Here is a 115343-nt window from a genome sequence, read left to right on the forward strand (position 1 = left end):
ATCCATTTCCGTGCTCCCCACTTCATGGCGCAGCGCACTGTCAATGGCAAAGACGAGCGTCCCCTGAGGGTCACGGATATGCAGGGCGTACTGCTTGAGATCGCGAATGAGATACTGAACCGTCAGATCAATATCGACGATGTTCTCGTCTTCGGTCAGCATGTGGCCCTTTTTCTTCTGGGTCTTGACGGACGTGACGTCTTCAATGATCACCTTGTCCACGATGGGAATGCGAAAGCGCAGACCCGGACCTACCGTATTGAGGTACTTGCCCAGCCGCAATACCACGGCCTGCTCGGTGGCATCCACCCTGTAGACCGAGTTGTAGCCCAGCAGTATGACAAGCAGGATCACGATGAGTGCGCCGATGCCGCCTGCCGCAGCGTTGTTGCCACCGCCGCTGCTGCCATTGCCCTTGCCGCCGCCAAACAGGCCGCCGAGCTTGTTCAGCGCCTTGCGAATGACTTCATCCAGATCGGGCGGTCCATCGTTACGACGCCCGCCACCCCATGGATCCTGATCGTTCTTGCCTGGTCCATCCCAAGCCATAAGACTCCCCTTTTTCGTTTTTCTCAGTTTTCCGGAATGAGTGCTAGTCTAGGCCGCCCACCACAGGAGGACAACCGTCCAGCAGGAATTCCGCCGGATCGACGGCCTGCTGGCGCAGAATCTGGTTCCAGTCTGCCAGAGGCAGGCGGACATGCAACAGGTATTCGCCCTGTTCACCATAATTTTCAGTAAGAATTGCCCGCGCTTCATGCAATCTGGCACGAAACCGTGCATGCGACGGCGGCAGTCGCAGCCAGCCTTCAAAGGTTGCCACGGCCAGCCGCTCCTGAATCGCCCGTGCGAGCAGATCCAGCCCTTCGCCGGTTCTGGCGGACACCCAGACACGTGAGGCCCGCCCGGCTTCGTCCCGGTCAATCCGCGGACCGCCGAAATCTTCCAGCAGATCCGTCTTGTTGTAGACCATCAATACCGGCACGTCATGGGCGTCAATTTCCTCGAGCACGCTATTGACCTGCTCGATGTTGTCCCGCCGGCGGGGATCGGCCGCATCGATCACGTGCAGCAGTAGCGAGGCACTGACCGTTTCCTCGAGCGTTGCGCGGAAGGCATCGACCAGCTTGTGAGGCAGGTGACGGATGAAGCCGACCGTATCGGCAAAGATCACCGGCCCCACATTCTCCACTTCCAGACGGCGGAGTGTGGGGTCAAGGGTCGCAAAGAGCTGATTGGCCGCATAGACATCGGCGGAGGTGAGCGCATTGAACAGCGTCGATTTGCCGGCGTTGGTATACCCCACCAGCGAGACGGTCGGTACATCCGCACGCTTGCGGGCACGACGGCCCTGCTCGCGCTGGCGGCGCACCTTGTCCAGCCGCTTGTTCAGGGTTTTGATGCGCTCCCTGAGCAGTCGCCGGTCCGTTTCCAGCTGGGTTTCCCCCGGCCCGCGCAGACCGATCCCCCCTTTCTGCCGCTCCAGGTGTGTCCAGCCACGGACCAGACGGGTGGACAAGTGCTCCAGCTGCGCCAGCTCCACCTGCAGCTTGCCTTCGTGGGTCCGGGCACGCTGGGCAAAAATGTCGAGGATCAGGCCAATGCGATCCAGCACGCGGCACTTGAGCTCACCCTCCAGATTGCGCTCCTGGGAGGGGCTGAGGGCATGATTGAAGATGACCACATCAGCCTCGTGCAGACCGATGGCCTCGCGAATTTCCTCCACCTTGCCTTCGCCCACAAAGGTTCTCGGGCTGGGCATGCGCCGGCTGCCGGTAATGAGCACGACAGGCTCCACACCGGCAGAAGTCACCAGTTCGGTAAATTCGCGGGGATCTTCGCGATCCTTGTCTTCCTGCATGTCGAGGTGAACGAGCACGGCACGTTCACCTCCTTCGGGACGTTCAAACAAGTTGAGGCGTGTTTCCTGTCAGTCAGCCTGCGCTGGCTTCATCTTCAGCCTGGCCGGGCTGGGGCAGGCGCACATTGCGCGCCGGAACAACCGTTGAGATCGCGTGCTTGTACACCATCTGGCTGACCGTATTCTTCAGCAGGATGACAAATTGGTCGAATGATTCAATCTGACCTTGCAGCTTGATTCCGTTGACCAGAAAAATGGATACGGGAACGCGTTCCTTACGCAGCGCATTCAGGTAAGGGTCTTGTAATGAGTGCCCTTTTGACATCAGTATTCTCCTGTTTATTATCGAGGTTAACCAAAAGATGAGGTGCAGGAAACGAAATCCAAGCCGTTCAGCCAGATAGTATAACGGGCCAGCACGATTTGACCTAGTACGTGTTTATACAATTTTACCGGTTTGTCGAAGAATTTCGATTACCCGGTAGTAATTTTTCTCCGTTCCGTCATCCGTATCCAGCCAGTGCACGTCCGGCCAGCGCCTCAGCCAGGTCAGTTGGCGCCGGGCCAGTTGCCGTGTTGCAGCGATTCCCTTCTCCCTGGCCGCCTCCAGAGTGGTCAGGCCACTGACGTAATCCCACATCTGCCGGTAGCCTACCGCACGTACGGAAGGCAGATCGGCATGCAGATCGCCCCGTGCGTGCAACCGCCTCACTTCGTCCTCAAAGCCCGCTGCCAGCATGAGATCGAACCTCTGTGCAATACGGGCGTGCAGCGCCGCCCGGTCGGCCGGCGCAATGGCCAGGTTCAGAACCGGCCAGGGCAGCCCCGGCGTTGCGTCCTGCTTCCAGGCCGGGCCACCTGCCTGCCCGGCCTGATCGGCCCAGAATGCGGAGAGGGGCCTGCCGGTCAGGCGATAGACCTCAAGCGCCCGCTGAATGCGCTGCCGGTTGTTGGGGTGCATCCCGGCTGCGGCGACCGGATCCACGCTGGCCAACTCGGCATGAAGCGCCGGCCATCCCCTTTCCGCCGCCTCGGCTTCAATCGCGGCCCGCACCCGCTCGTCGGCCGGCGGGAGATCCGATATGCCCTGCGCCAGCGCCTTGAAATACATGGCCGTCCCGCCAACCAGGACGGGCAGTTCCCCCGCATCCAGTGCGGACTGGATGCAGGCCAGCGCATCCTCGCGAAATTCGGCAGCCGAATAAGGTACAGCCGGATCACGGATATCAATCAGGGCATGGGGCGCCCTCGCCAGCACTTCCGGCTCGGGCTTGGCCGAGCCGATGTCCATGCCGCGATAGACCATGACCGAGTCCACGCTGATCAGACGACAAGGCAGCGCATCGTGGAGCGCGATTGCCAGATCAGTCTTGCCCGAAGCGGTTGGCCCCATGAGAAAGATGACACAAGGTTCGGCCAGCTGCATCAACGGCCCCGCATGAACAGTTTGTCCAGTTCGGCCAGACTGAGCTCGAACCAGGTCGGCCGGCCATGATTGCATTGTCCGGAACGCTCGGTGGCTTCCATATCCCGCAGCAAGGCGTTCATCTCGGGCACGGTCAGCCGGCGATTGGCGCGGACTGCGCCATGACAGGCCATGGTACCCAGCAGTGTGTTGATGCGGTTTTCCACTTCGCCACTGGCACCATGCTCGGCCAGTTCTTCCAGCACCGCACGGGCCAGATCTGCCACATCACTGTTGGCCAGCACCGCAGGCACCTTGCGAACAATCACCGACTCATCACCTGCAGGCTGAATGTCCAGCCCGAGGGTGGCCAGCAACTCCGCCTCCTGCTCCGCGGCTTCCACCGCGCGCAAGGACACGGGAACACTGACCGGCACCAGCAGCGGCTGGGAAACGATACCCTCCTGATGCCAGGCTGTTTTCATGCGTTCATAGACGATGCGTTCGTGCGCGGCGTGCATGTCCACCACGATCAGCCCGCGCGCAGACTGAGCAAGAATGTAGATGCCGTGCAGCTGGGCGATGGCATAACCCAGCGGCGGTACGTCTGCCTGTGCGCCGTTGCCGCCGGCTTCGTCCACCCGGGCTGGCGGACTGCTGAAGCTCTGCGGCCGCGCTTCCGAGACGCCCTCATCCCCACGATCATCCTGCCGGTCGCGGACCCCATAAAGCGCACCGAAACCCTGTTGCTGGGCCGGCCCGAAGCCCGCTCCCCTTTCGGTTCTCAGGGGCAGCGCAGTCTGGATGCGCGGCGGCGCCGCCGGACTGGCGCCAGAAGCCGGCGCTGCAGATGCCATCGCCGGGACCGCAGGATCGATATACGTGACCTGATCTGCCGGTGATACCTGGCCGGCCCGGGTTTCCGCCAGCGCCCGGTGCAGCGAGCGGAAGAGAAAATCATGAACCTGCCGCCCTTCCCGGAACCGGACTTCGTGCTTGGTGGGGTGGACATTGACATCAACAATCGCGGGGTCAATCTCGAGCGACAACACAAACGCCGGATGACGACCATGGTAGAGCACGTCCTGATAAGCCTGACGGATGGCGTGCGCGATGAGTTTATCCCGGATCACCCGGCCATTGACGAAGAAATACTGCATGTCCGCCTGCGCCCTGGAAAAGGATGGCCGGGCCACCCAACCCTGCAGGATCATGCCGGATGCCGACACGTCAATGGGCAGCGCCGCTTCCATGAAGCCCCGTCCCACCAGCTGGGCGATCCGCTGGGCACGGAGGGCATCATTTCCGGCCTGCCGCACCTGCAGCGTCACCTTGCCATTGTGCCGCAAAGTGAACCCCACGCGCGGACGCGACAGGGCCTGACGCTTCACCACCTCCTCCAGATGCCCGTACTCGGTTTTTTCGGTCCGCAGGAACTTTCTTCTTGCCGGTGTATTGTAGAACAGATCCCGCACTTCCACGGTGGTACCGACCTGATGCGCCGCAGGCCTGAGCTCCGGCTTCATTTCCCGTCCGGCCACGGCAATGGACCAGGCTTCATCCGATCCTTCCGCACGAGAGGTCAGCGTGAGACGCGAAACGGAGGCAATGGAGGCCAGCGCCTCGCCCCGGAAACCCAGTGTGGCCACGGCCTCCAGATCTTCCAGCGACAGGATCTTGCTGGTGGCATGGCGACTGAGGGCCAGGGGCAGATCATCCTTTTCGATGCCGCAGCCGTTGTCCCGTATCCGCATGAGCTTGATGCCGCCCTGCTCGATATCGATATCAATCTGAGTCGCCCCGGCATCCAGCGCGTTCTCCACCAGTTCCTTGATGACGGATGCAGGCCGCTCCACCACCTCCCCGGCGGCAATCTGATTGGCAAGACGGGTATCCAGAACGTGTATTTTCGACATGATGCACCTTGTGTTTGCGCGTATGCTAGCAAAGCCGGGCCCCGGACGCACGGGGCTGACCCGCTTTACGCATACAGAGACGCTTTCAGATGCAAAGGTCAGTGCACAGTTGACTCACGGCAAACCGCGCGGCCGTGCGCCACCTATGGCTGCAACCGCGCAGCCAGCTGATCAGGCTCTGCCGGTTTCGTATACCGGGCAACCAAATGCCCTTTCGGGTCATAAATCAGCAGAACAAAATCCTCGTTACCCAGCAGCCCTGAGGCGACTTCGGTCGCAAGATGATAGCTACCACGGAGCTGACCGTTGCGAAACCCCGGCACCAGCATCACCTGCTGATCTTCGAAGTCAAAAGACTGCAGCTTTCCGATCTGCTCCCTGTAGTCACTCGACTCAGGAGAATCACTCAGAACAACAAAGACAAAGCGGACATGTTCAGGAAAAGCACAGACTCCGCCCATGCCCCGACTGGTTGCCCACCGCATGGGGCAATCCGCTGCATTCAGGATAACAGGCGGTACTTCCGGTGTGTTGGCACATGCCGTCAGGAGAACCAGCACTGACAAGATCAGATAGCGCATCATCTGACCTCCAATATCAGCTTTGCTGTTGCTGGCGTCAGCTTGATAGCATTGTAAAACCCCGACGTATCTGGCTCAGTAATACCAATACACCCCAAGGTCCCGGGCTTGTTCCCATCGGGATGAATTCCCAAGCGACCGCCAGTCTTTCCCCGGTCAGTGTCAAAGAGGGGCGTAATGGGCAGAAAAAAACCGTAACCTGTTCTGTCCTTGAATGGTTCGGCAATGGCTGAGGTGTACTCGGTAATCTGCTGCCGAGCGACTTTATATAGCCCTGCTGGCAGCGGGCCAAGACCATACGGGCCGCTGACAGCCCGCCAGTACTTGCCCAAAGCCGGCCATTCAAGAAGTCGCCTGGATGAGTCGAAAACAAGATCTGCCACGAAAAACGTCTCCCTGTTGAGAATTTCCTTTATTTTGGCACCCGGATTTTAGCGCCTGCCACCGGATACGGCAACGAAGCCCCAGGAAACGGGTATATCCCCTTGACGACCAGCCGGCCTGCTTCCGGAGGCGGCCTCAGGTGCGCGCACCGCAGCCGCCGGAGGAAGCGGGCCGGCGGGTACGCAAATACCTGTAAGCGGGCACGCAACAGCCACACTTCCCTTTGCGCCGTACGTCCGTCAACGCCATAATACACGGTTCCTGTTCCTGAAAGCCTGGGTGGCGGCAGATGTTCTTTGAAGGTCCGAGACAACAGTTTTTCAGACCCCTGACGAGCAAGTACCGGGCCTGGACAGCGGCCTGTCTGGCCCTGCTCTACCGGCAGCTCTATTCCGACATGGCCGAATATGGCCATGCCCTCAGTCGTGAACAGATTCTCGGCATCTTTCAGGAAGCCATCACCCGCCTGCCCGCTGCCAACGCCGCATTACCCGACGGGGAAGATGATGAACGCCCGCTGCGCACGGAACGCGAGCAGGCGGTCTGGGTGTTCAATCAGTTGCGCGAATGCGGCTGGCTGGAAGAAGTGGTGGACGAAGCCACGCTGGACGTGCGTTTCCGCTTTACCCGCGCAGGCCGCCATTTCACCCAACCCTTCGTGGAGCTGGAAGGCGGCAGCCTGCGCACGCGGCAGCGCAACACGCGCAATACGCGCAACGCCCTGGATGCCTTTCTCCAGCATGGCGAAATCCATGATCTGCTGGATGCCCACGAATATTCCGAGCGCATCATCAACGACTTCACGGATGTGATTGCCGAGCTGGAAGACCGCCGCCGCACGCTCATCCGTGAAGTCAGCGCCGATCAGGACCGTCGCCTGGCAGGGGAGGCCTTTTTCGAATTCATGGAAAAACGCTTTCAGCCCGACATTTCCATTCGCCTCTCCGCTGACAGTGTCGAAAAATACCGGGATGAGATTCTCGCACTGATCGACCGGATCCGCGCCCAACCCAAGGCCTTCAAGGCCGATGCCGAACGACGACTGAGAGACCTGTTGCCTGACCAGGTCCGCAAGGGACAGTCACTGCTCTGGCAGATTCTCGACCGGATCGAGCGGCGTCTCAATCACGCCACCGATACCATGCTGCCGGCACTCAGGGATGCGCTGAGACAGTTTACCCGTCGCGCGGATCTCATCATCCGCCAGATGTCCTACGTGGCCTCCCAGCGCCACACGGATCTGGTCGCGGTCTGCGAACGACTGCGCGCCAAGCCTGCGACGGAACAGGACACCCTGCTCACACGCATGGGCGAGCGCATGGGCGGTGTCAGCATCGGTCTCGTGGATCCGGCCCGTGTCAGGCTGAGAGAGCGCAGGCCACCACCTCCCGTCAACACGCGCCTGGAACACCTGCCGGAGGTGGATGACAGCGCGCTGCGGGCGGTGAGCCTGCGCATGGCGCTCGACAAGGCCTTCACCATTACCGACGCCCATATCCGGGACTACATCCTGAGTGCACTGGATACGCGCGACCGCATCGACACCGACGAGCTGCCCGTCCGCACCGCGGCTGACCTGCTCGCACTGACCCACTGCGTGGAGCTGGGTTCGGCCAATGCGCGGCACGATGGCTGGCAGTTCCGCGTGATCCCCTCCGGCCGGCGCACCCAACGCCCGGGCCTGACTGAAACCGACCATTTTGTAATCGAGGCCGTGCATCCCGATGATGTTGCGTGACACACTTGAGCAGGCCCTGAGTGAAGCTCAGCTGACCCTGCCCGCATTCTCCGAACTGCTCATTCGCCTGCTGGATCAGGGCGTACTCTGCCGCGATGAGAGCCTGACCGAGCAGGCACTGTATGATCGTTTCGTGCGCATCGAACCTCTGGTTCGTGAATATCTGTCGGTCCTCGGCATGGACCTGCTGCACGACACGCGTTTCCGCTACGTTCGCGTCTATCCGCCCGGCGCAGAGCGGCCGGGGCTTCCGGATACTCCCGATGCGCCGCCGGCCACAGGTCTGCGCGCCCGGCTCTCGCCGCTTGAAGTCGCGCTGGTTCTGGTTCTGCGTGCCCAGTATGACCGGGCGCTCCGCGAAGGTGACGTGGACGAGGATGGCTGTGTTCTGCTCACTTACGAAGGCCTGACACTGGCACTGCGCAACCTGCTCGACCGCAGCCTCCCCGACAGCCGCACGGAGCGACGCGCCCTGTTTGCCAGTCTCCGTCGCATGCGGCTGGTCCAGTACAACGCGGAGGAGTGGATGGAACACCCGGGCAGCTACCTGAAAATCCGGCCGCTGATCGTCACCTTCGTGAGTGACGATGTACTGGCCACACTCAACATGCAAGACGAGGCGGCAACGGAATCGGAGGACGATCAGGATGTACGTTAAGCGCGCGCTCTTTGTCAACTGGGGCAACCTGCCTCATACCGAGTTCGAGCTGGGAGCCATCAACCTCTTTTCCGGCGGCAACGGCTCCGGCAAGACCACCGCAGCGGACGCCATCCAGACAGTCATGACCGCCGCCTACGACTATCTCTACAGCTACAATCCCGGCCAGGATGAGACCACCCAGCGCGGGCGCGGTGGCAAGGTCGTGCGGACCCTGTCCTCCTACATTCTCGGCTGTGACGACGGCAGCTATGCACGTACCGACACCACGGACGGCTACATTGCCCTGCACTTTGCACCCACCCGGGGCGAGAAGGCCCTGCCCTTCACCGCACTGGTCGGTGCACGTGCCCATCTGGATCAGGCCGGCCTGAAACCGGTAGCCAGACTGGATGATCTGCAGTTCTTCATTCTGCCGGATGTGGCCCTCCATCTGGAGGGAGATCTGGTGGTGACGGAGCCGGATGGCAGCAAGCGCCTGATTCCCCTCGAACAGATCCAGAAGCGGCTGACCCACAAATACGGCCCGGACTGTGTCGAACGCTACGATGCCAAGAAGGCCTATCTCAAGCGGCTGTACGGTATTCTGCGCGGCAAGCGCGACAGTGTATCGGAACGCGAAGCCATGCATGCAGCGCGGGCATTCTCCCGCTTCATGGCCTACAAACCCGTGCGCAGCATCAACGAATTCGTGGCTACGGAAATTCTGGAAAAGAAGGATCTGGGCGAAGCTATCCGTACGGTTTCCGAAACCATGAAAACCATCTACCGGATGGAAGCGGATGCCCGGCGACTGAAGGACGGCATCGACCTGTTGCAGCGTACCGGCCAGCACTGCGACCAGTGGATCCGACAATGGATCGAGGACAACACCCTCGACTATGCGCTGGCCCACCGGCGTTATCTGGATGACCAGCAGCGCTATGTGGAGGCCAAGAACACCCAGCAGACACTCCGTGCACGGCTGAAGGAACTGGCGCAGGAGCAGGAGAACCTGACCCGCTCGCTCAAGGCGCTGGATCAGGAGCGTGTCACGCTCAAGGCCCGGCGTCTGGGCGTCCAGTCCCTGCAGGAAAGGGACCGGCTGGAGTCCCGGCGGCAGGCCCTGAGCCAGTCCTTCACCCAGACAACCACCCGCTACATGCAGCAGACCCGGCAGATCCGACTGGCAGTGAGTGCTGCGGAACAGTTGCTGAAATTGTCGGCCCATCTGCCGGACGAGCCGGAACGCCAGGCCCTGCTGGCCGCACTCAGGCACATTCCGGACATGGCGCGCCAGCTGCCTGCCGACGCGGCACAACTGGTCAACGAGGACTGGATCGGCGAGAGTGATCCTGCCGCCCGGGTGGCGCAGGCCCGACAGCTCCAGAACGCCCTGGAGGCTGCGGTCCGCCCGCTTCATGATCGTGTCGCCGGAGAGGACAGCCTGCGCCAGAAACTCTATCACGTATTGGTCAGCCGTCAGCACCAGCTCACCCGTCTGGATCAGCAGCGCCAGCAACGGGAGCAGGATATCGAACGTCTGGAGCGTCAGCATGCCACCTATCCGCCGGCCGTGCGCCAGGCCCTCGAGGTCCTGCACAAGGCACTCCCGGAAGCCGACGCCCGCGTACTCTGTGATTACGTGGACATCACCGAGCCCGAGTGGCAGGCGGCCATAGAAGGCTATATCGGCGGGGCTCGCTTCGGCATTCTGGTGGAACCGGAATACGAAGCCGAAGCCGCGCGACTGCTGCGGGAAACCCTGGGGCGTGACAACCGGGCCCGCATTGTCCAGGGCGAGCGCGCTGCCCGGGATGCAGCACGCATGACGCTCGACAAGGACTCCATCATTCACGTCATGCGCTTCGAACACGCGACCGCGCGAGCCTGGATGACGGCGTCTTTCGGCAATGTGCTGCGGGTGGAGGGCGAGGAAGCCCTGCGCATGACCCGCCGCGGCATCACCCGCAATGGCCTGGGTTCGGGCGGCTACAGCATGTGGCGGTGCGATCTGCCCGACAGCGAACTGGTCTTCGGACGGGCGGCCCGCCAGCGTGCCCGCGCGGCGCGTGAGGCGGACCTGCACCGCCTGCTGACCCAACGCCAGACATTGCTCGATGAAATCCAGGCGCTGAAACAGGCGCTGGAAGCCGCCGACCAGCTGCAGCCAGTCCCCTGGGCAGACACGCTGGCAGAATTGCTGGAACTGCGCGCGCAACTGAAGGATGTGGAAGACAGTCTGGCCCTGACGGAAAGTACGGACGAGAGCGGCCTGGATGCCCGGCTGGCCGAGCTGGACCAAAGACATCTGACACTCAATCAATCACTGGAGAATCTGCACAAGGAAGCCGGCGCGGTCAATCGCGAACTGGAAACCGTCACGGCAGCCTGCGAACAGCTGGACGCCCAGCAGAACCGTGCGCTTGCCATTCAGGAAGAGCGTGAAGAGGCCCTGCATCAGATTGCCCGGCTCTGGGCCGGCATGGACGTGGACGCACAACTGGAAAAGGCGGAACAGTTGGCCCGCCAGAGTACCGCGGAATCCCTGGCGCGCCAGCAGCAGGAGGCCCGCGGGCGGCTTTCCGCAACCGTCCATGAAATCGAGCGTCTGGTCGTGGCCACCAATCCGGTGCTGACCGGTGACGACCGGCTTCACTACACCCCGGACTACAGTGACATCCGCAGCCGCAGCTTCTTCGCCGATGTCTGTGACCTGCGTCGTCAGGTGGACATTCTGATCAACCGCCTCAAGAACAACATACTGGTGGAGAAGCAGGCCCAGATCAGCAGCTACCGGGAATCCTTCAGCCACGCCTTCGTGACCAACCTCTGCCACCAGATCTATCAGGCCATCAACGAAGGCAAGCGCACACTGGAGAATCTCAACCGGGAGCTCCGCCATCATCGCTTTGGTGCCGACCGTGAATCCTTCCGCTTTGCCTGGGAGTGGGTACCGGAGTTCAAGGCCTACTGGGAGTTCTTCGAAGAGGTCAGTCAGTTGCCGAATCTGGGCGAGGGTCAGACGCTGTTCAATGCGGAGCTGTCCGACAAGGCCAGACAGGTTCGTGATCGACTGCTGGATATGCTGCTGGCCGAAGATGAGCAACAGGCGCTGCAGGAGCTGGAGCGCATCTCCGACTACCGCAACTACCGCCATTACGAGATCTACAAGGAACCCGAAGGCAAGGAACCGATCCCGCTGAGCGAGTACGGTACCGGTTCCGGTGGACAGCTGGAAACGCCGGCCTACATCATCCGTGCAGCGGCCATCACGTCCGCATTCCGGTTCGATGAGGGCGACAGCCACCTGCGCATGGTTCTCGTGGACGAAGCCTTCTCGAAGATGGACGAATACCGTTCACGCGAGGTGATCGAGTATCTGACGGACACGCTGGGCCTGCAGCTCATCTTCATCATGCCCAGCAGCAAGTCGGGCCCCTTCATGGATCTGGTGAGCAACCAGTTCGTCTTCAGCAAGGTGCCTTCGGAAACACCCGTCGGCCAGTTGCATACCCGGGTACTGGTGGACCGTCAGGTACTGGATCCGGACAAGGTGCGTGCACTCTGGGAGCAGGAACGCCGCTCCCTGCGCCAGCAGTTCGCACTGGATTTCATGGATGCCTTTGAGTGAGACAACGAGGTGCTGCCTCACCCGTTGGGGATGCGCAGCACCTGACCGACACGGAGCATGTCGGAGTTCAGGTTATTGGCCCGCCGGAGGGCCTCAACCGAGGTTTGGACGCGCTCGGCAATGGCGGTCAGCGTATCGCCACGCTGAACACGATAGTGCTGTACCTGAGCCTGTTGCAGCTTCAGATCCTTTTGCCAGGCAAGCCAGGTGCCGGGTACCGGATGCTCGTCAAAATAGGCGGCAACCCCCTGGGCAATGGACGCCGCCAGCTTGCTCTGGTACGCGGAATCCTTCAGCTTGCGGGCCTCGCGGGGATTGCTGATGAAGCCCGTTTCCACCAGAATGGAAGGGACATCCGGGATCTTGAGCACCACGAATCCGGCCTTCTCGACCGAAGGCTTGTGCAGGTGCGCCACCTTGCTGATGTGCTTGAGCACATAACGCCCCGCCGTATCACTGAAATTCATGGATGAGGTCTGCGACAGATCCACCAGCACGGTCTTGAGCAGATCATCCTTGTCATCCAGAGAGACACCACCATCCACGCCGCCGATCAGGTCCGACTGGTTTTCACTTTGCGCCAGAAAACGGGCCATGCTGCTAGACGCGCCTCGCCGGGATAATGTGAATACGGATGCCCCAGCGGCTTTCGGGTTCGTAAACGCATCAGCATGAATGGAAACGAACAGGTCAGCACCACGCTCACGTGCCAGCTGAGTACGTTTGCGCAAGGGAATGTAATAGTCGCCCTTGCGGGTCAGGATCGCCTTGAAGCCCTTTCGCCGGTTGATCTCGGCCTGAAGCTTTCGGGCAATCCGGAGTACGATATCCTTTTCCCGCATACCACCTGGTCCGATGGCACCCGGATCATCTCCTCCGTGTCCGGCATCAATGGCCACGATCACATCCCGTTTGCCGGCCAGCGTCTGCAGCGTTTTGACGCTCTCCTTCTCCTTCGCCTGCTGGCCTTCCAGATCCACCACAAGCCGGTAACCGTACTTGCTGTTGGGCTTGAGCAGGAAACTGCGCATCCGCACGGAACGCTTCAGATCCAAAACGACTCTCAGCGTCTTGCCATCATGCAGCGCACTGCGAACCCGCCGGATAGGCGTCTCTGTAAAGTTCAGGGATCGGGTGGAGGCTTTCATCACCGCCTGGTCGAGATCCAGGACAATCCTGTCAGGCTTGCTCAGGGTAAACGCCTTGTGATCAACCGGTCCATCCAGATCAAACACCAGCCGTGTGGACTCCGGTGAAGGCCAGACACGAATCGTCTTGATCGTTGTGGCCGCCTGAGCAAGCACGGACACCATCAAGCCGAAAACGACCAGTGCACCACGAAGGATACGTCCCGCTTCAATCTGACGCATGTTCTGTCATCCTGTTTGCCACGGCCTGTGCAGCGGGCCCCTGAAGCGTGATCCGGCGCCGGCTGCCCTCCGGCACCAGCCGGATCAGCCAGTCCGGCTCGGGAAGCAGCCCCTGCCCGCGCTCGGCCCACTCGATCAGACGCAGACTCTCTGAATCAAAATAGTCCCGCATGCCCATGTATTCCAGTTCCTCCGGATCACCCAGCCGGTAGAGGTCAAAGTGATACAGGGTCACGCCGTCCAGTTCATAGGGCTCCACCAGTGTATAGGTCGGACTCTTGACCGCACCTGAATGACCCAGTGCCCGCAACCAGTAGCGCACCAGGGTGGTCTTGCCTGCCCCCAGCGTCCCTTCCAGAAAAACGGTCGCCGGGGCCTGAACCACATGGGCGAGTGCTGCGCCCAGCTTTTCGGTTCCGGCTTCGGATTCGAGAATCAACTCTGCAGTTGTGTTCATGTACCACATCCATCATGAAACAGGTGAAGCAGGGCATCGGTCTGATCGCTGGCCAGCCAGGCATGGGCCGGGCCGTGCGCATCCAGCCAGGCCGCCATGCAGGACTGTGCCACCAGTGCGGTTTCGATCACTTCCGTGCCGCTCAGCCCCTGTGCTGCCAGGGCGCCCAGCATACCGGAAAGCACATCGCCACTGCCACCCTTTGCCAGGGATGCATGGGCACTGGCCACCACGCCCCGCACCTGTGCGCCGGCATACAGGGGACCGGCCCCCTTGAGCAGCCAGTGTCCGCCAAACCGGTCGCACAGGGTTTCAATGGCCCCAAACCGGTCGCGCTCGACCTCTTCGACGGCAATGCCCAAGAGGCGTGCGGCCTCTCCGGGGTGAGGCGTGGCCCACCACTGGCCGGAATCCGGCCAGTCCACCGCTCCGGCGGCCAGCAGATTCAGGGCATCGGCATCCAGAACCAGCGGTTTGCCGGACCGGCACGCCGCCGCGAGCAACGCAATGGCCCAGTCATCCTGACCCAGCCCCGGCCCGATCACCCACACATCGGCCCAGGGCAGGCGCCCGACAAGGCCCTGCGGATCATCACTGCCAAGAAACTGCACATCCGGCCAGCGTGACAGCCCGGGCCCCACGTGCTCCGGCCGGGTCAGTGCCGCCACCAGCCCGGCACCCATGCGGCAGGCGGCCCCCGCCGCCAGCAGCAGGGCACCGCCCATGCCCCGGTTGCCCCCCATGATGCCAACACGACCGAAGCTCCCCTTGTGTGCGGCCGGGGAACGGGCAGGCAGCAGTCTGCGGAGCAGCTCCGTCAAGGGCACGACCAGCTTCCAGGGATCGCCCACCGCCTCATAAATGCTGTCTGACACCGCCAGGCGGTCAAAAAACAGATCCCCGGTGAAGGCCGGACCCTGCCCGGTCAGCAGGCCACGATTGATGCCGATGAAGGTCAGCGTCACGTCTGCAGGCACCACGGGCCCCATGGGCTGTCCGGTGTCGGCATGCAGTCCCGAAGGAATGTCTACCGCCAGCACGGGTGCCCCGGCCGCAGCCAGCTTTTCCAGTTCCGCAGCGTGGTGAGCCCGGACCGGACCGTTGAGGCCGGTACCGAGCACGGCATCCACAATGACATCCACCTGCTCCGGCAGGGGCTGGTCCGCCGTGACCACACCGAGACCGCGATCCATGGCCCAGCGCCAGGCCCGGGCAGCCTCGCCACGCAGGCTGTCGGGTTCAAACAGGATCCGGCAGTGAACATTGAGGCCTTGCTGATGGGCCAGCGCGGCGACAACAAGACCGTCACCGCCGTTGTTTCCCCCTCCGCAGCTGACTACAATGCGACGAGCCTCCGGCCAGCGCTGGCGGAGCAACCGGAAGGCACTGCGTCCGGCCCGGCACATGAGGTCGAAACCGCTGTCCGGCCCCCGGGCGATGGCGGCGGCGTCCAGCGCACGGGTCTGCGCCGCGGTCCAGGCAAAGGCCGTCGCGGGCGGATCATTCAGGTGGTAACAAACAGAGGCCGGTCTCATGCAAGAGAATCCACTTCAAGGTTACTCTCCAGCCTATTGTAATTCCGGGCGATTGGCAAGAATTTGCATGTTTTTTGAGCATATATCATGAGCACGAAGCCACTGCCGGCAGAGGACGATCCCGTCTGGCGTGAACTCCGCGGCGAGCTTGAAACCCGGGCCCGGGAACTGGGCTTTGCACATCTGGGCATTACCGACACGGATCTGGGTGAGCATGCCGTCCATTTCGAGCGCTGGCTGGCCAAGGGGTTTCACGGCGAGATGGACTACATGGCCCGCCACGGCACCAAGCGCACCCGACCCGACGAACTGGTGCCCGGCACGCTGCGGGTCATCAGCGTGCGCATGGAATACTGGCCGGAAGCCATGGCGGCCGAGTCCGTCCTGGCTGATCCGGAGAAGGCCTACATCTCACGCTATGCATTGGGCCGTGACTATCACAAGCTGATGCGCAAGCGTCTGGCACGCCTGGCCGAGTGGCTCAAGGCGCGGCTGGACGCCATGGAATACCGGGCCTTCGTGGACAGTGCGCCGGTGCTGGAACGGGCCGTTGCCCAGAAGGCCGGGCTCGGCTGGATCGGCAAGAACGCCATGCTGATTCACCCGAAGGCCGGCTCCTATGCATTTCTCGGAGAACTGTTCACCAACATTCCGCTGCCCATTGATGAGCCGTTCACCAGGCATCATTGCGGGCGCTGCAACGCCTGCATCCCCGCCTGTCCCACGGATGCCATCGTTGCGCCCGGCGTGGTGGATGCACGGCGCTGCATTTCCTATCTGACCATCGAGTATCGTGGTGACATTCCGGAAGAGTTGAGGCCCGCCATGGGCAACCGGATCTTCGGATGCGATGATTGCCAGCTGGTGTGTCCCTGGAACCGTTTTGCGACGGTAACGGCAGAGCCGGACTTCAACCCCCGCCTCGACCGCGACAAGGCGACCCTGTTGGAACTGTTCGAATGGTCCGAAGAGACGTTCCTGACCCAAACCGAAGGCTCCCCGATACGGCGCATCGGCTACGAATGCTGGCTGCGCAATATCGCCGTCGCCCTGGGGAACGGGCCGGCCACCCCGGAGGTGATTGCGGCACTGCGCCGGCGCCGGCCGGAGGTGACGCCCAGGGTTCAGCGTCACATCGACTGGGCACTGGCCCGGCTTACGGATTCATGCGAATGAAGTGTTCGCGGTAGTAGCGGAGTTCTTCGATGGATTCGCGGATATCATCCAGCGCCAGATGCGTGTTCTTCTTGGTCAGACCGGACAGGATGTCCGGACGCCAGCGGCGGGCCAGCTCCTTCAGCGTGCTCACGTCCAGATTGCGGTAATGGAAGTAGGCTTCCAGGCGGGGCATGTACCGGGCCAGAAAGCGCCGGTCCTGACAGATGCTGTTGCCGCAGATGGGCGAAACACCCTGATCCACCCACTTCTCCAGAAAGGCCAGCGTCTGCGCTTCGGCGTCCGCCTCGCTCAGGGTGCTGGCACGCACGCGCGCCGTCAGGCCGCTTTCTCCGTGTGTGCGCGTACACCATTCATCCATGGCATCCAGCACCGTATCCGGCTGGTGAATGGCCAGCACCGGCCCTTCCTCAAGAATCGTGAGGTCCTTGTCCGTCACAATGGTGGCGATTTCGATGATCCGGTCAGTCTCCGGATTCAGACCGGTCATTTCCAGATCAATCCAGATCAGGTTATCTTGGCGTGACATCGTGTGCGTACCCTTTACAATGTGCATGTCCTTCAAGTGTAACCCGGAACGGGAGCAGCGCCCAATCACATGAGCAAACGACGTCTGACCCGCCAGCAGAAATGGCGCATCGAGCGCATCCAGAAAGAACGTGCCGAGCGCGCCAAACGCAAGGATGTGCTTGCCGAGACGCTCGATGAGGCCGGCGAGCTGGGCCCGGAGCAGGAGGGTTTGCTCATTGCCCATTTCGGCCGTCAGGTTGAGGTCGAACCGCTGCCGATGCAGCCGGATCATCCGGTTTACCGCTGTTTTGTGCGGGCGAACGTGGATACGCTGGTGACCGGAGACCGCGTGGTCTGGCGTGAGGACCTGAGCACCCCGCACACCGGTGTGGTGGTGGCCCGGGAGCCCCGCCGCAGCGAACTCTGCAGGCCAGACGCCTACGGACACCTGAAGCCCGTGGCCGCCAACATCGACCAGATCGTCGTGGTCGTCGCTGCCGAGCCGGAGCCCTTTCCGTTGCTGATCGACCGTTATCTGGTGGCCGCCGAGGCCGCCGGCATTCCCGCGACTCTGGTACTCAACAAAGCCGATCTGCTGAGCGCGGACAGTCACCTGCCCAACCTGCTGGCCTTTTACGGCGGGCTCGGCTATCCCGCCATTCTGGCGTCCACCCGCACCCGAGACGGGCTCGACGCGCTGCAGGCGCATCTGGCGAACAAGACGTCAGTGCTGGTGGGCCAGTCAGGCGTGGGCAAATCGTCTCTGATTCAGGCACTGCTGCCGGGCGAAACGCTGCGCATCGGTGATCTCAGCGGCACCACCCGCAAGGGTCGGCACACCACCACTTCCGCACGGCTCTTCCATATCCCCACAGGCGGCGCACTGGTGGACTCACCGGGCATCCGGGACTTCGGCCTCTGGCACATGGATGAACGGACACTGGAGCAGGGCTTTGTGGAGTTCCGGCCCTATCTCGGACAATGCCGCTTCCGTGACTGCCGGCACGAGCAGGAACCCGGATGCGCCTTGCGGGAAGCGGTTCGGGAGGGCAAGATCAGCGAACGGCGGTTTCAGAACTTTCTCCACATCCGCGAAACACTTGACGATGTAACCATGCGCCCGTCGCGCTGATATCTCCCTTGCGCCCTACCAGTTCAGCTCTTCAGGGCGCGGTGGGGGCTGGCTGCTTTTCCGGCGAATGATCAGACCACTTTCCTTTTGCAGATCCTCCAGGCTCTGGTCACCTTGTGCGGCGGCCTCACCGTCCTGAACCTGTTGCTCATGCGAGGATTCCGCGTTCTGAATCTGTGCGGCAGCCTTGCGGTTGAGGACGACGATGCTGATCCGGCGATTGATGGGGTTGTAGGGGTCATTCTGGTCAAACAGTACCGACGAGGCATGCCCCACGACCCGTGCAATCTTGTCTTCCGGCAGACCACCCTCCACCAGCGCCCGCCGTGCGGCATTGGCCCGTTCTGCAGAGAGCTCCCAGTTGCTGAACCCCGCCCTGCCGCTGAAGGGGGTCGCATCCGTATGTCCCGAGATACTGATCTTGTTGGGTACGCGGCCGATCACCTTGGCCAGTTCGCGCAGAATGTTTTCGGAATAGGGATGCAGTTCCGCACTGCCACTGTCGAACATGGGGCGCTTGCTCTTGTCCACAATCTGAATGCGCAGCCCCTCATCCGTGATGTCCAGCAACAGCTGATCCCTGAACTGGCTCAGCTTCGGGTCAGCTTCAATCCTGGCCTCGATCTCCGCCTTGAGCGCCTCCAGTTTCTTCTGTTCGATCTGGGCCGCGATATCCTGAACCGTCTCCTCCTCCATGATGATGGGTGGCTGTTCCTCCGGGATATCGGCCTTGTTGTCCGTTACCGTAACCGTCACACTGCCTTCGAGATCAATGGCTGACGGACTGCCGCCCTCGGTGAACCCGACCGGATCCCTGAAGTAGCCCTCAATGGCTTTTTTCTGCTCAGGTGAGGCCGTGGCCGAGAGCCACAACACCAGGAAAAACGCCATCATCGCCGTCGCGAAGTCGGCAAAGGCCACCTTCCAGGCGCCCCCGTGATGCCCCACAACCTTCCTGATCCGGCGGACGATGATGGGTGGCTGCGCTTCGTTCATGCCACCCATCCCTTAATGCGAACGCACATACTCGTTCAGTTCGAGGAAGCTGGGACGCTTGTCGGATTCAAGCACCTTGCGCCCGAACTCCACAGCCAGCTGGGGCGCCAGCCCGCTGAGCGAGGCCAGAATGGCCGCCTTCACACATTCGTAGGCACGGATTTCCTGATGTGCGAGGTTCATCAGCGCCAGGCTGGCCGGGCCGACGAATCCATAAGCCGCCAGGATACCGAAGAAGGTACCCACCAGTGCCGCAGCCACGTGCAGCCCCAGTTCTTCCGGCGGTCCCCCCATGTAGTTCATGGTGATCACGATGCCCAGCACCGCCGCCACAATACCGAAGCCCGGCATGGCATCCGCCACCTTGTTGACCGCCTCGGCCGGTTTTTCCAGCTCATGCAGCCGGGTTTCAATTTCCTGATCCATCAGCCCTTCCAGCTCATGGGGCGCCATGTTGCCGGCACTGACAATGCGCAGGTAATCCGTGATGAACTCGATGACCGGCTGCGCCCGCATGACTGCCGGATAAGCCAGAAAAATGTCGGAATTCTCCGGCTCATCAATATCCTGCTCAATGGCCATGATGCCCTGACGGCGCGCCTTCTCGAACAGATCATACAGCAGGCTGAGCAGGTCCATGTAAAAGAGCTTGTCAAACCGGCTGCCCATCAGCATTCTCGGAATGCTGGCAAAAACGGCCTTGATGGTGCTGAACGGGTTGGCAATCAGAAAGGCACCAAACGCTGCCCCGCCGATAATCAGCAATTCGAACGGCTGCCACAGGGCGGCGAGCTGCCCCTTGGACAGCACATAGCCTCCCAGCACACTTGCCGCCACCACAATGGCTCCCAGAATCACCAGCATTCGTAAACGAACTCCTCAAATCACTGCTTGTCAGTGCAGCATTGGATTTAATGAAGAAAGTTTCCTATTTTCTAAGAGAATCTGTAACGTTACTCCACCTGTTCCTGCAGGGGAAGCATGCAGATCACTCAGGTTAGTAAAGATGATTTCGCACTGAATCACAAGCATTGATGGCGGCCTCGAATGGACAAACGCACAGCAGAAGAATGGGCTGACTGGCTACTTGACCAGGATCTCCCCTCCACACAGGACACCAGTCGTCAGCTTCTGGCTGCGCTGGATACCGGGATGCCAACCTATCAGGCCATGAGTGATGAAATTCAGGATGACCCGGTCCTGGCGCTCAAGCTGCTGGCCCGGGCCAATACCGCTCTGGATGCCAAGGACACCATGGTCAGAACACTCAGCCATGCCCTGAGCCTGCTGGGCACGGACTTCCTGCGGACCCTGCTGACCAGCATCCGGGTGGAAGACAGCACCGCCTCGCCCGAGGCCAAACGCTTCCACCACCGCATGGGCCGGAGTTTTGTGGCCGCACATCTGGCGCGGTGGCTGGCAGGCTTCCGCTTTCCCAAACGGCAGGACGAATTCTTCTGGGCCGCACTGTTCAGAGGAATCCCCCACTGGTATCTGGCCCGCATGATTGATGATGCGGAACAGCCGCCACCGGAACTGCGGGGCCGGGCGCGGCGGGACTGGCAACGTGAGCACTGGGGCGCGGACGAGGAGGCGATCTGGCGGGTCATGATCCCCCGGCTGGGCATGCCGGAGATGGTTCGCCGCGCCGCCCTGCCGGAAACACGCTCCGAACTGCTCCCGTGGCTGCGACTGAGTCGCCTCTGTCCCGAGCAAGGCCCGCCGCCGAAGCTCCAGGACCGGCATCTTGCCCTGCTGGCCAATGCACCGGAAAGCCTTGTGGTGCTTGCCCACTGGCTGGAGGCCGAAATCCGGATCAGTTGGCTGAGCCCTACTGTGGACAAACTGATGAAAGCGGCTGCCGTCATGACCGGACAACCCCTGGAGGTCGTGATTGCCGGTATCCACGAAGCGGCAGTGGAGGCCGCCCGGGATCATGACAACCCCGGTGCTGCACAGCCTGCACGCCAGCTTGTGGCCGAACAGCGTGAACCGGTGTGGGAATCCGCCTCACAGGCTGCACCGCAGACACCGCGCACAGAAACGCTCCCGGAAACCGGACAGAAAAAGGAGCCCCCGGCCATCACAAGGCCCGAACCGGAGCCTGCGCCCCCTCCCCGAAAGCGGCCATACTGGATCTGCCGGAGTCCCCCGGGCCCGCACCGGCGCCAACGGACCAGACAGTGCACACACCCCCGCCGGCGCGCCCTCCGAAAAAGACATCCGGGGAAACCGGCATTGCAACCCGCACATCCGCCCCCGTGCCGGAGCATCCTCAGCCGCCCCCTGCCCGACCGGCCGCAGGTGTGCAGGGATCCGTCCTGCGCACCCGGCGAGGCAACGATCAACTCTACGAAGACATCACGCACATGATGTTCCAGTTGCCCCACAAGTTCGAGAATGTGGCCGCACTGATGAACGCTGCCTGCCAGTGCATGGTCTACGGCATCGGCCTGCATACCACCATGATTGCCCTGTGCAATACGGACAAGACACGCCTCAGATGTTATTACTCGCTGGGGTTCAAAAACCGGACGGCTTTTCGTGACTGGCAGTTCCCGCTCGAGGGGGGTACGCTGTTCGACCGCCTGCTGTCCGGCCCTTCCGGTATCTGGATCAGGCCGGAAAGCAGTCCGAAGGTCTGGGCCAGCATCCCCGAGTCGTTCCGGGCCATGATGAACACCGATCAGTGCTTTCTCATGTCCGTTTTCGTGAACAAGAAGGCCATCGCCCTGGTGTATGCTGACGACGGCACGGAGCATCCTCACCTGACGGATGCCGACTATGCGCGCTTCAAGCATGTATGCGCCGGCATTTCACAGGTGCTCCATTACTTCTCCATGCGGCGCAAGCGTGCCCGCGAACAGGGCCGCAAACCGATGTCACGCTGAACGGCATCCGGCGGTACGAGCCGGATGCCTGCGGTGTTGCCTCGCTGGCCTCGAACCGCATCAGGGCTGGTCAGCATCCACGAACAGCTTGACCGGCGTCGAAGAAGAAAACGTCAGCGCCGCCCTGGACCAGGTTCCGTAAAATGCGGCAGTCACAAACCGATTCACACTCCGGGCCACATCCTCAAAAAAGGAATCCGGGGTATTCTGGCAGTTCGTGCAAGCCGGACAGTGACCATCACAGAAGCTGCAGTGAAAGTATTTGGGTGAATACCCGCAGGGCCCCCAGCTGTACTGCTTGGCCACCCTGACGAACGCCCGCTGTCCGTTGCTCTTGTAGTAGGCCAGCTTGGCGGCCTTGTCCTTGTCCACAAAACAGGTTGTCACGTCAAATCCCCAGTTCAGTGTCGGCACACTCACTTCCGCCACCTTGGTCATGTCAAAGGGATCCAGGTTGAACATCGCATCTGCCAGGCCGCCGTAGCTTGATACGGCATTCTGGGCCGCCTGACCGCCAGCGGAGTGCCCCCCCGAGCACCCAGTGCCCGACAGCTCTGCAAGCCGTGCGGCTGCCCAGCCAGCTTATCAGCTGATTTTTCACGGCCAGCGCCAGTGCGGTGTACTTGTTGGCATCGGTCTTGACCATCTCGCCGGGCGCATGATCCATGATCACCACAAGATACCCATAACCGGCAAGCTGCGTGGACAGCTTGTCATAACTGCTGGTCTGCATGGCCGTGCCGACACCGAGAAGGATGGCATCGCAGGTCGCGGGCGTCTGAGCCACATAATGGATGCGAACCTTGCCCTCATTGAGACTTTTGTCCAGATAAGCCGCCAGAGCAGTATTGGTGGCAAGACAAAGCACAACGAGCACAAGCCAGATACGGGCGATACCCGACAGCCGGGAACATTCCGGAGCGTCTGAGAAGTGGGTTGACATGATGAATGCCTCTCTGGGTTGTTATTGTTATACCATTCGCTACCAAGCGCTTGCTTGGCAAGTGTCATTTATCCAAAACAGGTCAAACTGATCAATATTTACACACCCAATTTGAGACATGTGTCACACTGCCACACGCCATCACGCCTGCCGGCCATGATTCGCCGGATTCAAATGACAACCTGATCCATGCGTGCTGACAGGGAGCCGTCAAGCAGGCCCGGCAATGGCGATCCGGGCGCAAAACATGCTGAACCACAAACTGTTGTCCGGCCGGACCGGGACCCGGCACACCACACATCATCCGTTCATCCGGTATTGAATGTTGCGCTTTTTTGCTACCATTGGCGCACCTGAACAAGAGACGACAGGCATGCCCTTCAAACCGGAACTGATTGAACCCGCACAACTGGCCGAGCGCCTCGGCGACCCGCAGCTTGTGGTGATTGACCTCTGCCCCGAGCCGGATTTCGTGCAGGCACATGTGCCGGGTGCGCGATATCTGCCGCCTGCGGCCACACAGAATGGTCGCCCTCCCGCCCCCGGCGCCCTTCCGGACCCGGTGCAACTACGGCGCATTGTGGCCTGGCTGGGCCTGCACCCTGAAAGCGACATCGTGGTCATGGACCATGAGGGTGGCGGCTGGGCCGGCCGCATGCTCTGGTTGCTGGCCAGCATAGGCGTCAGGAAGGCTGCCGCCCTCAACGGTGGCCGGGTGGCCTGGCTGGCCGAGGATCTGCCCGTGGAACCCGGCGTGCCCGAACCGGCTCCCGAAGCCGGCACCCTGCCCGTCACGCCCGACACTTCCGAAAGCATCGGCAAGGCTGAGCTGATGGATGCGGTCAGGGCCGGTACGGTACATATCTGGGATGCCCGCTCTGCCGACGAATACCACGGCCGCCGCTCGGGCGCCCCCCGTGCAGGTCATATCCCCGGTGCGGTTCACTATGAATGGACCCGTCTGATGGACCCTGCACGCAATTTGCGACTGCGCGATCCCGAAGAGATTCGGGCAGAACTGGCGCGACTCGGCATTGATGGCTCCCGCCCGGTCGTGACCCACTGCCAGAGTCACCACCGCTCCGGCCTCACCTGGCTGGCCGGCAAACTGATGGGGCTGGATATCCGCGCCTACCCGGGCTCCTGGGCCGAATGGGGCAGCTGTCCGGACACCCCGATTGAATGCTGAAATGAGGAAAACGACCCCATGAAATGGCTGGAATCCCTGTTTGTTGCCGGTCAACACGTCATGCCCCACCACACGGTCTCCCGGCTGGTGGGCTCCATCGCCGACAGCCGCATTCCGCAGGTCAAGGACGCGGCCATCCGCTGGTTCATCGAGCGCTACAACGTGGACATGAGCGAAGCCCTGCATGCTGATCCGGCCGCCTATGACACCTTCAATGAATTCTTTACCCGGCCCCTGAAGCCGGGGGTGCGTGATCTGTCACCACGGCCCGGGCACCTCATCAGCCCGGTGGATGGCGCCGTTTCCCAATGCGGGCGTATCGAGCACGGGCGACTGTTCCAGGCCAAGGGTCACAGTTTCAGCCTGATCGAGCTGCTGGGAAATCAGCTGGACGATGCCAAACACTTCATCGGGGGGCAGTTTGCCACCATCTATCTCTCCCCACGTGACTATCACCGCATTCACATGCCTCTGACCGGCAGCCTGCGCCGGATGATCTATGTGCCGGGCCGCCTGTTCTCGGTCAACCCGGCCACGACACAGCGTGTTCCGGGACTGTTTGCCCGCAATGAGCGGGTGATCTGCGAGTTTGAGACGGAAATCGGGCCCTTTGCCCTGATTCTGGTCGGCGCCATGATCGTGGCCAGCATCGAAACAGTCTGGGCCGGTCGGGTGGCCCCCCGTTCCGGCGGCGTGGATGTGCAGGACTATGCGCCCAACGCCCTCACCCTGAAGCAGGGAGAGGAAATGGGGCGCTTCTGCCTCGGATCCACGGTCATCATGCTGGCACCCCCGGAAACCCTGGCCTGGGAAGAATCGTTCGCCCCGGACGCGACGGTGCGGCTCGGCCAGAATATCGCCCGGATTCAGGCCCGGTCAAAAGGAAAGGCCAATACCTGATCCAGGCGGGAGTACCCGCCCAGCACCATGATGAGGCGGTCCACTCCCAGCGCGATCCCGGATGCGGCAGGCATCCGGGACACGGCCTCCAGAAACAGCCGGTCTTCCGGTATCTCCGGCAAACCCGCCATCCGTCGGGCAGCATTGTCCGCCCGCGCGCGGCGGGCCTGCTCTGCCGGGTCCGCCAGTTCATCGTAGGCGTTGGCGATTTCCAGACCATTCAGATACAGCTCAAAGCGCAGTGCCACCTCGTGCCCGCGCGCATTACGCGTGGTGCGGGCCAGAGCCGCCTGCGCAGCCGGATAGCCGCTCACGATAACCGCCGGCTTTTCGGCCAGGGCCGGTTCGACACAGTGACTGAAGAGCAAGTCCAGTGCCGCACTGCGATCCAGCAGGCCAGGATTCATGTCTCCCGTTCTGGCGGCCAATGCCAGCAGAGATTCGTCTGGCGCTTCAAAGGGGTCAATACCGGCATGGCGGATCAGCAGCTCGCCATAATCCGCATGCATCACTTCTCCCTGCCAGCCCAATGCGGCGAGCAGATCCAGCAATTCCGCTTCCAGCTGTCCAAGGGTAAAACCCGGACGGTACCACTCCAGCATGGTGAACTCGGGATTGTGGCGTCCACCCTGCTCTGCGGCCCGGAAAGCACGGCAGATCTGGTAGATGGGGCCGCTTCCGGCCGCCAGCAGACGTTTCATGTGGGGTTCGGGCGATGTCAGCAGGAAACGCCGCCCGGGAGTTTCGACTTCAAAACTGGCCAGTCCGGGATCTGTGGCGGTGGAGGCGGAAAGCAGCGGTGTTTCCACCTCCATCACATCCCGTCCGGCAAAAAAGGCACGGATGCCGGCCAGAATCCGCGCCCTGAGCTGCAGCGCCTCGATGGAACAGGCCGGCTCCCAGCACACGGCTTACTTTTTCACCCGACTGACGTACTCACCCGAACGGGTGTCCACCCGAATGACTTCACCTTCCTCGATGAAGAGCGGCACGTTCACGACCGCACCGGTGGACAGGCGTGCCGGCTTGGAGCCACCCTGTGCCGTATCACCGCGGACACCCGGGTCCGTTTCGACAATTTCCAGTTCCACGAAGTTCGGCGGGGTGACTGTGAGCGGATCGCCATTATACAGTGTCACGGTGAACACATCCTGCTCCTTGAGCCACTTCAGTGCGTCGCCCATGGCCTCCTTTGACGCAGCGATCTGCTCAAAGGAACCGTCCGTCTTCATGAAATGGTAGAACTCGCCGTCGGTGTAGAGATATTCCATATCCACGTCCACCACGTCAGCGCCCTCTACCGTTTCACCGGATCTGAACGTCTTCTCGCCCACCCGGCCGGTCTTCAGGTTCCGGAACTTGACCCGGTTGAACGCCTGCCCCTTGCCCGGCTTCACGAATTCGTTTTCGATAATGGAACAGGGATCCCCGTCCAGCATGATTTTCAGGCCGGCACGGAATTCGTTCGTTGCATACGTTGCCATGACACATACCCCAGAAGTTAGGTTACAATGGTGCTTGCCGCCCCGGCAAATCAGGGGCTCTCATAAACCGGCAATGATAGCGTGAATCATGGGGTCAATAGAAGTCCTGCCCTGGCAGGTTGAACTGAAATCATCACACATTGCAGTCAGCGAGTTGCTTGAACGCCTCGGGCTCCGCGTATCGGACCTGCCCGGTGAAGTGGATCCGGACAGCCCGTTCCCCCTGCGCGTCACGCCCCACTACCTGAGCCTGATGCGTCCCGGCAATCCCCGTGATCCGCTGCTGCTGCAGGTGTTGCCGCGAAAGGTGGAGAACCAGCCCGTTCCCGGATTTGTCGCCGATCCTCTCGAGGAAGTCCAGGCCGGCACATCCCCCGGCATGCTGCACAAGTATTCCGGCCGTGTGCTGCTCATTCTGACCCAGGCCTGCGCCATTCACTGTCGCTACTGCTTCCGGCGCAATTTTCCATATGCCGATCATCGCCGCTCCCTGGAAGCCTGGTCCGAAACACTGGATCAGATCGCCCGGCAGCCCGACATGACCGAAGTGATCCTCAGCGGAGGTGATCCGCTTGTGCTGCCGGATGCCGCCCTGTTTCAGATTCTGGACAAGGTGGAGGCCATCCCGCATGTCCGGAGGTTGCGCATTCACACGCGATTCCCCGTCGTGCTGCCGTCCCGCTTCACCGGCACACTGCTGGATCGCCTGTCCCGTTCACGACTGCGCGTGGTACTGGTGAACCATGCCAATCATCCTCAGGAACTGGACACACAGTCCGCGCGCGTCTTTGCAGATCTGCACCGGGCCGGTGTCACGCTGCTGAATCAGGCCGTCTTGCTGGCCGGCATCAATGATGACCTGGTCACACTGACCCGGCTGTTCACCACGCTTTTCGATCAGGGCGTACTGCCCTATTACCTGCATCTGACCGATCGCGCAGCCGGAACCGCCCATTTTCACGTTTCCAGAGAAAGGGGGCTGGCCCTGTATGCCGATCTCATGGCCCGCCTGCCGGGCTACCTCGTTCCCAAGCTCGCCGAAGAGATTCCCGGGCGTCCCAGCAAGACCTGGTGGACCCCGGACCGGGCGTAAAAAACTGTAAAAAACGCTGAAAATGCTGGCCTTTTCTCGCTTTTGTCAATTCTCTGCTATGCTTGCTTCAGGGGCTTGGTTAAACTGAGTCTGACTCAGAGACCATTAAAACGAGAATAAACAGGTGGGTTGTCGTACATGGATGATCTGAATGAATCCTTGAAACTGCGTGTGCCCGAACAGCGCCTGACCGCGCTGTCCTTCTGCGAGGCCACCCCACGTGCGCTGGAAAAATGGGTCAGGGATCTGCCCATGGCCAATATCGGCGAAACGGCCAAGCGCCTGTATCACGCCCAGAATGAGCTCAACCAGCTCATCATTGCCCCGACTGAGCGCTATGCACTGATAGAGCTCATCAGGGATCCGGTCTATTTCGTGTGCGGCGAACTGGCCAAGCACTACCTCAACCAGCCTGTCGTACTGCCCGAAAAGCCGCGCAAGATCGCCAACCTGTGTCAGGCCCTGCAGCTGAATCTGGCCAACGGATACAAGCATATCATTCTGGATTCCCTGGCCCCGTCCTACCCGGAAAAGGTTCGCCGGACACTCGCCACCGCCTGTCACCGGGCCATCAGCGACCTCTCACGCACCATCCTGCGGGCCAATCAGCTCTACAGCAGCAGTCCGCAGGGCGCCTGGCTCGAAATCCACCAGCTGTTTGCCTTTGCTGAAGAGCAGAACCTGCTCAAATACGCCATTGAGGATGGCCAGAACCGGCATCGCAACCCCAGCACAATCGGAGATGCCTATCACCGGATCCTGCTGCTTGCCTGTGCCCGGCCCAACCAGCTCCGCCAGTCCGACCTGGCCATGCTGTTCCATACCTTCGAGGCGTGGTCGCGACATGTCTATGCCGGTCGGGACCTGGTCGGCGATGCCCTGTTCATCATTGATCCGGATACGGACAAATCGCCCGTTTACCGTACGCTGGCCAAGGTCAACCCCAACAGCCGGCGGCTGATCGGTTTTGATACCAGCCAGCTCGCCAAACTGCTCACCGACCATCTGGCCAACCTTCATAAAGAGGGCGAAAGAGCAGAAGCGGTGCTCGAACTGCCCGAGCGACTGGCGGAGAGCCACCTGAGTCATCTGGCCAAGGCCTTTGGCGTCCTGACCAAGCGCACATTCAACCGGATTGATCGTTCCGGTGTGCTGCAGGTGACGGTGGGGCTGACCTCCACGCACTATCACTGCGCCGGCGGCGTCGAGTTTGCCCAGCAGCTGCTGCACCAGGAAAATGATGATCCCAATGACAACTATTTTCTGCGCCAGATGCGACGCAAGGATGTCTGGGGGGCGCCGGAGATTCGGGCCGTAGCCGGGACGAACGCTTGGGTGGCACGCCCGAACTGACGGCCATCAACTACACGGGCCCGAAAAATCAACAGAAAAGTGACGCCGAGCGGAACTATCCCGTGTTCAGTGTCCCTCTGGTCAATACCAGCCCGGGTGGCTACTGCCTGCAATGGCAGGGCAATGTACCCGGCAACCTGCAGGCCGGCGAACTGCTGGGCATCCGCGAAAATGATCGGGAACCCTGGGCAATTGCAGTGGTACGCTGGATCCGGAGGATTCAGCAGACCGGCACGCAACTGGGCGTTGAACTGCTGGCACCCAGCGCAGAGCCGGTCGGGGTTCAGCTGGTTCAGAAAACCGGAGACAGCAGCGAGTTTCTGCGCGGCCTGCTGATGCCCGAACTGCCTTCCATCGGCCAGCCTGCCACACTCATTACGCCGCGGCTGCCCTTTCAGGCCGGCAGCCGGGTCATCCTCAATCAACGCGGACGGGAGAGCAAGTGCCTGCTGACCCGGCGCCTGTGTGCCACCGGCAGTTTCAACCAGTTCGAGTTCCGCCCCCTTTCAGCCGGCGGAACGCCGCCACCCCAGACCGGAAGGAGAATGGGCGGGACAAGCGAGGACGAATTCGACTCCCTGTGGCCGTCTTTATGACCCATGCACATTGTAAGCCGGGGGGCAGACCACTAGAATAGCCGGTATTGGACTGAGCATATGCTTACGTAAAACTTACCGGCAAGCCTCCTGTTTTATTATGGATTCTGCAACCATCACACAGGACGCACGACGAGGCAACAGCCCCTTCATGGCAAAGAAAACACAACCGGTCCACCTTCTGATACTGGACCCGTCACAGAACGAAGCGGAAAAGATTGTCAGCCTGCTGCGCAACGCGGGGCTGGCGACACGTGCACACCGCCTGACCAGCCAAGAAGACCTTGTCGAGCAGCTCAAGGCCCAGCCTTGGGATCTGCTGATCGCCAACGAGCAGGGGCAGACGGAAGACCTGACGCTGGACGACATCCTGACGGTCATCCGGGACCTGGAAAAGGACCTGCCCGTTCTGGTCCGGAGCGAGCAACAAGATGAAGATCACACCACCGAGCTCATGCGTCATGGTGTCGCCGACGTGATCCCTGCGGGCCATCCGAAACACCTGGTCCTGGCGGCCAAGCGTGAGCTGGCCGCCCATCAGGCGCGGCTGACCATCCGGCAGCTCCGCCTCCAGCTCAAGGAAGCCGAGAAACGCTGCCAGCTGCTGCTGGAAAGCTCCATGGACGCCATCGCCTATATCAACGAAGGCATGCACATCTATGCCAACAAGGCCTATCTGGACATGATGGGCTACGAAGATGTGGATGAGCTGATGTGCATCCCCGTCATCGACACCATCAAGCCGGCAGACAAGGATCGCTTCAAGGAGTTTCTCAAGCAGATGGAGAAGGAAGGTGCCCAGGAGGCCAGCCTTTCCGTTCACATCCGCAACAGTGATGATGAGGATATTGCCGTCACACTGACCGGCTCGCCGGCCACCTATGACGGCGAGGCCTGCCTGCAGATCGTGGTGCGCCCCGAAACGGATGCGGAGCTGGAGGCACAGCTCAGAAAGGTTGCCAGCCAGGACCCGCTCACGGGCCTCTACAACCGGCTGCATTTCGACAATCTTACCGACCAGACGGTTCGCGATGCGGTGGAAGGACGCTTCAAGGGCGCGCTGATCAATCTGCTGGTGGACGGTTATGATGAGGTTCGGGCCCAGCATGGCATTCAGGGTACCGACGCGCTGATGGTGGAAGTGGCCAACCTGATCCGGAGCCAGTGCCCGGAACAGTTCACGCTGGCCCGGATCAGCGATGACATCATCGCCATTCTGGCACCGGCCACGGATGAGTCCCAGGCCCGCGCACTGTGCGAGAAACTGCTGGCGAGCGTCCGGGATCACCTGATCGAGTTCAATGGCAAGACGCTGCAAACCACCCTTTCAGCCGGCATCGTGCTCATCAATGACAGCGTGCCGGACAAGGAAGAGCTGCTCAACCGGGCCAATCAGGCCGTCAACCACGTGCTGTCCCTGGAAGGTCATGAAAAGGGCGATGGGATTTACGTTTACACGCCCCGGGATTTCGCCTCGGATCAGACCAGCGACCGGGACATGATGGATATCCTTCAGGAGGCGCTGGATCAGAGCCGCTTCAAGCTGCTGTTTCAGCCGATCATCAGCCTGCGCGGAGACAGTCAGGAGCATTACGAGGCGTTCCTGCGCCTGATCAATGAGGCCGGAGAAGAAATCAGTCCCAGCGAGTTTCTGCCCATCGAGGACAAACCGGAGCTGGCCATCAAGCTGGACCGCTGGGTCATCATTCAGAACATCAAGAGCCTGTCTGCGCACCGGTCAAAGGGTCACGATACGCGCCTGTTCATCAACGTGACCAACCACACGGTCACCGACAAGACCTTTGTGCCCTGGTTGTCCGTGGCACTCAAGGCGGCCAGGCTGCCGGGAAGCTCCCTGGTCTTCCAGGTCAGCGAACCCGATGCGGTCGCGCACCTCAAGCAGGCCAAGCAGTTCGTGGACGGCGTCAAGGATCTGGGCTGTGGTGCCTCGCTCAGCCGTTTTGGCGGCGCCCTGAATCCCTTCAACACGCTCAAGCACCTGAATGTGGACTACGTCAAGCTGGATGGCGCCTATACGGAAGACATCCAGAAAGGCGCCGAGGAGAAGGAGAAGGTCAGGGAGCTGATCAACCAGTTGCACGAGGCAGGCAAGCGAACCATTGTGCCCTTCGTGGAAAGTGCTTCGGTGCTGTCCACCCTCTGGCAGGCCGGTGTGCACTACATTCAGGGCTACTACCTGCAGGCACCCGCCGAAAGCATGAATTACGACTTCTCGGAAATGGAGTAGCCTTGCGGCTACTCGATTTCCGTGTCAGCATCCCGGAATCCCAGCAAGTACAGAATGCTGTCCAGCCCCAGGTTGGAGATGGCGTGACCGGCACTCTGACGGACCAGTGGCTTGGCCCGGAATGCAATCCCCAGCCCTGCCGCACTCAGCATGGGCAGATCATTGGCACCGTCTCCCACCGCGATCACCTGCTCCAGCCGGATGTTCTCCCGGGCAGCAATGTCCCGCAGCAGGGCGGCCTTGCGCTCCCCGTTGACGATCTCGCCTGAAACCTCACCCGTGACCTTGCCATCCCGGATATCCAGGGTATTGGCATGGACATAGTCGATCCCCAGCTTTTCCTGCAGCTTGTGGGCAAAGTAGGTAAAGCCGCCGGACAGGATGGCGGTCTTGTATCCCAGCGCCCGCAAGGTGCCGATGAGGCGCTCCGCGCCTTCCGTCAGGCGCAGTCGTGCCGCCACGCCTTCAAGTACCGATTCGTCCAGTCCCTTGAGCAGGGCCACGCGCTTGCGGAAGCTCTGGTCAAAATCCAGCTCGCCACGCATGGCGGCTTCGGTGATGGCGGCCACCTGATCCCCCACACCGGCTTCCTTCGCCAGCTCGTCGATGACCTCGGCCTCGATCAGCGTCGAATCCATGTCGAAGGCCACCAGCCGCCTGTTGCGCCGGAAGATGTCGTCGCGCTGGAAGGCCACATCCATGTTGAGATCACTGGCCGCCTGCATGAACTCCGCCTTGAGGGCCTGCAGGTCACCCGGCACACCACGAACGCTGAACTCGATGCAGGACTGACGGCGGGCATCCGGTTCATGCAGCGAGATCCGCCCCGAGAGCCGGGTGATCTGGTCAATGTTGAGGCCGTGGCGTGCCGTGATGCCGGAGACACAGGCAATCTGTCGGGCGGTGATTTCCCGGGCCAGCAAGGTCACGATATAGCGTGGCTTGCCCTTGCCGCTGACCCACTCCTGGTACTGGTCTTCCGAGACGGGGGTGAACTGGACCTGCAAGCCCGACTCATGCATGGCAAACAGGAGCTCCTTAAGCACAGGTGCCGTGCCGCCCTGTTCGTCCGGAATCTGGACCAGGATTCCCCAGGTCAGATGATCATGAATCACGGCCTGGCCGATATCGAGGATGGTAACCCCATACTCGGCCATGATGCCGGTAATGCGGGACGTCAGGCCCGGCTCATCCTTTCCGGAGACGTTGATCAGCAAGATGGCGCTCATTCTGAAGACTCCTCCTGTGTTGCCGGGGCACGTTCAATTTCAATCCGGTCGACGCGTTGCAGGCCGCGCGGCAGCTTCATGCCCCGCCGGCCGCGCTCGCCCCGGTAGTGGTCCAGATCAGCCGCCTGCAGGCCGAGGTGACGACGTCCGGCGTGCAGGATGACGCGGTCACCCGGCCCCACCAGCGCCCAGTGGGCCACGATCTCCTCCCGGCTGCGTGCACGTGCCGCCGGAATGCTGATCAGCTTGTTCCCCTTGCCCTTGGCCAACTGGGGCAGATCGGCCAGCGGGAACAGCAGCATCCGGCCTTCATTGGAGATCACCATCAGATGCAGGGATTCCATGGCCCCTTCCACACGCAACGGCGGCAGCAGGTGTGCCCCCTCGGGAACGGTAAGCACGGCCTTTCCCGAGCGGTTCTTGCTCTGCAGGTCGGCAAAGGTGGTCACGAAACCGTAACCCGCATCGGTACCCACCACCAGGCGGTCATCGTCCGCCCCGGTCACCACATATTCGACACTGGCACCGCTGGCCAGGTTGACACGACCGCTGATGGGCTCGCCCTGACCTCTTGCGGAAGGCAGGGTATGCGCCACCAGCGTGTAGCCCCGCCCCGTGCTGTCCAGGAAAACCACGGGACGGTTACTGCGGCCCGGTGCATGGGTCTTGTAGCGGTCACCGGATTTGTAGCTGAGGCCTGTCGGGTCGATGTCATGGCCCTTGGCGGCTCTCACCCAGCCCTTTTCCGAGAGCACGATGGTCACCGGCTCGGAAGGGATCAGCTGTGTTTCATCAAACGCCTGGGCCTGTTCCCTTGGGGCCTCGACGACGGAGCGCCGCTCGTCTCCGTATTTTTCCATGTCCGCCCGGATTTCTTCGGCGATGAGATCACGCAGTTTTTCAGGACTCGCCAGCACGGACTCCAGCCACTTGCGCTCGTCTTCCAGTTCGGCCTGCTCCCCGCGGATACGCATTTCTTCCAGCTTGGCAAGATGGCGCAGCTTGAGTTCCAGGATGGCCTCTGCCTGGCGATCCGTGAGACCGAAGCGGGCCATGAGCACGGGTTTGGGTTCATCCTCATTGCGGATAATGGCGATCACTTCATCAATATTGAGAAATGCAATCAGCAGACCGTCAAGAATGTGCAGGCGATCCACGACCTTGTCCAGACGGTACTGCAATCGCCGGGTCACGGTATCGCGCCGGAACGTCAGCCATTCCACCAGCATCTCGCGCAGATTGCGCACGGCCGGCCGGCCGTCGAGACCAATGCAGTTCAGGTTGACGCGGACGGTCTTTTCCAGCTCGGTCGTAGCAAAGAGGTGCGCCATGAGGGCATCCGCATCCACCCGATTGGAGCGCATGACAATCACCAGGCGCGTGGGGTTCTCGTGATCGGACTCATCCCGCAGATCCACCACCATGGGCAGCTTTTTGGCCTGCATCTGCTGGGCAATCTGCTCCAGTACCTTGTTTCCGGAGACCTGATAGGGCAGCTCGTGGACGATGATGTCCTGTCCCTCCACCTGATAGCGGGCACGAACGCGCACGCTGCCCCGCCCGGTTTCGTAGATCTCCTTCAGCTCCTTGCGACCGGACACAATCTGTCCGCCGGTCGGGAAATCCGGTGCCTGCACATGGGCCATGAGCTCATCCACGGAGGCTTCCGGATGAGTCAAGAGGTGCAGGCAGGCATTCGCCACTTCCTTCAGGTTGTGAGGCGGAATGTCGGTCGCCATGCCCACGGCAATACCGGTGGTGCCATTGAGCAGGATGTGGGGCAGCCGTGCCGGAAGCAGACGGGGTTCCTTCAGCGAGCCGTCAAAGTTGGGCTGCCAGTCCACGGTGCCCTGCCCCACTTCCGCCAGCAGAATTTCGGCAAAGCGGGACAGCCGGGACTCGGTGTAGCGCATGGCGGCGAAGGACTTCGGGTCATCCGCGGAGCCCCAGTTCCCCTGCCCGTCAATCAGCGGATAACGGTAGGAGAAGGGCTGCGCCATGAGCACCATGGCCTCGTAGCAGGCCGAGTCACCGTGCGGGTGGTATTTGCCCAGCACGTCACCCACGGTCCGGGCGGATTTCTTGTGCTTGGCCAGCGCCGACAGGCCCAGTTCGGACATGGCATAGATGATTCGCCGCTGTACGGGCTTGAGGCCATCACCGATATGCGGCAGTGCACGGTCGAGAATGACGTACATGGCATAATCCAGGTACGCCTTTTCGGTGTATTCCTTGAGCGAGAGGCTTTCTGCGATCTCGTCCGGTCGGGTGCTCATTCGGCACACTCCCCCTTTGTGACAGGTCATTCGGTCAAAGGCGCATTATACATGCTCCGGGCGGGGGTGCAGCCTTGCTGCTAACGGTATGTACGCATTAAGCCCCGTGCGGGGCTCCGGTACACTGAAGAACCTCACCCAAGCGAGACCGCCATGAATCTGAGACGTGTGCTGAAGCACTCCGCACTCTGGACACACAGTCTGGCACTGGGAGCGAGTGCACTGGTTGTCATGCTGGCTCTGGATTATGTCTCCACCGGCAGCCTGACGTGGCACTGGGCGTATGGGGTGGTGGCACTGGGCATCACCCTCGGCACCTGGTGGCAGGCAGCCTGGCGCGCCTGCCGGCAGCCGTCATCGCATCCCGAGGGGTCGCCGGTTCAGCGATCCGGTCCTCTCTCACGCTGACCCTTGTCAGCCTGCAATCCGGAGAAGTCGAAGACATTCTCTGCTGTGTCTGCCGGTGTCGTGCTCAGTGTCTCCAGAGTATCATTGAACAGGTTGGTCACATTGACTGCGGCAGAATAGAGCGTGATGGCAATGATCAGCAGCACGGGCTGCACGTAGGTGACCAGCTCCGGCACGGTCTGCGGATTGCCCCCGCTGCTCACGATCTTGAGAATGATGATGATGCCCGGTCCCAGACAGAAAAAGATATCCAGCGCGATGAAGAACACGATGCGCTCCTTGAACCGGGACAGATCCGCATCAGAGACCAGCCCGAGCACAAACTTGCCGACGGCCAGACCGGCCAGCACGGTCGCGGCAATGGCCAGATCCGGTGCCCGCAGGATGTCGCCCGTGTTCTCGCCGTTCCATAATCGCTGCATGATCATGGCGAGAAACGGGAACATGACGAACAGCACGTCCGCATAGGTGGCCTGCATCAGGTTGATGCTCTTTTCCTCGTCTTTCATCCGTTGTTCTCCGTCGGTTCGGGGCGACCGGTTCGGGTACCGCCCAGACAGTTGTTTAACAGGGTGTAGAGTTGCTGCCGGTCAACCGGTTTGGCCAGGTGTCCGTCACAGCCCGCTGCAAAACAGCGCTTCACATCAACCAGTGAAGTATTGCCGGTCAGGGCATAAATGGGCCCGGTATACCCCATTTCCCGCATCGTTTGCGTGGCCTCGAGCCCGTCCATGTGCGGCATTTCCATGTCGGTCAGTACCAGTCCGATATCGCCCCGGTGCTGCGACATCAGCTCGACCGCCTTGCGGCCGTCCTCCGCGACCAGAACACTGAGACCGGCCTTTTCCAGATAGCGCCGGATCAGCTTGCGGTTGACCGCGTTGTCCTCGGCCAGCAGGACAGTGCCTTCCAGTTGTGGCACCTCCTGCCGCACCTGTTCGTGCGACAGGCAGCGTTCCATCAGCTCGTAAAGCCTGGTCCGGTCAATCGGCTTGGCCAGCCAGTCATCGAAGCCCGCCTGCCTGTAGGCATCGACATCTGCGGGCAGCACATTGGCGGTCAGCGCCACGATCATGCCCTCATATCCTGCCTGCCGGAGCCGGACGACTGCCTCCCGGCCATCCATTTCCGGCATCTGAATGTCCATCAGAACGAGGTCGTAAGGCGTGGCCAGCGCAGCATCCACCGCTTTCCTGCCCGTGTCCACCACCGTGATGCCGACACCGGTCTTGCTCAGCAGCATGCGCAGCAACTGCTGATTGTCCCGGTTGTCTTCGGCCACCAGCACCCTTCCGGAGAGACGTGGAGCCGAGAGATCCACCTGGGCGTCCTCCAGCCGGGGCATTTCTTCCATGCTGCGTACCCATTTGCCGCGATTGAGATTGCCGGCCTGCACGGTGACCCGGAAAATGCTGCCCCGCCCGAACTCGCTGCTGACCTGAATATCGCCCCCCAGCAGCATGGCCAGCCGTTTGGAAATGACCAACCCGAGCCCGGTGCCACCAAAGCGCCGTGCCACCGAGTCATCCGCCTGGGTGAATGGCTGGAAGACGCGCACCAGCTGCTCCGGTGTCATGCCGATACCGGTATCCCGGATCTCGAACTGAAGACGTCCCGTGGTCGCATCGCACCCCACACTGAGGACCACTTCGCCTTCCTCGGTGAACTTGACGGCATTGCTGCACAGATTGATCAGGATCTGCCTCAGGCGGACCGGATCCGTTTCCACGACTTCCGGCAAGGGGAACCGGTACTCGACCCTGAAGCCGATTTCCTTTTCCCGGGCCCGCTCCTCGAATACGGATCGCACGTCATCCAGCAGGGCAAAGAGATTGACCGGAATGATTTCCACGGTCAGGCGGTTCGCTTCGATCTTGGAGTGATCCAGGATATCGTTGATGAGATTGAGCAGGTGGTTGCCGCTGCGCACGACCGTACGGGCGGCCATCTGCCGTTCTTCCTCGGTCACATCCTCGTCCAGCAGGGTTTCGCCATAGCCGATGATGGCGGTGAGCGGGGTACGGATTTCGTGGCTCATGTGCGCCAGGAAACGACTCTTGGCCTCGGCACTGGCCTGGGCCACCTGCTGCTGCAACCGGGCCTGCTCGCGTTCCTTCTCGAGCTGTTCGCGTTCCTTGCGCTCGGTGATGTCCACGAACATGCCTTCGATATGACTCGGGCGGCCGCGGTGATCAAACACCACATGAGCCGAAACATTGGCATATCCCGGCTGACCATCGGAACGCAGGAACTGCACTTCTTCTCCCTGAATGGCGCCCTGCGCCTGCAAGGCGTCAACAATGCGCTGACGCTGTTCCGGGTCCGCAAAACAGGCAGACAGGGCGTCAGCACAGTGCCTTTTCATCAGTGACGGGGAAGGATAGCCCAGCATGCGGGCCATGGCCGGATTGGCCTCCAGAAAGCGGCCATCCAGACCGATCTGAAAGATGCCCTCCACCGCATTGTCAAAGACCTCCCGGTACCGGCGCAGGTGTTGCAGTGCCATTTCGCGGTCACGCAGGGCGCGTCTCTGAACCGTTTTGATATGATTTGCCAGGGCAAAGGCAATCAGGACGATCTGGGCCAGCACACCTACCGGCGGGTAGAAAGGGGTCAGCGGGCCGTAGGGAATCAGACCCAGAGTTGTCGCAGCAAAGAGACTGGCGCCAATGAAGTTGGCTGTCCAGGCCAGGGAGTAGTATCCGGCCGAGGGGTTGCCGCGGCGCTGTGCCACCAAGCCACAGCCGATCATGAGGATACCGCCGAGCAGGGTCAGATAGGTTGCCCACTGGACGGATCGGGTCAGCGGCATGACAAAGGCCAGCGCCAGGGACACCAGCGCCGTGTTACGGAACAGGCGCAGAACCACGTCAATGTCCTGCTCCCGTTCACGGGTATTCAGAAAGGTACGTGCAAACTCAATGATGAACAGCCATTCGACCCACATCTGGTAGGGCAGATAGCGCTTGTCCGTCAATGCCGGCACCTGATTGAATATGGCCAGACCCTGAACCTGCTCCGTCAGCATGAACACGATCATGCCGGCCAGATAGAGGCAATAGTAGATATAGCTCCGTTCCCGGACTGTCCAGTAGATGAACAGGTTATACAGGAGCATGATGAGCATGCCGCCATAAAACAGCCCCAGACCCAGTTGCTTGCGCAGCATGTGCTCCGCCCAGGCTTCGGTGGTCCAGAGCATGACCGGCACATTGGTGCCGTTGGTATTGATCACCCGGATCCACATCTCCCGGGTTTCGCCCGGCGCCAGTTCCACATTGAACAAATGCGCCGGGGCATCCATCTCCCGCTCACTGAAGGGGGTCCGGTAATCACTGATACGTTCGGAGGGTGGCCGGCTGCCGCGCAGTTCGTATAGCCGCACTTCATCCAGAATCGGGTTGGCCACCTCCAGCCACCGGGCGATGGGGTCGGGACCCGGATTATGCAGGAACAGACGCAGCCAGAGTGCTCCGTCGATATAGCCCTTGTTGAGCACGCCCTTTTCCACCGGCCTGAGCAAGGCCACGTTGGCCCGGGCTGCCTCCAGGTCAAAGGCGGCGCGGGGATCATGGAACCACTGCACCCGGTCACTGATATCCAGGTGTTCGCGATAGTCCAGCTCAACGGCGGGCTGCGCCGCAGCGCCCTGAGCCTCGGCCTGAACGCTGCCCGGCATGGCCATGAGCAGCCACATGAAGCCGGTCAGACAATATAAACAGTACACGCGTTTTACATCCGGCATGATGCCTTCTTGCCCGTGAGAACCTGTTTACACTATAGACGCTTGCATGCGTTTTCGCTGCAGAATTTGCGCGGCCCGGATGGTGGTTGACGGTTTACCGACCGCTCCGGGACCGATTTGACATCCTGACCGGACGGGCGCGGTCAGGACCGGATGGCCGACTGTGCCGTGCTCGCCGGCAAGCGCTCCGGCGAAGCTTCGGAAGATGGGGCCGGCAGCACGGGGGCAGGGCTTGCCGGTGCAGGCTGGATGGCTGCGCGGGGCGCGGGGCCTACGGCTGTCTGGCTGACATCCTGCCTCAGATGATCGGCAGCCCAGCCCAGGCCGCCGGCCAGCACCAGTGACAGAAAGAAAGGTTTGAGATACAGGTCAAACAGCGGGCTGTCCTGTTTCCGGGGGGCATGAGCCATACCACGTCTCCCATGCGATAGGTATGACTCTCATTGTAAGCCGCTGGCCGCAAACGTCTGTTGGAATGCTGTAGCGCAGGCCCCGGCATCCGGTGACAACGCGTAACAGCAGGTATCCGGATTGCAAAATATCGTCAAAAGATATCCGTGAGCGTGATGCCGAGACTGAACCGCTGACGATGGATATTGTAGTCAATCAGGCTCTCGCCATAACCGTTGAAATACTCCACATATCCCTTGAAGCGGCCATCCAGCGGGAAGGACCAGCTGGCGAGCACGCTGCCACGGTTATCACTGTCGAGCCTGAAGTTGTTGTGCAGGACGAGCTTGACCGTGCTTTCATTGTACTTGCGCGCGACGGCCAGCTCGCCATAGCCCATGTAGGCTTCCAGATCCGGGTTATTGTCGCTGCTGCGGCTTTCCGGTATGCGCCACCAGGGCTTGAACAATATGGCCCAGGGCCCCTTGGCATAGACAGCCGCGACATAGATGCGATTCCAGCTCCGAGAGAGCGGATCCGGCCGCCCGTTGGACTGATGGCTGAAACCGGCAATCAGGTACTGGGAGTCATAGCCGAGGATTCGTGTGGGCAGTTTGTACTGGACGAACGCCTCGGGCTCGTAGTCGGTCTCCCGGAACGGCGCCGAGTCATCCTGATCGTAGATCTGGAAGTAACTGACCTGCGTGTACGCAAACCAGAGGTGCGTCTTGGGAGGCATCACATTGCGCATCAGCTCGGTCTTGAAGCTGATCTGAAACTTGGTCTCCACGGGCTTCATGCCCGGCCAGGGTGTCACCTGCTGCTGGGTGGGCGTTTCCGGTGAGCGATTCACGTGAGTCATGTAGCTCAGGGGAAGCAGGTAGTTCTCCCTGTGCGGAATGATGGTGAAATACTGGGTATCCAGCAGCGTTTCGGTTTCCAGCCGCCGGTCCAGCTCGGAGCGCTCGTCCACGCTCAGGCGCGCGCCCCCCGTATCGTAACAGGTCAGCCGGACCGCCGGATCCGGGATGCTCACGCAACGTTCGATGCCTTCTGCGGCATGTATCCGCGTCACCAGCAAAGTCCAGCATCCTGCCACCAGGATCAGGCGCCGCCCCGAGTGCCCGGCCATACGGATCATACGGTCACATCCGCCATGTTGCCGCATTCTTCCAGCCACTTGCGCCGGTCAGCGGCACGCTTGCGGGCCAGCAGCATGTCCAGCACGCTATCCGTGCCGTCACCGGGCTCCAGCGTCAGCCGCACCAGCCGCCGCGTATCCGGCGCCATGGTGGTTTCGCGGAGCTGGAGAGGATTCATCTCGCCCAGTCCCTTGAAGCGGGTGACCTGAACCTTGCCCTTGCGTTTCTCTGCAGCAATGCGGTCCAGAATACCCTGCTTCTCGGCCTCATCCAGGGCGTAATACACATCCTTGCCCACATCAATGCGAAACAGGGGCGGCATGGCCACATACACATGCCCGGCTTCCACCAGCGGCCTGAAATGCCGGACAAAAAGCGCGCACAGCAGTGTGGCAATATGAAGCCCGTCCGAATCCGCATCGGCCAGGATACAGATTTTCCCGTAGCGCAATCCGTCCAGATTGTCGCTGCCCGGATCCACGCCGATGGCGACAGCAATGTCATGCACCTCCTGAGAGGCCAGAATCTGGTCGGAATCCACCTCCCAGGTATTCAGAATCTTGCCCCGCAACGGCATGATGGCCTGGAACTCCCGGTCCCGCGCCTGCTTGGCCGAGCCACCGGCGGAATCCCCCTCGACCAGAAACAGTTCGGAGCGAGCCGTATCCGCGCCGGAACAATCCGCGAGCTTGCCGGGCAATGCGGGCCCCTGGGTCACCTTCTTGCGCGCCACCTTCTTTGCGGCCCGCATGCGGGATTGCGCCCGCTGAATGACCATCTCGGCCAGTTGCTCGGCAATGTCCACATGTTCATTGAGCCACAGGCTGAAGGCATCCTTCACCACACCCGACACAAAGCTGGCACACTCCCGGGATGACAGACGCTCCTTGGTCTGACCCGAGAACTGGGGTTCCTGCATCTTGACGGACAACACATACGCACAGCGCTCCCAGATATCGTCCGGGGTGAGCCTGATGCCCCGGGGAAGCAGGCTGCGGAACTCGCAGAATTCGCGCATGGCTTCCAGGAGTCCGGTGCGCAGCCCGTTGACGTGGGTCCCCCCTGCGCCGTCGGTATGAGGTTCACGTAGCTTTCCGTGACCAGCTCACCCCCTTCAGGCAGCCACAGCACGGCCCAGTCCACGGCCTCGCGCTCGGCAGCAAAACTCCCGGTGAAGGGATCGGGCGGAAGGGTTTCCCAGTCGGCACAGGCTGAAGCCAGATAGTCCCGCAGACCGGCCTCGTAATGCCAGGCGTCTTTCTGACCACTGGCCTCATCCGTGAAAGTAATGTGCAGTCCCGGGCAGAGTACCGCCTTGGCACGAAGAATGTGACGCAGGCGGGTGAGCGAAAACTTGCCGCTGTCAAAGTATTTGGGATCCGGAAGGAAGCGCACCGTGGTCCCGGTGTTGCGCTTGCCGCAGGTGCCGATCTCCTTCAGCTCCGAGGCCTTGTCACCATTCTCGAAGCGCATGGCCCAGACCTTGCCGTCACGCCTGACTTCCACCTCCAGCCACAGGGAGAGTGCGTTGACGACGGACACCCCCACGCCATGCAATCCCCCGGAAAACTGGTAATTCTTGCCGGAAAACTTGCCTCCGGCGTGCAGCTTGGTGAGGATCAGTTCCACCCCGGGAATGCCTTCCTCCGGGTGAAGGTCCACCGGCATGCCGCGGCCATCATCACTGACCGTCAGCACGCCCTCTGCGGAGAGCGTGACATCAATCCGGGTGGCATACCCCGCCAGTGCTTCATCCACACTGTTGTCGATGACTTCCTGCGCCAGGTGGTTTGGCCGGGTCGTATCCGTATACATGCCCGGGCGCTTGCGCACGGGATCGAGACCGTTCAGTACTTCTATGGCATCGGCATTGTAGCTGCTGGACACGCGGAGCCTCCGGATGGGTTGAGTGCTCCGCCAGAGTACACATCCGGGGCCAAAGGTCAAGGTGCGAGCGCGCTGGCGTCTCCCCATTTTTTACCCCGGCCCCGTGGCGAGAGAACCATTTCGGGCAAACAAGTCATCAATCAGACTTCGTGTTTTTCGTTTGCGCCAAAGTGGCCAGAACAGCACCCGTGCACCTCTGAACAGGTTCTGCCATCCCTTGAGCAGGCTGTAGAACGGGAACTTAAGCGCCTTGTCCGGCTTTTGCCGGCGTGAACTTCTGATCAGACAGCTATCCCGGTCCTGCCAGACGGCAAGCAGTCCCCAGGCCAGACTCGCCAGCGCAACCAGATTCTGAAGTGTGGTGAAGCGCCGTGCCGGTACAGACTCCAGCGCAAAGCCCTGCTTGGTAAAGCGGTAGCCTTCCTCGCAGGCCCAGCGGTCCATGTAGGCATGTATCATGCGCTCTCCCTGTCGCCTTCCGCGCACCGGACGCGTGGTAACCAGCACCAGAGGCTCCGGGCGGTCATGGCGGACGACAATCATCCACAAGGGGCTGTCCGGATGCTCTCGCAGCATCACCCGGGTGATACCAAACCTGACGCGGGGGCCTCCCCGTCTGAGCTGCCCCTGATGCTTCAGCGGCAGTTCACGGGCAATCTGCTGCGCTGTTTTATGGCGGTCCCGCCAGCACCAGTAGCGCTGATTGGCCGCTCTGACCAGCACCTGGCGCTCACACCGGATCCAGGCATCCCACAGGATGCCCCGGTCGCCTCCCCGGTCTATCACCCAGAGCAGATCCTTCCGGATATGCCGGCTCACTTCATCCATCACCGAGAGAATGTCATGGTTCTCGCTTCTGAATGCCGTGCGCCGCGGGGTATTCAGGCGGGTCAGCAACGGCAGCGTCTTCCCGCGCCGGACATCCCGTGCCACCACGGTCATCAGCGGATATCCGCCGACAATTTCTCCGGTATCGCCGTCCCTGACGCGGCCCCGCCATTCACTTTTCGGTGCGCCGTCACGGTTCAGATCGCCCGGATCAATGGCCAGGATCATGTCCTGCGTGACGTGCCGGCTGACGTGCGCAAGCTGCACCTGCTCTGCGGCCCAGGCCACTTCACTGTGTCCGGCCAGCATGCGGGAGATGCGCTTCTGGGTATGGTGCAGTCTGCATGGCTCATTGAGTGTGCGGGCAATCTCTGCCTGCGTGAGGGAACCGGAAGTGAGGATGCCGAAAGTGACCTCTGCCATGAGTTTTCTCACAGGCCGTGTGATCTGTTCAGGTGCCTGGTCAATCAGGCTGCAGAGGCGGGCTTTCCATTTTGTCCGATCTGTGGCATGGTAAGGCATCGGGGTTTTCCTTTGGGTTCAGTGACTTATAGGCAATCACATTGTACCTGGAGGGAAACCCCGATTCCGTTACCACATCACGTTTTTCCCCTTAAAGTCAAAAGGTTGAATGGCACCTTCTGAAAAAATGGGGAGACGTCAGGCGAGCGCGGTGGGAATTCCCGAACCGGCCGATGAAGCGACCGGTGTCCGGTAGCTGAGCCCAAGCGACAAGCCCGTCAGACTGCCGCCCATGGTCAGTTCCTGAGGATCCGTGGTCACGGGATAGAGCGCCACGGCTTCACCATCCTCGGCAATCACATTGTCACCATCACGGTCCGTACTGGCCAGCAGAATGTAAGTGCCTGCCGGGATGCCGCTCAGGCTGAAGGCTGCCGGACTGCCTCCCTGCGTTGCCACCGCCACCTCGTAGACCCGGCTGTCATCCTGGGTGTCCCGGAGCTGGACATACACCGTCCCCACGTCGCCATAGGCGATGGCGGCGGTGGTCTGCAGGTAGTTCACGGTCAGCCGCAGCGTGTTGTTGGGCGTCACGATATCGATGACGCCCGTCAGACGGGTATCGGTCGGCAGTTCAGTGCCCGGTTTGACGCCCGCACGCCAGGTGACCGAACCATCCGCATTGGTACCCACTTCTTCCACGCTCAGCCAGTCACCGCCGTTAAGCGTGGTCGGCGTCACACTGTCAATCACCGGTGTGCGTCCTGACGGCCAGGACAATGTGAAGGTCGCCGTATCCGTCGGGCTACCGAGCAGCAGACGCGTGACATCGGCCGAGACCAGCTCGGCGTCCGGATCCAGCGCCTTGAGTGCAGCCTTGTCGGCATTGATGCGCCCGGCTCCGAACCTGAGCGGATCTCCCAGATCATCGGTAATGTCTGCCAGCAGACTGCGAAAGGCCTGCGGGCCAAAGCTGCTGCCCCGTTTGGCACGGATCATGGCCGCCACGGCAGAGACATGGGGCGCGGCGATGGACGTGCCGGACGCCAGGAAAGGCCCCGTATAAAGACCGCCGCCCTGCTCCACCGCTCCGGTGGTCAGGATCGGATCCCCGGTATCACCGCCCGGTGCGGCCACATCAATGGTGGAGCCATAGTTGGAATAGGTCGCCAGCGTATTGTCGCGCGTGAGTGCACTGACGGATATCACGTTGTCATACGCTGCGGGGTAGAAAGGCACCGAGGTGGCCTCGTTGCCCGCGGCAGCGACAATGATGGGCGCATCGGGCAACGCCGCCACCTGATCAATGGCATTCTGCAGCGCCGTATCCGGTGTTGCCTGCCCCAGACTCAGGTTGATCACATCTGCCGGCCGGGAGGGCAGCCGTCCCGAAGCGTTGGGCAAGCCCGCAGCAAACTTGATGGCCTCGATGATATCCGCATCCGTGCCCTCCCCGTTTTTCCCCAGTACCCTGAGCGGCATGATGCGCGCGTGACTTGCCACCGAAGCCCCGTCCCGGGCGTTGTCGGTCAATGCGGCGATGACGCCCGCCACGAGGGTACCGTGAAAGGAACTTGTTGTGCCGTAAGCCTTGTCACCCGGGTCCGACGGATCCGGATCCCGTCCGGGTGTCTCGTCCAGATCCAGGCTGGCAGCGGAGACAAAGTCATACATGTCCGCATCCTCCACCAGTTGTCCGGCGAGTTCCGGGTGCGATTTCACGATACCGGAATCGATCACGGCCACAACAGCGCCTTCACCGGGCGCAGGAATGCGATCCCAGGCCGATGCCATGTTCAGACTTTCGGACAAGGCCCACTGATAGTCTGCGTAGAGGGGATCATTGGGCACAAAAGCCGCCCGACGCAGGTAATTCGGCTCCGCCCACGCCACATCCGGGCGAGTCCGCAGGCTTTCAATCCAGGCCAGCGTTGCCAGCCTGGCGGACAGGTCCCCCGCTGCGGAGAGCGAGCGGACGACACCCGGTTGCCGGACATGAAACCCGAAACGTGTGTCACCGGCAATGACCTCCACACCACTGCCCAGTGCACGCATGGCCGGCACATCGCCCCGGAACTGTACCAGCGCCTCCCCCGGCACGAAATTCAGGCCACCATAAGGTGAAGCAGCCGTTGACGTACCGGTGCCGCCCAGACTCAGCACATAGCTGACGGGTGTGGTGCCGGTGTTCAGGCGAATGCGGATCAGGTGATAGCCGGCCACCTGCGCCGTGAGTTTCAGGGGCGAACCGGCAGCGCCGTCAGTCTGCTTCCCCGAAGCGGCATCTGCCTCCGGCTCCATTTCCAGCGTCAGTGCGGAGAGCGGCCCTGGCGAAGCAGAGGACAGTGCACTGAAATAGTCCAGCCGCACACTGTCATCCTGGTGGAGATAGACCCGGTAGATATCCGCCGTATCCTGAGGAAAGTGCAAGGTGCCCGAATCCTGCGCGGCTGGCGACACGTACCCCCCGACGACAAAGGGATTGGGCAGGGGCTGGGCCTCCGCATCCGTGTTGTTGCCCGGCGTCAGCGCACCCTCAACCGGCACATCCGCATCCCTTACCGCAAATTCCGGTGTGGTGAGCTGGCCGCTGACCGTATACAGTGCCGTCTTGCCATCACTACCCGATCCCGAACTGCCGCCACCACCTCCGCATGCACTCAGCCCGGCCAATGCGATCAGGCAGGCCACTCCGGTCAGGATCCGTAATGTCTTCATCACTCGCGCTCCTCGTTCCTGCACCCGACTGAACAGACCGACCATGACCTGACAGCGAGGCTCTGATATGCTGAGTATAGTTGAACCTCACCAGAGTGCGCGGTCATGTCCTATACCCTGAAATCCGTGCGCGCTCCGAAACTCCGCGGACGCGCGCTCAAGTCACTTGTTGCGGCGCTGGACAGCCCGCTGACACGTCGTTTCATCGAATACACATTGCTGCGCGAAGCGGGCCTGCCCCGTTTCCGGAGCCAGCCTCTGGATACACCGCCCCTCATGCAACCCGTCAACCTGGCTGCCACGGGTGCCCCGATCGGGCAACCGCCCGCCCGGGTCCTGGACGCTCTGGTCAAGGCCCCCTTGCCCACCCGCCTGCCGGGCATCCTGGATTTCCACGCCGCCTACCGCGAGGGCCGGACAACGCCTTCGGACGTTGCAGAGCGCCTGATCGCCCGGCTGGAAGAGCTTGACCGCACGCCCTTCAATCCCGTCGTGTTCCGCAATGACCAGAACATCCGGGCCCAGGCCCGGGAATCGACACAACGCTGGCAGCGGGGACGGCCGCTGAGTCTTCTGGATGGCGTACCGGTGGCAGTGAAGGACGAACTCGACTTGGTGCCCTATGCGACAACCGCCGGCACCCGTGTCTTCGGGCAGGATGGCTCGGCACAGGACGATGCCACCGCCTGTGCGCGACTGCGACAGGCCGGCGCGCTTTTCATCGGCAAAACGCACATGCATGAAATCGGCATGGGGGTGACGGGCCACAACACCCATTACGGCCCGGCCCGCAATCCCTGGGACATGACCCGCTACACCGGAGGATCATCCAGCGGCAGTGCCGCGGCGGTAGCACTCGGGCTCTGTCCTGTGGCCCTGGGGGCCGACGGAGGCGGATCCATCCGCATCCCGGCTGCGCTCTGCGGCATCAGCGGCCTCAAGCCCACCTGGGGGCGGGTCAGCGAACACGGTGCCTTTCCGCTCTGCCCTTCCGTCGCCCATATCGGCCCCATGGGGCTGACAGCGGATGATCTGGCCATCGTCTACAGCCTCATTGCCGGGCCGGACGTGATGGACAGCCATACCCTGCATCAGCCAATGGTCACGCTGGACCTGTATCCGGATCTCAGGGGGCTCCGGATCGGCATCTATACCCCCTGGTTCAGCGATGCCTCCCCCGAGGTCGTTCAGGCCTGCCAGCTCGGGGTTGAACGCATGAAGCAACTGGGTGCGGAGGTGCACGCGGTCATGCCGGAGGATCTGGACAATGCCCGGGTGGCCCATGCGGTCACCATTGCCAGCGAAATGCTGGCCAGCGTGTGGTCAGCCTTCCAGCGGACACCTGAGGCCTTTGGCATGGAAACCCGCCTGAACCTGGCCATGGCACGCGCCTTTACCGCTGCCGACTATGTCCGTGCGCAACAGGTGCGCCAGCAACTGATGGATACGCTCAACAACCTGTTTCAGCAGGTGGATCTGCTCGTCACACCGACGACAGGCATCACCGCGCCGCCGATCCCGGAGTCGGCATTGCCGGACGGGGAGTCCGATCTGAAGACCCTGACCGCACTGATGCGTTTCGCCTTCGTGGGCAACCTGTCCGGCATCCCGGCACTCACTCTGCCTGTGGGTCAGGATGGCTGCGGCCTGCCGGTGGGGCTTCAGCTGATGGCCAGCCACTGGCAGGAATCCCGCCTGCTGGCGGTGGCGCGCTGCCTCATGCAGGATGAACCCGCACCGGCAGCACCCGGCGCCCGGTCGCTGCTGACCGATTAATCGCGGACGAAGGGGTTGTAGCGCCGCTCGTGGCCGAAGGTGGACATGGGGCCGTGACCGGGAATGAACTGCACATCATCCCCAAGGGGAAAGAGTCTGGTCTTGATGGACCGGATCAGGGTCGCGTGATCGCCTCTGGGAAAGTCCGTTCGCCCGATGGAACCGTTGAACAGGACATCCCCGACCAGGGCAAGGCGGTGCGGCACCGAATGGAACACCACATGCCCCGGAGTATGCCCCGGGCAATGAATCACCTGGAGGGTTTCCGTCCCCACCGTCACGGTTTCACCATCCTTGAGCCAGCGATCCGGCATGAAGCTGCGTACGGCGCCGAATCCGAACATGGCCCCCTGTTGGGCCAGCCCCTGTATCCAGAACAGGTCTTCCCATTCGGGCCCTTCTATGGGAATACCATAGCGTTCCGCCACGTCCGCCGCTGCACCGGCATGATCGATGTGTCCGTGCGTGATCAGCACCTTCTCCGGGATCACGCCCGCCTTGCTGACGGCCGCCTCGATACGCGGCAGATCCCCGCCCGGATCCACAATGGCCGCCTTGCCGGTGGCCTCGTCCCAGATCAGCGTACAGTTCTGCTCGAAGGGTGTCACAGGAATAATGGTGAACTTCATCGTTCCGACCTTGTCCAAGAGTCACGTCGGGGAGTATACCACCCTGCGCCCTCACCACAATGATCTGCGGAGAGATGTCATGCGTTCACTTCTGCTGTCCAATACCCCGGATGCGTACAGTGACCTGCCCGTTGCGCTGCTTGATGTACTCGGCAGGCTTGGGCTTTCACTGATTTTTCTGCTTTCGGGACTGAACAAGATCCAGAATTACGAAGCCAATGCGTCATACATGGCATCCGGCGGCTTGCCCGCCGAATGGCTTCCGGCCGTTATCCTGCTTGAACTCGGCGGTGCCCTGTTCATGCTGGTGGGCTTTCAGACGCGCCTCGTTGCCCTGGCCTTTGCCGGGTTCAGCCTGCTCACCGCAGTGCTGTTTCACAGCAACCCGGACGACTCGATTCAGTACCTGATGTTTCTGAAGAATGTGGCCATTGCCGGCGGTTTTCTCATTCTCGCAGCTCACGGTGCCGGCAGGTTCAGCGTGGACGCCTGGCGCGTGAGACGCCCCCGGGCCTGATCAGGGGTCACGATCCTTCTCAGGCGTTGCCATTGGCCAGGTGCGTCAGCCACTGGCGTTCGAAGGCATCCAGTGCCATCGGTCGTGCTTTAAGGTAACCCTGCATGGCGTCACACCCGGCGTTGCGCAGCCATTCCAGCTGGGCTTCGGTTTCCACACCTTCCGCCAGGGTCCGGAAGCCCAGGTTGCGCCCCATGTTCAGAATGGTGGACGTAATCGCCGCATCGTGCTCATCATCGGGCAATCCGTCCACAAAGGAACGATCCACCTTGAGCAGATCCACCGGATAGCTCTTGAGTGCGGCCAGATTGGAATACCCGGTACCGAAGTCATCAATGGCAATCCGCACCCCCAGTCGCTTGAGGCGATTGAGGGTCTCCACTGCCTGCTGGTGATTGGTGGCCAGCACCCCTTCGGTCACTTCGATTTCGATCAGGCCGTCAGGGAGGCGCGACTGGCGCAAAATGCGAGCGACATTCTCCACAAAATCAACGCGGGCAAACTGGCCGGGCGAGACATTGACGGCAACCGGATGTCGCCATCCCCAATGTTCGTGCCAGTGCTGCACGGCCCGGGCGGACTGTTCCAGCACCCACTCACCGATCTGCTGGATGAGCCCGGTGGATTCGGCAACCGGAATGAATTCGGAGGGGGGCACCAGCCCGCGTTCCGGATGTTGCCAGCGAATCAGCATTTCCGCGCCGCAGATCTGCCCCGTCCGGCAGTCGAACTGGGGCTGGACATGGAGCACCAGCTGATTCTGAACCGTGGCCCGGCGCAGGTCATGGAGCAGTGCAACACGCTCACGCAAGGCTCTGGCCATGGCTTCTTCAAAAAAGACATACCCGCCCTTGCTGGTCGCCTTGGCGTGATAAAGTGCCGTATCCGCATGCTTGATCAGATCCTTAGGACCACTGGTTTCCTTGCCGGTATAGATCACCACGCCAATGGAAAGTGTCAGTTCAATTTCCTGGCCGGTGACGAAAAACGGCATGGCCGCAATGCGATTCAGGTGCTCGCACAGATTCCGCACCCGCTCGAAGTCCGGCAGACTGGTCAGCAGAATGGCAAACTCGTCTCCGCCTTCCCGGCTCAACACCGCCTGTCGGGGCAGGGCCGAACCGAGCCGCTGGGCCATGTCCAGGATCAGGGCATCGCCCACTTCGTGCCCGAAGACGTCATTGATGTGCTGAAAATTGTCGATGTCCACCAGCATCAGCACCATGAGTCCCTGCCGCTTGCGCCGGGCCCGCTCCATGGCCGCCTTGAGCCGGGCTTCGAACACGCTTCGGTTCGGCAGCCCGGTCAGCGGATCATGGCGCTCCTTGTAGGCCAGATCCTTGACCAGCGAACGGATGTAGCGGTTGACCATGCGCGCCCGGCGCACCCGGGCCAGCAGATCCTGGGTCAGCTTCCAGGGTTCGATGGGCTTGGTCAGGAAGTCATCTCCTGCCACACGTACCGCCTGAAGCTGCTTTTCAGGATTGGTTTCCGATGACAGAAACACGATGGGGATGCTGGCCAGACGGTGATGCTGACGAATTACCTGTCCAAGCTCGATACCACTGCACTCAGGCATGTACAGATCCAGCACGATCAGTTCGGGGCGGAACTGGTTGATGACATCCAGCACCTTGCGGGGATCGGTTTCGGTCCTGACCTCCATACCCTTTTCTTCCAGAAAGAGCTGGTAGAGCTTCAGCAGGTCTTCATCGTCATCCACCAGCAGGATCCGGTAGGGCTCCCGTGGTCGTTTCTCGATCAGTTCCTCAAGTGCCAGAAAGAGCTGATCCACATCCAGGGGCTTGGTGAGATACCAGGTTGCCCCGGCACGCACGGCCTTCAGGCGTGACTCAAAGTCGTCACGCAGGCTGACCACCACGGCAGGCAAGGGAGGCTTGTCGTCAGCCAAACGCTGCGCGCCGATGCGGGACAGGCACTCCAGCCCGCTCAGGTCGCCTTCCTCCAGCATGACGTCCACAACCAGTGCCAGCGGCTCGACACTCTGAAGCCGTGCTTCCAGACGGCTTGCGTCCGCATGGCACTCCACGCGATAACCGCGGGACTCGATCTGCGTCTTCAGCCATTCGGCATACAGGTGGTCATCTTCCAGCACCATGACCGGCCGGCCCTGGCGCGCACCCGCTATCGGCTCTTCTTCCAGCCAGGCCACCTTCTCTGGTGAGGCAAGCGCCCGGATTTCCGCGATCAGCTCATCCAGTGCTGCGGACAGTGCCTGCCTGTCTTCTTCGCTGGCGCCTTCTTTCTGGGCCAGCACCTGTCGTTCGATCAGGGCCGCATGGGCACTGACGTGACTCAGGCCGAACACGGCCGCACTGCCGGCGAGCATGTGCAGCAACTGAGCCAGGGCGGCGAGGCTTTCCGCCCCATCCTGCCTCAGATCCTCTTTCAGCAATCCCAGTCGGGTACTCTTTTCTTCCAGTGAACGGCGGTAACGTGCCCGCAATTGCAGCAGCCGCTGTGTGTATTCTCCCTTCATGGGGCATCCCCTTGCCTTATTCCTTATCCTGCCAGACTTCCAGCCGGTTGCGGCCGTTGCGCTTGGCCTGGTACAGCGCCTTGTCGGCCTGCTGTCGCAGCGTCTCCGGTGACATGCCGGGCTTCCAGCTCGCCAGGCCGGCACTGAAGGTCACATTGACCCCCGTCTTGCCGAGCCGGTGCTCAATGCCGGCAAAACTCTCCCGCAGTGCATCAATCAGGTGCACGGCCTCGTCCGTCTCCGTATCCGGCAGGATGACCGAAAACTCTTCACCCCCGTAGCGTCCGACCGAATCGGAACGCCGCAGGCGATTTTTCAGCAGGTGGGCGAAGTCCACCAGCACCTTGTCACCCATGACATGGCCATAGGTATCATTGATCTGCTTGAAGTGATCCAGATCCAGCATGACAAAGACCAGAGGCGACTCATTGCGTTCCGCCCGCGCCACTTCACGCTCCAGCACTTCCTCGATGGCCACGTGGTTGAGGAGATTGGTCAGGCCGTCACGATTGATCATGCGCCGCAGTTCCCGGCCCCTACGGGCACGGGTTTCAATACTCGCAATCAGGAAGGGCACCGGCACGGGCTTGATGAGAAAATCATCCCCCCAGCCCGAATGGGGCCGATATGACGGATAATGTCCTTTTCTACCGAGGCAAAGATAATGGGCACCCCAAAAAAGGCAGGGTCCTGACGAATGGCGCTGGCCAGCTCGATGCCGTTGTATTCCGGCATGTAGAGATCCATGAGAATGACGTCCGGCCGGAACTCTTCCAGAGCCGACTCCACTTCTTCCGGATCTCCCACCACCCGCGTGAGCATCCCTGCTGAACTGAGCACTTGCGCATAATACAAACCCAGTTCCACATCATCGTCGATCAGCAGCACACGGAACGGCATTTCCCGCACGTTGGCAAAACAGCTTTCGATTTTCGCTATCAGGTCGGTACTGTCTACCGGCCAGGGCAGCACACTGTGCACCCCCCGCCGGTAATACCCGACGCGCTGAAGAAGATGGGGCGCACCGGCAAGCACCATGATGTAGGGCATGGCTTCCATCTGGTTGCGGAGCGACTCAATCAGCGAGTCGGAATACGCGGCCTCCTGAATGAGCAAGAGATCCGGCTGTACCTTCACCAGTTGCGCCACACAGTCGCATTCCGGAGCGCTGCACAAGCTGATCTCGAATCCGTACTGCCGCATCAAACGCCGCAGATCGCTGGCCTGTTCATCCGGCTCCGCGAGCATGACGATATGCAGGCGGTCAGTGGCCATGTGCTTCGTGAACAGTTCGGTCGCCTGCAGGTCATCACCGGGATCGTCCGGAAGCGTCACCTCGCGCAGGGCGGCAAACAGGCGATCCAGTTCAATGATCAGCGACGTCGCGTCTTCCGGAAAGTCGGCCCATTGATCCAGCTTCTGCTCGATGGACTGCATGAGTCCGGAGAGGCGGGTATATCCATAAGTGGCCCCCGAACCGGCCAGGCGATGAACTTCCATCCGCAGATCGTCCATGGCCTTGCCGTGCGGCTGATTCCGCGTCCGGAGTGCCTTCCAGAGCTCCCGCAACCGTGCCACTTTCTCCGGCAGCCCTTTGGCATAGCTGGCTCTGAGTACCCGTAGCTGATCCTCGGCAAGTTTGCCGGTCTTGTCACTCAGCGGCATGGGCCTTCTCCCAGAGCGCGCGCACCTGATCAGGCAGTGTCATCGGATCGAAAGGTTTGGCGATCACCCCCACCGCACCAATCTTGAGAAAGCTATCCTGCTCCTGAGGCTGAACCCTGGCGGTCATGAATGCGATGGGGATGTCTGCGCAGCCGGGCTGGGCACGAATTTCCCGGAAGGTTTCAAAACCATCCATTCCCGGCATCATCACGTCCAGAAGGATCAGATCCGGTCGCTCCTGAGCCGCACGCTGCACCCCTTCCTCTCCGCTGGCACACAGAATGACCTCGTACCCCCCAGGGTTTCCAGGGCCATTTCTGCCACGGTCCGGATATCGGGCTCATCTTCCACGTACAAAATGCGTCTGAGTTCGGCGGCCATACAGAGTCTCCATATTTCCCTGTTCAGTGTAGTCCAACTGGCCGGATTTGCGAATAAAAACGCACAGAGCCGGACAACGCCGGCCCTGTGATAAATATGGTATTTTTGCTATTTTCAGGGCGCCAATCCAAAGAGTACCCGGCCCGCTTTCAGGTGAGTCACCTTGGTCGGATGAATCTCGTCAAAGAAGATGTAGCTGTCGAAATTCTGACCGTAATTGCAGCCCGGATTGAAGTTCATGGCCTGAGAGCTGAAGCAGGCTTCGGTGGTATTGGTATATCCATAGGCGTCCGCATCACGCAGGAGATTGCCAAACAGCGTGAACAGATCCGCTTCGACGATATCGATCCCCGCATCCTTCTCCACCTGACGGACAACCCGTGAGAGTTTCCTGTTGAAGATCATGGTCTTCCAGGTGGCCAGCAGCGGCAGCATGGGCTCGCCCAAGGCTTCGCTCTTCAGACGGGTCTCCGGAATGGCACCGATATCCGGCACATTGATGACCATGACATGGCGCGCACCGGCACCAATCAACCTGGAAAGATTGGTCTTGACGCCTGCAGCCGCAGTGCCGAGGATATCCAGAGCGGCAGAAAAATCCGCCTCATCACGTGCGGCGCGGACATCGTTGCCACCGATGAACACCACATAGAGTGCATCCTCCGGCGCCACACCGCCATGATTGAGCAGGAAAGCGTTGACCTGGGTATTCAGGTCAATGGCCTCATCCGTACCGGAACGCGCACCGGCCACCGCGTAGTTGGTGCCCTGCTCCGGCCCGACCAGATGCAGGGAGGGCTCGAGGGTGTACCCCATCATGGCCGCCATGACTTCCACCGCCACGGCACCGTTGCTCACCCGGTTGCCAAAGAACGGCGGATTGGGAAAGGGTTGCGTCACCGAGGCCAGATTTCCCTGATCACTGAGACTGTCTCCGAAAATGTAGACCTTGCTGTACTGTCCGGCCTGAACGGCAGAGGCCAGAATGGTGAGAAGCAGGCCCGCAAGAAATGCAAACCTGTGTTTGAGTTGTTGCATGCTTCCATCCTCATTGTTGTTATCGGGAAGCACAAGTGTGCCGAAACCGAGGGGACTTCAGGTGTCAAAAAAGGTAAAAATGGCCCGTCTCAACTGGCATAACGTGCTGTTTCGGAAGCATTTGTGACGGGTTTCACAGGCGTATCCGTATAGGCCGCCTCCACCTCCCGGATCAGCGCAGAAAGTTCGGCATGCTCCTCTTCGGCAAGCTCGCAGTGATTGATCACATATCCGGCCGTACGCAGGACCTGGCGCCAGCGAGGGCGCGCCGGCAGGGTCTTGAGGCTGAGGTACTTGTCCAGTGTGCGGGTCTTGGCCGTGCCGCCATCAATATAGACCCGCCAGGCCCGGCTCTGCTCCGCCAGATCAGCCTTGGTGCGCCCGGTACGAAACTCCCAGAGCGCCAGACTGCGCGCCAGCAACGCGACCAGTTTTGCCCGCCTCATGTCATCGACACCCGGTTCTGCCTGGCGTGGCGGCGTCATGCTGCCCTCCGGCATCCTCTCCGGTTCCGGTTGGCCGGCCTCTGAAGATCGCGTCCGAGCGGGTATCCTTGCAGTCGTACGGTAATCACCCAGCACCGACATCAACGGTCCCGTGACAGCCAGAGCACTGACCACGCCTGCATCCTTTGCATGCACGGCAACCGGCGCCGGATCCGGCCCTGACACCTGCCGCGTCACCAGCACTGCCAGGCTCAGGGCCAGTCCCAGCACACCATACCCGAGCCAGGACGCGCCGCTGATCACGAACTGCGTGATCAGCACATCATGAACCACGGGAAGCACCACTGCCGCCAGCATGGTCAGCCACACCGGCCGCTGGGCCGGATGCAGGCACCAGGCCTGCCACCCCACCCGCACGGTCACGCCCACGACCGCCAGTATGGCCAGTTGCATGGGAGACCCTGTCAGGCTGAACCACTGCGGCGGAAACAGCCAGACCACGCCAATGCAGGCCAGGCTCAGTCCGCGGATCACGGCCAGCCACTTGCGCGCCCGCCTGCCCGGCTCCGACAGCACCTCCAGTGTCCGCGCGTAGGCCCAGAGCGCCAGATACAGAAAAGTGAACTCCAGCCGCATCAGCAGGGTAAAGCGGGCCACGCCCGGTTGCATTCCTGCCGTACTGAACCAGGCTTCCGGCACATGCCCGGACAACAGCTGACGCCCCAGCATCGCAAAGGCGAACAGCGCCAGGTACCAGGCTGCCCGACGCCGTCCGGTGCGATACCCGAACAACAACAGAAAGATACCGGTCACCCCCAGTGCGCCCATCTGCAGGAGTGCCGGCATCCACTCCCAGAGTAACGGCATGTCCTGCGGTGAGCCGGTTTCCAGCCACACCGGCCCCCAGACTGCGGCCTCCTTGAAATGATGTCCGGAAATCTGCAGCACCAGCCAGTGCGTGCCGGGCGACAGGTTCCCCAGTGGCACCGCGAGCGGCTGAATGTCCGGCACTTCATCCGACCCCGTCGCCGCAGGCCACCCGGCATGACCCACCACCTCGCCATCCATCTGAATACGCACGGCCGCGGCAACGGGACTCATGCGCAGCCACCAGAATCTGGGCTGAGCGCCATCCGGAATGTCCAGCCTGCCGACCAGCAGCCCATGGCGCGGCCCGGCCGGCGCACCGCCGAACAACCGGTGCGAGAAGTCCGTTGACGCGTAGACACCCGGCGTGGTGGCCGGTTCGCCCTGCCTGAAGGCGACCCCGGGCGCCATCCCGGGATCCGCAAGGTCAGCCGCAGGCAACCAGCGCCATTCCGGCACCACCTGTACTCTTCCCGAATCGGCCACGGTACCCGCGGCCACACTCCCGACAGCCGACAGGGTCAGCACCAGCACCAGAACAAGCCGGAAGGGATGCATCAACTTCAGCCAGTAGCAGTCAGACATGGTTTCCACGCCGCGCATCGGGATAACAGACCACTCAGACTAAGAGCTGTCGCTCCGTCTTGCCATGAAAGGCTTCACTCTTCCGTACATTTTGTTATGTTTTTTTACACTCTTTCCACATTTTGCGACGCATTCCCTTTTCGCAATGCGCATTCAGGCACTATGCTTAAACCACCATTACAACCGAATCATGAACCATGCGCCGTCTCGCACTGCACCGCTGTCTGTGGATGTGGCTGACGGTGGTCATCTGGGCAGGGAGTGCGCAGGCCGCCGAAGTCCGCACGCTTTCCGTCAGCCCTGAGGATGACTACTACAACCTCGGGCCTCAGCTGGTCTATTTCGAGGACCCCTCGGGCAAGATCAATTTCTTCGACGTCCTGTTCCGGCACAATGTACCCTTCTGGGAGCCGGTCAACCAGGAAGTACCCTCGTTTGGTTATTCCTCATCCACATACTGGTTTGCGGTGGAGATCGAGAATCCGGACTACGCACCCAATGACTGGTTGCTTGAGATTGCCTATCCGGTGCTGGACTGGGTAGACGTGTACATCACCGAGGGCGAACGCATGCTGCACCAGTACCGCGTGGGGGATCATCTGGTCTTCAATTCCAGACCCTGGGTGCACCCCAATTTTGTCATGCCCATTACCATGGACCCGCTGCAGAAGATTACGGTGTTCATCAAGGTGCAGACGGGCACCTCCGTACAACTGCCCATCCGCCTGTGGAACCCGACAGCCTTCGACGCCCACAATCAGAGAGTGATCCTGATCAACGGTATCTACTATGGCTTCATGATTGTCATGGCCATCTACAACCTGTTCCTCTTTTTCTCCATCCGCCAGGTTCGCTATCTGCTTTACGTGGGCTTCATCTGTGGCTTCTCGCTGTTTCAGTTCACCCTGCAAGGCTACGCCTTTCAGCACCTCTGGCCCGAGAACATCCGGCTGAACGAGCTGGCACTGCCACTTTCCCTCGGTGCCACCCTGTTCTTCATGGCCCAGTTCATCCGCAATTTCCTGCAACTCAAGCAGCATGCGCCGCTGGGCAATCTGTTCTTCAACCTGTGCGCCCTGATTGCCCTCATCATTCTGGCCGCCACACCCTTCGCCGAATACCGCATCCTGATTTACGGCCTGATTCTGCTCGCCCTGCCACTCAACGGCGGCGCCCTGGTCTACGGGATCAAACGCTCCCTGGCGGCCGACCGGGCAGCCCAGTATTTCACCCTGGCCTGGTTCTCTTCCTTCGTGGGGGCCATCCTGCTGGCGCTGAGCAAGCTCGAGATACTGCCGCGCAATGCCATTACCGAACATGCACTGCAGATCGGCACCGCGCTGGAGGTGGTACTGATTTCCTTTGCACTGGGGGAATACATCAACATGCAGCGTCGCGAGCGGGAAGAGGCACGCCGCCAGCGCCTGCACTTTGAACAGCTGGCGCGCAAGGCCCAGGAAGAAGCACTCAGTGCCGAGCGCAAGTACAGCGCCAAGCTGGAGGAACAGGTCAGCGAGCGTACCCAGGCATTGCAGGAAGCCATGTCACGCCTTGAGGAAGCGAACCGGAAACTGGAGCGCCAGAGCCACATTGACGAACTCACCAGCGTGTACAACCGACGCTTCTTCAATCAGCGCTACGATATGGAATTTCGCCGGGCTCAGCGGGAGCAGGTGCCGCTTTCCGTCATCATGATTGACATTGACCACTTCAAGAACCTGAACGATACCTATGGCCACCTGTTCGGTGACCAGTGCCTGCAGGCCGTGGCATTGGCACTCAAGGGCTGCAACCACCGCCCCGCCGACACCGTTGCCCGCTATGGCGGCGAGGAATTTGTCATCCTGCTCCCCAACACGCCGCGCGAGGGCGCAAGGGTCGTTGCAGAACGCATCCGCAGCGAGGTGGAACACCTGCGCATCCGTAACGGAAACGAAGAGATTCAGGTCACCATCTCGCTTGGCGTGGCCTCTGCCGTGCCGGATGCACGCATGACACCGGCACGGCTTCTGGACAAGGCCGACTCCGCGCTCTATCTGGCCAAGGAAAGCGGCCGCAACCAGGTGCAGGTTGCCGCCTGACCCGTCTACCTGAGTCGCTGAACCAGACGCGAGAGCAGGCCCTTACGGTGATGCCCGGCTTCGGATAGCAGAGACTTGTCCTCTGCCACCGGCAGGCTGAGTACCGAACAGACGGTCGTCGCAGTGTCCGTTTCCAGATAGTGTCCGTGATGGTCACTGAAAACCGACTGCGCCAGCCGCCAGGGCATCAGCGTATCCAGGTCGCGCAGTGCTGCGGGCTGGTAGGTACCCACCCTGGCCTGCCAGGCGACCCGAATCCGCTCAGGCTCACGCGCAAGGGTGACCTCCACCCGGTCGGGCACACCCCCGCGCTGGCGCAACCGGTGCAGCAGCGCACGAACCCCCTCCTTCAACCAGTACTGGCTGCCCCGGATCCGGCAGGGTTGACCCGTGATCTCCAGCCGGTAGCCATCGGTGACGCTGGCTGCCTGATTCGCCAGTGCCCGGAGGAAGGCGACCAGTTCAATGCTATCCCAGCCCGGCAGGGGATAACGTGACAGCAACCTCAGATAATGCTGGATCTCCGTGGTGCGCTGCCAGAGATACCGGGCGTCGGTTTCCGTGACAATCCCGCCGGAGACCGGCAGGTCTTCACCGGCAACCGCCACCTGAGCCACCGGCTCGAGGATTTCGGTCTGGATTTGTTCCATCAGTGTGTCAAGAAAGGCAGTCATGGGCAGGTCCAACTCATCAGAATACCCTGGCAGCATAGCCTATATGATATATATGATAAATATAACAATCGTTAATTCAAGTGAAATGAACTTAGTTGCAAACTGCTCAGGAATATCTAGACTATCGGTATTGATGTATGGAGCCACCGAATGGCCGAAAAACTGATTACCACACGACAAGCCGCGCAAATGCTGGGCGTGGCACTGCGAACCGTACAGCTCTGGGTGGAGGCCGGTGCCCTCCAGGCCTGGAAGACGCCCGGCGGGCATCGCCGCATTGCCCTGTCATCGGTCGAGAAGATGCTCGCCGAGCGCGCCCGCGCGACCGGAGAAACGCAGTCCCCTGAACCGGAGGCGTCATCGCAAGCGGACAGGCCCACCATACTGGTTGTGGAAGATGATCTGGATCTGCTGGCCCTCTACAAGGCACATATTGAAGACTGGCTGCCCGAGGCGCGGGTTCTGTCAGCGAGCAACGGATTCGAGGGTCTGCTGCGCATCGGGGAACACAAACCCGACGTGATCCTGACCGACCTCAGCATGCCGGGCATGGATGGCTTCAAGATGCTGCGCACGCTGGAGCGCAACGGTATCGTCGCCCACTGTACCGTGATCGTGGTCACCGCGCTGAATGAGGAGGATATTCAGAACAACGGGGGCCTGCCTGCCGGGGTCGTCTGTTTCTTCAAGCCGGTCCCGTTCTCGGAGTTAAAGAAGCGCGTGCTGGCCGCCTGCCGACGCTGAGGGAATGACCATCTTCAGCGCCTGGTCGGCCAGGTCGTCCAGTGACATGCTGCCGCCGGGCTTGTACCAGAACACGGTCCAGCTCAGGGCCCCCGTCAGAAAGCGCCGCAGCACCCAGACATCCGCATCCAGATAGCCGGCTTCCCGGGCCGCTGACAGGGCATCCAGCCAAAGCTGTTCGTACTCATCCCGCATTTTCAGGATGCGGGCCTGACGGGCTTCGGACAGGCTCCGCCACTCGTAGACCAGCACGGTCATGGCCTCACTGGTCTCGCCATGAATGGACTCCAGCTCGCAACGGATCAGCGCCCTGACCTGCGCAGCCGGGTCACCCGCCTCGGCCAGTGCCGCCTTCATGCGTGCGGTGATGTAATGAATGGTTTCTTCCATGATGGCATAAAGAATGTCCTCCTTGGTCCGGAAGTGATGAAAGATGGAACCGGACTGGATGCCGACCGCAGCCGCCAGATCCCGGACCGTGGTCCGCTCATAGCCACGGGTCTTGAACAAGTGCGCCGCCTGGGCCAGCAATCTGCCACGGGGACTGTTGGGATCGGTCACGCGACCGGATTCGATCAGCGCCTGTGCCGTTGAATTCATGAATCATCACCGCCTTCATCAAGAGGAAGCCATTGTACCCGCCGGCACCGCCGGCTCAAGGTCAAACCTGTTTTCAGTTTAACTGAAATCCTCCACTTTACAAACCAAGCGCTTGCTTGGTATCGTTACCCCATACTGACAACAACAAGGCAGAACACCTCATGAGCACCCATCCCAAACCACTGCGCATCGGCTGCGCTGCCGCCTTCTGGGGCGATACCAACGCCGCCGCACGGCAACTGGTTGAACACGGCAATCTGGATGTTCTCGTGTTTGACTATCTGGCGGAGATTACCCTGTCCATCATGGCCGGACAGAAACTCCGGGATCCCGGTCTCGGCTATGCACGGGACTTCGTGGACAGTGTCATGGCCCCCCTGCTGCCACGGATTGCGGAACAGGGCATCAAGGTCATCAGCAACGCCGGCGGCGTCAACCCCGATGCCTGCCGCAAGGCCCTGGAGGCAGCGGCCCAGGCGGCGGGAGTCTCCCTGCGCGTGGCCGTGGTCCGGGGCGATGACCTGCTGCCCCGCAAATCCGCATTGGCCAAGACGGGTATCACCGAGATGGATACCGGCGAACCGCTGCCCCCCGTGTGCGTCAGCATGAACGCCTATCTGGGGGCACCGGCCATCGCCGCAGCACTGGATGCCGGCGCGGACATCGTGATCACCGGCCGCATTGCCGACAGCGCCCTCGTGCTGGGCCCGCTGGTACACCACTTCGGCTGGTCCTGGCAGGATTACGACAAGCTGGCCCAGGGCAGTCTCGCCGGCCATATCATCGAATGCGGCGCCCAATGCACAGGCGGCAACTTCACTGACTGGCAGACCATTCCGGACTACGACAACATGGGTTTCCCCATCGTCGAATGCGAGGCAGACGGGACCTTCACCGTCTCCAAGCCGGCCGGCACCGGCGGCCGCGTCACCCGGGCCACGGTGGCGGAACAGCTGGTTTACGAGATCGGCGATCCCGGCAGCTATATCCTGCCGGATGTGGTATGCGATTTCCGCCATGTGAACCTTGAGGAAACCGGCACGGATAGCGTCCGCGTCTCCGGAGCGCGCGGCCGTCCGCCCACGGATACCTACAAGGTGTCCGCCACCTGGCCGGACGGTTTCAAGTGCACCGCGACCTTCCTGCTTGCAGGCATGGACGCTCCGGCCAAGGCACGGCGGGTGGCCGATGCCATCCTGATCCGGACACGCAGGCTGTTTCAGGAAGCCGGCCATGGCGACTACAGCAGCACGAACGTGGAGCTGCTCGGTACCGAGTGCACCTACGGCCCGCATGGCCGGCGACAGGATACGCGCGAGCTGGTGATCAAGATCAGCGTGGCTCATCCCGACAAGAAGGCCCTGGTGCTGTTTTCCCGGGAAATCGCCCAGGCCGCTACCGGCATGGCTCCGGGCATCACCGGCATTGTCGGCGGACGCCCCGATGTCTGGCCCAAGATCCGGCTGTTCTCCTGTCTCGTACCCAAGCGTGAGGTGGAGGCCGCATTCGAAATGGACGGCACGCTTCATCCCGTCCCCCTGTCCGAAAGCACACCGGCCCCGGCGGCGGAGCCTGTTACCCCGCCGGCGCCGGCCGGCACCGGTGACACCACCGTCCCGCTGGTTCGTCTCGCCTGGGCGCGTTCCGGTGACAAGGGCGATCACAGCAACATCGGCGTCATCGCCCGCCGTCCCGAGTACATGCCCTGGATCTGGCAGGCCCTGACGGAACAGCGCGTGGCCGAGTACATGCAACACGTGCTGGACCCGGAAAAAGGTGCCGTCGAGCGCTGGTACATGCCCGGACTGCCGGCCATGAACCTGCTCCTGCGCCACAGTCTGGGGGGCGGTGGCGTGGCGAGCCTGCGCATCGACCCCCAGGGCAAGGCGTTCGCCCAGCAGTTGCTCGAATTCCCCGTCCCCGTGTCCGCTGCGCTGGCACGCGATCTGAAAGGAGATGCCTGATCATGCCCTTTGATACCATTTTTCGTCCCGGACTCTTTGCCGGTCAGACCCATATCGTGACCGGCGGCGGCAGTGGCATCGGCCGCTGCACCGCGCACGAACTGGCGGCGCTGGGAGCCCATGTGGTGCTCATCGGCCGCAAGCCGGAGAAACTGGAACGGGTTGCGGCGGAAATCCGTGAAGATGGCGGTGACGCCTCCTGTCATGCTCTGGACATCCGTGAAGAGGATGCCGTCAGGGCGGCCGTGCGCGAGATCGTCAAGGCACGGGGGCAGATCCATGGCCTCGTGAACAATGCCGGCGGCCAGTTTCCCGCCCCGCTGGCCAGCATCAATCAGAAAGGTTTCGAGGCGGTCGTCCGCACCAACCTGACGGGCGGCTTTCTCGTCGCGCGCGAGGTGTACAACCAGAGCATGAACCGCCACGGGGGAGCCATCGTCAACATCATCGCGGACATGTGGGGCGGCATGCCCGGCATGGGTCACTCCGGTGCCGCCCGGGCCGGCATGGACAACCTCACCAAGACGGCCGCGGTGGAATGGGCAGCGTCCGGTGTCCGTGTCAACGCGGTTGCGCCCGGCTGGATCGCCTCCAGCGGCATGGACAACTACGATGCCGGCATGAAGACCTTCATCGCCAGCCTGAAAAACGGCGTGCCGCTCAAGCGCCTGGGAACGGAAGCGGAAGTCTCCGCCGCCATCTGCTTTCTGCTCAGCGATGCCGCTGCATTCATCACCGGCAGCACCCTCAGGATTGACGGTGCCGCACCCCTCGGTGGGCGTGTCTGGCCCCTGCCGAAGGCACGCAACGTCAAGGTCTGGCAGGGTTTCCACCGCTACGAAAAACCCCGCGTCATTCAGATGATCGAAGAAGAGGAGGCGGGTCATGCCGGTCATTGAATCCACGCTTCATCCGGGCAGTGACGAATTTTCCCGCAACCGCGACGCCATGCTGGAGGCCATAGCGTCCTTCCGTGCGGTGGAACGCAAGGTGGTGGAAAAGGCCGAAGCGGCACGGGAAAAATTCCACAAGAAGGGCAAGCTCCTGCCCAGGGAGCGCCTGGGCCTGCTGCTGGACCGCAACAGCCCCTTCCTGGAACTCTGCTCCCTGGCCGGCTACCGCATGCACGATGACAAGGACGGCTCCATGGCCGGTGGCGGCATCATCGCCGGCATCGGCTACGTGTCCGGCAAGCGCTGTCTGATCGCCATCAACAACGCGGCCATCAAGGGGGGCACCATCACGCCTGCCGGACTCGACAAAACCCTGCGCATCCAGACCATCGCCATGGAGAACAAGCTCCCCATCGTCTCCCTGTCGGAGTCCGGCGGCGCCAACCTCAACTACGCCACGGACATCTTCGTGCTGGGCGCCCGCGCCTTTGCCAACCAGGCCCGCCTGTCGGCCATGGGCATTCCCCAGATCACCGTGGTTCACGGCAACGCCACGGCAGGCGGTGCCTATCAGCCCGGACTGTCGGACTACGTGATCGTGGTCCGCGAAAAGACCAAGATGTTCCTCGCCGGCCCACCCCTGCTCAAGGCCGCCACGGGCGAAATTGCCACGGACGAGGAACTGGGCGGCGCTGAAATGCACGCCAGCGTGGCGGGTACCGCCGAATTTCTGGCCGAAGACGATGCGGATGGCATCCGGATCGCCCGGGACATTCTCAATCACCTTCCCTGGCCCCGTCCGGACAGCCCCTTGCGCCAGCCGCCCCGGCCACCCCGCTATGACGCGGAAGAACTGCTGGGCATCGTACCGGCAGATCCCCGGCAGCCTTATGACGTGCGCGAAATCCTGGCACGCATAGCGGATGACTCCGAGTACCTGGACTTCAAGCCCGATTTCGACAGCCAGACCGTCTGTGGCTGGATCCGGGTGGACGGATGGCCGGTGGGCATCATCGGCAACAACGGCCCCATCACCCCCAAGGGGGCGGCCAAGGCCAGCCAGTTCATCCAGCTCTGCGAACAGAGCCATACCGCCCTGCTGTTCCTGCACAACACCACCGGCTTCATGGTGGGGACGGATTCGGAACAGAACGGTGTCATCAAGCACGGCTCGAAGATGATCCAGGCCGTTGCCAACGCACGGGTTCCCCGCATCACGCTGGTGGTGGGCGGCTCCTACGGCGCCGGCAACTACGCCATGTGTGGCCGGGGGCTGGATCCGCGTTTCATCTTTGCCTGGCCCAATTCGCGCACCGCCGTCATGGGCGGCGCACAGGCCGGCAAGGTACTGCGCATCGTCACCGAGGAAAAACAGCGCAAGATGGGCATGGAGCCGGATCCGAAGATGCTTGATGCCATCGAGCAGGCCACGGCCTCGAAACTGGATCAGGGCTCGACCGCCCTCTATGGCACCGCCCGCCTCTGGGATGACGGCCTCATCGACCCGCGGGACAGCCGTGCGGTTCTCAGCGAGGTCCTGTCCATCTGCTATGAGGCCGAGGCCCGGTCCCTGCGCCCCATTACCTTCGGCGTTGCCCGATTCTGACAGAACAAGAACGAGGACAGACAGATGATTTTCACTCAGGAACACAACGAACTGCGCCGCACCGTCCGCAATTTTGTGGAAAACGAGCTCAACCCGCATGCGGATGAGTGGGAAAAGGCCGGCGAGTTTCCCATACATGACGTCTTCCGGCGCATGGGCGAACTCGGCCTGCTGGGCATCCACAAGCCGGAACAGTATGGCGGCATGGGTCTCGACTACAGCTACAACATGGTGGCGGCCGAAGAACTGGGGTGCTGTGCGGCAGGGGGCGTAGCCCTGTCCATCGGCGTCCAGACCGACATGTGCACCCCCGCCCTGGCCCGCTTCGGCTCCGACGAGCTGAAGGAAGAATTTCTGGCACCGGCCATCCGCGGTGAAGCGGTGGGCTGTATCGGCGTGAGCGAACCCGGCGCCGGCTCCGATGTGGCCGGCCTGAAAACCACCGCCCGCAGTGACGGCGATGACTACATCATCAACGGCACCAAGATGTGGATCACCAACGCCCCCAAGGCTGACTTCATGTGCCTGCTCGCCAACACCTCGGAAGGTGCGCCGCACAAGAACAAGTCGCTCATCATCGTCCCCATGAACCTGCCCGGCATCGAAGTCGCCCCGAAGCTCGACAAGCTCGGCATGCGCAGCTCCGAAACGGCTCAGGTGTTCTTCGATGACGTCCGGGTTCCCAAACGCAACCGGATCGGTGCCGAAGGCATGGGCTTCATGATCCAGATGATCCAGTTTCAGGAAGAGCGCCTCTGGGGCGCCTCCAACATCATCCGCGCACTGGAGCGCTGTGTGGAGCAGACCATCGGCTACTGCCGCGAGCGGGAAACCTTCGGACAGCCGCTCATCAACAACCAGTACATCCACTTCCGCCTGGCCGAACTGCAGACCGAGATCGAGGCCCTGCGTGCCCTGACCTATCGCGCCTGCGAACTCTACATCCACGGCAAGGATGTCACCCAGCTGGCCTCCATGGCCAAGCTCAAGGCCGGCCGTCTGGGACGTGAAGTCACCGACACCTGCCTCCAGTACTGGGGCGGCAACGGCTTCATGTGGGACAACCCCGTCTCCCGGGCCTACCGGGACGTGCGTCTGGTCTCCATCGGCGGGGGCGCAGACGAAATCATGCTCGGCATCATCTGCAAGCTCATGGGCATCCTGCCCGGCAAGCGCAAGGAGAGCTAATCATGGACTGGCCCTACTTCACCACCCTGGAACTGGACGAACAATCCGGCATGGTGCACGTCTGGCTGAACCGGCCGGACGTGCGCAACGCCATGAGCCTGGACATGGTCAACGAACTCAACACCCTGTTCGAAATTGCCGATGCCAATCCAGGGATCCGGGCGCTCATCCTGCGCGGCAGGGGCGGCCACTTCTGCGCTGGCGGCGACATCCGTGACATGGCCAATGCGCGGGCGCGGGCCGCCAAGGGAGACGGCGACCCCTTCTTTGAGCTCAACCGGGCATTCGGGCGCATGATCACCCGGGCAAACCGCGTCGCCTGCCCCGTGGTGGCGATTCTGGAAGGCGCCGTCCTGGGCGGCGGTTTCGGCCTCGCCTGCGTCAGTGATATCGCCCTGGCACATGCCGACTGTCAGTTCGGTCTGCCGGAAACCGGGCTCGGCATTCCGCCGGCTCAGATTGCCCCGTTCGTGGTGCAGCGGATCGGTCTGACCCGGGCACGTGCCCTCGCCCTGACCGGTGCCCGATTCGATGGCCGCACGGCCCTGCAATATGGCCTCGTTCACGAGACGGCAGACACCCCGCAGGCTCTGGATGCCGCCGTGCAGGAAACCCTGGAACGCATCCGCCGCTGCGCACCGGGCGCCAACCGCGTCACCAAGGCACTGCTGCTGGGGACCCTTGAGCGCCCCCTGGACGAACTGCTGGATGATGCCGCCCGCGCTTTCTCCAGCGCCATTCAGGGTGAGGAAGGGCAGGAAGGCACCCTGGCCTTCATGCAGAAACGCAAGCCCCGCTGGGCGGAGGTGAAGGATGCATAAGATTCTGATCGCCAACCGGGGGAAATCGCCTGTCGCATCCTGCGCACGGCGCACGATCTGGGCTACCGCACGGTTGCCGTCTACAGCGAAGCCGACCGACATGCCCGCCATGTCAGTCTGGCTGACGAAGCAGTCTGCCTGGGTCCGGCTGCAGTGTCCGCTTCCTACCTGAACATGGAGGCCATTCTCGGGGCTGCACAGCGCACCGGCGCCGATGCCATCCATCCCGGCTATGGTTTCCTGTCCGAGAATGCCGACTTTGCCGAACGCTGTCAGCAGGCCGGCCTCACCTTCATCGGCCCCCCAGTGGAGGCCATTCGCCTGATGGGATCCAAGCGCGAATCCAAGCTGGCCATGCTCCGGGCGGACGTTCCCTGCGTGCCCGGTTACGAAGGTGATGACCGGGACGACAGCGTGCTGCTGGACGCCGCGCGCCAGATCGGCTTTCCGGTCATGATCAAGGCTTCGGCAGGCGGCGGCGGTCGCGGCATGCGCCGCGTGGACCGGGAAGAGGATTTCCTGGCCGAACTGCGGACCGCGCGCTCCGAAGCCCGCAACGCCTTCGGCTCCGACACGCTCATTCTGGAAAAGGCGGTCATCGCCCCCCGGCATATCGAAATCCAGGTCTTTGCCGACCGGCATGGCAACGTCATCCATCTCAACGAACGCGACTGCTCCGTCCAGCGCCGCCATCAGAAGGTCATCGAAGAAGCCCCCTCCCCCTTCATGACACCTGAATTGCGTGATGCCATGGGCCGGGCCGCCGTGCAGGCCGCCCGCGCCTGCGGCTACGTGGGTGCCGGCACGGTCGAGTTCCTCGTGGATGCGGAACGCAACTTCTACTTCCTCGAAATGAACACCCGCCTGCAGGTCGAGCACCCGGTCACCGAAGGCATCACCGGTCAGGACCTGGTTGCCTGGCAACTGCGGGTTGCCGAAGGTGATCCCCTGCCCCTGACCCAGGCGGAAGTCCCCCTCCTCGGACACGCCATCGAGGCACGCGTGTATGCCGAAGACCCGCACCGGAACTTCATGCCCCAAAGTGGCCCGGTGCTGCGCTGGCAAGCCCCCGAAGGCGAAGGCATCCGCGTGGATCACGGGCTGGTGGAAGGGGGGCAGGTCACCCCGCACTACGACCCCATGCTGGCCAAGATCATCGCCTGGGGGCCCGACCGCACCACGGCCATACGCCGCCTGCAGCGTGCCCTGCAGGAAACCCGCGTACTGGGCGTCACCACCAACCTGGACTATCTGCAGGCCATTCTGGCCATTCCGGAGTTTCACCAGCCCGGGCCGACCACAGCCTTCGCCGAAACCTGGTCCGACACCCTGCTGGCCCCGCCACCCGAAGACCGGATGAGGAGCCTGCACGCACTGGCTGCACTCTGCCTGCACCTCGAACAGGCCCCCGTCGAGCGTGCCGCATTCTGGAACAGCAGCCCCAGCGCCAGTCCCTACGAGCTGCGCTACGGGGACGATCTGATCGAACTCACACTGCATCCGGAACGGGACGGCGCCCTGACGGCACGACTGGGAACGCACAGTCTCAGTCTGCGTCCACTGACCCGCTCGCCGGGCCGCCTTGTCGTCGAAGTCAATGGGATCCGCAGCCAGGTGGACTACACTTGTACGGATCATCAGATCCACCTGCACTGGCAGGGACGGCGAGGTGTCTGGCACGACCTGACCCATCAGCCGGCCGAACGCAGTGCGGAGGCCGCCAGCCGTGAGATCCTGGCCCCCATGGACGGCCAGGTCATGCACGTGGCCGTGGAGCCGGGACAAGCCGTGGCAGCCGGCGACCTGATCGCCGTCATTGAAGCCATGAAAATGGAACACCCCCTGCGCGCCAGAGCCGCGGGAACCGTCGCCGCCGTGCACGTCAGCGCCGGCCAGCAGGTCCGCATCCGGCAACTGGTGGCAGAACTGGATCTGAACACGACCGAGGAGAATGCTGAATGACATCGCCCCTGCACGACCGGGTTATCCTGATCACCGGCGCAAGCCGCGGCATCGGACGAGCCATGGCCCTGCGCCTGGCCCGCGAGGGCGCCAAACTAGTGCTGGCCGGCAAGACGCTGGATCCCCACCCCAAGCTGCCCGGTACCCTGCCGGAAGTCGCCGAGGCCATCCGCAAGCTGGGCAGTGAGGCACTGGTCGTGCGCTGTGACGTGCGTAACGACAATGAACTGGATACGCTGGTGGAAACCGCATGCGAGCACTTCGGGGGAATCGACGTCGTCATCAACAACGCCGGAGCCATCTCGCTGACACCGGTCGAACACACGCCTCTCAAGAAATTCGACCTCATGCACCAGATCAACACCCGGGCGGTTCTGGCACTGGCACAGCGCGCGTTACCGGCGCTGAAGGCATCCACCCATGCACACATTCTCAACCTGTCGCCGCCCCTGAACCTGGATCCCAAATGGTTCGCGGCCTATGCCCCCTACACCCTGACCAAGTACGGCATGTCCATGCTCACGCTCGGGATGGCGGGGGAATTCCGCAAGTATGGCATTGCGGTCAACAGCCTCTGGCCCAGGACGCTCATTGCCACGGCAGCCGTCGAACACCAGCCCGGCGGAGAAATGCTGATCCGCCAGGCACGCAAGCCGGACATCATGGCAGATGCCGCCTGCGAGATCCTCAAGGGCGACCCGGCGACACGCACCGGACAACACCTGATTGACGAACAGGTTCTGGCGGAAGCCGGCATCACCGACCTGGATCGTTACAAGGCCGATCCCAACGCCGACAAGCTGCTGCCCGACCTGTATGTGACATAACAACAACACCAGGAGACCGAACCCAGATGACCGAACACACCACAGCGGATGACCGCATCCGTCTGCCCGACGTGCTGCGCAAGCTGCCGGAACTGGGCCGCCGTGCCCCGAAAATTGTCCAAGGCTACTATTATTACGCACTGCTGGGGCCGGAAAGCCGCAAGACCCTGGCCAGCGTGCTGGAGGACAATGCACGCAGTCACCCCAACCAGCCGGCCATCCTCTACGGTGACCGGACGCTGACCTATGCGGCACTGGATGCCTGGGCCAACCGCTTTGCCCATTATTACCGGGCCCGTGGCATCGGCCGTGGTGATGTCATCGCCATCGACATGGAAAACCGTCCGGAACTGTTTGCCGCCATCATGGGCGCACACAAGCTCGGCGCCGCGTGCGCCATGATCAATACCGCCCAGAAGGGCGCGGTGCTGGCCCACAGCCTGACCCTCACCCACCCCAAACTGCTGGTCATCGGCGCCGAACAGGTCCCCCTGTTCGAAACGGTGAGGGAGGAAATGCAGGCCAGCGGCCACACCCGCATCATCTGGATCCAGGATCCCGATCAGCCCGGCGACTGCCCGGAAGGCTACGAGGATGGCCTCACCCAGCTCAACCGCTACCCGGACACCAAGCCCCGACTGGCAGATCCACCCAGAGCGGGTGACGTCGCCTTCTACCTGTTCACCAGCGGCACCACCGGCCTGCCCAAGGCCGCCCCCTCCAGCCACCAGAAGTGGTTCAAGGCGTACGGCGGCTTCGGATTCATGTCCCTGGCCATGACGCCCGATGATGTCATGTACGTCACCCTGCCCTTCTATCACGGCACCGCACTGCTGGTATGCTGGGGTGCGACCCTTGCCGGCGCCTCCACCCTTGCCGTGCGCCGCAAGTTCAGTGCCTCCGCCTTCTGGGATGACGTGCGTCGCTACCATGCCACCTGTTTCGGCTACGTGGGTGAACTCTGCCGCTACCTCCTCAACCAGCCACCGTCGCCCAACGACCGCAACCATTCACTGCGCAAGATGATCGGCAATGGCCTGCGCCCCTCCATCTGGCGCGAATTCAAGGAACGCTTCGGCATCGAACAGGTTGCCGAACTCTACGGCTCCAGCGAAGGCAACATCGGATTCAGCAACTTCCTGAATCTGGACAATACGGTCGGCTTCTCCACCGCTCCCTTTGCGCTGGTGAAATACCATGAAGGCACCCGCGAACCGGTACGGGACGAAAAGGGCCGGCTCATCCGCGTCAGAAAGGGTGAACCCGGTCTCCTGATCGGCAAGATCACCAGGCGCTGGCGCTTCGAAGGCTATACACAAAAGGAAGCCACCGAAAAGGTCATCCTCAGGGATTGTTTCAGGAAAGGCGATGCCTGGTTCAACACCGGTGATGTCCTGCGGGAAATCGGCTTCCGGCATCTCCAGTTTGTCGACCGCATGGGCGATACCTACCGCTGGAAGGGCGAAAACGTGTCCACCACGGAAGTGGAAAACATCTTTGACGGTTTCCCCGGCATCGAAGAAGCCATTGTCTATGGCGTGGAGATTCCCGGCACCAATGGCAAGGCCGGCATGGCCACACTGGTCCCTGCCGACCGCTCCTGCCCGCTGGACATGGACGCCCTCGCCCGGCACCTGTTTGACAACCTGCCCCCCTACGCCGTCCCCGTCTTCCTGCGCATCACGGATGCCATTGAAAAGACCGGCACGTTCAAGTATCGCAAGGTGGATATTCAGAAACTGGGCTACAGTCTGGAACGGCCGGGGGACGAGGTCTGGGTCATGCTGCCCGGAGACAAGGTCTGGACCCGCATGACACCGGAGATCGAAGCGGCCATCAACGCCGGCCAGCACCGCTTCTGAATGGCCGGGCATCCTCGCGATGCCCGGCACGGATCCGGCACCGTGGCGTTCAGATCAGGGCGCCGGACATCACTCGCCGCCGGCCTGCCGGTCAGAAAGGCGCGCGCACCGGTTCGGCATCCGCGGCCTGAGCCCAGCCGGGTGACCAGGGAGCCATATACGGTTTTCGGGCAAAGGCTTCCATCATGGCACCCGCCACCTCGGGAATGCGATACCGGGTAATGTGCTGATTCAGCCTGTCCAGCAGCAGGCGACCCGCAGCCGAATCCCTCACGGCAATACTGACCGGCCGGCGTGCCAGCGGACAGGGTGAAGCCATGAGACTGTCTTCCAGCCCCAGTTCGCGGATCATGGCCATGCCCGAATGATACTCCCCCACAAACACGTCAATCCGGCCAGCCGCCAGTTTGCGCAGATTCAGATCGTCACCGTTGACCCAATCGGCCTCGCGCCCCGTGTCCTCGCCGATGGCAGCATCCATCCCGGCGGGGTAGACGTACCCTTCCGTCAGCCCGAGCCTCATGGGGCGCGACGCCAGTTCCTGCCAGCTGCACACGGGGGCCGTGCCGACGCGGACAAACGCATGGTCCTGTTGCCAGAAAACGGGCTGACTGCGCAACACACCCTGCTCGTCCGAGGTTTCAAGATAGGGAAAGTAGATATCCGCACGCCGCATCTCCCAGACCAGCCGTGCACGCTTGGGCGGGAACACGTCAATCGTGAATTCGTAGGGCAGTTGCCCCACCACGCCCCGGAACCAGGTCATGAACAGACCCTGTTGTTCATTGTCCACATAGAAGGGGATTCTGGCGGCCGACACCCGGAAAACGGGATCCGTTCCCGCCCAGACCGGCCAGGCCAGGCCCAGCATGAGTCCTGCAATGCCTGCTCGCACGCAGCGCGACACCGTCATCCTGATTATCCTTGTCTCCGCCGGGCTGTTCTCTGCACCGCGCCTTCATCGCGCAGCGCGAACACGCACCTGCCCATTCGCGAAATTCAGCCCCGTGACTCGCCACCCGTTCTAACGCCGGGCTTGAAACTCCCCGGCGTATCCATCAGCCTAGGATGACAGAAGGGGATGCGTCCATACGCCAAAGGTCGAAATGCGACATAATTTCTGACACCGCGCTCACTTTAACGCGACCTCAAATGCAAAAATGGGAAGATCATCACACTTTGGTCATCTACATTTGTCCGGATGGCCGCTATCATGGGCCACCGATCATAACGACAATAACAACACCTCAAATCCGGATTGCGCCATGGATTCAACGTACTGGCTCGAGCAGATCAATGTGGGTGAGCAGATCGAGCACGCCCGCCATCTGGAACGGCATGATTTTGGCGAGGCGCTGGCCAGGCTCCGATCCGCCACCGAACAGTATCAGGCACTTCGGCGACACCCGGAGGCCGCCACCTGTCTGCGGCTGGAAGACCCGCGTCCCCTGCTGGCCGCCTGGCTGGAACAGGCGGGAGAATATGAAGCCGCCTACCAGCTCGTCCAGACCCTTGGTATGGCCCCGGAGCGGCCACACCTGAGCCCGAACCAGCTTCAGGCACTGGAAGCCCTCAAACTGAGACTCGAACACCGCCTGATGTTTGGCCGCGCAGCGCACCGGGGTACGGACCAGGTTTCTGCCCGCACGCCCGGTCAGCCCCGCAAAACGCCGTGCACCCCGGACGTCCGGCGCATACCGGTTGCAGTATGACCCTGCACCCGGCACGCCCCGTTTCACACGCCCGCGGTACATTCGGGCTCATCCGGCCCTCCCCTTGCCAAATTCCGCCACCTGCAACACAATGTCCGCTATCACACCGTCAGAGACCCGCATGACCACTTCAGACCGACAATGGGTGGCAGATGCCATACGCCGCATCCAGGCCGACTATCAGCGCTCGGCCGATACGCACCTGATCCGCTTTGACCTGCCCATTCTGGCGCAGCACGGCATCCAGATCTATCTGAAGGACGAATCCACCCACCCGTCCGGCAGCCTCAAGCACCGGCTGGCCCGCTCGCTTTTCCTGTACGGCCTCTGCAACGGACATATCGGACCCGATACACCCATCATCGAAGCGTCCAGCGGCAGCACCGCCATTTCCGAAGCCTATTTCGCCCGCCTGCTGGGCCTGCGTTTCATTGCCGTGGTACCGGAACACACCGCCCGGGAAAAGCTGGCCCAGATCGAATTTTATGGCGGCGAATGTCACAAGGTACCGGCCACCGCTCTCTACAGTGAAGCCGAACGACTTGCGAGAGAACTGGGCGGCCATTACATGGACCAGTTCACCTATGCTGAACGCGCCACCGACTGGCGGGGCAACAACAACATCGCCGAAAGCCTGTTCGGTCAGATGCAGCATGAGGCCCATCCCATTCCCGCATGGGTGGTGATGAGCGCCGGTACCGGCGGCACCTCGGCCACGATCGGCCGCTACATCCGCTACCGGCCGGAGTACCTCGAAAACACACAACTGTGCGTCGTTGACCCGGAAAACTCCGTGTTCGAACCCTACTACCGCACACGCAATCCGAATCTGACACTCGCGACCGGCTCACGGATTGAAGGCATTGGACGGCCAAGGGTCGAACCCTCCTTTCAGCCTCAGGTCATCGATCGCATGATGGTCATCCCGGACGCCTTCAGCCTGGCCACCATCCACTGGCTGATGCGCCATCTGGGACGCCGCTGCGGGGGCTCCACCGGCACCAACCTCGCCGGCACACTCCTGCTTGCGAGTGAAATGATCCGGGCGGGCGAACAGGGCAGTCTGGTCACGCTCATCTGCGACCCCGGCGAACGCTACCTGGAAACCTACTACAACCCCGAATGGCTGGCCGAACAGAAACTGGTGCTTGCCCCCTGGCTGGAAAAGCTGGAAGCGTTCGAGCACAGCGGGCACCTGACACTCGGCTCCTGAACCGTTCGGCCCCGAGTCATTGCCTGCAAACCGATATTGCTTGCAATTTGATCGCCACCTCTCTAAAATTACCGCCTCTTGAAATCCATGATTCAACTCCTTGCTGGCCGAACCAAGGTTCGCCGGCTGCCTTAAACCGAAGGGAGAGACAATGCGTCACTATGAAATTGTGATCCTGGTACATCCGGATCAGAGTGAACAGGTTCCCGCGATGATCGAGCGCTACACCTCGAACATCACTGCCAACGGCGGCAAGATTCACCGCCTGGAAGACTGGGGCCGTCGCCATCTGGCCTATCCGATCCAGAAAATCCACAAGGCTCACTACGTACTGATGAACATCGAGTGCGATCAGGCCACGCTGGACGAACTGGCTCACGCCTTCCGCTTCAACGATGCCATTCTTCGCGAACTGATCATTCGTCGCAACGAAGCAGTAACCGAGCCTTCGCCGATCAAGGCTGCCGAAAGCCGCGAATCACGTCGTGACGACCGCGCTTCTGCGCCGCGCCGTGAAGAAGCGCTGGCAACCGAAGCCGACGAATCCGACGACGAATCCGACGACGCTACCGAAGAATAAGGGGGCACATCCATGGCACGTTTTTTCCGCCGCCGCAAATTCTGCCGTTTTTCGGCCGAAGGCATCAAAGAGATCGATTACAAGGACATCGAGCTGCTCAAGGGCTACATCACTGAGACCGGCAAGATCGTACCCAGCCGCATTACCGGTACCAAGGCCCGCTATCAGCGTCAGCTGGCAACTGCCATCAAGCGCGCACGCTACCTGGCCCTGCTGCCGTACACCGACAGCCACGATCTGTAAAGAATTAGCCGGCGAAGCCCCTGTTTCGCCCCAGAAATGAGGTTTAGCAAGATGGAAGTGATTCTGCTCGAGAAGGTCGCCAACCTTGGCAACCTGGGTGACAAGGTCACCGTCCGTCCGGGTTATGGACGCAACTACCTGATTCCTTATGGCAAGGCCGTACCTGCCACCAAGGAAAACCTGGCAGCATTTGAAGCACGTCGTGCCGAGCTGGAAAAGCAGGCTGCCGAAAAGCTGGCAGCTGCCCAGGCACGCGCCGAAGCACTGGATGGCAAGGAAATTACCATTACTGCCAAGGCCGGTGACGAAGGCAAGCTGTTCGGCTCTGTCGGCACCCGCGACATCGCGGAAGCCATCAGCGCCACAGGCACCGAAGTTCACAAGAGCGAAGTGCGCCTGCCGCAAGGTCCGCTGCGCGAAACCGGTGAATTCGAGATCACCCTGCAGCTGCACAGCGATGTGACCACTGCAGTCAAGCTGATCATCGTGGCCGAGTAATCCTTTACGAAGGATGACCGCAAGGGCAGCCCACCGGGCTGCCCTTTTCGTTTCAAGCGTTCACAACCCTGCCGCAAAAAGCCATAATACGCATCCCTAACTTCGCTGTCCGAGAGTACCTGCCTGCCGTGAAAGACGATACCCAGAAACTGCGCACGCCCCCTCATTCCAATGAGGCCGAACAGTCCGTCCTCGGAGGCCTGATGCTGGACAACAGCACTTGGGATCATGTTTCCGACCTGATCACCAGCCAGGACTTCTACCGCGTAGAGCACCGGCTGATTTTTGAAGCCATCTCCAGACTGGCCAATGAAAGCCAGCCTCTGGATGCCATCACGGTGTCTCAGGAACTGGAACGCCGCGGAGAACTGGAAAAGGCAGGCGGACTGGCCTATCTCTCCGAGCTGGCCCGCAACACCCCCAGCGCAGCAAACATCCGGGCCTATGCGGACATCGTCCGGGAGCGCGCAGTGCTGCGCCGGCTGATTACCGCGGCCAATGAAATCCAGGAACAGGCCTACAACCCCGCCGGCCTCAAGAGCGAGGAGATTCTGGATGAGGCCGAACGCAAGGTCTTCCAGATCGCCGAGGACCGCCCCAACCAGGGCGGCCCGGAAAAGGTGGCCCCGGTACTGGTCAAGACGCTGGAAAAGATTCAGCAGCTTTACGAGCAGGAAGCCAGCATCACGGGGGTGACAACCGGTTTCAAAGATCTGGACGACATGACCGCGGGCATGCAGCCCTCCGACCTCATCATCGTCGCAGGCCGCCCCTCCATGGGTAAAACCACCTTCGCCATGAACCTGGTGGAAAACGCCCTCATGAAAACCGGTCTGCCCACTCTGGTATTCAGCATGGAGATGCCCGCCGATTCCATCGTCATGCGGATGCTCTCGTCACTGGGCCGTATCGACCAGACCAAGGTCCGGACCGGCAAACTGGATGACGAAGACTGGCCCCGCCTGACCTCGGCCATCAACCTGCTCAAGGACAAACCGCTCTACATCGATGATACGCCCGCCCTGAGCCCGACGGAAATGCGCTCCCGGGCACGGCGCGTGGCGCGCGAGCACGGCGGCAAGCTGGGCCTGATCATGGTCGACTATCTGCAGCTCATGCGGGTGCCGGGCAACAACGAAGGCCGGACGGCTGAAATCTCCGAAATTTCCCGGTCTCTCAAGGCGCTGGCGAAAGAACTGGATTGCCCCGTGGTCGCCCTCTCCCAGCTCAACCGCAGCCTCGAACAGCGCCCCAACAAGCGTCCGGTCAACTCGGATCTGCGGGAATCCGGCGCCATCGAGCAGGATGCCGACGTCATCATTTTCATTTACCGGGACGAGGTCTACCACGAAGACTCGCCCGACAAGGGAATTGCCGAGATCATCATCGGCAAGCAGCGGAACGGTCCCATCGGCACTGTTCGCCTTGCCTTCCAGGGACGCTATACGCGCTTCGAGGATCTCGCGCCCGAGTATGCGGGAGCGAACTACGAGTGAGACCGCTCATCGCCCGGATCGACACCCAGGCCCTGCGCCACAACATGCAGCGTCTCCGGGGCATAGCCGGCACGGCCCGGCTGATGACATTGCTCAAGGCCAATGCCTACGGACATGATCTGGTGCTGGTGGCACGCGCCCTGGCAGATCTCAACGAACGGCTTGCCGTCGCCTGCCTGGATGAAGCTGTTGCATTGCGTAATGCCGGCATCCGGACGCCCGTACTGATACTTCAGGGCCCCTACTCGCCGGATGAATGGGACGAGGGCCTTCACTTGGGCAAGGTGGAATGGGTCATCCACCATCCCTCCCAGTGGGACTGGATCAGAACCGCAACCGGTAGCGCCATCTGGCTCAAGTTCAACACCGGCATGGGCCGCCTGGGCCTGCCTGCATCGGAAGTCAGAACCTGGCTGGATGCCCTGCAAAACAGCCACCACCAGTTGCGCGGCATCATGACCCACTATGCCTGCGCCGACGAACCCGAAGGCGAACACTGGCACAATCAGCACGCCACGGTCAGCCGGCTGGCCGAAGCACTGCCCGGGGCACTGGACTTCAGCGCCTCCAATTCCGCCGCCCTGTTCAACGGCATTCATCCCCGTGAAACCTGGGCACGACCCGGCATCAGTCTCTACGGCGCCTCCCCTTATGCGGATCGCAGCGCCGAAGCGCTCGGGCTGAAACCGGTCATGACGCTGATCAGCCAGGTGATTGCGGTCAACCGGATACGAAAGGGCGAAACCGTCGGCTACGGCGCCACCTGGACCGCGCCGCGTGACAGCCGGATTGCGGTGGTCGCTGCCGGATACGGAGACGGCTATCCGCGCCATGCCCGAACCGGCACGCCTGTCCGGGTTGCCGGCCACAGGGTACCCCTTGTGGGGCGGGTCTCCATGGATATGCTGACTGTGGATGTGACCGATTATCCGGATGTGGACGTCGGCGCCCCCGTCGAACTCTGGGGGCCCGGTCTGAGCGTGGACGAAGTCGCACGCCATGCCGACACCATCAGCTACACCCTGACGACCGGCCTGACCGCCAGGGTGCCTCGCCAGGCTGTCTGAAGCCGATCAGGCGGCCTTTGCCTCCTCGGCCTCGAACAGAATCTCCTCGATAAAGCCCGTGATGGCCACCAGCTGCTCTTCCGTCAGCCGGTGCAACACCTTCCTGATGACCATGCGAATGCCCTTCTGGGTGCTCGAAAGCCCCATCTGAGCGATCTTCATGGTCATGCTGCCGGCATTGACGCGACGCAGGGGCTCCATGAAATAAAACTCCATGCCCGACACCGTCATGTCCATGATGACCTCGTACATGAGGTCCACGTGCTGGGATGCCGGCTGATCATAGCGCACGCGATGGATCAGCTGTGCCGCGCGGTCCATGATGGGTTGCGGAACCGGTGCCGCGATATGAGATTGACTCTTGATCATCTTCTTCCTCATTGCAGGTGGATGCCGCTTCGGATGGCGGACTTACCATGGCTACGTTATGATTATGCCAGATCTCCGCCCCTTGCGGTGGTACACATGTCCCATTTGAATTCAGAGAGGAACCTTTTTTGACGGTCATCGTGACAGGCAGTGAAACCGCAATGGGCACCGCCATTCTGCGGCGCCTGATGGACAAGGGCATCGCCGTGCACCCGATTCTTTCGGGAGACTGCCACCTCCTCCACTCCAGACCGCTGAGCCATGCCAGACTACTGATACATGCTGCCCGCTTTGCCTGCCTGCAAACCTGCGCAGAAGCCCCCCAGGCCAGCCATGCCATGCTGGGTGCCATGGAGCAGGTCACACAATGGGGACTGGACACCGAAAGCCCGGTACTGGCGCTGTCCAGCTGCCTGATACTGAAGAGCCAGCCCCCGGAAAGACTTACCAGCCGAAGCCCCGTGGCGCCCCTCACGCCTCTGACACAGAGCCTGGCCGATTGTGAACGCTACCTCATGACCCGACACCCCCAGAGCATCGTTCTGCGTCTGGGTTGGCGGCTGACCTCCAACCGCGACGGCTGGCTGCACCGGATACTGACAACCCTCAGCGCACATGAACCGGTTCCGGCCCCCGAAGACAGCCGCTGCTCCCCCGTGTGCGAAGACGATGTCGCCCGCGTGGTCACCGCCATGACGCAGCAGATTCTCTGTGGTGCCCAATGCTGGGATGTCTATCATTACGGTGGCGTGGAAGATGTCAGTGTGCGGGAACTGGTCCGCTACATACAGGAAACGGCCCATATTGAAGGAACGCTGAACTTTGTGCAGAACACGGAAAACAGCCCCAGGCTGCCAGCCTGGTCACATACCAGCAGCAAGAAACTCAGGGATGATTTCGGCATACAAGCCAGACCCTGGCGCAGGGATCTGGGCGCACAGGTGGAACGGGTTCTCCGGCACCTGAATGCGCAGACCTGATTCTCTCAGGCCCGCTCACAGCTTGTCGCGTGGGAGACGACTTCCTTCAACCCCTCGAGGTCATGAATGGTCACATCGCGACCCTTCACATCCATCAGCCCCATCTTCGAGAACCGGGTCAGCAGACGACTGACGGTTTCCACCGCCAGGCCGAGATAGTTGCCCAGATCAGCCCGGGGCATGGGCAGACGGAACTGATACGGCGACAGATGACGCCGCTCATGACGCTTGCTCAGGGCAATGAACATGGACGCCAGTCGCTCCTCTGCCGAGTTCCGTGACAGCATGACGGCCAGCTGGCGACTGCCGCGAATCTCCTGACTCATGAGCTGAAAGAAATGGTGCTGCAGGGAAGGAATCTGCCCGGCCAGCTCCTCGAGCTTGTTCAGCGGTATCTCGCACACACTGCTGCGCTCCAGCGCAATCGCACAGGAGGTATAGCGATCCATGGTCACCGAATCCAGGCCCAGCACTTCACCCGGCAGGTAGAAGCCGGTAATCTGCTCCTCGCCGTCTTCGCTGACGGTATAGGTCTTGATGGAACCACTCTTGACGGCGTAACAGGAGCGGAAGGGTTCATCCTGATAGAATATGTGCTCGCCACGATCCACAACGCGCCCCTGATGAATCACCTCGTTCAGGCGATCCATTTCCTCGACCGACACGGCAATCGGCATGCAGAGCTTGCCGAGGCTGCAATGCGTACAATCGTTGGTCAGCACATCCGGTGCTGAAGCGATCCGTTGACCCATCCGCCATCCCTCCCAGAAAAGCTGAACATGAAATGCTTGCAATGTGGGCAGTGTACACCAAAAAGACTGGGAGGTTAAAGGCGGAATTATCTCTCAATGGGTAGATTTTTGCCCCCATGCCCGGATAACGGCAGCCGACCGGAATCCAGCGCTTCATAGTAGTGATCCAGACGCACCGTGTTCTGCCAGAACCCTTCGGCCGCGGCGGAAATTCCCCCCAACCCCAGGCCGCAGAGCGCGTCCACTTCAGGGAGTCCGGATGACCGCACGAAAAACCCCGGCACCGTTTCTCTGAAACCACCCAGAAGGCTGCGACAGGCTTCCAGATCACTTTCCACGAACACGGATGCCGGCATGCACAGCCTCAAAAGGGAATCCAGATCCCGCGCGGATTCGACACGAAAGTGCAGCCGTTCGAATCCCAGACTCCCGGCAAGACTGATGCACTGCTGCAAGGTGGCGTGGGCCCAGTGCTCGCCGTCCACAAAGTTGAAACAGAGGTCGGTGAACCCGAGGCCACTGAGCAACGGCAACACACCGTCTTCGGGCGGCGGCCCGCCCAGCTCCACCGAGCGGGCCGCGGGCCCCTCCGCGGATACCCCCAGCTTCCGGTTCAGACTGTACATGAGCTTGGTCAGCTCCAGCGGACACAGCAACCGAACCAGATCGGCCACCCAGTGCATGCCTGCAACCCGACCGGCCAGCAGGGGGCGGTAGAGATCAATTTCCCGAACCACGTAACTGACATACCGGCACCGGGCGCGGACATCCGCATGGCTGCTGAAGGGCATGCTCTCCATTCGCGGCACGGTCAGTGTCAGCAATACCCGGTGCTGCGCCAGCGCATCCACCTGCACACTCGGCAACGGCTCCGCACGATGCAGCCAGCCGACTGCCCCGGGATACAGCAGCGCAGTCCAGCTCGTCGTGGCCGGCCAGGAAAGTCCTTTCATGTCATGGGGCATCGTATTCGCTACCTGGGAGGGCCTGAATATCTCCACCGGATTCACGGATATTACCTTTGCCTGAATCATCGTCCAGCCTCCTTCTGCGGGCAGATCAGATATTCAGGCAGGTTCAGTATACGAAGCCCCCGCCCCTTCCATGTTGACGCCGGTCAATGCGCATGGCAAAAAAGTCGGATTGATCCGGAAAGGTTTGACCTGTTAGGCTTGCGCTCCCCGCTCGGAATTCGTCACAAAGGAGAAACGGGTTGCCCTGGATTCGCGGTGTCCTGTTCTATGCCCTGTACGGGCCCGGTATGGTGGTGTACACCACCCTGTTCCTGGTGCTCGGTCCCCTGCTCACCGCCCGGAGCAGGCACGCCCTCGCCCAAAGACTGGCCGGCGCCATCCTGACGACCGCTCGCACCGTTGCCGGCATACGCTACCGGATCCATGGCCGGGAAAACCTGCCGGACACACCCTGCGTGGTTTGCGCCAACCATGAAAGCGCCTGGGAAACCTACCTGCTGGGCTGGCTGATACAGCCCCAGTCGGCCGTACTCAAGAAGGAACTGCTCGCCATACCGTTCTACGGCTGGGCCGTGCGTCACCTGGCCCCCATTGCCATCGACCGCAATCGGCCGACGACCGCCATCAAACAACTGCTGCGCCAAGGCTCCGAGGCGCTCAAGGCCGGCCGCTGGGTGGTCATCTATCCTGAAGGCACCCGCGTGCGGCCGGGTGAAACCGTGCGCTACAACAAGGGCGCCGCGTCGCTGGCGATCCGCAATGGCGTGCCCATCGTTCCGGTCGCCCACAATGCCGGTGACTGCTGGCCACGCGGCACGGTCGCCAAATATCCGGGTACGGTCCAGGTGGTGCTGGGCCCGCCCATCCCGACCCAGGGACGCCGGCCGGATGATGTGATGGCAGATGTGGAAAGCTGGATCCGTAAAACCCGCAACGGTCTCAGTGCCCGGCCATCCTGAGTTGCCGGTCGGTATCAGGCGGGTCATTCGGACGGACAACCCTCACGACAGGTGCACGCCGCAACAGACGTCCCCGCGCCGAATGCCCCCTGAATTCCGGGCCCGCCACAACGTGATGCAAAGAGAGACAAAAGACGCAAACGGAAATAAAAAAGGCCGCCGGTATTCAGGCAGCCTTTCCAAGGAAGACATGGTAGCAAGGGGCGGATTTGAACCGCCGACCCCAGCATTATGAGTGCTGTGCTCTAACCAACTGAGCTACCTTGCCACGCTTTCGAGGCGCGTATTCTCAGGATTTTGGGCGCGCCTGTCAACCCCTTCAGAAATTTTTGTTAGCCCAAAGCTGTAATGTCCCCTTCTCGCAATTCTAAAATGTCCCCTTTTGGGATACAGGAGGGGGCAATGGCAGAGGAGACCATTGCAATGACGCAAAAAGCGATCGATCGGCTGGCAATCATTCAGCAGGTGACCGCAAAACAGCTTCGGCAACAGGAAGCTGCCCGGCAGCTTGGGCTGAGTGTCCGGCAAGTTAAGCGTCTGGTCGCCCGCTTTCGTCAGAAGGGGCCGTCAGGACTGGTTTCCGGCCATCTCGGTAAACGCCCGGGCAATGCAATTCCCGGGGCCGTGCGCAAGGAAGTACTCTCTCTGGTTCGCACACGCTACCCTGATTTCGGACCAACGCTTGCCTGTGAAAAACTCACCGCACTGCATGGATACAAGCTGTCAGCCGAGACCCTCCGACAGTGGATGATCGCTGACGGACTCTGGAAACCCGGAAAACGCAAGGCCGCCCGGATTCACCAGCGACGTCCCAGACGGCCCTGTCGCGGCGAGCTGATTCAGATTGACGGCTCACCACATGACTGGTTTGAAGGGCGCGGCCCGCGCTGCACCCTGATCGTGTTCATTGATGACGCCACCAGTGAACTGATGGCATTACGCTTCGCCCCGGCCGAGACCACCTGGGCTTACCTGCAGACACTGCAAGGCTATCTGGCCGAGCACGGCCGCCCCGCTGCTTTGTATTCCGACAAGCACAGCATCTTCCGGGTAAACCAACCCGAGCGCGAAGGTGAGCTGACCCAGTTCACCCGGGCTCTCAAAACGCTGGATATCGAGCCCATTCATGCCAATACCCCTCAGGCCAAGGGGCGTGTCGAGCGTGCCAACCAGACGCTTCAGGACCGCCTCGTCAAGGAGTTGCGTCTTGCGGGCATCTCGGACATTGAGACCGCCAATGCCTGGCTGCCGGGCTTTATGCGCGATTTCAACGCACGCTTTGCCAAACCCGCCCAGAACGCCACGGATGCTCACCGCCCCGTTCTGCACACACCAGAGGAGCTGGCGCTCATCCTGTGCCTGCACAACCACCGAAAGCTCTCAAAGAACCTGACCTTTCAGTTCAGGAACCGGGAATACCAGCTCACCGGCTATGGAAAGGGCTATCGGCTCCGGGGCGCCCGGATCACCATCTGTGAAGCACAGGATGGCCATGTGACGGTGCTCCACAAAGGGCATCAACTGGATTGGCAAATCCTGAGCGAAGGCGAGCCCCCGGTCCCTTTGGATGACGAGAAAAGCCTCCACCAACGTGTCGACAAGGCGAGAGCCAGACAAAAGGCATCCTCAGGCAGAAAGCCCGCGCCGGACCATCCATGGCGACGTTCTCCGGTTGGTAAAGCGGCCTCCGGCAGGCAGTCGGTAACCTCCTGAAACAGGATACCCAAAGGGGACACTTTAGCTTTGGTAAAAAGGGGACATTTTAGAATTGGGTTGACACCCCTTCAGAAATTTTTTTCACAACCGTTCCGGCCCCCGTCAGCCTGCCAGAACGGGGAACAGCCCCTTGAGTCCGTTGGCGATGATCTCGACCGCGATGGCCGCCAGTATCAGACCCATGATACGCGTGCAGATATTGATCCCCGTGGATCCCAGTCGCCGGACAATCAGCGGCGACATGTTCAGCACGGTCCAGATGACCGCACAGAGGGCCGCGATGCAAAGCGCAATCAGCAGGATGTGTCCGGCACCGTGCCCCCGGTTGGCGGCCAGAATGACCGTACTGATGGCACCGGGCCCGGCTAGCAGAGGCATGGCCAACGGCACGACCGAGATGGACTCGCGCCCCGCCGACTCATCCACCTCCTCCTCCGTCTGCTTCACGGGACTGTTGCGGGCATGCAGCATGGAAATGGCCATCAGCAGCACCAGAATGCCACCACCCACGCGAAAGGAATTGATCGTGATGCCGAAAAAAGTCAGCAGCAATTCACCGGACATGGCAGCCAACAGAAGGATCACGCCCACAGCCAGCGCTGCCTGATGAATCGTGTCACGCCGCTGCGCCGGTGTATCCCGGGCCGTGAGGCTGATGAATACGGGAACCGCACCGAACGGGTTCACGATGGCGATCAGACCCACCAGAATCTTGATGTACTCGCTGAACTCCAGCACCTGTTTCCCTCCCAGGATGTGTGGCGCGCATTGTTCCAGATCGGAATGGACATTGCCATGCGCATTTGCACGGGTGTGTGAAACCGGCTGCCTCCTGCCGGCTGAATAACGTCGCGATTGAGGAGAATGATTGACACCTTTCGGATCCCGCTCCGGAAATTAGGTTGTTTATTCAACGATTCTCCCTTAGGTTGGACACATCCCTAATCACCCGGCGGAGTCAAACCATGGGCAAGAAAGCAAAAGACCTGATCAAGAAGAACCTGGAAAAGGTAACGGATACTGTCTCCAAGGAAGTCAGCAAGGCGCAGGAGCAGTTCAATGCCATGCTGAACGACCTGCTCAGGCAGGCCGAGTCACTGCAGGCACAGGTAACCGAACCCTTCCGCAAGATGATCAAGGACATGGAAGAGCTGCGGGAAAAGGAACTCCAGCGCCTGCAGTCCGAATACCAGCGCATGCTGGAAGAGCTGCAGAATGTACAGCAGCAGTTCCTGGAGCGCCTGGGCCTGGCACGCCCCAAGGCTGACGAGCCTGCCAAAACCTCGGACAAGGTTCAGCCGGCCGCAGCAGAAAAACCGGCCGCACCCGCCGAAACGACGAAACCGGCAACGCAGGGCGCGTCCCGCTCCGGCAAGACAGCAGCACCCAAGGCATCCGGCACCCGGAAGCCGGCTCCGGCCAAGGCGGCGCCGCGCAAGAAGAAGGTAGATATTGACGACCTGACTCAGCTGACAGGCGTCGGTCCGGCCACTGCAAAAAAGATGAACGCCGCCGGCATTCACTCTCTGAAGCAGATCGCCAACCCGAGCGAGGACGACAAGGCCATCCTGGCGCAGTTCTCCAATGTCCGTCACCATGAAAAGTGGCAGGCAGAGGCCCGGGCGCTGCTCAACGGCTGAAAGCACTGATCCGGGGCAACCCCCGCGAAAGCCCCGCCTTCTCACCGAGGGCGGGGCTTTTTTTGCGGAAATACCCGGGCCGACTCATTAGGCCTCACAAAGGCTGGCAGGGCAGCCCTGTCGGCGATGCCGGGCCGCAATCACATTCGGGCAACCCGATCTCCGCCCGCAATTACTTGCGGACACCTTCCAGAGACAGGTACAACTCCACCGTTTCAGAGGCCGGTCCGAGATACTTGGGAATACCGAAATCCTTCAGGCGAAACGACGTGCGACCTTCAAAGCCCTGGCGATAGCCACCCCAGGGATCCTCGCCCCCGCCAATCCGGTGTGCGTCAATCACGATCTCCCGCGTCACGCCACGCAGAGTCAGGTTACCGACGATACGGGCTTCATCCGCATTCACAGCCTCCACGCGGGTGCTGACAAAGCGGGCACCGGGATACTTCTCGACAAACAGGAAGTCCTCGCTGCGCAAGTGCTTGTCACGCTCGGCGTGATTGCTGTTGACGCTGGACGTGTCAATGGTGACGTCCACCTTGCTGGCCCCGGGATTGGCCGGGTCGTAGTCGAAGGTGCCTTCAAAGCGGTCAAAGCGCCCCAGCAGCCAGCTGTAGCCAAGATGGCTGATCTTGAACTGGACGAATGCATGCTGGCCCTGCGTGTCGATCACGTAGGTGGCCGAGGTGGCCAGCGTACTCAGACCGAGCAACAGTGCGCCCAGGGTGAAGCGGAAAAGGCTGATCATGTGGTTTTCTCCTTGCTCTGTGATGGATGAGTGTAAAACAATGAAGTGAAGAAACCGTCTCAGACGGGCCGGCCAAACATGCGGCGCAACGTCGCGTCCCGGTCCACCAGCGTATGCTTGAGCGCACCGGCCACATGCAGAATGAGCAACCCGATCAACAGCCAGCCCAGCCAACGGTGGACATCACCCGCCCGGTCGGCCTGGGTCTGGCCCAGTGACAGAAGGGACGGCAGTTCCAGTACCCCGAACACATCCACCGGGTGACCCTCGGCGGTTGAAATCAGATAGCCGCTGATGATCATCAGCAGCGGAATCAGGTACAGCGCCAGATGGACCGCATGGCTGTGGCATTGCTCCCAGCGTTTCCAGCCCGCCAGGGGCGCCGGAAAACCCTGACGTATCCGCCAGGCCAGACGCACCAGAAAGAGCAGCCCCACCAGGATTCCGAATGATTTGTGCAGTGCTGGCGCACGGTGATACCAGGGACTGTAATAGTCCAGATCCACCATCCAGATACCGGATGCCAGCATGCCGATCACCAGGATCCCTGCCACAGCATGGAGCACACGGCTGACGATGCCATAGGTGGTCGCGGTATCTTTCCAGTTCATGCAGGGTCTCCGAACGTCAACTGCGCCCAGTTTACCGTCATGAAGCCGAATAAAAATATCAATTTTTCCATCAGAACGTTCGACCAAACAAAATAAAAGACGGATTCAGGACCTTCAACTGAACCAAGTAAAAGGTTGATGGAACGGACAGAGCGGCCGGAGCACGCCAAGCCATCATACTTTAGTAAAAATACGCAATATTTCGTAATGACAGTGTCATGCAGGTGAGCAATACTGGTCACAAATCAACCAGACCGCAGGAGGGGCACTCGTGGACAATCAGTTCGATGAAGATGTCGTGATTCCGAGCAACAACTGAAACTGAACAGCATCAGCGTTTTCATCTCGCAGGCAGCGGGACGGGACTTTTCTCAATTCGCCAGACCTGTGTAGACGTCGAAGCGGCCACGCTTGCCGGCAATCTGATGGTGGGGAGCCAATCCTCCCAGAAACGGCGCATGACGCGGGCGCTTCACCACCACGTTATGGCGCGCGCGGCATCGTGCCGGTGCCAGCAATGCGTCCGAATCCGAATCGCCCGCGCCCAGCAAGGCATGAAGGAACTGCATGTCTTTCTTGACGGCAGCGGATTTCTCTCTGGGCGGAAACATGGGGTCCAGATAGACCACGTCCCAGCTTTGCGTCGCGTCCTCAAGCAGGGTTTGCGCCTCACCGTGGATGAGGCGGATCCGGGACGCAATCTCCCGATAGGCAGGATCTTCGGCAGCGCGGGCCAGACCGTCCGCCAGCATGGCATGCAGCACCGGATGCCGCTCCACCAGCCAGACCTGCATGCCCTCCGCAGCCATCATCCAGGCATCCCGCCCCAGCCCGCCGGTCGCATCCAGGACCTGCCAGCTACCGGCACTCTGCCGGGGACGCACCGCATCCAGCAGACGCTCGCGGCCACGCACCCTCTGGCGATAGCCCATCTTGCCTTGCGTAAAATCCACAACCAATGGGTTGGGTCCCTTCTCTCCGGCCCAGATCAGGCGGATGTCAGCATCCACCGCGCAGACCAGATGAGGCCCTTCAGGTACCGGCATGCCGTCACAGTCCGGGGAACACTTCAGCCCCAGTTCGGCCAGGCGCGCCTGACCGGCCGGGGTGCATCGCCAGATCAGCGGCAGCGTCACCCGACAACCCAGAGCAGCAGTGCGGCACCCAGCAACAGCCGGTAGATCACGTAGGGCATGAATCCGGAGCGCTCGATGAACCGCATGAACAGGTGGATGCAGGCCAGCGCCGCCAGACAGGACAGGACAACCCCCAACCCGAGATCACCCCAAGCCACGGGCTGGGCCTGCTGGACCAGGTCCCTGGTCTTGAGCAGGCCGGCAGCCAGAATGATGGGCACGGACATGAAAAAGGAATAACGCGCTGCAGACTCGCGGGAATAGCCCAGAAACAGGGCGGCGGTCATGGTGATACCGGAACGGCTGGTACCCGGAATCAGTGCCAGGGCCTGAGCCACACCAATGGCGAGCGCGTGCTTCCAGTTCATTGCCCGCATGTCGCGCCCGCCATGAAAACGGTCCGCAACCCCCAGCAGGATGCCGAATCCGATGGTGGCCCAGGCAATGACCAGCGCTGACCGCAGATGGGCTTCAATCCAGTGATCCAGCAGTACACCGGCAAGACCGGCAGGTACGGTGGCCAGCACCACGGTCCAGGCCAGCCTGCCCTCTTCGGTGATCCGGCCGCGCAACACGTTGAGCCCCTGTACCACCAGAGGCCAGAGGTCACGCCGGAAATAAATGCAGACGGCCAGCAGGGTTCCCACATGCACCGCCACGTCAAAGGCCAGCCCCTGATCCGGCCAGCCCAGCACCTGAGACGGCAGAATCAGGTGTGCAGAGCTGGAGATCGGCAGAAACTCCGTCAGCCCCTGTATCAGGGCCAGTACAATCAGTTGAAAGGTATCCATCTCAGTGACCTTTTGGGGTATCCATCTTTTTCCAGGCATCGTGGCCACGCAGGTACGCCGGCTCCAGCGCATCCGGCCTGACGGCGGGAACGGTAGCCGCCAGTTCCAGCAGCGCCGTCCCGTCCGGCCAGACCGCCTGACCTTCATCCCCGGCCAGCAGCGGCGACCAGAGCTTCAGCAATGCTCCGGTGGCCTCGTGGGGGGACAGTTGCGGCGGCAGCAGTACCTTCAACGACTCGTTCTCCCAGACAAACACACCCACATAGTGCTCCCCCATGCGCGCATCCCGGATCAGGGCTACCGGCGTCCCGGCGTGCGACCGGGCCACGGACCAGGCCGCTGCCGCCAGTGAACACACGGGGTGCACTGGACAGTCCAGCCCCAGGGCCATTCCCTGCGCCAGCCCCACGGCAATCCGGATTCCGGTGAACGAACCGGGGCCGATACCGACCGCCAGGGCATCCACGTCCTGCGGTGACAGGCCGGCCTTTTCGAGAATCGTGCTGACCATGGGCAGCATGCGCCGGGCGTGCATCCGTGGCGTGTCATCCGTTTCCAGGTAATCCCGGCCCTGGTGACGCAGAGCCACCACACAGGCATCCGTTGACGCATCAAGTGCCAGAAGTGTTGTCAATTCGTTGCCCTCAAACAGGATCGGCCGCACCAGGGCGGCCGATTCTTGATCAGGATGCTGCCGCTACTCAGGCGCTCAGCGCGTCAAGCACCCGCTTCTGGATTTCCTCAACCGGTCCCACGCCTTCCACGCGAACGTAGCGCGGGGCGTTCGGGTCCTGTGCAGCCCAGTCCTGATAGAACCTGACCAGCGGTGCCGTCTGGCTGTGATAGACCTCCAGACGCTTGCGCACGGTTTCTTCCTTGTCATCCTCACGCTGAACCAGAGGCTCGCCGGTCACATCATCCTTGCCTTCCTCGCGCGGCGGGTTGTAGACCACGTGATAGACACGACCGCTGCCCTCATGGACACGACGACCGCTCATGCGGCGGATGATTTCCTCGTCGTCCACGGCAAACTCGAGGACATAATCAATGGGCACACCGGACGCCTTCAGGGCCTCGGCCTGGGGGATGGTACGCGGGAAACCGTCAAACAGGAAACCGTTGGCGCAATCCGGCTCCTGAATCCGCTCCTTGACCAGAGCAATGATGATGTCGTCGGACACCAGCCCGCCGGAGGCCATGATCTCCTTGACCTGAAGCCCCAGGGGCGTGCCGGCCTTGACTGCGGCCCGCAGCATGTCACCGGTTGAAATCTGGGGGATGCCAAACTTTTCGCAGATGAACTTGGCCTGGGTCCCCTTTCCGGCACCGGGCGGGCCGAGCAGAATTACTCTCATTGATTCACTCCTCAGTTGCAAGCACAGGTGTTGTTATGGCTTTTTTGCGCCAGTAGTGTACACCTTGGCGTCAAGGGCTGGAATTATACGAAGATCGGTCTGCCGAGGAAAGGCGAAGGCGGGCCGGATATTACACCACCACCGGATGATCGGTGTCCGAATGCGTCAGTTCAACGGTTTCAAACCAGGCCTGCACCCGGTCGGGGTCCAGTCCCAGCATCTGACAGGCCGGCCCGATGGGCTCCGGTGACAGGTCATCACCCAGTCCACGCTGCTTGAGCAATGCATTGGCCAGCACCACCACGGGCAGCATCCCCGGCTTCTGCTCCACGCACAACGGACATGCATGTCTGAGCGCAACGTCACACACAGCCTGCGGCAGTTTCCAGTGCTCCAGCACCAGACCACCCAGCACAGCGTGTCCCGCCGCCAGCACATCCCGTGCCTGCCCCATGCCGAGCACCTGCCTTTCAAGCGTCGTGACCGGCGTCTCGGGCTCGGCCGCAGCGAGCTTGTTGAGCATGGTGAACTCGGGCCGGCACACCCAGGCCATGACAAAGAAGCCGAAATTGTGCAGCAGTGCCGCCATCGGCAGAATCCGGGCGTCCACATCGGGCACGCCGAAGGTCTTCACGATACCCGTGCTGACCGCGGAACAGGCCAGCGCATGCCGCCAGAGGGCATTGAGCCCCAGCGGGCCGTCCAGAGGCGGATTGAGCGCCTTCATGGCACAGAGGGACAATGCAAGCTGGCTGACCCGTTCAAAGCCCAGCACACGTGTGATGGCTTCCTGAACGCTGCGGATTTCGCCGCGGTAGCCGTACAACGGCGACCTGGCGTGGCGGATCACCTGGGCGGTCAGCGCCGGGTCCTGACCGATGATGCGCGCCACATCGGCTACACTGCTGTCGGGATCATCGAGCACCGCCAGAAGACGGCTCGCGGTGGCCGGCATGGGCGGAATGCGGTACAGGCGGGTCAGCTTGTGCCGGAGCAGTTCGAGGCAGTCCGGCTCTTCCACCACACGGCAGGGTGTCTGTTCCCGGGCCGACAACCGGCATCCGGCAATTTTCCGGGCGCCCTGCATCAGTTCCCGGAAGGCTGCGCCCGGAAATCTGAGCAAGGTCGTGTGGCTGCCCGACTCCACATAGACTTCATCCGCCTCCAGCAGACTTTCATCCACGAGAACGCGAACGCCGTAGGCCGGACCGAGCGCCGGCCACGATCCCGGTTCACAGTCGCGGAACAGGCGGTCACACTGACTTTGGGGAACCGGGCGAAGTTGCCGCTGGAGCCGTTCGTTCAGCGCATCCAGATCCAGTGTCCGCGAGGCCGGAACCACCGCCATCACCACGCCCCGGGCATCGACAAGCAGTTGCGCACGGGCCACCTTGTCGGGGTCAATCCGGGCCTCTGCAATAGCCGTTTCCAGCGATCCGGCACGGTCATGATGGACCTGCTGATACGGTACGCGGTAGCGATTGAGGTAGGTCAGTACCGATGCAGCAACAGCCATGATGCACTCTCCCCGTTAACTGACTCCAGTATAGCGCCGTTCACCGATGCCGCGATTGCCGCAGGTCACATTCTCCCGTAACGCCGCGTAACCGTGTGTAAGGAATGTTATCCGGTATTGCGCATGCCGGCTGCAATCCCCGCCATGGTCACCTTGAGCGCCTTTTCCACCGTCTCCTTGTTGGCTTCCCCTTCGGACCGGTCACGCACCAGCAGCTCGACCTGAAGAAAATGCAACGGATCCGTGTAGGGATTGCGTACCCGCAGCGAGGTGGCTACCGCCGGGCTGTGTTCCAGCAGCTGTGTCTGTCCTTTTACGGTACAGACACACTCAATGGCCTGTTTCAGGCGCTGCCGCAGGCGCTCGCCCAGCGGCCACAAACGTTCCGGCACCAGACGTGCCTCGTAGGTTCGGGCAATATCCGGATCAGCCTTGGCCAGTACCATTTCCAGCATGTCCAGATGGGTCTGGAAAAACGGCCAGCCCCTGATCATCGCCTCCAGCATCGGTCGCTCATCCGAGTTGAGTGCTTCGGAGAGCGCCGCCTCGCTGCCCAGCCAGGCCGGCAGCATCAGGCGCATTTGCGTCCAGGCAAAAATCCAGGGAATGGCGCGCAGACTTTCCACGCCGCCCTGAGCCTTGCGTCGCGCCGGCCGGCTGCCGATGGCCAGCTTGCCCAGTTCCTGTTCCGGGGTGGCGCTGCGAAAATAATCCACAAAGTCCGGCTCTCCTCTCACCACATCCCGATAGGCCCTGAGCGCTCGTGCTGCAAGACGGTCCATCATGTCACGCCAAGCCGGCTCGGGTTCGGGTGGTGGTGCCAGCGTCGCCTCCAGCACGGCATTGAAATACAGGTTGAGACTGTTGATGGCCACAAGGGGTTCGCCAAATTTGAAGCGGATCATCTCGCCCTGCTCGGTGATCCGGAAGGAACCGTCCACGGAGCCCGGCGGCTGACTGAGGATGGCGCGGTTGGCCGGCCCGCCCCCGCGCCCCACGGTTCCGCCGCGACCATGGAAGAGAGTGAGATGAACACCGTGCTCCCGGGCGACCTTCACCAGCGCTTCCTGTGCCTGGTACTGGGCCCAGGCGGCCGCCATCTGCCCGGCATCCTTGGCCGAGTCGGAATAACCGATCATCACCTGCTGCTCACCGCCGATATGGCGCTTGTACCATGGCAGCCGCAACAGGGCATCTATCGCGCGCGCAGCGTGATTGAGGTCATCCAGCGTCTCGAACAGGGGGACGACGGGAATGGGTGCCCGCACACCACAGGCCTTGAGCAGCAGCAAGACCGTCAGCACATCCGAAGGTGCGGACGCCATGGAGATCACGTAGCTGCCCAGTGCTTCGGCAGGCTGACGGGCAACGACCCGGCAGGTATCCAGCACTTCCCGCACGGCATCGGAACAGGGAAATTCGGCCGGAATGAGTGGTCGCCGGCTCTCCAGTTCACGTATGAGGAACGCCTGCTTTTCCTCTTCAGTCCAGGCCCGGAAATCACCGAGCCCCAGATACTCGCAGAGTTCCGCCATGGCCTCCGCATGACGCTCGGAATCCTGCCGGATATCGAGACGCACCAGATGCAGACCGAACGCCCGGGCCCGATACAGCACGTCACGCAACGGACCTTCCGCAATCACCTCCATCCCGCAATCGATCAGGGAACGATAACACAGTTCCAGAGGTTCGATGAGATCGGCACTGTTGAGCATGACCGCCTCATCGGGCGGCACATCCCCGGAGAGTGCCCTTTCGGCCCACGCCCGTGTCGCCTGCAGCCGGTCGCGCAGGCGGCGCAGCAGCTTGCGATAGGGCTCGCGGGTCTGTCCGACCGCCCGGCGCATGGCGCCGTTGCATTCGTTCATGGACAGCTCCGCCCGCAAGGCCTCGACGTCACGGAGAAAGAGGTCCGCCGCCATCCAGCGGGCCAGCAGCAGCACCTGCCGTGTCACTTCTGCAGTCACGTTGGGATTGCCGTCACGGTCACCCCCCATCCAGGAGGCAAAGCGCAACGGGCAGGCATCCACCGGCAACCCGCTACCCACTTCCTGACGCAGCGCTTCATCCACGCGGCGAAGATAGACGGGAAGAGCCTGCCAGAGCGAGTTTTCAATGACCGCGAAGCCCCACTTGGCTTCTTCCACGGCAGTCGGGCGCTCATAACGGATCTCGTCGGTGTGCCAGCACTCAGCAATCAGGCGTTCCAGTTCCCTGAGGGTTTCACTCTGCACCTGGTCGTCCGCCCGGGCACGATCACGCAGGGCAAGCGTCTCGAAGATGCTGTCATACTTGCGGATGAGGGTACGCCGTGTCACCTCCGTGGGATGGGCGGTCAGCACGAACTCGATATTCAGGCGCGCAACGGTTTCGGCAATGCGCTCGGGAGACTGTCCCTGAGCCTTGAGGCGACGCAGCAGGTCGTCGATTCCCTCCTGACTGCCCAGGGCCTCCTCTTCCCGGCTCACATTGCGCCGGACCGAGTGGTACTGCTCGGCAATATTGGCAAGATTGAGAAACTGATTGAACGCCCGGGTGACCGGCACCAGGTCATCATCCTCCAGCGACTGCAGAAGGTATTTGAGACGACGCTCTTCTTCAGGCTTTTTCCTGTCATCCCGAGCGGTGCGGCGGATGGTTTCGATGGTCTCGAACATCTCGTCGCCCAGATGATGCCGGATGGCACGCCCGAGCAGTTCGCCCAGGCGCCTGACATTTTCACGAAGTTCCGGGTGCAATGCCTGCATGATCGGGTACCTGTCTCCAAGGTGTAGTTAAATTACGAGGTTTACCCAGTTTAACAAATTCACTACGTGTTGCCACGTATTAGGTAGTTTTCACAATGGAGAAGCCGGTTGGGGAAGCCTATGCTGAAATTGTGATCAGCCTGAACGGAGTGAGAGATGAATATCAAAGCCTTGGCCAAAACCTGGGAAGAGAACGCCAGTTCCCGCCTGACGGCGCGCGAATACAAGCTGCGCCTGCCCATCGAGGATGCGGCCCGCGTGGAAGCGTTGGCCGAGATGTACCCGCGCCGCTCGGTGGAAGATATCCTCAGCGAGCTGCTGACTGCTGCGCTGGATGAGCTGGAAACGAGCTTCCCCTACGTGCAGGGCGAGAAAGTCGTGGCCGTGGACGAGATGGGCGACCCGCTCTACGAAGATGTGGGCCCGACACCCCGTTTTCTCGCACTGTCCAAGAAGTATGCCCAGATGCTGAAGCAGGAGCTCAAGGCGGCCAATACCTGAGCCGTCTGGTCAGGCCGGCTTTTCGCCGGCCTTGGCGGCATCCCACCAGCGGTCCATTTCCTCCAGAGACGTCTCGCCCCAGTCCTTGCCTGATGCTCTGAGCGCCTTCTCCACGGATCTGAAACGTGCCTCGAACTTGCGATTGGTGCGCCTGAGCGCCTGCGCCGGATCCACCTTCAGCGCACGAGCCAGATTGACACAGACGAACAGCAGATCACCGATCTCCGCCTCCACATGATCCTGATCGCCTTCGGCAACCGCTTCACGAACCTCTGACAGTTCTTCTTCCACCTTGGCAAACACCGGCTCCACATCGGGCCAGTCAAATCCCACCGTCGCCGCCCTTTTCTGCAGCTCGAGGGCACGGGTCAGTTCCGGCAGGCCGGCCGGCACGGCGTCCAGCAGACTTGCCGGTTCGTCTGCCTGCGCCTTGCCGGACTTTTCTGCCGCCTTGATGGCCTCCCAGTTGGCCCGGATTTCAGCCTCTTCCGGAGTCACCGACGGATCCCGCTCGGAATCCAGTGTACCTTCGGGGAACACATGAGGATGCCGGCGCAGCAGCTTGCGGACGATGCCATCCACAATATCCGCCCACTCAAACCGTCCTTCCTCCTCGGCCAGCTGCGCATAGAACACCACCTGAAACAGCAGGTCACCCAGTTCCTCGGCAATGTGGCTGAAGTCTCCGCGCTCGATGGCATCGGCCACCTCGTAGGCTTCCTCCAGCGTATGCGGGACGATGCTCTGCCAGTTCTGACGCAAATCCCACGGACAACCCGTGCGCGGGTCACGCAGGCGGGCCATCAGTGTTCGCAGATCATCGAGTGTATAGCGCTCAGGCATGGCCATCTCTCCTGGGCTCGCGAACCCGGCGTACATCCGCAATATTGGGCAACTGGCGGATCTTGTCGATGAGGCGTCCCACCTGCTCAATGGAGCTCACCTCCACCGTCAGGCGGATGCGCGCACTGTTATCCGTTCTTGAAGTATGCGTGGTGAGTTCTGTCACATTCGCCTTTTCATTCGCCAGCAGTGTCGTGACATCCCGGAGCAGACCGGAACGGTCATAGGCATCAATCTGCAGATCCACGGGATAGAGCGCCTTTTCGCTGCCCCACTCCACCTGAATCATGCGGTCCGGCTGCTGACTCTGGAGCTGAAGGGCATTGATGCAGTCCTGACGGTGAATGGAGACACCCCGGCCCTGAGTGATGTATCCGATGATGGGGTCACCGGGCACCGGCTGACAGCATTGGGCAATATGGGTGAGCAGGTTGCCGACGCCGCTGATCGTGACCGTATCCTGGCCATCCCGACGGCTCTGCTGCTGCAGTCGCAGGGCCATCTGATCGGAAGCCTCCGGCTCCACCAGTTTCTGCAACTGGCGCACCACGTGCATGGGCTTGACGTCGCCGGCCCCGACGGCCGCATAAAGATCATCCAGCGTCTTGTAGTTCAGAACCGGCAACACTTTTGCCAGGTCCGCCTGTTCCAGCGACATGCGGCGCAAGGCATCCTGCAGCACGTCACGGCCCTCGCGGATATTGGAGGCCCGGTCCTGGAGCCTGAACCAGTGGGCAACCTTGGCCCGCGCGCGGGGCGTGGTGACGTAGCCCAGATCCGGGTTGAGCCAGTCCCGGCTGGGACGCGGCTCGCTGCCGGTGATGATTTCCACCTGGTCCCCGGTGCGCAGACGATAGGTCAGCGGCACGATGCGCCCGTTGACCTTGGCACCCCGGCAGGCATGTCCCACATCCGTATGAACCTTGTAGGCAAAGTCCAGGGGCGTGGCGCCCACGGGCAGATCCAGCACCTCGCCTTCGGGGGTAAAGACATACACCCGGTCCGGCTGCACCGTCTCCCGGATCTGCTCCAGCAGCTCCTCGCTGCGCGGCTCTTCGCCGGCTTCTTCTTCGAGCACCTGACGCAGCCAGGCAATCTTGGCCTCATAGGCTTCGGACTTGCGCTGCGTGTCCGTCCCCTTGTACAGCCAGTGCGCACAGACCCCCAGCTCCGCCTCCTCATGCATGGCATGGGTACGGATCTGAACCTCCAGCACCTTGCCTTCCGGCCCGATCACGGCGGTGTGGAGAGACTGATAGCCGTTTTCCTTCGGGTTGGCGATATAGTCGTCAAACTCCTGGGGGATGTAACGCCACAGTCCGTGCACCACGCCCAGCGCGGTGTAGCATTCGCCCACCGTATTGACGAGAACCCGGAGGGCGCGCACGTCATAGATCTGGGAAAAGTCCACCCCCTTGCGCTGCATCTTGCGCCAGATGCTGTAGATGTGCTTGGCCCGGCCGGTAATCTCCGCCTGGATGCCCTGCTCGGCGAGCTTTTCCCGAAGCGTGGCGATGGCGTTCTCGATATAACGTTGACGATCCAGCCTTTTCTCATCCAGCTGCCTGGCAATCTGCTTGTAGGCCTCGGGATTCAGGTACCGGAAAGACAGGTCCTCCAGCTCCCACTTTAGATGACCGATCCCCAGACGGTGTGCCAGCGGCGCATAGATATCGAACACCTCGCGAGCCACCTTCAGGCGCCGCTCGGGCGGGGCATCCTTCACATCCCGAATGGCACAGGTCCGCTCCGCCAGCTTGATGAGCGCAATCCGGACATCGTCAATCATGCCCACCAGCATGCGGCGGATATTGTCCACATGGTGCTCGTCGTGATCGCCCAGCGGCCGGGTGGCGCCATAGCGCAACGAGGAAATGGCCGCCATGCGACGCACCCCTTCGATCAGGTGTGCCACGCCCTCACCGAAACGGCGTTCAACGGTCGCCAGCGGCAGGTGGCCTTCGCGAACCGCCCGATAGAGCACGGCTGCAATCAGGGCTTCCGTGTCCAGGTGCAGGTCTGCCAGGATGTTGACCATTTCCAGCCCGGTGAGAAACAGGCTGGCACCCGGCGACCACTGCTCACCGGCATGCTCGACACGCTCATCGATCTGTCTTGCCAGTTCCGTGGCTTCGAGCATGGCTGCCCGGTCCGACAACGGTGCCAGCGCATCGATCTGATCGAGCCAGCGCGGTATGTCCACCTTGCCATGCTCATCCAGAGGAAAGTCTTCCCGTACCTTGACCATAACTGTCCGTCCCGGTTATCTCAGCCTCTGAGTTCAAACAGCGCCATGGACTCCACATGACTCGTATGCGGAAACATGTCCATGACCCCGGCCCTGATCAAATGATAGCCGTGATCCGCAAGAATGCCTGCATCCCGGGCAAGCGTGGCCGGATTGCAGGAAACATAGACAATCCGCCGCGGCCGGAAGCGGTGCATTTCACGACATACCTGCTCGGCACCGGAACGAGGCGGGTCGAGCAGCACCTTGTCGTAGGTCTGCACCCACTCCGCCCGGCCGTTCAGTGGAGCATGCAGGTCTGCGGCGTAAAAACGCACGTTCTCCAGACCGTTGAGCCGGGCATTTTCATAGCCGCGCTCCACCATGGCATCCACCCCCTCCACCCCGGTCACGCGGGCGGCCCGGCGTGCCAGCGGCAAGGTGAAATTGCCCAGCCCGCAGAACAGATCCAGCACCTCTTCATCCGCTTGCGGATCAAGCCACGCCAGTGCCTGCGCCAGCATGCGTTCGTTGACCTGACGATTGACCTGAGTGAAATCCAGCGGATGAAAGGCATAACGGAGCGCCCCACCATCCCCCTGATAATGCAGTCGCTCGGGCCCTCCATCCGGCCACAGACGATGTACCGTATCCGGCCCCTTGGGCTGCAGCCAGATCTGCAGCCCTGTCTCTTCACCAAAACGCTCCAGTGCGGACCGGTCCTCATCGGACAAGGGTTTCAGATGGCGGATGACCAGCGCCACCGCATCATCACCGCCTGCCACCTCGATCTGGGGAATGCTGTCGTAGGCGTCCAGGTTGCGGATCAATGTCCGCAGTGCAATGATGCGCTCCCCCACTTCCGGAATCAGAACGGGGCAACGGTCGATGGTAGTGAGGAAGTTGCTGTGGCGCTCCCGAAAACCCACCAACACCTCATCCCGGGCCCTGACAAAGCGGACGCCCAGACGCGCCTTGGTCCGATACCCCGTATCCCGGTAGCGGATGGGGGCAACCATTTCCGGCACGGCCAGATGGCTGATACGACCGAACAGGTCGCTCAGCACGGACTGCTTGTGATTGATTTGCGCATCGGTCGCCATGTGCTGCAATGAGCAGCCCCCGCAGCGGTCGTAGTGAGGGCAGACCGGTTCGGCACGCAGGGGGGACGGTTCGCCCAGCAATTCCACGGTCGCCAACTCATCGAAATTGCGATGACAATTGACATACCGGGCCCGTACCCGCTCACCGGGGAGCGCGCCATCCACAAAAGCCGTCTTGCCGTCGACACGCGCAATGCCACGGCCCTCGTGGCTCAGCTGTTCGATGGTGACCTCAATGGGTGCTTCCTGAATCTTGCGACGTCTGCGACGGGACATGAGCAGCGGTTCTCCTCGGGCATTGCCAAACGAAAAGGGGGGCATTATGCCCCCTGCACCCTGAACTGTACCGTGAATCAGCCGAACACGCCGGTGGAAAGGTAGCGGTCACCCCGATCGCAGATGATGGCAACAATGATGGCGCCCGACACCTCGGCCGAAACCCGCAGGGCACCAGCCACCGCGCCGCCCGACGAGACACCGCAGAAAATGCCCTCCTCCCGGGCCAGCCGGCGCATCGTCTCCTCGGCTTCGGTCTGGGTAATATCCAGCACGCGGTCCACTCTGGAGGCATCAAAGATTTCCGGCAGGTACTCCGGCGGCCAACGTCGGATACCCGGGATCTGCGCCCCTTCCGCCGGCTGCAGCCCGACGATTTCAATGCCGGGATTGCGTTCCTTGAGGTAACGGGATGTGCCCATGATCGTGCCCGTGGTGCCCATGCTGCTGACAAAGTGGGTGATACGCCCCTCGGTCTGACGCCAGATTTCAGGTCCCGTGGAGGTGTAGTGCGCCAGAGGATTGTCCGGGTTGGCAAACTGATTGAGCACCTTGCCCTCGCCACGCGCCTGCATCTCGAGCGCCAGATCCCGTGCACCCTCCATGCCGGCCTCCCGGCTGACCGTGATGATCTCGGCACCATACGCCCGCATGGCGGCCCGGCGCTCTTCGCTCATGTGCTCGGGCATGATCAGTACCATCCGGTAGCCCTTGATCGCGGCAGCCATGGCCAGGGCAATGCCGGTGTTGCCGGAGGTGGCCTCAATCAGGGTGTCACCCGGATGGATGTCCCCGCGGCGTTCAGCTTCCTGAATCATGCTCAGTGCCGGCCGGTCCTTGACCGAGCCTGCCGGGTTGTTGCCTTCCAACTTGACCAGGATAATGTTGTCGGTCTCACCGGGAAGGCGCTGAAGGCGGACCAGCGGTGTATTGCCGACACAGGATTCGATGGTAGGAAAGTTCATAGGACGTGCTCTGGCTCCCATGACGGGCTGTTTGCCCGCCAATGCTCTGTGTTAGACTGACCGCTCATGATAGTGCGATTCCAAAGCCGGCCGTTATATTCTTTTACAATATATTAAGCCGTTACAATTATAACCTGAATGACCCTGCGCATGAATCAGTGGCGAATCCGCACCAAAATTCTTTTGCTGGCCCTGCTGCCCGGCATCATCACGACCGTATCTCTGGCCGGGCTGTTTCTGCACACCCGCTTTCAGGATCTGGAAGCCATGCTGCAGGAACGCGGCGAAGCGCAGGCACGTCAGCTGGCCACTGCCGCCGAGTACGGCGTGTTCACCGGCAACCGCGCCCTGCTCCTCACGCTGACCAATGCCGCACTGGAAGAGCGTGATGTCCGTTCCGTGACCATCTTTGACCGGCGCCGACAGGTCATCGGTCACAGCGGGCCGTCCCTGCTGGATCCGCCCGGCACCCGGGCCAGCCTGGTGGATCAGCTCAGCCGTTTCGACATGGGCGATATTGTGCGGTTCTCTGCCCCGGTGCATATGCAGGATGTGCTCGCGGATGACGTGCTGGCACTGGGCGCACCGGATCGCAAGCTCGCGTCCCGGGAACCCATCGGCTGGGTGGTGGTGGAACTCTCCCGCGTGCCTACCCATCTGGAGAAAATGAATACGCTGATGAGGGTGGCCTTCATCAGTCTGGCCGGGCTCGGCACCATGGTCTGGCTGGCACTGCTGGTCAGCCGCCAGATTGGCCAGCCCATCCGGCAGATCATTCAGGCCGTGGAACAGATCGGTGACGGCAAGCTCGACACACGCGTCTACACCCGCTCCAGCCCCGAATTTGTGGCCCTGGAAAACGGCGTCAATGCCATGGCCGAAGCACTGGCACGCTCCACCCGGGACATGCAGGCGCACATTGACCAGGCCACCCGGGATCTTCAGGAAACCCTGGAAACCATCGAAATCCAGAACATCGATCTGGACATGGCCCGCAGGGCCGCCATCGAGGCCAGCCGGGTGAAATCCGAGTTCCTGGCCAACATGAGCCACGAGATCCGCACGCCCCTCAACGGCATCATCGGCTTCACCAAGCTGCTGCTGCGCTCACGCCTCACCAATCAGCAACGGGAGCAGCTCAGTACCATCCTGAAATCCTCCGAAGTGCTGCTCACCATCATCAACGACATTCTCGACTTCTCCAAGATTGAAGCCGGCAAGCTGGTACTGGATTCCGCGCCCCTGGATCTGCGCGACATCATGGAAGACGTCCTGACCATGCTGGCACCGTCCGCCCACGAAAAGAACCTGGACCTGGCACTGCTGGTCTACGAGGATGTACCCACGCGCATTCTGGGTGACGCCCTGCGGATCAAGCAGATCATCACCAATCTCGTCAGCAACGCCATCAAGTTCACGCAAAGCGGCGAAGTGGTTGTGCGTGCGGAACTGGAAGACCGGGAAGACGAAAACCGGACCTGGATCCGCATCAGCGTTCAGGACACCGGTGTCGGCCTCTCGCGCATTCAGCGGGATACCCTGTTCAATGCCTTCTCACAGGCCGATGCATCCACCGCACGACGCTTCGGCGGCACCGGCCTGGGGCTGGTGATCTGCAAGCGCCTCATCAAGCAGATGGGCGGAGACATCGACCTGGAGAGCGAACTGGGCAAGGGCTCCACCTTCTGGATCAGCCTACCGGCCAAGGTCATCCCCGATACCGCGGCGCCCTCGACGGAAAACCTGCTGGTGGGCGAAAAGGCCGTGTATCTGGAGCACCAGCCCAGAACCGGCCTGGCCGTGGGACACCTGCTGAATCACCTCGGGCTTGACGTCACCTGCGTGGACGACAGCGAGACCCTTCTCAGGACGCTTCGGGCCGCACAGGCGGAGGGCCAGGGATTTGGCGTTGCCATCCTGGGCATCACCCGTCATCACCTTCTGTCCAGTCGTTATCGCAAGCTGGTTCAGGAAATCGAAATGGAGCTGGATTGCCGCACGCTCATCCTGCACCCGACCCTCGAAGAATCGGGAACCCTGCCCGACCTCCTGAAGCTGGCCAGTGCCTACGTCCTAAAGCCCCCCAAGCTTACCAGCCTGGCCGACGCCCTGACACAGATCCTCCGGGGCGAACATCCCTCCGCTGTCAGCGCGCCCGAACAGCCGGCACTGCCGGCATCCGGTCCGGATGTACCGCACGTTCTGGCAGTGGATGACAATCCGGCCAACCTGAAGCTGATTGAGGCCTTTCTGCGCGAATTGCAGGTTCAGGTGACGGTCTGCAACAGCGGCTACGAAGCCATCAAGCTGTCACGGCAACACCACTTTGATCTGGTATTCATGGATGTCCAGATGCCCGGTATGGATGGCATTGAAACCACGCAACGGCTCAGGGAGGACACCCGGCAGAGACATTTGCCAGTCGTGGCACTGACCGCCCACGCCCTGAGCGAGGAGCGTGACATGCTGCTGCGCTCGGGTTTTGATGATTACCTGGCCAAACCCATCGACGAAAATCGTCTGAGGGAAGTGATCACCCGGTTTACAGGGTTCCGGTTTGACGCCGGAGAGGACGAGGCGGAGACCGACGATTCACGGGGAGGCAAGCGCTTCAGTCCGTCCCGCCGGACGGCCTCGGCCTGCTTTGATGCGGAGGAAAGCATCCGGCTCTCGGGCGGCCGGACCGAACTGGCGGAAGAACTGTTCTGCATGATGCTGGATGCCCTGCCCGACGATCGCCGGAAGATCGAAAGCGCCTGGCAGGCCGGTGACAGGGACGCGCTCAAGGCCCACACCCACAAGCTCCACGGTGCGACCCGTTATTGTGGTGTGCCGGCACTGCGGGAGAGCACCTACACGCTCGAAACCTGCCTGAAGACCCGGCCTGATGAGGCCGGCCCTCTCGTCACAAAACTGCTGGAAGAGATTGACCGGCTATCCGTCTGGGCCGAGCGCAACGACTGGCAGTCCCTGCTCCGGGCACGTGACGATCAGGATCAGGCGCGGGCCGCCGGCGCCTGATCAATCAGGCGTCGCATTTCCCTGACCGCGGCGTCGAAGCCGGTAAATATGGCCTGAGCCACGATGGCATGCCCGATGTTCAGCTCGTGAATGCCCTCCAGGGCCGCGACTGCCTGGACATTCTGATAGTTCAGCCCGTGTCCGCCATTGACAATGAGTCCGGCTCCCCGTCCCCAGACGACTGCCTGACGCAGCGTGGACAACTCCTTCGCCCGGATGCTGTCCGTTTCCGCGTCGGCGTAGCGTCCGGTATGCAGTTCTATGGCAGGCGCCCCTGCCCGGGCAGCCGCTTCGATCTGGGCTTCTTCCGGATCAATGAACAGGGAAACCTGTATGCCTGCCTCGCCCAGCCGCTCACAGGCCGCCCGCACACGGTCGAAGTGGCCAACCACATCCAGCCCGCCTTCCGTCGTGAGTTCCTCGCGCTTCTCCGGCACCAGACAGCAGTGCACCGGTTTCACCTTCAGGGCCAGATCAATCATGGCATCCGTAACGGCCATTTCCAGATTCATCCGGGTCTGCAGAACGTCCCGCAAAAGCCAGACATCACGGTCCTGAATATGGCGACGATCTTCGCGCGGGTGAATGGTAATGCCATCCGCACCGGCAAGCTCCGCCTGCATGGCGGCCATCACCGGATCGGGGTAACGGGTACCACGTGCCTGACGCAGTGTGGCGACGTGATCAATGTTTACCCCGAGCAGAACGCGTTGCTGTTGCATCCTGTTTCTCCTTGTATGCTTTGAACAGCGCCCTCGACCTCAGCGGCCGGGCGCCCAGCAAGATATCAAGTCGTTGCCGGAAGAGGCGGCGCGCAGGACGCTCGACTTCCGGCAGATGAAAGGAACCGCTGCGCACGGCTTCCAGCTCGGCACCCGTGAACTCGCCGCCGCAACCCACGGGCACCCAGCCCTGGGTCCAGTCCCAGCGATACGCCTGCCCGTTTTCCAGCGGCCGGCCCATGGCATCCGTTTCCAGGCTGTCGAGCCCGTAACCATGCACGTCCAGTACGGCGGCCTCATACGCCCTCAGCGCACCGGCGATGGCCGTACCGGCTCCGGCGAGCCCGTCCAGGGCCTGAACATACGCCTGAAAGAGCGACGGCAGCGGCACGCCGGGACGAATCAGGCGCACCGTCAGTTCGTTCAGATAGAGTCCGGCATAGAGGCGCTCACCCGTCAGGGTACGCAGCGCCCCGGCCAGCTCGAAGTTCATGAGGGTCTTGAGCTCGCCCCGGCCCTGCCAGTTGCCCCAATATTCCACAAAGGGCTGGAGCGTCACCCGTCCCTTGCGCCGGAGCCCGCGGGCGACTGCCTGCACACGCCCTTCTGCAGCGGTCAGCAGTTCGACCAGCGCCGAACTTTCCCGGTAGGGGCGGCTGTGCAGCACATAGCAGCGATGCCCGCCAGCGTCGGTCATGTCCGCTCAGCTGTCGTAACCCAGACTGCGCAGGGCGCGTTCGTTGTCCGCCCAGCCCGACTTGACCTTCACCCACAGCTCAAGCCGCACATGCTGGCCCAGAAACCGCTCGATGTCCTGACGCGCCTCCGTGCCCACCCGCTTGATCTTGCTGCCCTGCTCGCCGATCACGATGCGCTTCTGACTTTCCTTGGCCACCAGAATGAGCGCATGAATCAGGATGCGCTTGCCCTCATTGCGGAACTGCTCGATTTCAACGGTCAGGTCGTAGGGTACTTCGTCCCCCAGAAGACGCATGAGCTTCTCGCGGATCAGTTCCGCCACCACAAAACGCTCGGAGCGGTCGGTCAGCTGGTCTTCCGGGAAGAAATGAATGCTTTCCGGCAGGAGTCGGGCAACCGTCTGTTCCAGCACCTCCACGTTGTCCCCCTTTTCCGCCGACAGCGGAACCACCTCGTCGCAGGGCAGGATACCGGTCACCCGTTCGATGAATGGCAGCAGGGAACGCTTGTCCTTCACCAGATCTACCTTGTTGATGACCAGAATGCGAGGCTTGCGGACCTGGGCCACCTGCTCGGCCACCCACTGGTCCTCTTCATTCCAGACGTTGCGCTCCACCACCATGACGATGACATCCGCATCGCGCAATGCCGTGACCGCAGCACGGTTCATGACCTTGTTGAGCGCCTTGCGCTCCACCAGATGCATGCCCGGCGTGTCCACATAAATGAACTGACTGGCGCCTTCGGTCTTGATGCCCAGGATCTGGTGACGCGTGGTCTGGGCCTTGCGGCAGGTAATGCTCAGCTTCTGACCCAGAATACGGTTCAGCAGCGTACTCTTGCCCACGTTCGGGCGTCCGACGATCGCCACATAGCCACATCGCGTACTCTCGGTCATACATTCTCTCCCAGTGCCTTCAGCGCCATGGCGGCCGCCTCCTGCTCCGCCTGGCGCCGGCTCGTACCGGTGGCCACACAGGGTGAATCCAGCCCTTCAACTGTGCAGGTTACGGTAAAAATCTGTGCGTGAGCCTTGCCGCTGACATTCGTCACTTCATAGTTCGGCAAGGGCTGTCTGCGCCCCTGCAGGAATTCCTGCAAGCGTGTCTTGGGATCCTTTTGGGGCAGACTCAGATCCAGCGCCTGGATGCGCGGCTCAAACCAGGCCAGGATGCGCCCCTGGCAGGTCTGGATATCGCTGTCCAGATAAATGGCACCGATGATGGATTCCACGGTATCCGCCAGAATGGAGTCACGACGATACCCGCCGCTCTTCATTTCTCCCGGCCCCAGCCGCAGATACTCACCCAAACCAAATTCACGCCCGAGTTCAGCGAGGGTCACCCCCTTGACCAGGCGCGCCCGAAGCCGGCTGAGCTGCCCCTCGCGGGCTTCCGGCACAAACTCGTAGAGGCGGGCCGCAATGGTGAAGTTGAGGATGGAGTCACCCAGAAACTCGAGTCGCTCATTGTTGCGACTTCCGTAACTGCGATGCGTCAGCGCCAGTTCCAGCAGACTGACATCCCGGAAATGATACCCCAGCCTTTTCTGGAGTGTGTTCAGTGATGCACTCACGGCTGATCCGAACTGTATTGCTCTTTGAAGTACACGAGCGCATCAATGTTCTTGACCATGTGAGTCCGCACCTCGTAATCCAGGTCAATCATCACCTTGCCGTTCTCGATGGTAATGGTCACATAGTCGTCTTTGAAATCCCGGATGTTATTGACCTGCAACCGCTTTTCCAGACGCTGCATGATCTCGTCCTCGGAAAGCTCGGCCAGATTCTTTTCCTTGAGCACTTCCTGCACTGCGGAACGGACCGCGTAATGGTCAATATAAATGGGCACCAGCTTGACCGTCAGGGTGATCACCGACGCGATGATCAGCATCCAGAACAGCAGTGACCACATGGACATGCCGGTTTGTTTTGCGCGCATGCTGTTCACTCCTTGTCTCATTGAATGGTTCCTGCCCGACTGAAAGACGGCAGGGAAAACAGGGACTCCCAGTGCATCCAGATGAAAAAGGCCTTGCCTACCAGATTCTTCTCGGGCACAAAGCCGATAAAGCGACTGTCCCGGCTGTTGTCCCGGTTGTCCCCCATCATGAAATACTGGCCTTCGGGCACCACATAACGACCATCTCCGGATATCGCATGAGGAATACGGGTGATGATCTCATGTTTCACACCCAGAAGATCCTCTTCGTACCAGATCTCGCGCGGCTGATCCGGCGGCCAGGCCTGCAGCAGCCGCTTCGCAACCGTTTTGCCGTTGATTTTCAGCGTATTGTTGTACACCTCAATCACATCACCTGGCAAGCCGATGAGTCGCTTGATGAAATGGGTCTTGTTGTCCTCGGGATTGTAGAAGACCACTACATCCCCCCGTTGCGGCTCACCCGTTTCCAGAAACTTGGTCTGCAGAACGGGCAGCTTGAGCCCGTAGGCAAACTTGTTGACCAGAATGTAGTCACCCACCTGAAGGGTCGGCAGCATGGATCCGGACGGAATCTGGAAGGGCTCCACAATCCAGGAGCGGATCACCAGCACCACCAGCAGCACCGGGAAGAAGCTGCGGCAGTTTTCCACCAGCCAGGGCTCGCCCGGCCGTTTGCCATCCTCATCCGGACTGACAGGCAACCCCTGAGCCGCCCTTTTCTGACGCCGGCGCGGTGCAAAGAACCAGGCGTCCACCGCCCAGACCAGCCCGGTGCCCAAGGTCAGCAATGTAATCACCAGAGAAAAATCAATATCCATGCCTGTCCTTTACTTGTCCACTTTCAACACGGCCAGGAAGGCATCCTGCGGGATCTCCACCTTGCCCACCTGCTTCATGCGCTTTTTGCCTTCCTTCTGCTTGGCCAGCAGTTTCTTCTTCCGGCTCACGTCACCGCCGTAGCACTTGGCCAGCACGTTCTTGCGCAGCGCCTTGACCGTGGTTCGCGCCACGATCTGGCCGCCGATGGCGGCCTGAACCGCCACATCAAACATCTGACGGGGAATCAGCTCCTTCATCTTCTCGGCCAGTTGCCGCCCCTTGTACGGGGCATTGTCCTTGTGCACGATAAGCGCCAGCGCATCCACCTTTTCACCATTGATGAGAATATCGAGCCTCACCAGTTTTGCTGCCTGAAAGCGCACAAAATGGTAATCCAGCGAGGCAAATCCGCGTGACACGGACTTGAGCCGGTCAAAGAAGTCCAGCACCACCTCGGCCATGGGCAACTCGTAGGTCAGGGACACCTGATTGCCGAGGAACTGCATGTTCTTCTGCACACCCCGACGCTCGACACAGAGGCTGATCACATTACCCAGATAATCCTGGGGCACAAGGATGTTCGCTTCCACGATGGGTTCGCGCATTTCCTCGATCAACCCAGGATCCGGCAGGCGGGAGGGGTTGTCCACCTTGAGCACTTCACCGCGCTTGGTCACCACCTCATACACCACCGTGGGTGCGGTGGTAATCAGATCCAGGTTGTATTCCCGCTCCAGACGTTCCTGAATGATTTCCATGTGCAACATGCCAAGGAAGCCGCAACGGAAGCCAAAGCCCAGGGCATCGGATACCTCCGGCTCATAGAAGAGGGAGGCATCATTCAGCGTCAGCTTTTCCAGCGCATCCCGGAAATCGTCATAATCTTCCGAATTGACCGGGAACAGCCCGGCGTACACCTGCGGCTGCACTTTCTTGAACCCGGGCAGGGCCGGTACGTCCGGTGTATTGGCATGCGTCATGGTATCGCCCACGGGCGCACCATGAATGTCCTTGATCCCCGCAACAACGTACCCGACTTCACCCGCACGCAGCACATCACGCTCGAGGCGCTTGGGCGTAAACACACCCACCGCATCCACGATCTCCGTCTTGCCGGTGGACTTGATCAGAATCTTGTCCCCCTTCTTCAGGGCACCATTCTTGACACGAACAAGGGAGACCACGCCCAGATAGTTGTCAAACCAGGAATCAATGATCAGGGCCTGCAAGGGCGCATCCGGATCTCCTTCCGGTGCGGGAATCCGCCTGACAATTTCCTCAAGCACGTCTTCCACGCCCATGCCCGACTTGGCGCTGCAAGGGATCGCATCCTGGGCATCAATACCGATAATTTCCTCGATTTCCTTGCGTACCCGCTCCGGCTCGGCCTGCGGCAAATCCATCTTGTTCAGTACCGGAACCACCTCCAGCCCCATTTCAATGGCCGTATAGCAGTTGGCCACGGATTGGGCTTCCACGCCTTGTCCGGCATCCACCACCAGCAGTGCACCCTCGCAGGCCGCCAGCGACCGCGAGACCTCGTAGGAAAAGTCCACGTGGCCCGGCGTATCGATAAAGTTCAGCTGGTAGGTCTGGCCATCTTTGGCCGTGTAATTGAGCGTCACGCTCTGTGCCTTGATGGTGATGCCCCGCTCCCGCTCGATATCCATGGAGTCGAGCACCTGCTCTTCCATTTCACGGTCGGCGAGACCACCACAAATCTGGATAAAGCGGTCAGCCAGCGTGGATTTGCCGTGGTCGATATGGGCAATGATGGAAAAATTTCGGATATGACTGAGGTTACTCACCAAGGACTCTCACTGTGGACAGACGAAGCCGCGCAATTTTAGCCTATTTGTCCGGCCTAATCACCCGATTCCGCCCCATCCTGTGCGCCAGCCCCCGGCATGACGGCAAAAAACAGCTGACCCGCACGGTATATGCGTACCCATTGCTGCCGATCCGGCCGGTAGTACTGGTTCCAGTCATCCGGAGAGGTCAACGGCTGACCATCCAGAGAAATGAGCACATCATCCGGTGCCAGCACTCCGGACAGGGCACTTCCTGTTTCAATGGCGGCCACCCGGACTCCCCGGCTCAGTCCCAACGCTTCAAGTGCCTTCGCATCCAGCGCGACCAACTCCAGCCCATGCATGCCTGCACCATCAGCAACAACCGCATCCCCTTCAAGCTCTCCCAGCGTCAGAGTAACCCGGCTCTCCTTGCCATCCCGCCAGACCGTCAGTTCAACCTGATCACCCGGTGCCTGCCCCCCCACCAGCGGTGGCAGCTCATTGGAGCGCATCACTTCCTGGCCGTTGAGCGCCAGGATCACATCACCTTCCCTGAGGCCCGCGGTGGCTGCGGGTGACCCCTTCAGCACGGAGCGCACACTGGCCCCCTGAGGCCGGGACATGCCGAGGCTCCGGGCCTCTTCTGCGGATAGATCATCGATGACCACACCCAGCCATCCCCGGCGCACGACCCCCTCGGTCTGCAACTGCTGCACCACTTTCATGGCCACATCCACGGGAATTGCGAAGGAGACGCCCATGAAACCGCCCGAGCGGGTGTAGATCTGCGAATTGATTCCCACCACTTCCCCGTTCAGATTGAACAGCGGGCCGCCACTGTTGCCCGGGTTGATGGCCACGTCCGTCTGAATGAAGGGGATGTAATTTTCATTGGGCAGAGCGCGCCCGAGCGCACTGACAATGCCTGCCGTGACACTGTGTTCGAAACCGAAGGGGGAACCAATGGCCAGCACCCATTCACCCACCTTGAGGGTGTCACTCTTGCCGATCCGGACTACCGGCAGATGGTGACCTTCGATCCTGAGTACAGCCAGATCCGAACGCTTGTCCTTGCCCAGCAGCTTCGCTTCAAACTCACGCCGGTCACTCAGCCTGACAGTAATGCGCCTGGCACCTTCCACAACATGAAGATTGGTCAGGATCACGCCTTCTTCGGAGACGATGAAACCGGATCCGGTCGATGGCAGTGCAGGCGGCGTGTCCGGGTCCGGACGCCCGAAGAAGTGCTTGAGAATCTCACCGGGAGAGCCGTCGAGCTGACTCAGATCTGCCTGGGTACTGATATTGACCACGGCAGGCGACACCTGCTCCACCAGCACCGTAAAATCCGGCAGCTCCCGCGCACTGGCGTGCAAGCCCGCCAGCAGCAGTGATCCGATCAGAAAAAGAATCCGCATCATGCCCGCTCTTTTCAATGCCCTGTCCTGAGCATAGCACAGACCTTTCAGCAGCGGCGCAGTATCCTGGGTTCCAGATTGGCCGCACGCGGACTCTGCGACTGAAGCCGGCGCACCAGCATCAGCCCGACACCCATCCCCGCAAGCGCAGACAGCAATTGCACGCCTTCCGGCCAACCATTGTGCGCACCCGTTACCGCCCCGGCCACCAGACCCGCCAGCGGCAGAAGATACTGCGTCACCGCTCCGCGCACCAGCGCCTCTTCGGGCAGGCCGATTTCCACCTGATCCCCGGGCCTGAGCGGCTCATCGGTACGGATCTCGATCCGGCAGGTTGCGCCTTCCCGCAAACCCGCCACCGCACCGCTCGGACAGCTGTCGCGTGCTTTACAATGGCTGCAGGAACTCTGCTGACGGGTCTCCACCCAGACACGTCCCGGTGCCGTCTCGCGAACGATGCCTGTCTCCCTGATCATGCATTTCCCCCCACTGAATCGGCCACCTTGCGGGCCGTCGGAAGCGGGACCTCGCCCACCACCGTCACCCGCATGGCCTTGCCGGCCACCTTGCGTACCGTCGTATAGGCAGCAGAGGCCCCCACCCGCATGCCGCCTTCGGGCATACCGCCCGCCAGGGGCTCAACAAATACGGTCAGCGATGCCAGACCATCCGTATACGTTTGCGCCATGTCAGCCATCGGGTCCGGACTGGCCGTGACTTCTGTCGTGGCGCGGACAAATCCGGCCGGCAGCCAACCGGGTGCCCATGACTTCATTGCACCGGGCCTTGACGCATCCGCCGTTGAAGTCACGTGCCTGACCACCCCCTGCCCCTTGGGCACCTCAAACAAGGCATCGTCCAGTTCAGGGTTCAGCCGCAGCTCCGTGAAATGAAAACGCTCCAGCGGTTCACCATCGGTATCCACAATCCAGGATTTCACCAGCAGCCCGGTGGACGCCTCCAGCCACAGATCATAACTGTAGCGATCCGCATCCCGCGCCCTGAGCTGCAGGTGGACGACCGTCGCACCCGCCACCCGCTCATGCCCGATGACCCGGACATCATAAAAGCGTTCCATGGGCTCCACCCCGAGGATGGCACCCCCGAAGGGCCCGCCCGGCAACGCTTGCCGCAAGGCGACCTGCTTGTTGTCCGGAAAGATGCAGATGACCTGGTTGCCGTTGCGCACAATCTCGCGACGGTCACCATCCAGTGCGATCAGGCGCTCCTGCTCCACACCACCGACATAGCGATGCAGGATGCGCATGCTGGTCATGTCCCGGCCCCGGCTGTAAACAAACACACCTTCAAACGTCGCCTGCTGACGGGCCTGGGACATTTTCATCAGCCAGTCGCGGGCCTCGGGTGCCATCGCGGCTGCCTGCAGCGGCAACCAGAGCACCAGCCAGATGAACCACTTCAGTTTCGGCACTTCATTCTCCCAACGGATCTGCACTGTTCAGGCGCGCGTAGGCGATCAGCTGACCGCTGTTCATGGCGGAATACTGCAGGTGTTTCATCAGATAGGCCTGAAGCTGCGGCTGAACCGCAGGATCCAGTTCGGCCACCTGACCTGCCGCATCGGGCCCGACCGGTTGTGCCAGCCAGACCCCGGCCACGAGTACGGCCGCCGCGACTGCGCCCCCCAGCCAGCCCAGCCAGCCGGATCTGACCTCGGTCGGTACGCTGTCCGGCAATGCCGTCGCTGCAGGCGCCGCCCGGATCGGCGCCTCCCTGCCGGCAGCCGGTTCATCCTCGCCATCAAGAGCCGCGTGAATGCCCGCCAGCAGATCTACCGTTGCCCAATCAGACTCTTCTTCCCGCAAAACGGCACGCACCTGATGGTACCGGGACCAGGTCGCCTGCAAGGCCTCCTGATCGCCCTGCATCAGCATGCGGCGGACTTCCAGCTCGGTGGCTTCATCATCCATCAGCGCAGACAGGGTTTCTTTCATGCGTTCATCACTCATAGCGAATGTCCTCCCGGTACGGGACGCTGTCCCTCGTCGGATAACAGGGGCGCGATGGCCTTGTCCACCGCCTCACGGGCCCGGAAAATGCGCGATCGCACCGTACCCACCGGACACCCCATGATGTTTGAAATATCTTCATAGCTCATGCCATCGAACTCCCTCAGGGTCAATGCCACGCGCAGCTCCTCCGGCAAGGCGGCGAGGGCCTCGTGAATGGCGCGCCTGAGCTGGTCCCGGCGCATGGCCGCTTCCGGACCATCGTGAGTTTTCAGTCCCTCGCTGCCGCTGTAGTGCATGGCATCCCCCGCATCCACATCCGTGCCGGGCGGCCTCCGGCCTGCCGCGGCAAGATGATTCTTGGCCGTATTGGCAGCAATCCGGTACAGCCAGGTATAGAATCCGCTGTCTCCCCGGAACCCGGGCAGCGCCCGGTAGGCCTTGATGAACGCCTCCTGCGCCACATCCATGACCTCATGCGGATCCTGAATGAAGCGTGCGATCAGCGCCATGATCCGGCTCTGATACTTGCGCACCAGCAGATCAAAGGCCCGGCGGTCTCCCTTCTGCGCACGCATGACCAGTTGCTCGTCAGTGGGCGAATGCACTGTTTCCGTCACATGGTCTCTCCCGGTGCGCAGATTCGTATTCAGATACACGACCCGGCTGGTTGCAGGCATTTCCCCTCACTCCCGATTCATCACTCGTGGAGGTTTGACCCGCTTTTCCGCGCCAGGTTCCCCGGCATTTCACTTCCGGGGCTTGTTCACAGCTTTGCGAGTGATAGTATACCGCAATTGATTGACAACGCCTGCACGGACACTCATGACCGACTCTCTGGATTTCGACGTACTGATCATCGGCAGCGGTGCCGCCGGACTGACCACGGCACTGAACCTGCCAACAGATGCCCGGATTGCCGTGGTCTCCAAGTCCAGCTTGGCCAGCGGCGCCACACTCTGGGCACAGGGCGGCATTGCGGCGGTACTGGATGACCGGGACAGCCTCGAGGCGCACATTCAGGACACGTTGCGTGCAGGTGCCGGACTCTGTCATGAAGATGCCGTGCGCTTTACGGTTGAGCATGGCCGGGAAGCCATCGAGTGGCTGATCAGCCAGGGGGTGGACTTCACCCGAGACGAGTCCGACAACAATGGTCTGGGTTACCACCTCACCCGTGAGGGCGGACACAGTCACCGC

At 61.5% G+C, this 115343-nt stretch carries 104 protein-coding genes, 1 tRNA gene and 1 pseudogene (2 of these 106 running past the window's edge); 40 read left to right on the forward strand and 66 right to left on the reverse strand.

The genetic code is table 11. The features are described from left to right. The 7 genes from hflK to AAIA72_RS07120 form a co-directional block, all read right to left on the reverse strand. Positions 1 to 549 carry the start of an FtsH protease activity modulator HflK gene (gene hflK, locus AAIA72_RS07090; protein WP_369602703.1) on the reverse strand. The gene continues 600 nt to the left of window position 1, outside the view, so the window shows 549 of its 1149 coding nt (coding positions 1–549); its start codon is at positions 547 to 549; the stop codon falls past the left edge of the window. 43 nt (positions 550 to 592) lie between these two features. Further along, positions 593 to 1912 carry a ribosome rescue GTPase HflX gene (gene hflX, locus AAIA72_RS07095; protein ID WP_369602704.1) on the reverse strand — a complete coding sequence of 440 codons (1320 nt, stop codon included), beginning with the start codon at positions 1910 to 1912 and terminating at the stop codon, positions 593 to 595. A gap of 22 nt (positions 1913 to 1934) precedes the next feature. Beyond that, entirely contained in the window at positions 1935 to 2186 is a 252-nt protein-coding gene (hfq, locus tag AAIA72_RS07100; RefSeq protein WP_369602705.1) for an RNA chaperone Hfq, read from the reverse strand. A 114-nt stretch (positions 2187 to 2300) separates the two neighbouring features. Further along, on the reverse strand, positions 2301 to 3287 hold the full coding sequence (miaA, locus tag AAIA72_RS07105; protein WP_369602706.1) for a tRNA (adenosine(37)-N6)-dimethylallyltransferase MiaA: 987 nt from the start codon (positions 3285 to 3287) through the stop codon (positions 2301 to 2303). Continuing rightward, positions 3287 to 5182 (reverse strand): DNA mismatch repair endonuclease MutL, encoded by a 1896-nt coding sequence (gene mutL, locus AAIA72_RS07110; protein ID WP_369602707.1) that lies wholly within the window; start codon positions 5180 to 5182, stop codon positions 3287 to 3289. The genes miaA and mutL overlap by 1 nt, the downstream gene beginning before the upstream one ends. 143 nt (positions 5183 to 5325) lie before the next feature. Beyond that, complete coding sequence (locus AAIA72_RS07115) at positions 5326 to 5766, reverse strand: hypothetical protein (RefSeq protein ID WP_369602708.1); 441 nt, start codon at positions 5764 to 5766, stop codon at positions 5326 to 5328. Further along, positions 5763 to 6146 (reverse strand): hypothetical protein, encoded by a 384-nt coding sequence (locus tag AAIA72_RS07120; RefSeq protein WP_369602709.1) that lies wholly within the window; start codon positions 6144 to 6146, stop codon positions 5763 to 5765. Before AAIA72_RS07120 ends, AAIA72_RS07115 begins: the two co-directional genes overlap by 4 nt. A gap of 290 nt (positions 6147 to 6436) precedes the next feature. Here AAIA72_RS07120 and AAIA72_RS07125 point away from each other — a divergent pair, with 290 nt between their 5' ends. Genes AAIA72_RS07125 through AAIA72_RS07135 form a run of 3 tightly spaced genes read left to right on the forward strand, consistent with a single transcriptional unit; the run spans position 6437 to position 12156 of the window. Next, a complete protein-coding gene (locus AAIA72_RS07125) occupies positions 6437 to 7885 on the forward strand; it encodes a Wadjet anti-phage system protein JetA family protein (RefSeq protein WP_369602710.1) in 1449 nt (482 codons plus the stop codon). Beyond that, complete coding sequence (locus AAIA72_RS07130; RefSeq protein ID WP_369602711.1) at positions 7872 to 8543, forward strand: DUF4194 domain-containing protein; 672 nt, start codon at positions 7872 to 7874, stop codon at positions 8541 to 8543. The genes AAIA72_RS07125 and AAIA72_RS07130 overlap by 14 nt, the downstream gene beginning before the upstream one ends. Further along, positions 8533 to 12156: an ATP-binding protein gene (locus AAIA72_RS07135; protein WP_369602712.1), complete on the forward strand. Its 3624-nt coding sequence runs from the start codon at positions 8533 to 8535 to the stop codon at positions 12154 to 12156. The genes AAIA72_RS07130 and AAIA72_RS07135 overlap by 11 nt, the downstream gene beginning before the upstream one ends. A gap of 17 nt (positions 12157 to 12173) precedes the next feature. Here AAIA72_RS07135 and AAIA72_RS07140 read toward each other — a convergent pair whose 3' ends face one another. From AAIA72_RS07140 to AAIA72_RS07150, 3 genes are read right to left on the reverse strand one after another with little or no spacing between them, the layout of a single operon-like run. Beyond that, entirely contained in the window at positions 12174 to 13526 is a 1353-nt protein-coding gene (locus tag AAIA72_RS07140; RefSeq protein ID WP_369602713.1) for an N-acetylmuramoyl-L-alanine amidase, read from the reverse strand. Next, a complete protein-coding gene (gene tsaE / locus AAIA72_RS07145; protein ID WP_369602714.1) occupies positions 13513 to 13983 on the reverse strand; it encodes a tRNA (adenosine(37)-N6)-threonylcarbamoyltransferase complex ATPase subunit type 1 TsaE in 471 nt (156 codons plus the stop codon). The genes AAIA72_RS07140 and tsaE overlap by 14 nt, the downstream gene beginning before the upstream one ends. Then, on the reverse strand, positions 13980 to 15518 hold the full coding sequence (locus AAIA72_RS07150; protein ID WP_369602715.1) for an NAD(P)H-hydrate dehydratase: 1539 nt from the start codon (positions 15516 to 15518) through the stop codon (positions 13980 to 13982). Before AAIA72_RS07150 ends, tsaE begins: the two co-directional genes overlap by 4 nt. Positions 15519 to 15605: 87 nt before the next feature. Between AAIA72_RS07150 and queG the strand changes: the two genes are divergently transcribed. Continuing rightward, entirely contained in the window at positions 15606 to 16694 is a 1089-nt protein-coding gene (gene queG / locus AAIA72_RS07155) for a tRNA epoxyqueuosine(34) reductase QueG (protein ID WP_369602716.1), read from the forward strand. Here queG and orn read toward each other — a convergent pair. Beyond that, positions 16675 to 17223, reverse strand: coding sequence for an oligoribonuclease (gene orn / locus AAIA72_RS07160; protein ID WP_369602717.1), 549 nt, complete (start codon positions 17221 to 17223; stop codon positions 16675 to 16677). The genes queG and orn overlap by 20 nt on opposite strands. 69 nt (positions 17224 to 17292) lie before the next feature. Here orn and rsgA point away from each other — a divergent pair, with 69 nt between their 5' ends. Further along, positions 17293 to 18336 carry a small ribosomal subunit biogenesis GTPase RsgA gene (rsgA, locus tag AAIA72_RS07165; protein ID WP_369602718.1) on the forward strand — a complete coding sequence of 348 codons (1044 nt, stop codon included), beginning with the start codon at positions 17293 to 17295 and terminating at the stop codon, positions 18334 to 18336. Positions 18337 to 18351: 15 nt separating this feature from the next. Here rsgA and motB read toward each other — a convergent pair whose 3' ends face one another. Then, positions 18352 to 19332, reverse strand: coding sequence for a flagellar motor protein MotB (motB, locus tag AAIA72_RS07170; protein ID WP_369602719.1), 981 nt, complete (start codon positions 19330 to 19332; stop codon positions 18352 to 18354). A gap of 12 nt (positions 19333 to 19344) precedes the next feature. Then, positions 19345 to 20196, reverse strand: coding sequence for a flagellar motor stator protein MotA (gene motA, locus AAIA72_RS07175; protein WP_369602720.1), 852 nt, complete (start codon positions 20194 to 20196; stop codon positions 19345 to 19347). A 183-nt stretch (positions 20197 to 20379) separates the two neighbouring features. Here motA and AAIA72_RS07180 point away from each other — a divergent pair, with 183 nt between their 5' ends. Both AAIA72_RS07180 and AAIA72_RS07185 read left to right on the forward strand, forming a co-directional pair. Next, positions 20380 to 21705 carry an HDOD domain-containing protein gene (locus AAIA72_RS07180; protein WP_369602721.1) on the forward strand — a complete coding sequence of 442 codons (1326 nt, stop codon included), beginning with the start codon at positions 20380 to 20382 and terminating at the stop codon, positions 21703 to 21705. Continuing rightward, entirely contained in the window at positions 21702 to 22223 is a 522-nt protein-coding gene (locus tag AAIA72_RS07185) for a hypothetical protein (protein ID WP_369602722.1), read from the forward strand. The genes AAIA72_RS07180 and AAIA72_RS07185 overlap by 4 nt, the downstream gene beginning before the upstream one ends. Positions 22224 to 22283: 60 nt before the next feature. Here AAIA72_RS07185 and AAIA72_RS07190 read toward each other — a convergent pair whose 3' ends face one another. Then, positions 22284 to 22685: a hypothetical protein gene (locus tag AAIA72_RS07190; RefSeq protein ID WP_369602723.1), complete on the reverse strand. Its 402-nt coding sequence runs from the start codon at positions 22683 to 22685 to the stop codon at positions 22284 to 22286. Further along, positions 22663 to 23166 (reverse strand): hypothetical protein, encoded by a 504-nt coding sequence (locus AAIA72_RS07195; RefSeq protein ID WP_369602724.1) that lies wholly within the window; start codon positions 23164 to 23166, stop codon positions 22663 to 22665. The genes AAIA72_RS07190 and AAIA72_RS07195 overlap by 23 nt, the downstream gene beginning before the upstream one ends. A gap of 373 nt (positions 23167 to 23539) precedes the next feature. Between AAIA72_RS07195 and AAIA72_RS07200 the strand changes: the two genes are divergently transcribed. Continuing rightward, positions 23540 to 24355 (forward strand): sulfurtransferase, encoded by an 816-nt coding sequence (locus AAIA72_RS07200; protein ID WP_369602725.1) that lies wholly within the window; start codon positions 23540 to 23542, stop codon positions 24353 to 24355. A gap of 18 nt (positions 24356 to 24373) precedes the next feature. Next, on the forward strand, positions 24374 to 25255 hold the full coding sequence (gene asd / locus AAIA72_RS07205; protein ID WP_369602726.1) for an archaetidylserine decarboxylase: 882 nt from the start codon (positions 24374 to 24376) through the stop codon (positions 25253 to 25255). On the opposite strand, the gene epmA is transcribed toward asd, so the two are convergent. Further along, the gene (gene epmA, locus AAIA72_RS07210) at positions 25222 to 26163 is read right to left on the reverse strand and encodes an EF-P lysine aminoacylase EpmA (RefSeq protein ID WP_369602727.1); all 942 of its coding nucleotides are present in this window, start codon (positions 26161 to 26163) and stop codon (positions 25222 to 25224) included. The genes asd and epmA overlap by 34 nt on opposite strands. 3 nt (positions 26164 to 26166) lie before the next feature. Continuing rightward, complete coding sequence (gene efp, locus AAIA72_RS07215) at positions 26167 to 26739, reverse strand: elongation factor P (protein ID WP_369602728.1); 573 nt, start codon at positions 26737 to 26739, stop codon at positions 26167 to 26169. Positions 26740 to 26827: 88 nt separating this feature from the next. Between efp and epmB the strand changes: the two genes are divergently transcribed. The 4 genes from epmB (at position 26828) to AAIA72_RS07235 (ending at position 32029) form a co-directional block, all read left to right on the forward strand. Next, the gene (gene epmB, locus AAIA72_RS07220; RefSeq protein WP_369602729.1) at positions 26828 to 27832 is read left to right on the forward strand and encodes an EF-P beta-lysylation protein EpmB; all 1005 of its coding nucleotides are present in this window, start codon (positions 26828 to 26830) and stop codon (positions 27830 to 27832) included. Positions 27833 to 27970: 138 nt separating this feature from the next. Next, complete coding sequence (locus AAIA72_RS07225) at positions 27971 to 29185, forward strand: hypothetical protein (RefSeq protein ID WP_369602730.1); 1215 nt, start codon at positions 27971 to 27973, stop codon at positions 29183 to 29185. Further along, the gene (locus AAIA72_RS07230; protein WP_369602731.1) at positions 29164 to 29781 is read left to right on the forward strand and encodes a hypothetical protein; all 618 of its coding nucleotides are present in this window, start codon (positions 29164 to 29166) and stop codon (positions 29779 to 29781) included. The genes AAIA72_RS07225 and AAIA72_RS07230 overlap by 22 nt, the downstream gene beginning before the upstream one ends. A 151-nt stretch (positions 29782 to 29932) precedes the next feature. Beyond that, positions 29933 to 32029, forward strand: coding sequence for an EAL domain-containing protein (locus tag AAIA72_RS07235; RefSeq protein WP_369602732.1), 2097 nt, complete (start codon positions 29933 to 29935; stop codon positions 32027 to 32029). A gap of 8 nt (positions 32030 to 32037) precedes the next feature. Here the strand turns inward: AAIA72_RS07235 and serB are convergent, their stop codons facing one another. Then, positions 32038 to 33258, reverse strand: a complete 1221-nt coding sequence (serB, locus tag AAIA72_RS07240; RefSeq protein ID WP_369602733.1) for a phosphoserine phosphatase SerB — start codon at positions 33256 to 33258, stop codon at positions 32038 to 32040. Then, entirely contained in the window at positions 33255 to 35534 is a 2280-nt protein-coding gene (gene parC / locus AAIA72_RS07245; RefSeq protein ID WP_369602734.1) for a DNA topoisomerase IV subunit A, read from the reverse strand. Before parC ends, serB begins: the two co-directional genes overlap by 4 nt. Positions 35535 to 35687: 153 nt before the next feature. On the opposite strand from parC, the gene AAIA72_RS07250 reads away from it, so the two are divergent. Continuing rightward, positions 35688 to 35942 carry a hypothetical protein gene (locus tag AAIA72_RS07250; RefSeq protein WP_369602735.1) on the forward strand — a complete coding sequence of 85 codons (255 nt, stop codon included), beginning with the start codon at positions 35688 to 35690 and terminating at the stop codon, positions 35940 to 35942. Here AAIA72_RS07250 and AAIA72_RS07255 read toward each other — a convergent pair. The 7 genes and pseudogenes from AAIA72_RS07255 to AAIA72_RS07285 all read right to left on the reverse strand — a co-directional run bounded on the left by AAIA72_RS07255 (position 35915) and on the right by AAIA72_RS07285 (position 47114). Beyond that, complete coding sequence (locus AAIA72_RS07255; RefSeq protein WP_369602736.1) at positions 35915 to 36451, reverse strand: hypothetical protein; 537 nt, start codon at positions 36449 to 36451, stop codon at positions 35915 to 35917. The genes AAIA72_RS07250 and AAIA72_RS07255 overlap by 28 nt on opposite strands. Next, a complete protein-coding gene (locus AAIA72_RS07260) occupies positions 36448 to 39669 on the reverse strand; it encodes a response regulator (protein ID WP_369602737.1) in 3222 nt (1073 codons plus the stop codon). The genes AAIA72_RS07255 and AAIA72_RS07260 overlap by 4 nt, the downstream gene beginning before the upstream one ends. A 161-nt stretch (positions 39670 to 39830) precedes the next feature. Continuing rightward, positions 39831 to 40097: a hypothetical protein gene (locus AAIA72_RS07265; protein ID WP_369602738.1), complete on the reverse strand. Its 267-nt coding sequence runs from the start codon at positions 40095 to 40097 to the stop codon at positions 39831 to 39833. Positions 40098 to 40231: 134 nt separating this feature from the next. Further along, the gene (locus AAIA72_RS07270) at positions 40232 to 41218 is read right to left on the reverse strand and encodes a phospholipase A (RefSeq protein WP_369602739.1); all 987 of its coding nucleotides are present in this window, start codon (positions 41216 to 41218) and stop codon (positions 40232 to 40234) included. Then, positions 41215 to 43106, reverse strand: a pseudogene (gene parE, locus AAIA72_RS07275) (DNA topoisomerase IV subunit B). The gene AAIA72_RS07270 and the pseudogene parE overlap by 4 nt, the downstream one beginning before the upstream one ends. Before the next feature lie 90 nt (positions 43107 to 43196). After that, on the reverse strand, positions 43197 to 44357 hold the full coding sequence (locus AAIA72_RS07280; protein ID WP_369601481.1) for a hypothetical protein: 1161 nt from the start codon (positions 44355 to 44357) through the stop codon (positions 43197 to 43199). 237 nt (positions 44358 to 44594) lie between these two features. Continuing rightward, positions 44595 to 47114, reverse strand: a complete 2520-nt coding sequence (locus AAIA72_RS07285) for a S8 family serine peptidase (RefSeq protein WP_369602740.1) — start codon at positions 47112 to 47114, stop codon at positions 44595 to 44597. Positions 47115 to 47219: 105 nt separating this feature from the next. On the opposite strand from AAIA72_RS07285, the gene AAIA72_RS07290 reads away from it, so the two are divergent. Next, positions 47220 to 48890 (forward strand): amidase, encoded by a 1671-nt coding sequence (locus AAIA72_RS07290; RefSeq protein ID WP_369602741.1) that lies wholly within the window; start codon positions 47220 to 47222, stop codon positions 48888 to 48890. Here AAIA72_RS07290 and AAIA72_RS07295 read toward each other — a convergent pair. Continuing rightward, the gene (locus AAIA72_RS07295; protein ID WP_369602742.1) at positions 48887 to 49519 is read right to left on the reverse strand and encodes an MBL fold metallo-hydrolase; all 633 of its coding nucleotides are present in this window, start codon (positions 49517 to 49519) and stop codon (positions 48887 to 48889) included. The two genes, AAIA72_RS07290 and AAIA72_RS07295, sit on opposite strands and share 4 nt — an antisense overlap. A gap of 79 nt (positions 49520 to 49598) precedes the next feature. On the opposite strand from AAIA72_RS07295, the gene AAIA72_RS07300 reads away from it, so the two are divergent. After that, on the forward strand, positions 49599 to 50036 hold the full coding sequence (locus tag AAIA72_RS07300) for a DoxX family protein (protein WP_369602743.1): 438 nt from the start codon (positions 49599 to 49601) through the stop codon (positions 50034 to 50036). Between the two features lie 19 nt (positions 50037 to 50055). Here the strand turns inward: AAIA72_RS07300 and AAIA72_RS07305 are convergent, their stop codons facing one another. From AAIA72_RS07305 to AAIA72_RS07335, 7 genes are all read right to left on the reverse strand, one after another. Then, a complete protein-coding gene (locus AAIA72_RS07305; protein WP_369602744.1) occupies positions 50056 to 52536 on the reverse strand; it encodes an EAL domain-containing protein in 2481 nt (826 codons plus the stop codon). Between the two features lie 16 nt (positions 52537 to 52552). Next, positions 52553 to 53053 (reverse strand): GGDEF domain-containing protein, encoded by a 501-nt coding sequence (locus AAIA72_RS07310; protein ID WP_369602745.1) that lies wholly within the window; start codon positions 53051 to 53053, stop codon positions 52553 to 52555. Positions 53054 to 53100: 47 nt separating this feature from the next. Further along, entirely contained in the window at positions 53101 to 54201 is a 1101-nt protein-coding gene (locus AAIA72_RS07315; protein WP_369602746.1) for a response regulator, read from the reverse strand. Further along, complete coding sequence (locus tag AAIA72_RS07320; protein WP_369602747.1) at positions 54188 to 54457, reverse strand: response regulator; 270 nt, start codon at positions 54455 to 54457, stop codon at positions 54188 to 54190. The genes AAIA72_RS07315 and AAIA72_RS07320 overlap by 14 nt, the downstream gene beginning before the upstream one ends. Then, complete coding sequence (locus AAIA72_RS07325; protein WP_369602748.1) at positions 54424 to 54582, reverse strand: hypothetical protein; 159 nt, start codon at positions 54580 to 54582, stop codon at positions 54424 to 54426. The genes AAIA72_RS07320 and AAIA72_RS07325 overlap by 34 nt, the downstream gene beginning before the upstream one ends. A 114-nt stretch (positions 54583 to 54696) precedes the next feature. Next, positions 54697 to 55620 (reverse strand): SGNH/GDSL hydrolase family protein, encoded by a 924-nt coding sequence (locus tag AAIA72_RS07330; RefSeq protein ID WP_369602749.1) that lies wholly within the window; start codon positions 55618 to 55620, stop codon positions 54697 to 54699. An 89-nt stretch (positions 55621 to 55709) separates the two neighbouring features. Continuing rightward, positions 55710 to 57518: a hypothetical protein gene (locus AAIA72_RS07335; protein ID WP_369602750.1), complete on the reverse strand. Its 1809-nt coding sequence runs from the start codon at positions 57516 to 57518 to the stop codon at positions 55710 to 55712. A gap of 197 nt (positions 57519 to 57715) precedes the next feature. Here AAIA72_RS07335 and AAIA72_RS07340 point away from each other — a divergent pair, with 197 nt between their 5' ends. Continuing rightward, positions 57716 to 59599 (forward strand): diguanylate cyclase, encoded by a 1884-nt coding sequence (locus AAIA72_RS07340; RefSeq protein WP_369602751.1) that lies wholly within the window; start codon positions 57716 to 57718, stop codon positions 59597 to 59599. A 5-nt stretch (positions 59600 to 59604) separates the two neighbouring features. Here the strand turns inward: AAIA72_RS07340 and AAIA72_RS07345 are convergent, their stop codons facing one another. Continuing rightward, positions 59605 to 60273 carry a hypothetical protein gene (locus tag AAIA72_RS07345; protein WP_369602752.1) on the reverse strand — a complete coding sequence of 223 codons (669 nt, stop codon included), beginning with the start codon at positions 60271 to 60273 and terminating at the stop codon, positions 59605 to 59607. 150 nt (positions 60274 to 60423) lie between these two features. Here AAIA72_RS07345 and AAIA72_RS07350 point away from each other — a divergent pair, with 150 nt between their 5' ends. After that, a complete protein-coding gene (locus AAIA72_RS07350; protein ID WP_369602753.1) occupies positions 60424 to 61017 on the forward strand; it encodes a response regulator in 594 nt (197 codons plus the stop codon). Here AAIA72_RS07350 and AAIA72_RS07355 read toward each other — a convergent pair. Next, the gene (locus AAIA72_RS07355; RefSeq protein ID WP_369602754.1) at positions 60982 to 61617 is read right to left on the reverse strand and encodes a TetR/AcrR family transcriptional regulator; all 636 of its coding nucleotides are present in this window, start codon (positions 61615 to 61617) and stop codon (positions 60982 to 60984) included. The genes AAIA72_RS07350 and AAIA72_RS07355 overlap by 36 nt on opposite strands. 161 nt (positions 61618 to 61778) lie before the next feature. Between AAIA72_RS07355 and AAIA72_RS07360 the strand changes: the two genes are divergently transcribed. The 8 genes from AAIA72_RS07360 to AAIA72_RS07395 are packed head-to-tail and all read left to right on the forward strand — an operon-like array spanning position 61779 to position 72740. Beyond that, positions 61779 to 63581 carry an acyclic terpene utilization AtuA family protein gene (locus AAIA72_RS07360; RefSeq protein ID WP_369602755.1) on the forward strand — a complete coding sequence of 601 codons (1803 nt, stop codon included), beginning with the start codon at positions 61779 to 61781 and terminating at the stop codon, positions 63579 to 63581. A gap of 2 nt (positions 63582 to 63583) precedes the next feature. Beyond that, the gene (locus AAIA72_RS07365; protein WP_369602756.1) at positions 63584 to 64480 is read left to right on the forward strand and encodes an SDR family oxidoreductase; all 897 of its coding nucleotides are present in this window, start codon (positions 63584 to 63586) and stop codon (positions 64478 to 64480) included. Then, a complete protein-coding gene (locus AAIA72_RS07370) occupies positions 64467 to 66080 on the forward strand; it encodes an acyl-CoA carboxylase subunit beta (protein ID WP_369602757.1) in 1614 nt (537 codons plus the stop codon). Before AAIA72_RS07365 ends, AAIA72_RS07370 begins: the two co-directional genes overlap by 14 nt. A gap of 24 nt (positions 66081 to 66104) precedes the next feature. Further along, entirely contained in the window at positions 66105 to 67268 is a 1164-nt protein-coding gene (locus tag AAIA72_RS07375) for an acyl-CoA dehydrogenase family protein (RefSeq protein WP_369602758.1), read from the forward strand. 2 nt (positions 67269 to 67270) lie between these two features. After that, positions 67271 to 68089 (forward strand): enoyl-CoA hydratase/isomerase family protein, encoded by an 819-nt coding sequence (locus tag AAIA72_RS07380; protein ID WP_369602759.1) that lies wholly within the window; start codon positions 67271 to 67273, stop codon positions 68087 to 68089. 36 nt (positions 68090 to 68125) lie between these two features. Further along, positions 68126 to 70051 (forward strand): biotin carboxylase N-terminal domain-containing protein, encoded by a 1926-nt coding sequence (locus tag AAIA72_RS07385; RefSeq protein ID WP_369602981.1) that lies wholly within the window; start codon positions 68126 to 68128, stop codon positions 70049 to 70051. Next, positions 70048 to 70878, forward strand: a complete 831-nt coding sequence (locus tag AAIA72_RS07390) for an SDR family oxidoreductase (RefSeq protein ID WP_369602760.1) — start codon at positions 70048 to 70050, stop codon at positions 70876 to 70878. The genes AAIA72_RS07385 and AAIA72_RS07390 overlap by 4 nt, the downstream gene beginning before the upstream one ends. A 26-nt stretch (positions 70879 to 70904) precedes the next feature. Beyond that, a complete protein-coding gene (locus AAIA72_RS07395; protein ID WP_369602761.1) occupies positions 70905 to 72740 on the forward strand; it encodes a long-chain-acyl-CoA synthetase in 1836 nt (611 codons plus the stop codon). A 91-nt stretch (positions 72741 to 72831) separates the two neighbouring features. Here the strand turns inward: AAIA72_RS07395 and AAIA72_RS07400 are convergent, their stop codons facing one another. Continuing rightward, positions 72832 to 73653 carry a substrate-binding periplasmic protein gene (locus tag AAIA72_RS07400; protein ID WP_369602762.1) on the reverse strand — a complete coding sequence of 274 codons (822 nt, stop codon included), beginning with the start codon at positions 73651 to 73653 and terminating at the stop codon, positions 72832 to 72834. A 352-nt stretch (positions 73654 to 74005) separates the two neighbouring features. On the opposite strand from AAIA72_RS07400, the gene AAIA72_RS07405 reads away from it, so the two are divergent. The 7 genes from AAIA72_RS07405 (at position 74006) to alr (ending at position 79549) form a co-directional block, all read left to right on the forward strand. Beyond that, positions 74006 to 74452 (forward strand): hypothetical protein, encoded by a 447-nt coding sequence (locus tag AAIA72_RS07405; protein WP_369602763.1) that lies wholly within the window; start codon positions 74006 to 74008, stop codon positions 74450 to 74452. 121 nt (positions 74453 to 74573) lie between these two features. Next, entirely contained in the window at positions 74574 to 75665 is a 1092-nt protein-coding gene (locus tag AAIA72_RS07410) for a PLP-dependent cysteine synthase family protein (protein ID WP_369602764.1), read from the forward strand. A 151-nt stretch (positions 75666 to 75816) separates the two neighbouring features. Further along, positions 75817 to 76245: a 30S ribosomal protein S6 gene (rpsF, locus tag AAIA72_RS07415; RefSeq protein WP_369602765.1), complete on the forward strand. Its 429-nt coding sequence runs from the start codon at positions 75817 to 75819 to the stop codon at positions 76243 to 76245. 12 nt (positions 76246 to 76257) lie between these two features. Further along, positions 76258 to 76488 carry a 30S ribosomal protein S18 gene (gene rpsR / locus AAIA72_RS07420; RefSeq protein ID WP_369602766.1) on the forward strand — a complete coding sequence of 77 codons (231 nt, stop codon included), beginning with the start codon at positions 76258 to 76260 and terminating at the stop codon, positions 76486 to 76488. A 51-nt stretch (positions 76489 to 76539) separates the two neighbouring features. Continuing rightward, the gene (gene rplI / locus AAIA72_RS07425; protein ID WP_369602767.1) at positions 76540 to 76986 is read left to right on the forward strand and encodes a 50S ribosomal protein L9; all 447 of its coding nucleotides are present in this window, start codon (positions 76540 to 76542) and stop codon (positions 76984 to 76986) included. Positions 76987 to 77114: 128 nt separating this feature from the next. Then, positions 77115 to 78482: a replicative DNA helicase gene (gene dnaB, locus AAIA72_RS07430; RefSeq protein WP_369602768.1), complete on the forward strand. Its 1368-nt coding sequence runs from the start codon at positions 77115 to 77117 to the stop codon at positions 78480 to 78482. Next, on the forward strand, positions 78479 to 79549 hold the full coding sequence (gene alr / locus AAIA72_RS07435; protein ID WP_369602769.1) for an alanine racemase: 1071 nt from the start codon (positions 78479 to 78481) through the stop codon (positions 79547 to 79549). The genes dnaB and alr overlap by 4 nt, the downstream gene beginning before the upstream one ends. A 6-nt stretch (positions 79550 to 79555) precedes the next feature. On the opposite strand, the gene AAIA72_RS07440 is transcribed toward alr, so the two are convergent. Then, positions 79556 to 79918: a hypothetical protein gene (locus AAIA72_RS07440; protein WP_369602770.1), complete on the reverse strand. Its 363-nt coding sequence runs from the start codon at positions 79916 to 79918 to the stop codon at positions 79556 to 79558. Positions 79919 to 80046: 128 nt separating this feature from the next. On the opposite strand from AAIA72_RS07440, the gene AAIA72_RS07445 reads away from it, so the two are divergent. Further along, positions 80047 to 80898 (forward strand): sugar nucleotide-binding protein, encoded by an 852-nt coding sequence (locus AAIA72_RS07445; protein WP_369602771.1) that lies wholly within the window; start codon positions 80047 to 80049, stop codon positions 80896 to 80898. A 5-nt stretch (positions 80899 to 80903) separates the two neighbouring features. Here AAIA72_RS07445 and fnr read toward each other — a convergent pair whose 3' ends face one another. After that, positions 80904 to 81650, reverse strand: coding sequence for a fumarate/nitrate reduction transcriptional regulator Fnr (gene fnr / locus AAIA72_RS07450; protein WP_369602772.1), 747 nt, complete (start codon positions 81648 to 81650; stop codon positions 80904 to 80906). Between the two features lie 86 nt (positions 81651 to 81736). Then, positions 81737 to 82684 (reverse strand): hypothetical protein, encoded by a 948-nt coding sequence (locus tag AAIA72_RS07455; protein WP_369602773.1) that lies wholly within the window; start codon positions 82682 to 82684, stop codon positions 81737 to 81739. A gap of 179 nt (positions 82685 to 82863) precedes the next feature. Here AAIA72_RS07455 and AAIA72_RS07460 point away from each other — a divergent pair, with 179 nt between their 5' ends. Further along, complete coding sequence (locus AAIA72_RS07460; protein WP_369602774.1) at positions 82864 to 83583, forward strand: lysophospholipid acyltransferase family protein; 720 nt, start codon at positions 82864 to 82866, stop codon at positions 83581 to 83583. A 191-nt stretch (positions 83584 to 83774) separates the two neighbouring features. On the opposite strand, the gene AAIA72_RS07465 is transcribed toward AAIA72_RS07460, so the two are convergent. After that, positions 83775 to 83851: transfer RNA gene (locus AAIA72_RS07465), tRNA-Met, on the reverse strand. Between the two features lie 134 nt (positions 83852 to 83985). Between AAIA72_RS07465 and AAIA72_RS07470 the strand changes: the two genes are divergently transcribed. Then, a complete protein-coding gene (locus AAIA72_RS07470; RefSeq protein WP_369599988.1) occupies positions 83986 to 85296 on the forward strand; it encodes an ISNCY family transposase in 1311 nt (436 codons plus the stop codon). A 105-nt stretch (positions 85297 to 85401) separates the two neighbouring features. Here AAIA72_RS07470 and AAIA72_RS07475 read toward each other — a convergent pair whose 3' ends face one another. Further along, complete coding sequence (locus AAIA72_RS07475) at positions 85402 to 86037, reverse strand: YchE family NAAT transporter (protein ID WP_369602775.1); 636 nt, start codon at positions 86035 to 86037, stop codon at positions 85402 to 85404. A 227-nt stretch (positions 86038 to 86264) separates the two neighbouring features. Here AAIA72_RS07475 and AAIA72_RS07480 point away from each other — a divergent pair, with 227 nt between their 5' ends. Next, the gene (locus AAIA72_RS07480) at positions 86265 to 86939 is read left to right on the forward strand and encodes a helix-hairpin-helix domain-containing protein (RefSeq protein WP_369602776.1); all 675 of its coding nucleotides are present in this window, start codon (positions 86265 to 86267) and stop codon (positions 86937 to 86939) included. Positions 86940 to 87111: 172 nt separating this feature from the next. On the opposite strand, the gene AAIA72_RS07485 is transcribed toward AAIA72_RS07480, so the two are convergent. The 8 genes from AAIA72_RS07485 to ppc all read right to left on the reverse strand — a co-directional run bounded on the left by AAIA72_RS07485 (position 87112) and on the right by ppc (position 95846). After that, entirely contained in the window at positions 87112 to 87687 is a 576-nt protein-coding gene (locus AAIA72_RS07485; protein WP_369602777.1) for a YceI family protein, read from the reverse strand. A gap of 59 nt (positions 87688 to 87746) precedes the next feature. Then, positions 87747 to 88298: a cytochrome b gene (locus tag AAIA72_RS07490; RefSeq protein WP_369602778.1), complete on the reverse strand. Its 552-nt coding sequence runs from the start codon at positions 88296 to 88298 to the stop codon at positions 87747 to 87749. Between the two features lie 371 nt (positions 88299 to 88669). After that, on the reverse strand, positions 88670 to 89434 hold the full coding sequence (locus tag AAIA72_RS07495) for a class I SAM-dependent methyltransferase (RefSeq protein ID WP_369602779.1): 765 nt from the start codon (positions 89432 to 89434) through the stop codon (positions 88670 to 88672). Then, on the reverse strand, positions 89431 to 90225 hold the full coding sequence (locus AAIA72_RS07500) for an undecaprenyl-diphosphate phosphatase (RefSeq protein ID WP_369602780.1): 795 nt from the start codon (positions 90223 to 90225) through the stop codon (positions 89431 to 89433). Before AAIA72_RS07500 ends, AAIA72_RS07495 begins: the two co-directional genes overlap by 4 nt. 1 nt (position 90226) lies before the next feature. Next, complete coding sequence (gene tsaB, locus AAIA72_RS07505) at positions 90227 to 90859, reverse strand: tRNA (adenosine(37)-N6)-threonylcarbamoyltransferase complex dimerization subunit type 1 TsaB (protein ID WP_369602781.1); 633 nt, start codon at positions 90857 to 90859, stop codon at positions 90227 to 90229. A 67-nt stretch (positions 90860 to 90926) separates the two neighbouring features. Then, the gene (gene adk / locus AAIA72_RS07510; RefSeq protein ID WP_369602782.1) at positions 90927 to 91580 is read right to left on the reverse strand and encodes an adenylate kinase; all 654 of its coding nucleotides are present in this window, start codon (positions 91578 to 91580) and stop codon (positions 90927 to 90929) included. Between the two features lie 130 nt (positions 91581 to 91710). Further along, the gene (locus AAIA72_RS07515; RefSeq protein ID WP_369602783.1) at positions 91711 to 93096 is read right to left on the reverse strand and encodes an HDOD domain-containing protein; all 1386 of its coding nucleotides are present in this window, start codon (positions 93094 to 93096) and stop codon (positions 91711 to 91713) included. A gap of 107 nt (positions 93097 to 93203) precedes the next feature. Then, positions 93204 to 95846: a phosphoenolpyruvate carboxylase gene (ppc, locus tag AAIA72_RS07520; protein WP_369602982.1), complete on the reverse strand. Its 2643-nt coding sequence runs from the start codon at positions 95844 to 95846 to the stop codon at positions 93204 to 93206. 153 nt (positions 95847 to 95999) lie between these two features. Here ppc and AAIA72_RS07525 point away from each other — a divergent pair, with 153 nt between their 5' ends. Then, entirely contained in the window at positions 96000 to 96344 is a 345-nt protein-coding gene (locus AAIA72_RS07525) for a type 1 pili tip component (protein WP_369602784.1), read from the forward strand. Between the two features lie 9 nt (positions 96345 to 96353). On the opposite strand, the gene mazG is transcribed toward AAIA72_RS07525, so the two are convergent. The 4 genes from mazG to cysM form a co-directional block, all read right to left on the reverse strand. Beyond that, positions 96354 to 97187 carry a nucleoside triphosphate pyrophosphohydrolase gene (gene mazG / locus AAIA72_RS07530; protein ID WP_369602785.1) on the reverse strand — a complete coding sequence of 278 codons (834 nt, stop codon included), beginning with the start codon at positions 97185 to 97187 and terminating at the stop codon, positions 96354 to 96356. Further along, the gene (gene relA / locus AAIA72_RS07535) at positions 97180 to 99435 is read right to left on the reverse strand and encodes a GTP diphosphokinase (RefSeq protein WP_369602786.1); all 2256 of its coding nucleotides are present in this window, start codon (positions 99433 to 99435) and stop codon (positions 97180 to 97182) included. The genes mazG and relA overlap by 8 nt, the downstream gene beginning before the upstream one ends. 20 nt (positions 99436 to 99455) lie before the next feature. Then, the gene (gene rlmD / locus AAIA72_RS07540; RefSeq protein WP_369602787.1) at positions 99456 to 100793 is read right to left on the reverse strand and encodes a 23S rRNA (uracil(1939)-C(5))-methyltransferase RlmD; all 1338 of its coding nucleotides are present in this window, start codon (positions 100791 to 100793) and stop codon (positions 99456 to 99458) included. Positions 100794 to 100870: 77 nt separating this feature from the next. Then, on the reverse strand, positions 100871 to 101758 hold the full coding sequence (gene cysM / locus AAIA72_RS07545) for a cysteine synthase CysM (protein ID WP_369602788.1): 888 nt from the start codon (positions 101756 to 101758) through the stop codon (positions 100871 to 100873). A 150-nt stretch (positions 101759 to 101908) separates the two neighbouring features. On the opposite strand from cysM, the gene AAIA72_RS07550 reads away from it, so the two are divergent. Next, positions 101909 to 104779, forward strand: coding sequence for a response regulator (locus AAIA72_RS07550; RefSeq protein WP_369602789.1), 2871 nt, complete (start codon positions 101909 to 101911; stop codon positions 104777 to 104779). Here AAIA72_RS07550 and pdxJ read toward each other — a convergent pair. Genes pdxJ through rpoE form a run of 12 tightly spaced genes read right to left on the reverse strand, consistent with a single transcriptional unit; the run spans position 104755 to position 114823 of the window. Then, complete coding sequence (gene pdxJ / locus AAIA72_RS07555) at positions 104755 to 105501, reverse strand: pyridoxine 5'-phosphate synthase (protein ID WP_369602790.1); 747 nt, start codon at positions 105499 to 105501, stop codon at positions 104755 to 104757. The two genes, AAIA72_RS07550 and pdxJ, sit on opposite strands and share 25 nt — an antisense overlap. Continuing rightward, the gene (gene recO / locus AAIA72_RS07560; protein ID WP_369602791.1) at positions 105464 to 106198 is read right to left on the reverse strand and encodes a DNA repair protein RecO; all 735 of its coding nucleotides are present in this window, start codon (positions 106196 to 106198) and stop codon (positions 105464 to 105466) included. The genes pdxJ and recO overlap by 38 nt, the downstream gene beginning before the upstream one ends. 6 nt (positions 106199 to 106204) lie before the next feature. After that, complete coding sequence (era, locus tag AAIA72_RS07565) at positions 106205 to 107098, reverse strand: GTPase Era (protein WP_369602792.1); 894 nt, start codon at positions 107096 to 107098, stop codon at positions 106205 to 106207. After that, positions 107095 to 107775 (reverse strand): ribonuclease III, encoded by a 681-nt coding sequence (rnc, locus tag AAIA72_RS07570; protein WP_369602793.1) that lies wholly within the window; start codon positions 107773 to 107775, stop codon positions 107095 to 107097. Before rnc ends, era begins: the two co-directional genes overlap by 4 nt. After that, complete coding sequence (locus AAIA72_RS07575) at positions 107772 to 108140, reverse strand: DUF4845 domain-containing protein (protein ID WP_369602794.1); 369 nt, start codon at positions 108138 to 108140, stop codon at positions 107772 to 107774. The genes rnc and AAIA72_RS07575 overlap by 4 nt, the downstream gene beginning before the upstream one ends. Positions 108141 to 108157: 17 nt before the next feature. Next, the gene (lepB, locus tag AAIA72_RS07580; RefSeq protein WP_369602795.1) at positions 108158 to 108961 is read right to left on the reverse strand and encodes a signal peptidase I; all 804 of its coding nucleotides are present in this window, start codon (positions 108959 to 108961) and stop codon (positions 108158 to 108160) included. Positions 108962 to 108970: 9 nt separating this feature from the next. After that, on the reverse strand, positions 108971 to 110770 hold the full coding sequence (lepA, locus tag AAIA72_RS07585; protein WP_369602796.1) for a translation elongation factor 4: 1800 nt from the start codon (positions 110768 to 110770) through the stop codon (positions 108971 to 108973). A gap of 56 nt (positions 110771 to 110826) precedes the next feature. Further along, a complete protein-coding gene (locus AAIA72_RS07590) occupies positions 110827 to 112176 on the reverse strand; it encodes a Do family serine endopeptidase (RefSeq protein WP_369602797.1) in 1350 nt (449 codons plus the stop codon). Between the two features lie 44 nt (positions 112177 to 112220). Further along, a complete protein-coding gene (locus tag AAIA72_RS07595; RefSeq protein ID WP_369602798.1) occupies positions 112221 to 112649 on the reverse strand; it encodes a SoxR reducing system RseC family protein in 429 nt (142 codons plus the stop codon). Next, positions 112646 to 113605 carry a MucB/RseB C-terminal domain-containing protein gene (locus AAIA72_RS07600; RefSeq protein WP_369602799.1) on the reverse strand — a complete coding sequence of 320 codons (960 nt, stop codon included), beginning with the start codon at positions 113603 to 113605 and terminating at the stop codon, positions 112646 to 112648. The genes AAIA72_RS07595 and AAIA72_RS07600 overlap by 4 nt, the downstream gene beginning before the upstream one ends. A gap of 1 nt (position 113606) precedes the next feature. After that, entirely contained in the window at positions 113607 to 114143 is a 537-nt protein-coding gene (locus AAIA72_RS07605; protein ID WP_369602800.1) for a sigma-E factor negative regulatory protein, read from the reverse strand. Next, positions 114140 to 114823, reverse strand: coding sequence for an RNA polymerase sigma factor RpoE (gene rpoE / locus AAIA72_RS07610; protein ID WP_369602801.1), 684 nt, complete (start codon positions 114821 to 114823; stop codon positions 114140 to 114142). The genes AAIA72_RS07605 and rpoE overlap by 4 nt, the downstream gene beginning before the upstream one ends. Before the next feature lie 145 nt (positions 114824 to 114968). Here rpoE and nadB point away from each other — a divergent pair, with 145 nt between their 5' ends. Continuing rightward, positions 114969 to 115343, forward strand: partial view of an L-aspartate oxidase gene (nadB, locus tag AAIA72_RS07615; protein WP_369602802.1) — the start only. Its footprint extends 1242 nt past the window's final position; only the first 375 of its 1617 coding nucleotides appear in the window; the start codon lies at positions 114969 to 114971; the stop codon falls past the right edge of the window.

It is taken from the genome of Thermohahella caldifontis (assembly GCF_041153465.1).
In the GTDB taxonomy this organism is placed as follows: domain Bacteria; phylum Pseudomonadota; class Gammaproteobacteria; order Pseudomonadales; family Oleiphilaceae; genus Thermohahella; species Thermohahella caldifontis.

Coding starts and splice junctions, on each gene's coding strand:
- era (WP_369602792.1), bottom strand. CDS start 107,098: ATGACCGAGAGTACGCGATGTGGCTATGTGGCGATCGTCGGACGCCCG.
- AAIA72_RS07515 (WP_369602783.1), bottom strand. CDS start 93,096: ATGGCTGTTGCTGCATCGGTACTGACCTACCTCAATCGCTACCGCGTA.
- cysM (WP_369602788.1), bottom strand. CDS start 101,758: ATGAACTTTCCTACCATCGAATCCTGTGTCGGCAATACACCGCTGGTC.
- AAIA72_RS07605 (WP_369602800.1), bottom strand. CDS start 114,143: ATGAGTGATGAACGCATGAAAGAAACCCTGTCTGCGCTGATGGATGAT.
- recO (WP_369602791.1), bottom strand. CDS start 106,198: ATGACCGACGCTGGCGGGCATCGCTGCTATGTGCTGCACAGCCGCCCC.
- AAIA72_RS07345 (WP_369602752.1), bottom strand. CDS start 60,273: ATGACTGCCTTTCTTGACACACTGATGGAACAAATCCAGACCGAAATC.
- AAIA72_RS07350 (WP_369602753.1), top strand. CDS start 60,424: ATGGCCGAAAAACTGATTACCACACGACAAGCCGCGCAAATGCTGGGC.
- AAIA72_RS07375 (WP_369602758.1), top strand. CDS start 66,105: ATGATTTTCACTCAGGAACACAACGAACTGCGCCGCACCGTCCGCAAT.
- hfq (WP_369602705.1), bottom strand. CDS start 2,186: ATGTCAAAAGGGCACTCATTACAAGACCCTTACCTGAATGCGCTGCGT.
- AAIA72_RS07125 (WP_369602710.1), top strand. CDS start 6,437: ATGTTCTTTGAAGGTCCGAGACAACAGTTTTTCAGACCCCTGACGAGC.
- rsgA (WP_369602718.1), top strand. CDS start 17,293: ATGAGCAAACGACGTCTGACCCGCCAGCAGAAATGGCGCATCGAGCGC.
- AAIA72_RS07265 (WP_369602738.1), bottom strand. CDS start 40,097: ATGGCTCATGCCCCCCGGAAACAGGACAGCCCGCTGTTTGACCTGTAT.
- AAIA72_RS07190 (WP_369602723.1), bottom strand. CDS start 22,685: ATGTTCAACCTGGATCCCTTTGACATGACCAAGGTGGCGGAAGTGAGT.
- AAIA72_RS07310 (WP_369602745.1), bottom strand. CDS start 53,053: ATGATCAATCGTGACGGCCTGACCAATCTCCTCAACCACGTGGCCATC.
- motA (WP_369602720.1), bottom strand. CDS start 20,196: ATGCTGGTGATTCTGGGAGCCATTGTGGTGGCGGCAAGTGTGCTGGGA.
- AAIA72_RS07140 (WP_369602713.1), bottom strand. CDS start 13,526: ATGCGTCAGATTGAAGCGGGACGTATCCTTCGTGGTGCACTGGTCGTT.
- AAIA72_RS07235 (WP_369602732.1), top strand. CDS start 29,933: ATGGCAAAGAAAACACAACCGGTCCACCTTCTGATACTGGACCCGTCA.
- epmB (WP_369602729.1), top strand. CDS start 26,828: ATGGGGTCAATAGAAGTCCTGCCCTGGCAGGTTGAACTGAAATCATCA.
- AAIA72_RS07390 (WP_369602760.1), top strand. CDS start 70,048: ATGACATCGCCCCTGCACGACCGGGTTATCCTGATCACCGGCGCAAGC.
- miaA (WP_369602706.1), bottom strand. CDS start 3,287: ATGCAGCTGGCCGAACCTTGTGTCATCTTTCTCATGGGGCCAACCGCT.
- AAIA72_RS07590 (WP_369602797.1), bottom strand. CDS start 112,176: ATGATGCGGATTCTTTTTCTGATCGGATCACTGCTGCTGGCGGGCTTG.
- AAIA72_RS07410 (WP_369602764.1), top strand. CDS start 74,574: ATGACCACTTCAGACCGACAATGGGTGGCAGATGCCATACGCCGCATC.
- AAIA72_RS07360 (WP_369602755.1), top strand. CDS start 61,779: ATGAGCACCCATCCCAAACCACTGCGCATCGGCTGCGCTGCCGCCTTC.
- relA (WP_369602786.1), bottom strand. CDS start 99,435: ATGGTCAAGGTACGGGAAGACTTTCCTCTGGATGAGCATGGCAAGGTG.
- AAIA72_RS07255 (WP_369602736.1), bottom strand. CDS start 36,451: ATGAAAGACGAGGAAAAGAGCATCAACCTGATGCAGGCCACCTATGCG.
- AAIA72_RS07130 (WP_369602711.1), top strand. CDS start 7,872: ATGATGTTGCGTGACACACTTGAGCAGGCCCTGAGTGAAGCTCAGCTG.
- AAIA72_RS07340 (WP_369602751.1), top strand. CDS start 57,716: ATGCGCCGTCTCGCACTGCACCGCTGTCTGTGGATGTGGCTGACGGTG.
- AAIA72_RS07525 (WP_369602784.1), top strand. CDS start 96,000: ATGAATATCAAAGCCTTGGCCAAAACCTGGGAAGAGAACGCCAGTTCC.
- AAIA72_RS07285 (WP_369602740.1), bottom strand. CDS start 47,114: ATGAAGACATTACGGATCCTGACCGGAGTGGCCTGCCTGATCGCATTG.
- AAIA72_RS07455 (WP_369602773.1), bottom strand. CDS start 82,684: ATGATTCAGGCAAAGGTAATATCCGTGAATCCGGTGGAGATATTCAGG.
- motB (WP_369602719.1), bottom strand. CDS start 19,332: ATGAACGAAGCGCAGCCACCCATCATCGTCCGCCGGATCAGGAAGGTT.
- AAIA72_RS07335 (WP_369602750.1), bottom strand. CDS start 57,518: ATGTCTGACTGCTACTGGCTGAAGTTGATGCATCCCTTCCGGCTTGTT.
- rlmD (WP_369602787.1), bottom strand. CDS start 100,793: ATGTCCCGTCGCAGACGTCGCAAGATTCAGGAAGCACCCATTGAGGTC.
- AAIA72_RS07325 (WP_369602748.1), bottom strand. CDS start 54,582: ATGGCCGCCGAACTCAGACGCATTTTGTACGTGGAAGATGAGCCCGAT.
- fnr (WP_369602772.1), bottom strand. CDS start 81,650: ATGGGTCAACGGATCGCTTCAGCACCGGATGTGCTGACCAACGATTGT.
- pdxJ (WP_369602790.1), bottom strand. CDS start 105,501: ATGCAACAGCAACGCGTTCTGCTCGGGGTAAACATTGATCACGTCGCC.
- tsaE (WP_369602714.1), bottom strand. CDS start 13,983: ATGAACACAACTGCAGAGTTGATTCTCGAATCCGAAGCCGGAACCGAA.
- AAIA72_RS07115 (WP_369602708.1), bottom strand. CDS start 5,766: ATGATGCGCTATCTGATCTTGTCAGTGCTGGTTCTCCTGACGGCATGT.
- AAIA72_RS07270 (WP_369602739.1), bottom strand. CDS start 41,218: ATGATCCGTATGGCCGGGCACTCGGGGCGGCGCCTGATCCTGGTGGCA.
- orn (WP_369602717.1), bottom strand. CDS start 17,223: ATGTCACGCCAAGATAACCTGATCTGGATTGATCTGGAAATGACCGGT.
- rplI (WP_369602767.1), top strand. CDS start 76,540: ATGGAAGTGATTCTGCTCGAGAAGGTCGCCAACCTTGGCAACCTGGGT.
- AAIA72_RS07485 (WP_369602777.1), bottom strand. CDS start 87,687: ATGATCAGCCTTTTCCGCTTCACCCTGGGCGCACTGTTGCTCGGTCTG.
- AAIA72_RS07225 (WP_369602730.1), top strand. CDS start 27,971: ATGGATGATCTGAATGAATCCTTGAAACTGCGTGTGCCCGAACAGCGC.
- mazG (WP_369602785.1), bottom strand. CDS start 97,187: ATGCCTGAGCGCTATACACTCGATGATCTGCGAACACTGATGGCCCGC.
- AAIA72_RS07500 (WP_369602780.1), bottom strand. CDS start 90,225: ATGGATACCTTTCAACTGATTGTACTGGCCCTGATACAGGGGCTGACG.
- efp (WP_369602728.1), bottom strand. CDS start 26,739: ATGGCAACGTATGCAACGAACGAATTCCGTGCCGGCCTGAAAATCATG.
- AAIA72_RS07575 (WP_369602794.1), bottom strand. CDS start 108,140: ATGCGCGCAAAACAAACCGGCATGTCCATGTGGTCACTGCTGTTCTGG.
- AAIA72_RS07380 (WP_369602759.1), top strand. CDS start 67,271: ATGGACTGGCCCTACTTCACCACCCTGGAACTGGACGAACAATCCGGC.
- AAIA72_RS07290 (WP_369602741.1), top strand. CDS start 47,220: ATGTCCTATACCCTGAAATCCGTGCGCGCTCCGAAACTCCGCGGACGC.
- AAIA72_RS07470 (WP_369599988.1), top strand. CDS start 83,986: ATGGCAGAGGAGACCATTGCAATGACGCAAAAAGCGATCGATCGGCTG.
- AAIA72_RS07550 (WP_369602789.1), top strand. CDS start 101,909: ATGAATCAGTGGCGAATCCGCACCAAAATTCTTTTGCTGGCCCTGCTG.
- AAIA72_RS07150 (WP_369602715.1), bottom strand. CDS start 15,518: ATGAGACCGGCCTCTGTTTGTTACCACCTGAATGATCCGCCCGCGACG.
- AAIA72_RS07400 (WP_369602762.1), bottom strand. CDS start 73,653: ATGACGGTGTCGCGCTGCGTGCGAGCAGGCATTGCAGGACTCATGCTG.
- AAIA72_RS07135 (WP_369602712.1), top strand. CDS start 8,533: ATGTACGTTAAGCGCGCGCTCTTTGTCAACTGGGGCAACCTGCCTCAT.
- AAIA72_RS07185 (WP_369602722.1), top strand. CDS start 21,702: ATGATGTTCCAGTTGCCCCACAAGTTCGAGAATGTGGCCGCACTGATG.
- rpoE (WP_369602801.1), bottom strand. CDS start 114,823: ATGCCTGCAACCAGCCGGGTCGTGTATCTGAATACGAATCTGCGCACC.
- AAIA72_RS07315 (WP_369602746.1), bottom strand. CDS start 54,201: ATGCCGCTGAGTGACAAGACCGGCAAACTTGCCGAGGATCAGCTACGG.
- AAIA72_RS07595 (WP_369602798.1), bottom strand. CDS start 112,649: ATGATCAGGGAGACAGGCATCGTTCGCGAGACGGCACCGGGACGTGTC.
- AAIA72_RS07250 (WP_369602735.1), top strand. CDS start 35,688: ATGAATCTGAGACGTGTGCTGAAGCACTCCGCACTCTGGACACACAGT.
- AAIA72_RS07300 (WP_369602743.1), top strand. CDS start 49,599: ATGCGTTCACTTCTGCTGTCCAATACCCCGGATGCGTACAGTGACCTG.
- asd (WP_369602726.1), top strand. CDS start 24,374: ATGAAATGGCTGGAATCCCTGTTTGTTGCCGGTCAACACGTCATGCCC.
- AAIA72_RS07200 (WP_369602725.1), top strand. CDS start 23,540: ATGCCCTTCAAACCGGAACTGATTGAACCCGCACAACTGGCCGAGCGC.
- AAIA72_RS07195 (WP_369602724.1), bottom strand. CDS start 23,166: ATGTCAACCCACTTCTCAGACGCTCCGGAATGTTCCCGGCTGTCGGGT.
- lepB (WP_369602795.1), bottom strand. CDS start 108,961: ATGGATATTGATTTTTCTCTGGTGATTACATTGCTGACCTTGGGCACC.
- AAIA72_RS07305 (WP_369602744.1), bottom strand. CDS start 52,536: ATGAAGGGAGAATACACACAGCGGCTGCTGCAATTGCGGGCACGTTAC.
- adk (WP_369602782.1), bottom strand. CDS start 91,580: ATGAGAGTAATTCTGCTCGGCCCGCCCGGTGCCGGAAAGGGGACCCAG.
- AAIA72_RS07355 (WP_369602754.1), bottom strand. CDS start 61,617: ATGAATTCAACGGCACAGGCGCTGATCGAATCCGGTCGCGTGACCGAT.
- AAIA72_RS07280 (WP_369601481.1), bottom strand. CDS start 44,357: ATGGCAGAGGTCACTTTCGGCATCCTCACTTCCGGTTCCCTCACGCAG.
- rpsF (WP_369602765.1), top strand. CDS start 75,817: ATGCGTCACTATGAAATTGTGATCCTGGTACATCCGGATCAGAGTGAA.
- AAIA72_RS07405 (WP_369602763.1), top strand. CDS start 74,006: ATGGATTCAACGTACTGGCTCGAGCAGATCAATGTGGGTGAGCAGATC.
- rpsR (WP_369602766.1), top strand. CDS start 76,258: ATGGCACGTTTTTTCCGCCGCCGCAAATTCTGCCGTTTTTCGGCCGAA.
- AAIA72_RS07180 (WP_369602721.1), top strand. CDS start 20,380: ATGGACAAACGCACAGCAGAAGAATGGGCTGACTGGCTACTTGACCAG.
- AAIA72_RS07370 (WP_369602757.1), top strand. CDS start 64,467: ATGCCGGTCATTGAATCCACGCTTCATCCGGGCAGTGACGAATTTTCC.
- AAIA72_RS07330 (WP_369602749.1), bottom strand. CDS start 55,620: ATGCAACAACTCAAACACAGGTTTGCATTTCTTGCGGGCCTGCTTCTC.
- parC (WP_369602734.1), bottom strand. CDS start 35,534: ATGAGCACCCGACCGGACGAGATCGCAGAAAGCCTCTCGCTCAAGGAA.
- queG (WP_369602716.1), top strand. CDS start 15,606: ATGAGCACGAAGCCACTGCCGGCAGAGGACGATCCCGTCTGGCGTGAA.
- AAIA72_RS07295 (WP_369602742.1), bottom strand. CDS start 49,519: ATGAAGTTCACCATTATTCCTGTGACACCCTTCGAGCAGAACTGTACG.
- mutL (WP_369602707.1), bottom strand. CDS start 5,182: ATGTCGAAAATACACGTTCTGGATACCCGTCTTGCCAATCAGATTGCC.
- AAIA72_RS07440 (WP_369602770.1), bottom strand. CDS start 79,918: ATGATCAAGAGTCAATCTCATATCGCGGCACCGGTTCCGCAACCCATC.
- AAIA72_RS07480 (WP_369602776.1), top strand. CDS start 86,265: ATGGGCAAGAAAGCAAAAGACCTGATCAAGAAGAACCTGGAAAAGGTA.
- serB (WP_369602733.1), bottom strand. CDS start 33,258: ATGAGCGCCATCTTGCTGATCAACGTCTCCGGAAAGGATGAGCCGGGC.
- AAIA72_RS07490 (WP_369602778.1), bottom strand. CDS start 88,298: ATGAACTGGAAAGATACCGCGACCACCTATGGCATCGTCAGCCGTGTG.
- AAIA72_RS07395 (WP_369602761.1), top strand. CDS start 70,905: ATGACCGAACACACCACAGCGGATGACCGCATCCGTCTGCCCGACGTG.
- AAIA72_RS07365 (WP_369602756.1), top strand. CDS start 63,584: ATGCCCTTTGATACCATTTTTCGTCCCGGACTCTTTGCCGGTCAGACC.